The following is a 115,343-nucleotide window of genomic DNA, read 5'->3' on the forward strand; positions in this document are numbered from 1 at the left end:
TTCTCATGCCTTCTACAAGCGATTGATCGTAGAAGAATTTTAATTCAGGCACGATACGCAAACGCATTGCTTTCCCTACTAAACTGCGAATATAGCCAGAAGCATTATTTAATCCTTCTAAACCACGTGCTACCGCTGTTTCATCATTATCAAATAAAAAAGTAACAAATACTTTTGCGTAAGCCAAATCACGACTAATTTCAACATCAGATACTGTAACCATACCAATTCTTGGGTCTTTCACTTCTCGTTGTAAAATAATTGCAATCTCTTTTTGCAATTCTTGTGCGACACGATCGCTACGTTTAAATTCTCTTGACATAATTCGCTCCAAAAAAGAAAAGGCGACAAATCGCCTTGATATTTGGGGATTATACTTGAAATTGGGGGGATTGACTAATGCTGGTTTTAGAAAGATAGACATCATTTGTATCCAACAAGCTGTGAGTTAGATGTTTTTTTACAAATATTTAAGGGCAGACAATCAGCTCTGCCCTTTAGCATTTTTCCGTTTTAGCCGACTTGCTTTTGGTACAAATAAATCCCTTGATAAGGTTGCAATACTAGATTACCCGTTGTTGCCGTTATCTGTTCAGGATAATTATTGAGTAATGTTATTACCCCTTGATGTTGCCACTCGGTCGGCAGTTCAATCTGCTGGCTCTGTTTGGCCAAATTAGCAATAACCAACAGTTTTTCTGTTTCCGTTTGGCGCTGATAAACCCAAATGCTTGGGTGTTCAGGCAGATAATCGTGATAATTACCGTCCGTAAATATTGCTAACTGTTTACGCAATGCAATTAAAGTTTGGTAGGTATAAAATACCGAATTCTTATCTGCAATGGCTTGTTCTACATTGATTTGCAGATAGTTTTTTGCCACATCAATCCAAGGTGTTCCCGTACTAAAACCCGCATTTAGTGAACTGTCCCACTGTACTGGCGTTCTGGAATTATCCCTTGATTTCTGCCCAAGTATTTGCAAAATTTTGCTCGATTCGTACCGCTTGTCTAATAACGCTTGATAAGCATTTAGGCTTTCGACATCTCGATATGCTTCAATGGTGGAGAAATTCGGGTTAGTCATTCCGATTTCTTCGCCTTGATAAATATACGGTGTACCTTGCATTCCGTGTAACAGCATTGCTAACATTTTTGCCGAGATTGTGCGATATTCGCCTTCATCACCAAAACGAGAAACAATTCTAGGTTGGTCGTGATTGCACCAAAATAACGCATTCCACGCTCGATTGTGCATTCCATTTTGCCAGTAATTAAAAATAGATTTTAGCTCGACATAATCAGGTTGAGCATAAGTCCATTTTTCGCCATACGGATAATCCACTTTTAAGTGATGAAAATTAAAAGTCATTGAAAGCTCTGTGCCTGCTAGATTTGCATATTGCTGACAATGGCTTAATTGTGTTGATGACATTTCACCGACAGTCATTAACCCAAAAGGCGTTAAGGCTTTTTGATTAAGTTCTTGTAAATACTGATGAATTTTAGGGCCATCGGTATAAAAACGGCGACCATCACCAATTTCATCATTTTCAAAATGTTCGGGTTTAGAGATTAAATTCACCACATCTAAGCGTAAGCCATCAATGCCTTTTTCCGCCCAAAATTGACAAATTGAGAATAATTCTGCACGTAATTTGGGGTTTTCCCAGTTTAAATCCGCTTGTTCAGGAGCGAATAAATGTAAATAGTATTTCTGTGCTTTATCCGACCATTTCCACGCAGAACCGCCAAATTTTGATTGCCAGTTAGTTGGCTCTTCTCGCCAAATGTAGTAGTCGTGATACTCACTATTTGGATCTTCCCCCTCCACAAACCATTGATGGAAAGTAGAACTGTGGTTGAATACCATATCCATCACAATTTTTATATTGCGTTTGTGAGCTTCAGCAATCAGTTGCTCAAAATCCGCCATTGTACCGTAACTTGGGTCAATTTCACGGTAATTTGCAATATCGTAGCCGTTATCGATCTGTGGCGAGAGATACATTGGCGTAATCCAAATACCATCTACACCTAATGTTTGAATATAATCAAGGCGTTTAATAATACCTTGAATATCGCCTGTACCACTTCCTGTGGTATCTTGGAACGATTTTGGGTAAATTTGATAAATCACCCCGTTTTTCCACCAGTTATTATTGTTCATTTTATTTCCTTCATTTTAAGAGCAGCCCGATTTGCAAATTTCTACTCAAATCTAACCGCTTGCATTCTCCGCATTCGTCAGCGAGCGGATCACTTTGCACTGCTCTATCTGTTGCCTTTGACAGCCTGTTAATGCTTGTAGGCTCTGCTTAATTTCTATTAGTTGTTGAATTTTTTGCTCGACCAACGCCAAATGCTGTTCAACTAAGTCATCTGCATTGTGGCAACTGTTTTCAGGGTTTTGTTGTAACGCTTTAAGCTGTTTGATCTCATCAAGGCTAAAGCCTAAAGAACGGCAAGTTTTGATGAAATTAAGCTCTTGGCGATTTTGCTCGGTAAAGAGCCGATAGCCATTTGCTGATCGTTTTGGTGCCGTGAGTAAGCCAATTTTTTCATAATAGCGTAAGGTTTCAGGGTTTAGCCCTAGCACTTTACAGAGAGCATTTTTGCTGAATGTTTGCATTGTTTTCACCTTTCAGTTCTGCTTTTGCTTGTCGGTTAATTTGTCGTCCCGCTTGAATGGCGAGATATGCCATTATCGATGCAACGAACAAATCAGGGTAGTGATTTTGGCTAAAATAGACTGCAATCGCTGCAATCACTACGGCAATATTGCCTAAAGCATCATTGCGAGAGCATAGCCAAACACTACGCATATTGCTATCGCCTTCTCTAAAGCGATATAAAATCACCGCAGAAAGCACATTTGCCAACAATGCTAACAACCCAATAACGCTCATCTGCGTATAATTCGGCAACTCCCCTTGCCAAAGCTGATAAAGCGTAACCACACAAGTTACCACGCCCAGTAAAATCATTGAGTAACCTTTGAGTAACGATGCTTTCGCTCGATATTGCAGGGCTTTATTCAGCACCACAAGGCTAATCAGATAATTTGCTGCATCGCTGAAAAAATCAACACTATCCGCTAACAACGAAACGGACTCAGCTTCTACGCCATTAAAAACTTCGACAATAAACATTATCAGATTAAGCCAAAGCACCGCCCATAATGCGTTACGATATTTACCCTTTTTGTGAGTGATTGTATGTGAACAACAAGCCATTTTTTTCTCCATCATTTGAAATTGAATATGGTGAAAAGATAAAGGTTGTAGTTACTACAAGGTCAAGCATAAATTTAGGGAAAATTTTATTTTTTTGATTTGCAAAAAATTTTGAAAATCTAACCGCTTGTCTGCCCCTCTCTTAAACGGGGCAGATTTGCTAAAGCGATTTATTCAATTTCGCCTTTTAATACTTTACGTTTATATACTGCCATTGTGAGTAAAACTGGTACAACAATCGCAATCAACATTGCAATGGCAAACACGCCCCAGAATTGATGTTGAATAGAAAGAATACCAGGTAAACCACCCACACCAACGCTACTTGCAAGTACGCCAGCAAAACCACAAACCAATGCAGCCGATGCCGAGCCGATCATTGCACATAGCATTGGGAAACGGTATTTCAAGTTGATACCGTACATTGCAGGCTCTGTTACCCCTAAGTAAGCAGAAAGAGCTGCAGGTAATGCCACTTCACGCACTTTGGCTTTTTTCGCCATAATTAAAATTGCCACTACTGCCGATGCTTGTGCAATGTTTGAGAGTGCAATTAAAGGCCAAACAGGTGTCCCGCCAATGCTGCCAATCATTTGGAAATCAACTGCAAGCGTGGTTTGATGCACGCCAGTTACCACTAGTGGTGCATATAAGAAACCGAATAACGCCGCACCGATAGGGGCAAATTCACCTGTCATTGCTGCTTTTACAACAAAGGCTACACCGTTGCCAATCTCACGTCCAATTGGCCCAATAATTGCGTGAGCTAAGAACACTGCTAAAATAATTGATGTTACTGGAACAATGATTAAATTTAAGAAATCAGGCACAATCTTGGTTAAGATACGTTCAATGTAAGAGAGCACTAGTCCAGCCATAATCGCAGGGATAACCTGTGCTTGATAGCCCACCTTCTCAATAGAGAACATTCCGAAATCCCAAACTTCTGGCGTTTGTGAACCCAATGCGTAGGAATTCATTAGTTGTCCAGATACAAGTGTAACCCCAAGTACAATAGCAAGTATTTGTGATGTTCCCATTTTACGCGCGATAGACCAACAGATCCCAACAGGTAAAAAGAAGAAAATCGCTTCCCCAATTAGCCATAAAAACGAGTGCATACTTGCCCAAAAAGCGCTCACTTCTACTAAAGTTTTCGTGCCATCTTCAAACATTTTGATGTCGCCAATTACATTGCGGAAACCTAAAATCAAACCACCACTGATAAGGGCAGGCAATAATGGAATAAAAATATCCGCCATATGTGAAATGGCACTTTCATACCATTTTTGATTTTTACGAGCCGCTGCTTTTACTTGATCTTTACTTACACCACTCTCTAAGCCCACTTGCTCCAATACTAATTTATAATAATCACCAACTTCTTGCCCAATAACGACTTGGTATTGCCCACTCGTTGAAAAGTTAGCTTTTACCATTGGTAGCTCTTCAATCGCTTTTCCATCCACTTTACTTTCATCATTGAGTACAAAACGTAAACGAGTAATACAGTGTGTTAAGGTTGCGATATTTTCTTTACCACCGAGTAATTCGATCAACTTAGTTACATTGCTCGGATCAATTTTCTTTGCCATAAATAGCCTCTTTAGAATGAAGGAATAAATTTGTGCGTATTATAGATAGGTCTATTATTTAATCAATGGGAACGTTCCCATAAATTAAAAATAAAATGTGATCTGTTTCACAATTTTGATAAAAAACTAGGTATTAAATCATCGAAATCGGTAAAGTACCGAGATCTTCCGCCAGCCACAATTTTTGCGGATACTGATTTAGAATAACGCCATTGCCTAATTTCATCTCTTGTTCGGGCAAATTCTCTTTCAGAATTGAAAATGCTTTCGCCATTTTTTTATCTGGGTTAGCACTGGTCTTAATTTCAATGGGATAAAGCTTGCGATCATATTCGATCAACAAATCAATCTCTTTTTGATTGGTATCTCGATAAAAATATAAAGGTGGTTCAATTCCATTGTTATAAAAAGATTTAATGATTTCACTCACCACAAAAGTTTCAAAGAACTGACCACTTTTCGCCCCTTGAGAAATTGTTTCTGGTGTCAGCCACTTAGTGAACCACGCCATTAAACCGGTGTCTAACATATAAACTTTTGGGGTTTTAATAGCACGTTTTAAGTGGTTATTGCTATAAGGTTTAAGTAAATAAATAATGCCCGATGTTTCCAAAATAGTTGTCCAGCGTTTGACGGTATCAACTGATACACCAATCTCTTGAGCTACATTACTATAATTTAGCAATTCGCCACTTCGAGCAGCATAGCAACCATAAAACGAGTAAAATCACTGATATTACTGATATTTGTTAATGCTCTCACATCTCGCTCAATGTAAGTAGCCACATAAGAAGCATAATAGACTTCCCAACTCATCTCTTGTTCATATAAGCCTGGCATATAACCTTGATGAATAATCTGCCAAATATTTTCCACAGGCTTAGACCACATTTCCCTTTCACGAAGGTAATCTTGCGTTGGGATAAAGGGCTGATGAAAATCGATCTGCTGAATTTCTCGCAAAGAAAATCCCTGCAATTTTAAAACTGCAACTAGCTCAGCTAACGTTTCCGTTACATTTTGCATTAATTGAAACGTCTGAGAACCTGATAGTAAAAATAGTCCTGATATTTTTTGTTTATCTATGGCTAATTTCAAACTAGAGAACAATTCGGGGACATACTGCACTTCATCTAAAATCAACTTGCTACTGTAATTTAGCATAAATAAAGTCGGATCTTGGCGAGCTTGTGCCAATAAAACTGGATCATCAAAGGTTACATATTGATAGTTCTCGCCAATATATTGTAACAAGGTTGATTTGCCAACTTGTCTAGGACCTGTTACTAATACTGCAGGAAATTGTGTAACTAAGGTGTGCAATAGTGGTTGCATTTGGCGAGCATAAAACATTCTATTTTCCAGTTCAATTTAAGATAAGATCGTAAATTAAACTGATTTTATTATGGAATACCGTCCTGCTAATCTAATTATCTGTAGTCGCTACCACCAAAACTCACATTCCACCATAATATGCTTAATTGGCATTCCATCTAATACGGCAAATAGCTGTTCTACTACTATATTTCCAATTTTTGAGAAACCAAGATCGACACTGATCACGCTTGGAAACAGAAAGTGCAACAACGGATTATTACCCACTCCACAGACTTGAATATGTTGATACTGTTTCTCTTGTAAAAATTTCACTACACCGATTGCTTGGGTATCTGTGGCACAAATAATTGCAGAAGTTTGGGCTGAAATGACCGCTTGTGCATTATGATACGCCCAATCATAACCAAGCTCCCCTTGAATAGAATGGGCAACTAATTGATATTTTTGACAAAATTCTAAATAGGCTTGATGCCGAATGTAGCCTGTTGTACGGTCATTATCCTTTACGCCAAGATAGTGAATAGTGCGATGCCCTTGCTGATAGAGATAATCCATTAACAACGTAACTGCTTTATGATCGTGATAATAGATAGAAGAAAGGCTTGGATAGTCCTTCGCAATAACCACCATTTTATGCCGCCACGCCAGCAATGTTTGCTCTTCTAATTCCGTAAAGGCGAACAAAATTATCCCATCAACCCCCCGTTTCTGGAAGAAATCCAAATGTTCCTGGACTAACTGCGGTTTAAACTGGCTTTCGACAATAATCGGTTCACATTGTGCACAATAGAGCAATGGCAAAATGCTAGATAATGCTTGATTTTCTGCACTTGAGGTTAAACGAGTAACAATGATCCCAATGGTACGAGAACCGACACCACGCATTGCTCTTGCTGATTTAGACGGTTGAAAGCCATATTGCTGAATAATTTGTTCAACTCTCTGCCTTGTTTCTTCACGCACTTTAGGGTCATTATTTAACACGCGAGAAACTGTTGATTTCCCGACCCCACTTAAGCGAGCAATATCATTGATTGTTAATTTAGCCATTTTTTCTGTCTATGTTGTTTATAACAAATTAAATCATCGAAATGGAGAATGAAAGTAAAGTCTAACTTTGGATTAGTATAAAAAAGGGCGAAAAGATTTCGCCCTAGCATTACATATAGACTAAATCGTACGTTTAATTTCAACCACTTCAAAGACTTCGATTTGGTCGCCGACTTTAACATCGTTGTAGTTTTTCACGCCGATACCACATTCCATACCGTTACGTACTTCGGATACATCATCTTTGAAACGACGGAGAGATTCGAGTTCGCCTTCAAAAATCACCACGTTGTCACGCAATACACGGATTGGATTATTACGTTTAACGATACCTTCCGTTACCATACAACCTGCGATTGCACCGAATTTCGGATGACGGAATACATCACGCACTTCAGCCAAGCCAATAATTTCTTGTTTAAATTCTGGCTGTAACATACCGCTCATTGCTGCTTTGATCTCGTTTAAAAGTTCGTAGATAATTGAGTAATAGCGTAAGTCAATATTCTCACTTTCAATAACACGACGAGCTGTTGCATCTGCACGCACGTTAAAGCCAAGTACGATAGCATTTGATGCCGCCGCAAGCGTTGCATCAGTTTCGGTAATACCACCTACACCAGAACCCACAACTTTCACTTTTACTTCTGCTGTTGAAAGTTCGTTTAATGCTTGGCAAATCGCTTCTACAGAACCTTGTACGTCTGCTTTTACAATCACGTTTAATTCTGCTACATCGCCTTCTGCCATATTGGTAAACATATTTTCCAATTTCGCTTTTTGCTGACGAGCAAGTTTTACATCACGGAATTTACCTTGACGATATAGTGCAACTTCACGGGCTTTTTTCTCATCACGCACAACAGTTGCTTCATCACCTGCCGATGGTACGCCTGAAAGACCTAATACTTCCACTGGGATTGATGGACCTGCCGATTGAATGTCTTTACCGTTTTCATCACGCATTGCACGCACACGACCGTATTCAAAGCCACAAAGTACAATATCACCACGATTTAATGTACCTGATTGAACAAGGATTGTGGCAACAGGACCACGACCTTTATCTAAGTAAGATTCGATCACCACACCGCTTGCCATACCGTCTTTCACAGCGGTTAATTCCAATACTTCAGATTGTAATAAAATAGCTTCTAATAGGTCGTCAATTCCCATACCTTTCTTCGCAGAAACAGGAACAAATTGAACATCGCCACCAAATTTCTCAGAGATAACTTCGTGTTGTAATAACTCTTGTTCAACACGATCTGGATTCGCTTCTGGTTTATCAATTTTGTTCACTGCAACGACGATTGGTGCACCTGCTGCACGAGCATGCTGGATCGCCTCAATAGTTTGTGGCATTACGCCATCATCAGCTGCAACAACGAGTACAACAATATCTGTTGCTTTCGCACCACGAGCACGCATTGATGTGAAGGCTGCGTGTCCTGGCGTATCTAAGAAAGTTATCATCTTACCGTCATCTGTTTCAACGTGGTAAGCACCAATATGCTGAGTAATACCACCTGCTTCGCCCGCTGCAACTTTGGCTTTACGGATATAGTCAAGTAATGATGTTTTACCGTGGTCAACGTGTCCCATAATGGTAACGACAGGGGCTCGAGTCACTTTTTCTGCGTGAATATCACGATCTTCCAATACCGATTCTTCAAGTTCATTTTCTTTACGAAGAATAACTTTATGCCCCATTTCTTCGGCAACAAGCTGTGCGGTTTCTTGGTCAATCACTTGGTTAATGGTAACCATTTCGCCCATTTTCATCATTGTTTTGATGATTTCTGTTGCTTTTACAGCCATTTTATTAGCAAGCTCTGCAACAGTAATGGTTTCACCAATAACTACATCTGTTTTCACAGTTTGTACAGGCTTAGTAAAGGCTTGTTGTAAAGCACTGCCTTTCTTAGCTTGTTTACCCTTACCTTTTAGATCTTTTTGGTTACGACGATCTGCATTGCGTTCGTTTTTATTACCGTTTTCATCATCACGACCACCTTTTTTCGCTTTCGCAACGCCATTTTTGCCACGCCCACGTCCACCTTCACTACGACGATCAGAATCACGTTCTGCTTCTAACGCATAGCTTGAAGTAAAACGATCATCATCAAAATCATCGTTGCTTTCACCCGCTTCTTCACGTGCAATTTCGGCTAAACGGCGAGCATTTTCTGCTGCACGTTTTGCTTCCATTTCTGCTTTTTGACGAGCAAGTTCTTCTTGTTTACGACGTAGCTCTGCTTCTTCTTTACGTTTCGCTTCTTTCTCTGCATCAACAACTTTTTCAACTTTCTGAGTTGGTTTAGCTTCAGCTTTTGGAACAGCCTTAGGTTGTTTATTTGGCATTACAGGTGGCTGATGAACTGCTTTTTTCGTTTCAGCAACTTTGTTTTCTTCAGCTTTTTTAGCTTCAGCTTGTTTTTTTGCTTCTTCAGCGGCTCTTAATTTTTCTGCTTCTGCTTTCTCTTTAGCTGCTTTTTCTGCAGCTTCTTTCTCAGCCTGAGCTTTTAATTTTGCTGCTTCTGCCGCTGCTGCTTTTTTAGCTGCTTCAGTATCTACTTTGCGTGATTTACGTACTTCAACCTGAACTTCTTTACTTTTTCCACCCGCTGTAGTACCACTTACCGTTGTTTTTGTTCTACGTTGTAAACTTAATTTTTTGGGTGCTTCAATTTTGATTTCATTATCACTCATTATTCTTTCTCCTTAAGATTTAGCTAAACCAACAAATTTGACGAGCTGCCATAATCAATTCGCCAGCTTTTTCTGCGCTTAGTTCTTCAATATCTGCTAAATCATCCACACCTTGTTCAGCAAGATCTTCAAGGGTAGTAATTTGTTTTTCAGCTAAACGGAATGCAATATGGCGATCCATTCCTTCTAGATTTAATAATTTATCTTCAATATGTGCTTGTTTTAACGCTTCTTCTTCTGCTAATGCTTTTGCAGTTAGTGCATTTTTTGCACGAGCTTGAAGTTCTTCTACTAGATCTTCATCTTCTAAGCCATCAATTGCTGTTAATTCATTAACTGGCACATAAGCTAATTCTTCAAGGCTAGTAAATCCTTCATCAATTAAAATATGAGCAAATTCTTCGTCAATTTCCAAGCTATTTACAAATAAATCAATAACTTTGTTATCTTCTGCTTGATGTTTTTTATCTAACTCATCAGTCGTCATCACATTTAACGTCCAACCTGTTAGTTGGTTCGCTAAACGAACGTTTTGACCATTACGACCGATCGCTTGTGCGAGTGCTGATGCATCAACAGCAAGATCCATTGAGTGATTATCTTCATCAACCACAATTGAACTTACGTCCGCTGGTGCCATTGCATTGATAACAAATTGAGCTGGATTATCGTCCCAAAGTACAATATCAACACGCTCACCACCAAGTTCATTACTGATAGCTTGCACACGAGCACCACGCATACCAACACAAGCACCAACTGGGTCAATGCGTTTATCATTACTTTTCACTGCAATTTTGGCACGAGAACCAGGGTCACGAGATGCACCTTTAATTTCAATGAGTTCTTCACCAATTTCAGGTACTTCTAATTTGAATAACTCTTGTAACATCACTGGTTTAGCACGCGTTACAAATAATTGTGGACCTTTTGATTCAGGTTTGATTTGATATAACACACCGCGCAAACGATCGCCAGGACGAAAATTTTCACGTGGTAACATATCTTCACGCACAATAACAGCTTCCGCTTGGTTACCGAGATCTAAGATGATCTGTTCGCGGCTTACTTTCTTCACTGTTGCGGTAATAATTGAGCCTAATTGTGAGCGGAACTGTTCAACAACTTTATTACGCTCTGCTTCACGAATTTTCGTGCTAATCACTTGGCGTGCAGTTTGCATTGTAATACGGTCAAATGCGATTGAATCAATCTCATCTTCAATGTAGTCGCCTAATTGAATCGTTGGATTTTCAAATTGTGCCGCTTCTAACGTAATTTCTTTAGTTTGGTGAGTCACTTTTTCAACCACTAACCAACGGCGGAAAGTTGTAAATTCACCTGTTTTACGATTGATGACCACACGCACATCAATATCAATGCCATTGCCCGATTTACGATCTTCTCTTTCTGCTGCTGCTTTCTTTTTGGTTGAAATCGCTAGTGCTGTTTCAAGTGCTTCAAAAATCGCATCTTTTGGTAATAATTTCTCATTTGATACCGCTTCTGCGGCTAATAAAATCTCTTTACTCATTCTGTCTGACTTCCTTAGAAATTAAATACGGGAATTAAATTTGCTTTTTGAATATTACCAAAAGCAAAACTTTGTAAATTGTTTTCGAGTTTTAAGCTCTCATCAAGTTTTAATGTAATTAAATCACCTTCAACTGAAAGAATTTCGCCTTGCCATTTGCGACGATCAAACATAGGGATACGCAAATGAATAACTACTTCACGCCCTACAAAGCGTTGATAGTGTGCTAAGGTAAACAATGGGCGATCTAAACCTGGTGATGACACTTCAAGGTTATACTTATCTGCAATTGGGTCTTCGACATCAAAAATTGCACTCACTTGACGACTCACATCACTACAATCATCAATAGTTACGCCACCTTCTTTGTCAATATATAAGCGAACTGTCAAAAAACGCCCTGCTCGTTGGCATTCAATACCAACAAGCTCAAAACCCATTGCATCAATAGAATCTTGAACAAGCTCTTGTAATTTCTGCTCTAATGTTGCCAAATTTTCTCTCCTTATTTAATTTCCCTTTCCTTTGATACAACGTGAAATTATAGGTAAAGGGTCAGTGTTATTTTTTTAACAGATATAAAAAAAGAGCTATAAAAGCCCTCTTAACACAACTAAAGCTGACTGTTAGCCACAAAAAAGCCCCAAACAACAGTTGAGGCTTCAAGCGGTTTGTTTTATTTCATTTTTTGCAAATCACAATTTTTAAATAAAACAAAACTCATTGTTATCAACATAACAATGAGCCTTAAAACTGGTTGCGGGGGCTGGATTTGAACCAACGACCTTCGGGTTATGAGCCCGACGAGCTACCAAGCTGCTCCACCCCGCGTCTGATGTGGTGCATTATAGTCAATCACAGAACCTTTGCAAGTGCTTTTTTCATTTTATGAAATAAAAGCGGATTTTATAAACAATTCGCCAATAATATCAACAATAATGCCCCTATTTCGCCTTATACATTTAATAATGTATGTAAATCAGCATCTTTACGATCTAAATAGTGTGAAGATTGAATTTTGCGAATGGTACGAGAACGACCACGAATTAACAACGTTTCTGTTGTAGCTAAATTCCCTTTACGCTGAATACCTTTTAATAAATCACCCGTCGTAATTCCTGTTGCAGAGAACACAATATTATCATCACGCACAAGATCTTCTAATTTTAGAACTTCATTAATTGGTACATTTAAGGCTTCACAACGTGAAATTTCATTCTCTGCATAAGCAAGGTTTTCTAGCGAATTACCTTTGACTTGGTTACGTGGAATTAGCCTTGCCTGCATATCGCCTCCTAAAGCACGCACAGCTGCAGCTGCGACAACTCCCTCTGGTGCACCACCAATACCGTATAGTATGTCTAACTCACTTTCAGGTAAACAGCATTGTACTGCAGCAGCTACATCTCCATCAGGAATTGCCATTACTCGCACGCCTAGCTGTTGCATTTCAGCAATAACTTTAGTGTGGCGAGGTTTATCTAGCACAGCAACGGTTAATTGTGAAAGTAATTTTCCTTTTTTAGATGCCACTCGGCGAAGATTTTCTTCAATCGGTAAGTTAAGATCAATCATTCCTTTAGCATCATTACCTACTACTAGTTTTTCCATGTACATATCAGGTGCTTGTAAGAAAGTATCTTTACCACCAGCTGCTAATACTGATAATGCATTCGCCTGTCCCATCGCTGTCATTCGAGTACCATCAATAGGATCTACCGCAATGGTTACCACCTCATCTTCAGGACGAGACAAACCGATTTTCTCGCCAATGTAGAGCATTGGTGCTTGATCAATTTCGCCTTCGCCAATTACTACTTCACCCTGGATTTCCATCTGATTTAATAACAGACGCATTGCTTTAACCGCAGCCTCATCTGCTGCATTTTTATTCCCTCGACCTAACCAAGCAAATGCTGCTAATGCCGCTGCTTCTGTCACACGAGAAAATTCAATAGAAAGAGATCTGTTCATCTTTAGCTCCTTAAGAGAAACACTTTAAAGAATAGATATCGGCTATTGCCAATGATGCAAGAATAACATAGTTCTGCTCAAAGCTCTTTACAAGCGGTAAGATTTGTAGGAAATTTTGCAGATTAACTAATTATCGACACTCTTGTTATTTAAGTTATTGTCGATAAAGTGTAGAATGTTCCGTTATTTTACCTTAAACGAGAGAAATATGAGCAACGAAGAGATTTTATCTGCAGAACAGAACGATGTTCGTGCCAATTTTATTACCCATATCATTGATGAAGATTTAGCATCAGGAAAGCATAAAAGTGTTCACACTCGCTTTCCACCTGAGCCTAACGGTTATTTGCATATCGGGCATGCTAAATCAATCTGCTTAAACTTTGGTATTGCTGAAGACTACAACGGCTTATGTAACCTACGTTTTGATGACACAAATCCGGTTAAAGAAGATGTGGAATATGTTGAATCTATAAAAGAAGACGTAAAATGGCTTGGATTTAACTGGGAAGGCGAACCGCGCTACGCCTCAGATTATTTTGACCAACTCTATGGCTATGCTATTGAACTAATTGAAAAAGGGTTAGCTTATGTTGATGAGCTTTCACCTGAAGAAATTAGAGAATATCGTGGTACATTAACTGAACCAGGTAAAAATAGCCCTTATCGAGATCGCCCAATCGAAGAAAACTTAGCTCTCTTTGAAAAAATGAAAAACGGTGAGTTTGCTGAAGGTAAAGCTTGCTTACGAGCTAAAATTGATATGGCATCTTCTTTTATCGTAATGCGTGACCCTGTAATTTATCGTATTAAATTTGCTAGCCATCACCAAACAGGCGATAAATGGTGTATTTATCCAATGTACGATTTTACACACTGCATTTCAGATGCGATTGAGCGTATTACTCACTCAATCTGTACGCTAGAATTCCAAGACAATCGTCGTTTATATGATTGGGTGTTAGAAAATATTTCGATTGAACGTCCACTACCGCATCAATACGAGTTCTCTCGTTTAAACTTAGAAGGTACATTAACCTCCAAACGTAAATTACTCAAACTAGTCACCGATGGTATTGTTGATGGTTGGAATGACCCACGAATGCCAACAATTTCAGGCTTACGTCGTCGTGGTTATACGCCAGCATCATTGCGTGAATTTGCTCGCCGTATCGGTGTGACCAAGCAAGATAACGTGGTGGAATACAGTGCATTGGAATCTTGTATTCGTGATGATCTCAATACTAATGCACCACGAGCGATGGCTGTGATCAACCCTGTTAAAGTTGTTATCGAAAACTTTACAGGTGAAGAAATCTTAACCGCTCCAAACCACCCTAATCGTGAAGACCTAGGTGTGCGTGAATTGCCTTTCACTCGCGAACTTTATATTGATGAAGCTGACTTCCGTGAAGAAGCGAATAAACAATATAAACGTTTAGTGCTTGGCAAAGAAGTCCGTTTACGTAATGCCTATGTAATTAAAGCAGAACGTGTTGAAAAAGATGCAAGCGGTAAGATCACCACAATCTTTTGCAGTTACGATCCTGAAACATTAGGAAAAAATCCTGCTGATGGACGTAAAGTAAAAGGCGTTATTCACTGGGTTTCTGCAACACAAAATAAACCTGCAGAATTTCGTTTATATGATCGCCTATTCACTGTTGCTAACCCTGGTGCAGAAGACGATATTAACAGTGTGGTAAACCCTAATTCGCTAGTGGTAAAACAAGGTTTTGTTGAGCCAAGCCTAGCCAATGCTAAAGCGGAACAAGGTTATCAATTTGAACGTGAAGGCTATTTCTGTTTAGATAGCAAAGATGACAATGCAGATAACCTAGTCTTTAACTTAACCGTGAGCTTAAAAGAAAGTGTAGCGTTTTAGTTATTTCTATTTAGGGGAGCTTTTATGCTCCCCTTGTTTCTTATTCGATACTTTTTATAGTTTTCACAAAAGGTTATGGACCTGCAAAATAAACCAAATGGCTATCAGGGTTATCGTTCATCATTTTTCTCATTTTTTGAATAAATCGATCATAAAAGTCGCTTATAATATAATGGTGTTTTTGAATAAAAACATCCTTATCAGCTTCACTCAATAATTCCCAATCTAGTCTTGGATAGAACTTTTGTAAAAATAAATAATCAAAATCATATCTCAGATAATCTTTCAACTTACTTAATCTAGGGTTATTAAAATTTTCTTGCAATAAGAAAATCGCTTGAGTAAGTTCACCTAATAAATGATTTATACTTTCATAACTATAATAATTCACTCCCCAATAATAGAACCCTATTTCTGGTGGTTCTTCATTTCCATTCTCATCAATATAGCTTTCTCGATTTTGTAGCTCATTATCAAATGGAATATCTTTCAAAAAACACCAAATATAAGGAAATGCAAAAGTCTCATCTAAAGTTATTACATTTGTACTGATTTTTATTCCTTTATATTTTCCAGATAATCCTTCAGCTTTGTCAGAAACTGAAATTTGAAAATTTCCACCTGATTTAAATCCCTCAATAATTTCGATTTTATATAAACATTTTTCTAATTCAACCCATTGCCCATAGTACCAAAGTCGAATTATTTTTTTTGGCAATGCTTCCTGCAATTTTTTTGCTATTTCTAATTCTTTCTCAAAATGTTCATCCAACCAATTATCAGAGCTATTGAGTGCATTATGAGTATAATCTTCTTCAAATACTTCAATTTCTTTGCAAAGATCTTCGGGAATAGGTAAATGTTTAGGGTCAAGAGCTGCTCCTTTAATCCATAAGCAAGCCCCATAGTCACAACTTAAATCTAAGAATTCCATCTTACACCTCCAACACAACTTTCAACTGCCCGATCTTATCCCTCACCGCAGCAGCTTTTTCAAATTCAAGATTTTGTGCAAAGGCTTTCATTTGCTGTTCTAATGATTTCAGCTCTTTTTCCAGTTCTTTACGAGATTTTGGTGTGTAAGCGGTATGATCTTCTGCGACTTTTGCAACTTTTTTACCACGTTTTGGCTTATCTGCTTGCCCAATATCGAGCAGTTCGCCGACTTTCTTATTTAAAGCTTTCGGTATAATACCGTTCTGCTGGTTATATTCCATTTGCTTTTCACGGCGACGTTCCGTTTCACTAATCGCTTTCTGCATTGAATTAGTAATGCGATCACCATAGAGGATTGCCTTTCCATTTAAGTTTCGGGCCGCACGTCCGATAGTCTGAATTAGCGAACGTTCTGAACGTAAAAAGCCTTCTTTATCTGCATCAAGAATTGCCACCAGTGAAACTTCTGGCATATCTAAACCTTCTCGCAACAAGTTGATCCCAACCAGTACATCAAACATTCCCATTCGTAAATCGTGGATAATTTCTACCCGCTCTACCGTATCAATATCACTATGCAAATAACGTACTCTGACCCCGTGTTCATCAAGATAATCGGTTAAATCTTCCGCCATTTTTTTGGTTAATGTAGTAACCAATACTCGTTCATCTACGGCAACACGTTTGTGAATTTCTGACAACAAGTCATCAACTTGAGTTGCGACTGGACGAACTTCGATAATCGGGTCTAATAATCCAGTTGGACGAACCACTTGGTCGATCACATCTGGGTTTTTCTCCAATTCATAAGGGCCTGGTGTCGCAGAGACATAAATAGTTTGCGGAGATAAGCGTTCAAATTCTTCAAAACGTAATGGTCGATTATCCAAAGCGGAAGGCAAGCGAAAGCCATATTGCACAAGGGTTTCTTTTCTTGCTCTATCTCCACGATACATTCCGCCAATTTGTGGAACGGTAACGTGGCTTTCATCAATAATCAATAAACCATCACTCGGCATATAATCAAACAGTGTCGGTGGTGGATCGCCTTCTTTTCGACCTGATAAATAGCGAGAGTAGTTTTCGATACCAGAGCAATAACCAAGTTCATTCATCATTTCAATGTCAAACTGAGTACGTTGAGCCAGACGCTGTTCTTCAAGTAATTTATGTTCTTGAATAAAATAAGTTCGGCGTTCAGCCAGTTCCACTTTTATCTGTTCAATCGCATCTAAAATACGCTCTCTCGGTGTCACATAGTGGCTTTTAGGATAAACAGTATAACGTGGCACACGTCCTAGACTATGCCCTGTAAGCGGGTCAAATAAGGTTAAATTCTCAATTTCATCATCAAATAATTCTACTCGTAACGCAATTTCGTCAGACTCGGCAGGGAAAATATCAATGACTTCACCACGCACACGAAAGGTAGAACGTTGAAAGGCTTGGTCGTTACGAGTGTATTGTAATTCCGCTAAACGAGATAAAATCGTACGTTGATCGATAATAGCCCCAACTTGCAAATGCAACATCATCTGCATATAAGCATCAACATCGCCCAAACCGTAAATAGCAGAAACAGAGGCTACCACAATGGTATCTCTACGTTCTAGGAATGATTTTGTTGCAGACAATCGCATCTGTTCGATTTGTTCATTGATAGACGCATCTTTTTCAATAAAAGTGTCGCTACTCGGCACATAAGCTTCAGGCTGATAATAGTCATAATATGAAACGAAATACTCTACGGCATTTTCTGGGAAAAAAGCTTTCATTTCGGCATAAAGCTGAGCGGCAAGAGTTTTATTTGGAGCAAGTAACATTGCAGGGCGATTTAAGTTAGCAATCACGTTAGCAATCGTAAAGGTTTTTCCTGAACCTGTTACCCCCAGTAATGTTTGATGAGCTAAACCATCATTCAACCCTTCAATCAATTTCGCTATTGCGGTTGGTTGATCACCTGACGGTTTAAACGGAGAGTGCAAAATAAAAGGTTTGCCTTGCTTGTTCATTAAAAAATCCTACCCAGAAAAATTGGTAGGATTTTATCATAAGCAAGCGGTGAGATTTGTAAATTTTTTTACCAATCTCACCGCTTGTTAAAAGCTTGAATAACTTAGACGTTACTGTTTTGGTAATTTATACAACTGCTGATTATACAAATAGCTACCTAACAATGCATGAGCTAGCGCTTCTTTTTTCATTGCTTCTGGCTGTTCTTTTACAGAAAGCTGATTGTTCTGCGGATTATATTCATAACCTTTAGCGACCGTATTTGGCTGAAGAATAATCACATCATTCCCTTTCATCATTGCTTGGGTTTGATCATATTGCATAAAGGCACGATTTGGATCAACCTGTTGAGTAAGATCATAACCGATCATTGGGTAATCACCACTTATGCCAGCCAATGAAAGCAATGTAGTCGGCATATCGATTTGGCTGACTAAACGTGGATCACGTTTTGCTTCAATCCCTTCACCTAAAATTAACGCTGGAATATGGAAGTTTTTAACAGGCACTAATTCTGCTCCACCGACTCGAGAATCGTGATCAGCAATCACTAAGAAAATGGTATCTTTCCAATAGTTTGATTGTTTCGCTAATTTGAAGAAATATCCTAGGGCGTAATCTGCATATTTTGCTGCATTATTACGGGTCTGTTTTTCTTTATCAAACAGTTCAATTTTTCCATCTGGAAATTCAAATGGATCGTGGTTACTTGAGGAAAAGACTAAGCTAAAGAATGGTTGATCACCTTTGGCTAATTCCGTAAAAGTTTCATTCGCTTTATCAAACAAGTCTTCATCACTCATTCCCCAAGTGGCGACAAATTTTGGATTTTTGTAATCCTTCTCATCAATAATTTTTTGGACACCATTTCCGTAGAAATAGCTTGCCATATTATCAAAGTGTTTCTCACCGCCATAAATAAACGAAGTGTGATAGCCTTGACGACCTAGTAAATCGGCAATAGTAAAGAAACCATTCTGGCTTTTTGTTAGTTTTACCGTTGCACGAGCGGGAGTGGGTGTAAAACCTGCGGTAACCGCTTCAATTCCACGCACTGAGCGTGTTCCTGTGGCATATAAATTCTCAAATAACCAACCTTCTTGAGCCAATTTATCAAATTCAGGCGTAAGCGGTTTGCCCCCTAAAGTCCCGACAAATTGTGCGCCTAAACTTTCTTCTAATAGAATCACGATATTTTTAGGTTTACCTTGATAAGTTGCTTTATTGCGAGTTAAGGTTGGGTATTCTGCGGAAATATAATCGCTTTCGGCACGTCCACGACTAGCTTTAACAATATTCAACATCTCATCAACAGGCATTTTTCCGTATTGTTCGGATGATTTATCTTCATCTTTTAATTGCTGTGCGGCATATAGCACCGAGTAACCTGAGTTAAGTACGAGTGAATTCACTAACGGATCACCTGAAAATGCTACCATTGCAGGATTGATTCCACGATGATTTAAAGTGGAACGAGCCCCGATAAAAGAAACCGCAATAATCACTAAGGCAATGACTGGTCGCCATTTCCAGCTTGGTAGCTGTAAATTTTTAACCGCCCAACCAGATAACTTCCAATAAATCACACTCGCAAGTACAGTAATAATTAGGCTAGATAATACCGCTACAAGATGTCCATTCGCTAACATTGAGAAAACTTCTTTCGGGTAAAGCAAATATTCAATAAATAAACGGTTTGGACGGAAATCGTAAGTTTCGATAAATGCGGGGGTCGCCACTTCCATAAACAGAATAAAGACACTTCCGACAGTGAGCCAAATGCGTAAAATTTTCTGCCAAATAGTGCCTAGTATATTGTTATTCAAAAAGAGTACGCTAAAAAGTGCAGGCACGCCAAAAAGATAGCAAATGGAAACAATATCAATGCGTAACCCTTGTAAGAATAAACGTACCCATCCATCGACAGCAGAAATTCTTTCCGCTTGCCAAAGAGACAGCCCGATACGAGATAAGGTGAAAATGATTAAATTAAGACCAATAAAGAAGAATATTGGGAATAAAATGGAGCGTTTTTTTTGCATATACAGACCTTAGTCTAATAAAGTAATGGTATCACCAACACGAATAACACCACTATTTTCGGGTAATAGATGAATACCAAATAATGGTTTGCCTTTTTCATTCGTATGGTGCTGTTTAAGTGTTCTAAATGGTTCAGCTTTAGGATCTAACTCTAAAGTATCTAAATTACGAGTAATCAAAATACAACGAGTACAACATTCAGCAAAACGCAATATCACATCGCCGATTTGAATGCGTTTCCACTGTTCTTCTTCAAAAGCTAACTCGCCATCTATGACAATATTGCCACGAAACTGTTCCATTGTAACAGGGACAGGCGACCATTCTTGCACTTGCTTTAAAGATTGTTGTGAAACTAACAAAATAGGATTGTTATCTGCAAAGCTCATTGGATGAGGTTCAAAATTTGCCACTTGGCGTTGACTTTTCTCACCAAGCCAACGAAGTTGCACTTCTCGCCCAAACAAACCGCTCAACCATTCATTCACAGAATAATGAGCAATCCAAGACGAAAAGTGTGTTCCCCAAACTTCGCTATCAGCACTTTTAACAAAATCACGATAATGCACGATACATTGTTCCCCATTATCTGCACGCATTACAATGCCTGTTGAAAATGGAAAAGCGGATAGTTGATAGAGTACTTTTTCTTTACGCGCTGTAATAAATGTACCGTCAGGTTCGGTAATCATAAATTCTCGGTCAAAATTCAAACCTTGCGGATGCACAAAAGCTTGCTCTACAACATAAGCCTTTGACGATTTGATTGGATATATATTTAATTGTGTGACTTTCACATTCTTCTCCTTTTTGAAAGTGGCACAATAGCGGAAATTTGCGAAATTTTCCACTTTTACAAATTTCTAAAGTAAAATAACCGCTTGCTATTCTCTATTATCATTAAAACTAAGGAAACTATCGTGGCAAAGAAACCAACCCAAGATTTTGAGACAACACTTAAAGAGCTGGAAGAAATTGTCGGTCGTTTAGAATCAGGCGATCTTCCTCTTGAAGAAGCCCTAACTGAGTTTGAAACCGCTATTAAACTGGTTCAACAAGGGCAAGAACGCTTACAAAAAGCAGAACAACGTATTCAAATTCTATTAAAAAAAGATCAAGACAGTGAATTGGTGGATTATCAATAATGACATATCAACTTTCTCACGAGCTTACGCAATGCCAGCAACGTGTTAATGATTTTCTTGCAACCCAATTAACGCAATATGATAATTTTAACTCACCGCTTATTGATGCAATGTCTTATGCTGTGTTACTTGGTGGAAAACGAGTTCGACCATTTTTAATTTATACGACGGGAAAAATGTTAGGTGTTCCATTAGAACAACTCGATCATTCGGCAGGAGCAATGGAAGCTATTCACGCTTATTCGCTAGTTCACGATGATTTGCCCGCAATGGATAATGATACTCTTCGTCGTGGTAAACCGACTTGCCACATTGCATTTGATGAAGCAACTGCTATTTTAGCAGGCGATGCTTTGCAAACCTTTGCTTTTGAACTATTAAGTCAAGATACTACCATTTCGGAAAAACAAAAAATCCTACAAATTCAACTGCTTGCAAACTCATCTGGAGCAAAAGGAATGTGTTTGGGGCAAAGTTTGGATCTGTTATCTGAAAATAAAAGTGTTTCACTGAGTGAATTGGAGCTAATCCACCGTAATAAAACAGGAGCTTTAATTTTAGCATCTGTTCTAATGGGATTTAATTTATCAAAATATGTGAATGACCAACAAATTAAACAACACTTAACACACTACGCCCAAGCTATTGGTTTAGCATTTCAAGTACAAGATGATATTTTAGATGTTATCGGACAAAGTGAAAAAATAGGAAAAACCGTAGGTGCAGATCAAGTTTTAAACAAAAGTACCTACCCTAAACTACTTGGTTTAGATGGAGCAAGACAAAAAGCTGAAGATCTTTATCAAGCTGCTCTTTTATCTTTAGCCCAACTCCCATTTGATACCACTGCTCTAGCTGAATTGGCATCTTTTATCGTTAAGCGTGAGAGTTGAAAAGTTGAGATTTGAGATTTGTTAATTGAAGATAAGTAAAAAGAGCTTATCTTCTTATAAACTAGGATATTATTTTAAACTGAAGTAGATTTACAGTTATGTTAGTCTATTAAAATAAGGTAACTCATTATAAATTAAATAAATATACCCAAATAAAACCACATAAATTTTTTCAAACTTTCCCACTCTACCTCGCGCACAATCTCGGCTTTTTGCATTGGCTGAATAACTCGTTGTTTCACATTATCCCCCAATATCCTTCCAACTGTGGATAAAGTCGATCACAGGCTTACGGCTATCGGCTAAATTTTCGTGGAGCTTTAATGAACTACGTTTATATAACACCTTGTAGGTTTCCAAATCTAAATTTTTGATTTGCTCCCACAAAGTTTCCTTGGCAATAGATTTACCGCTTTTAGCTTGTTCCAGTACGGATTGTTTGCGTGAGTAGCGAATGTCGATCTCTGAATTTTCAGTCGGATTATCTTGCAAAATTTGCAATAAGCGTTTATCATCGATTTCAGATAAAAGCGGTGAATTATCAATCCTTGGATTTGTTATCCTCTGGGCAATTGATAATAACTTGCTTTTATTAGGCGAGTTATCTTTCCCAGGTATCAGATTTGTTATCCGATGTACGTAAGAAAGTAACTCGACTTGTTCAATTTCTGATAACTTGTGATAGTAATAACAGTCTCCATTTTCAGCCACACCGACTGCAACACGAACAGTATAATCATATCCACCAATATTTAAAGCCTGCAATATAATAATCGTATTCTTTAATACTCGGATTTTTTGCTAAATCCTCATTTGGAATGATATCAATATAAATGGTCTCTTCAATAATCTGTGGAATTGCAGAGATACTTTGAAGATTATCTGGGTCTTTATAGTAGCACGTCCTTAACCCCTTTTACGCCTAATTCAATCTCCTGCTCTGTATCCTACCACGCAAGGTTTTACCGTATTTTAACGCATTGCGTTTGTAGTATCGTAAATCGGTGCTAGGCTCAATATCTTTACTCAAGATTTTGATACTCTCCGCTTAGCGTAGTTTCTCAAAACTTTCGGATTCAGCACGACGGCTAAAACGAATATCATGGTTATACTGCTCAAAGGTTAATTCCGTTTCACTATTTGCTTTCGCTGTTGGTACGTTGAACGGTTTGCCTTTGAATAAGGAATTTCATTGTCTAAACTTTCATTTTGACTATTGAAATCTCAAATGTCTTGGATTAAACTTTGAACATTAGCTCCTTGAAGCCCGACGAGAGTTCGTTCATCTTGAACGGAAGCCGTCAATTCTGGCAAGGAGCTTTTTTCATCGATTTCGGAAAACGAGTTGTTTTCCGAGAGTCTCTCAGTTGATACGCGGTAGGATAAGGAAAGTAGCTCTTTTTTGTTTATAGGCGTAAGTTTGTGATCGTAATAACGCTCACCATTCCTACTACAAAAAATTCAAGCAGCTTTTATATATTTCTTTATTTTACAATGGGTTATCTTAATTTTCATATACTAACATAACTGCTAATCTACTTCACCCCCAAATTATTTGGTTTTATTAAACTCTCTAGGCGGATCATAAATAATCACTGGCGAAATCGGCTCAATAGGTACCATATATTCGCGTACCTCGCCACGGCAATGATGTGGCTGATTACCCACTTTGTTGATATAACAAGTAGTAACTATGGCATCTGTTTTCATTTGCCCTGTTTTTTATCTACTTCATAACTCATCAAACGATGCGTTGTTTCTGGAACACCGCCGCATTGCTCATTATGTTTCTCATAAACGCTTATGCTGTAATAGGGAAATGTATCCTCTGCTTTATGAGCCATAAAAAACACACATTTTATCGGTATAAGCAATAACTTATTTTTTGAACCGACTTCATTACCATAGATATAGCTTGATCTTCATTTTTTACAGGCTTTGCCATTAATGGTAATGTTAATAAAGACAATAATAATGCAGTAAGTGTTCTTTTCATAAATCCCCCTTTGTAGATAAGCACATTATACGCCTATAAGCGGTAGGATTAATCAGAATTTTAGACATTATCTAAAGTCTAAAATCGAACCCGTTGCCAGTTCAACTACAACGGGTTCGATTTTAGAAAAATTTATTCGCCTTCTGCAAATGGCATTGTTGGATAAGAAATAATTAACCGTTCAACTTCTTTCCATAATTTTTTGCAATCTTTCTCCGTTTTTACTGTTACTCTATTTTTCTCTTTCTGAGAAAGTTTATTCAAATAAGGCGTTAAGTCTTTTTGATTTTCAAAAATAGCGCTAGCATTTTCCATCCCAAAACTATCTATTAATAACGGATAGTGTAGAGATTGATACACCGATAATAAATGCTTCTCCGCATCGTTACTTTGCCAACGTTCTAATATTTGTTGACGTTCTTCCTCAGACTTTGCAAACCAAATATCAGGAAAGTAACACATTGCGATGTTATTACTTTTGATAATGTAATTTCTTACCTTATCCATGCTAATCGAATGTTCTTTAGCTACTGCAGTTGTAAAAAGAGTTCCAAAAAGAAGCACTATTCCAAGTTTTTTCATAACATTTTCTCCTGGGTATCTTAGGGATTTATGAAAGACTTCCGCCATTTTTGGTTAGTTTCATCATATTCTTCAACTAAATCGGTTGCATATTTCCCAATTATTCTACATTCATCCATTGATTTAATACTGACTATTTTGGCGTATCGTTTTTCAGCTTGATCAAACTGTTTTTGCCACTCAGGTGATAATCCATTAAACAGATAATCTTCTGCTAAATTTGCAGGCATTATTTTTTGTGCCAGTCGCATTTTTAATTTCAAATAATGCGAACGTTTTAATCTTCCTTCATTTTCTATATCATTCCACCATTTATCTATGATTTCTGAACCACGATCATTGGATTGATAAATTTCAGGAAATAAACATTTATTGATATTGTTGTCCTGAATAATAAACTGTTTAAAGATTTTTTTGATGTCTAATGCTTTAGGAGAAGATGACTTTATCGTTGATAAATCACTCGCAGTAACCCACTTTCTTCCTTCTTGATCGATGTTTTCTGCAAAAGCCGAACAAGCAAACAAGGATATGAGCAAGGCAGTTAGTTGTTTTTTCACTAATTGTATAACTAACATCGTTATTCTCCTGTTAAATATGCTATACAATTATAGAAATTTAATTAGAGATTATCTAGTATTAAGGTTACATAATCATCAAAATCACCATCGTTATTTGTTAGATTGATGAAACGATGAATAAATAGTTTGGTTACAAATAGCGGATTTTCGATAAGTAGTGCCATTACACACCATTGAATTTGGTTTTGTTCATCTCTAGCTGTGAACACTTTGATTTTTGTGTAAGGAGTCTTCCCTGCCCATATTTGAAAAAAGTGTTGCCATTCTGGACGAAGTTGGGCGGTTTGATCGTAATGCTCGCCCACATAAGTAAAAAGCTCAGCCAACAAAGTTTGCGACTGAGCGAGATTTTCAATGCGTTCTGTTTGGTATTTTATTACTTTCATCTTGATATTGACTTAGGCCAATTTCTGCTGTAGTATGGTTACCAGGAAGGTGGTCGTTATCTGATAACGAAGAACGCAGTGCAGAAAGGTTAAAATCACTTTCTGCCGAGAGCGCGAAGTTATCAAGAAACTTTGACTGCCTTTTTCTTTATAGCAATAAAGTAATCTTCATTGACACTGTCGTCATCTTTTACTACACTTGCCCTATTGAAAAGCAAGTCAATAGTATCTTCTGCCAGCAATTGGAGCTTAGAGTTGATACGACTTGCTTTTTGTTTATCTACAAATAGTACATCTGATTTTTCAACCATATTCTCTAAATAAGCCCTTGTACCATCTTTTCCGTAAGCACTGGGCTAATTTATGAAATATCAGTCCACCAGTTCTTTCTCTGTGTGCAGTGCAGCAATCACACTCTCGTATCCTTATAAATACTAAGCCTCTTAAAAAATAAGAATTAGGTTTACCTTTACCGTAATAGGATTATTAAGCTCTCTAGGCATTTTTTTGATAAACCAACCGTCATTTCAGAATGTTCATTTTTAATTTTGCCAATCTTTTTTATTCATAAACATCGATAAATCATCAAGGCCTACCTGAATTAATGATTCAGGTGTAGTACCTAGAACAGTTCACTCTTCTGACATATAAAGTAAATCATCTCTGAATGCCTTAGATAATTGATTATCTCCAGGTCCATACACACTTCTTGCATCAACTTCCATCAATTCAGTTAAAACAACATATGCATCAGCCTTTGTGCTAGATCTAAACACTGCCACAGGATTATTCGGGTCAAAGGCACCGTTGTTGTCTGTGGTTGATTTCAAACATCCCTTATTATCATAACTTCCATATTGGTATTGACTTTAGGCTGGTTTCAGTTTTATTATTCCTAGCAGAAAGCTCAACTTCTGATGTGAAATCCCACCCTAATTGAAGGCTCTGGGTATTCAGAACTTGTTGGGCTTTTGCTTTATGTAAAAATCTTGATTGACACTCTCATGATCTTTTACTACACTTGCCTTATTGAAAAGCTCGTTTAGAGTTTCAGGAGCCGGCAATTGGAGCGTGTCTTGAAACTTACGGGCTTTTTGCATTATCTACAAAATGCACTTCGGCTTTTTCAATCATATTCTCCAAATAGGCTCTTGTGCCATCTTTCCCATACTCACTCGCTAATTTATGGAAAACTAACCCATTTTGTTCATCTACATGTAATGCGGCAATCACTCCCTCATTTCCTTTAACCACTAATTCTGTTAAAACAACATAAGAATTAGGCTTGTCTTTAGTATTTTTGAATACCACAACTGGATTATTAAGCTCTCCAGGAAAAGTCACTGTTATTGCCTGTAGCTGTAGCTGGATTTGAAGTGCTCTTTATTATCAAAACTTTCATCTTGGTATTGAGTTAAATCAGCTTCAGTTTTAGTATTGGCTTTAGAAAGGTTATCCTTGTTAAGAATGACATTTGGTAACTGAAACCCCGCTCTATTATTAAATAGGATAACCTTTTGTTTTGTTTCAATATAATACTTATTTTAAGTCCTCGTTGATTTGACTAACATTTCTTCCATAAGTACTCTCTAGATTAATAAATTCAAGAATATTACCTTTTCCTTTTACATGGAATGCTGCAATTACAGGCTTGTCAATGCGATCTTCACGTTCTGTTAAATAATCTTGCTTTCTTTCTTCAAAAGGTCTTTTTGACATATTGGCTCCAATAAAAAAGCCAGTTAGAAATCTAACAGGCTATATCATTCAACTAGTTATTTAATAGGATACATTTTCCCACTTCCATCCCAAACATCCCCTGCACGCTCAGACAAAGCCATTGCATCAGAACGCATCTTTCCTGTTTTTTTATCTACTTCATAACTCATCAAACGATGCGTTGTTTCGGGATCTCCGCCACATTGCTCATTATGTTTCTCGTAGACGCTTATACTGTAATAAGGAAAATCATTCTCTGATTTATGTCCCATAAAAAACACACTCTATAGGCACGGATAATAACTTATTTTTCTGCACCGATTTTATTACCATAGATATAGCTTGATCTTCATTTTTTACAGGCTTTGCCATTAATGGTAATGTTAGTAAAGAGAATAATAATGCGGTAAGTGTTCTTTTCATAAATTCCCCTTTATAGATAAGCACATTATACGCCTATAAGCGGTAGGATTAATCAGAATTTTAAACATTCTCTAAAATCAAGGTTACATAATCATCAAAACCCATACCAAGAGAGTAAAGAGTTCATTATTTACGAAAGCCCAGAGGAAATTATAAGGATGATTAACGGAGAAGATGTACCTCTTGCAGTTTTTGATCCTCTTGATGAGAAGAGCATAATTGATTTTTCACAAATTGAAAATGCCTTACAAGCCAACAAATACATCGAATGCCAATCATCAGATGTAAGTAAACACGAAGATGATGTAAATCCAGAAATGGTCAATATGATTTTATACAATTTAATGCGTTACTGCTGAGCTAAAGAGATTGATATTGTCAGCTACATTCGCTTTGCCTACAACCAAATCAAAGACCGCAAAGGCAAAATGATTAATGGCGTTTGGGTTAAGCAAGAGGTTTTGAACAATGACTAAACAAAACAACGGCTGGATTAGCGTAGAATATGAATTGCCTAATACTGTGCCACACGAATATTATGGGGAACTGTCAGATGAAATTCTTCTTTATGGCATAGACGATAGTGGAAGTAAATCTCATATTTTTATTGGTTTTATGATCGATGGCAATACATTTTATTCAATAGAGTATGGTAGATGTAAAGCGGATATTGGAAGCTGCTAAAAAACTCAGTGAGCAATCAAAATTCGTCTTCCCTCATTTAAAAATCTCCACCGAGCCAATGAGTAGCGAGACAGTAAATGCAGCCTTAAAACGAAATGGTTATTATAAAGTGCTTACTTCTCACAGCATCCGTTCAATAATTCGAACATATCTAGCTGAAATAGGCATTGAGAAAAATACTGCTGAAACCGTACTGGCCCACAAAATTGATGACGATTTAGAAGAAACCTATAATTGTCACAATTACCTCAATCAACGTATCCCCGTAATGAACCTTTGGGGCAAATATTTAGAAGATTGCGGGTTGGTTCAATCTAAAATAATCACCAACTAAAGCACATACTATTTTTATTTTGTTATGTCGGTTCTTGTGAACTTTTGTGAGTTTTCAAAATTACATATATACTCTTCATAGCTTAGGCTAGTTAAACCATTTGCTTTGTCCTGTTCATATGTTTGCTGATTTAAATCAGCTGTCGCAACATTAACAATAGGCATATTGTTAATTTTATTTTGCAACACATTAGAAACTACCGATTTGAAATCGCTTTGTGTTGCAAAGTTTCGAACTTTGATCGTATTACTGGTTTCATTATATTCTACAGTAGATGAAGATTTCTCAGTTTCTACGTTTATTTCTGAAAATTCAGGATAGCGATTAAATAAAGGTGAATTATTCAAAATATCTCTAAGTGTATCTCCTCTGTAAATGGAAATATATGAATTACCTAATCTATGATCTTCATTAATGGAAATGTCAGATTTTTTATCTTGTATTTTTTAGCAGTAGAATAGCGAATATCATTGTCTAAACTTTCATCTTGCAAAATTTGCAATAAGCGCTTATCATTGATTTCAGGTGATGAGTTAGAAATCGCCGCAGTTGATACGCGAGAGGTCATTTCTAACAAGTCACCTTTTTCGATCTCCGTTAATTTATGATCATAGTATTTGTCTCCAGTGGTGGAAACACCTACTACCGCTCTGACCGTATAATCATCACCACCGATATTTAAACCAGCAAGATAGTATTCATATTCTTGAATATCAGGGTTCTTCGCTTGCTCTTCATTAGGTCGAGTATCAATATAAATTGCATTTTCAATAATCTGCGGAATAGTTGCAATACTTTGAAGATGATCAGGGGCTTTATAGTCGTGTCGCAAAACTTCTTGCACACCATTACGCCCTAAATTGATGGCTCGTCACGTATCCTTATTCACATAAGTTCCACGCAAGGTTTTCCCGTAGTTTAACGCATTGCGTTTGTACTCTCGTAAATCGGTGCTAGGCTCAATATCTTTACCCGAAATCTTGATACTCTCCGCTTGGCGTAGTTTCTCAAAACTTTCAGATTTAGCACGACGGCTAAAGCGAATGTCATTGTTATTCGGGTTAAACGCACCATTGTTGTCTGTGGCTGACTTGATTTGGTTGGAATCGAATGCAACAACTTCTTCAGCAAAGTTATATGGTGTTTCATTTGTGCTTGTGTTAGCGGTTGGATTTTGGCTGTTTTTGGTTATTGACAGTTTGTTGAGAATTGTTTAAATTAACCCCACTTGAGCCAATCTTTGACTTTTCCATGGGCGATTGGAGCCCGGCGGATGTAAGCACTGATTGGCTTTTGTTTTTCTCCCAACGGAGCAATCCGTCATTTTTCCATCCTTGGAATTTAATTTCAGCATTATCCTTGCCATAAACACTTGCTACTTTATTAACTAGGTTATAGCCTTGTTTTTTATTAATGTGTAACCACTTGCAAGCTAGGGCAAGTAATAAAACCACTAGCAACCAGTGGCGACAAAGCCTTTGAAGAGTACGTTAATATAGTGCTAGAAAGTTTATAGAAATCAGCTAAAATAACCGCCTATTCAGTAGAAAAGAATGTCCTTTCACGAGCAATTACGCCAACGTTACCGCATCTTTAGCGATTCACAGCAAAGCCTAACGGACAAACTGCACCAAGAATTAAAAAACTTGAGCAGTATTTACGAAAAAAGTTGGATATGGATAAATGCTATAAAAAATCCATTACCGACAGTGAGCCTACAGAGCCATATTTAAAATGCAGTAATCCTGTAGTAATGGAGCAGAATGCTGATTACCCAAGTGTGAGATTTGAATTGACCATTGTGCTTGATGAGGGTGAAGATATTTATCCGAAAAAGGAATTTAAACAATTATTTGAGTTAGGATATAGAGGTTTAATCACTTTTGGCATAATATAACTCCTTAAAACACCCCACAAAAATACTCACTAAAAAAACTGGATTTTTTAGGACTATTTCGGACTGCTATTTTACGCTAAAACGTTGGAGTTACTGGATTTTTAAATCATTTTGGATTGATTGGACTAATTAGAATTAAAATATGGAGGCGTGTACCGGAGTCGAACCGATCTACATGGATTTGCAATCCAGTGCATAACCGCTTTGCTAACACGCCAAAATGGAGCGGGAAACGAGGCTCGAACTCGCGACCCCGACCTTGGCAAGGTCGTGCTCTACCAACTGAGCTATTCCCGCATTTGATTTGGTAAGTCGTTAAGACATCTCGTATTCTACGAATTTTTAATGAAGTGTCAAATCATAAATCCACTGTTCATTTCGATTGATGAAAAAAAGTTCGTTATTGTTGTTTTTTGATGAATTTATTTGCGAATTGAATAAAAAGGCGGATAATCACCAATGAATAAGAACATCTCTTGTTTGTATAATTTATCTCAATGTAATTCAAGGAGCCTATTATGCGTTTAAAATCGTTAGCGTTTGCTATCTCTACTCTTTTTTTAACACCCCAAGCTAATGCAACTGATTTATCCAAAGAAACAGAAGCATACAAAAATTTTGTTGTTGCTCAAATTGATAATTTGGTTTCAGACACAGAAAAATTTGTGAATTATTTAAAAGCTGGAGAGTTGCAAAAAGCAAAACAGATCTACCCACTTGCACGTATGTATTTTGAACGCTCAGAACCTATTGCAGAAAGTTTTGGTGATTTAGATCCTCGTATTGATGCTCGTTTGGCTGACTTAGCGGAAGAAGGTAAAACTGAAAAAGATTGGTCTGGATTCCATAAAATAGAGCAAGTTCTTTGGGAGAAAAACACTACTAAGGGAACCGAAGAAACTGCAGAACAGTTATTAAAAGATGTCAAAGAACTACATGCAAAAATTCCAACAGCTGAAGTAACACCAGAATTAATGATTACTGGTGCTGTGGATTTACTGAATGAAGTTTCAACCACAAAAGTAACAGGTGAAGAAGAAATTTACTCCAAAACAGACCTTTACGATTTTAAAGCAAACATTGAAGGGGCTGAAAAAATCTATGAATTATTTAAAGAAAAATTAGATAAAAAAGATGCAAAATTATCTCAAGAAATTGCTACTCGTTTTGCTGAAGTGAATGGATTACTAGATAAACATAACCAAGCAAAAGGCAGCTATGATTACGTTGATTACGACAAATTATCTGATAAAGAAATCAAAGCTCTTGCAGAAGCTGTAAATAAATTAGGTGAACCCCTTGCTCAAATGGGTGTATTACTTGAGAAATAAGGAATTATTATGAGCGATCAACATAGTCAAAATGCTCGTCGTGATTTCTTAAAACAAGCAACTTTAATCAGTGCCAGTCTAATGGCTGGCACTACCTATGCTTTAGAACCGCGAGTTCCGTCACAAATTAAAAATCTCTATCCATTTTTTGGTACACATCAACAAGGTATTGCCAGTCCAGCACAAAAGCAGATCTATTTTATGGTATTGGATTTACATACCCATGATATTAAAGAAATCAAAGATATGTTCAAAACGTGGACAGAATATAGTGCCAATTTAACATCAGGAAAAAATGTAAAAAACTATGGCTCGAATGCTTATGTTCCAACAATCGACACTGGTGAAGCAGACGGTTTAAATCCACATAATCTAACTTTAACCTTTGGCATTAGCCCAACTTTCTTTGAAAAATTAGGCATTACCAAGTTAAAACCGAAAGCATTAAATACTCTTCCCCACTTCCCTCGCGACCAATTAAAAGAACATTACAGCGGCGGCGATATTTGTATCCAAGCCTGTGCAGATGATCCTCAAATCGCTTTTCACGCAGTGCGCAATTTAGTCCGAGTTGCTCGTTCTAAAATTACAATGCGTTGGAGTCAATCAGGTTTTAATTCCTTTGAAAATGGTGATACCCCTCGTAACTTATTTGGCTTTAAAGATGGCACAGGTAATCCACAAGGTGAAGCATTGAACGAAACGGTATGGTGCAGTGAAAATGATTGGCTCAAAAATGGTTCCTATTTGGTTGCTCGCCGCATTCAAATGCACTTAGAAACGTGGGATAGAACGAATTTGAATGGACAAGAAGAAACCTTTGGTCGCCATCGTGATTCAGGTGCCCCATTAGGTGAGAAAAAAGAGTTTGATGCTGTTGATTTAGAGAAAAAAGATGAAAAAGGCAATGTTGTTATTCCTGAAATTTCGCATCTTCATCTTGCGAAGAAAACAGGCTTAAAAATACTTCGCCGTTCTTTCTCTTATGCGAGTGGTGTTGATCCTAAAACAGGGCAATTTGATGCTGGGCTACTTTTTATTTCATTCCAAAAAGATCCTGCTCAATTTATCACGATCCAAAACAGTTTAGGCAATATAGACAAAATGAACGAATATATCACTCACATCGGCAGTGGTTTATTTGCTTGTTTTGCAGGGGTAAAAGATGAAAATGATTACTTGGGCAAAGCATTATTTGACCAAATTTAACCACCTTATTGCACTTTTTACGCTCAGCATTACGCTGAGCGTTTGTGCTTATGCAAAAGTAGAAACCAGCCATCTTTTTGTGCATCTTTCCGATGCAATGGCTGAAGTAAAACAAGGTGAAATTGCAAAATCTCAATCGCATCTTACCGCTTTAAAACAGGAGTTTGAAACGCTCCCAACTCATCAATCAAATGCTGGACAAGCGGTCAGTTCTGCAATTTCTTTTGCAATTACCCAACCGAGTTTAACCACCTTTGAGCAGCTTTCAAAAGCTCTTTATGTCTTTGAAAAAGAACAAAATCCCGTAGATTACAACCAAAAACGACAACAATTCGCTAAACGTGTATTGCCTGTTTATCAACAATTAGCCAAAGCGGTTTCAGAGCAGGATTTAACCGAAGCTAAAATTATCTTTAAGCGGTTCAATAGCACTTGGACTGCAAATGAAAAAGTCGTTCGGGAAACTAGTTTAGGACACTACGGGCAGATAGAAACAGCAATGACATTACTACGCATTGCAATGCTTTCTGAGCCGACAAACTTTGCAGAAATGCAAAAACAGGCGATGGCATTAGGACAATCTTTAAATGACTTTAAACAAGGTAATACCCTTCAACCACAAGTATCAAACTTAGCTAATGCTCCACAAACATTAGCGGAAGGTATTCAGCTGTTAGAAAAGAGCTATCAAGCTTTTGAGAATAACCAATCTGAACAAGCAAAAGCGGATATCACTCTCTTTATTCAACAATGGGCAATTTTCGAAGGAGATGTCCGTACTCGTAACAGTACGCTCTATACTAGAATCGAAAGTGATTTGCCGCTCGTTATGGTAAAAGGCAACACCACAGATAATTTAAAGCATTTTCAACAGCTTATCTCAGAGATGAAACAGCTTGATACCGCTAAACATTATACGGCGATTGATGCAATGCTCATTTTATTACGAGAAGGATTAGAAGCCTTACTCATTATTATGGCATTGCTTACCACCTTAAATGTCGCTAATCAACCAACTGCTAAACGCTGGGTTTATGCTGGTGCAGGTTTAGGACTAATGGCCAGTATTGCAGGAGCAACGGCATTACATCTACTCTTCCCTGCGATTTCTGCTGGTACGAACCGAGAAATTTTAGAAGGTGTAGTTGGTGTATTTGCAGTTCTGATGATGTTATTTGTTGGGGCTTGGCTACATCGCAAATCATCTATTCAAGGTTGGCAACAATTTGTGAATAAGCAGGTTAATCAAGCACTAGCAACTGGCAGTTTAGTTTCTATGCTCACTTTGAGTTTCTTATCCGTATTCAGAGAAGGAGCAGAAACAATTTTATTCTATGCAGGAATGCTACCGCTTATTAGCACGCAAGATCTCATTTTAGGCTTGATACTAGCCGTTGCATTATTGGTATTCATCGCGTTTATAATGGCATTTTCATCTAAAAAACTGTCTATACACCATCTATTTAAAGCAATGACACTACTTATCTACGGGCTAGGATTTAAAATTTTAGGGGTAAGTATACACGCTTTACAACTTACGCAAGTTATCCCAAGAAGTGTTGTTGATAACCTGAGTAGCATACCTGAAATTGGTTTTTATGCCTCTTGGCAAGGGGTTATTGCACAGCTTGTCTATCTTGCTCTTATACCGATTGTTGCGAAATTCTTTAAGAATTAAACCGCTTTCATTCCAAGATCTTAGCTCTCTTTAATCCTCTTTAAAGAGAGCTTATAACATAAAGAACTATAAATTGATAAAATCATTCATTAATGATATAATGATATTCTTTTACTGTATGGAGAAAGGATATTTTGTTATTTTTTAAATTTATTCAAGAGCGAACTACATTTAATCTTTTTGTTATATCAACAACATTACTCTTTGTTACATTACTGATCTTAACTACACTATTTTTCCCCTCTCAAATCAACACGATGCTTGAAAGCATAAAAATATCGGTATTCGATAACTTTAGTTGGTTTTATATTTTGTCATTTTCTGTTTTCTTATGTTTCCTGATTGCCCTATCTGTTAGCCATTTTGGTAATATAAAATTAGGTGCAAACGAAGATGAACCTGAGTTTTCATTCTTTTCTTGGTTAGCAATGCTATTTGCTGCGGGAATGGGCGTAGGGCTTATGTTTTTTGGCGTCGCGGAACCCTTAACACACTATTTTTCATCCATTACTAGCGGTAGCTTAGAACAAAGACAACAACAAGCGCTTATGCATACTGTCTTCCATTGGGGCATACACGCTTGGGCTGTTTATGGCGTAATTGCACTAGCGTTAGCTTATTTTGGATTCCGCTATAAGTTACCACTCTCACTACGTTCTTGCTTTTATCCCTTATTTAAAGAGCGTATCAATGGAAAAGTTGGAGATATCATTGATATTGTTGCCTTAATCTCAACACTCTTTGGTTTAATTACAACGCTTGGATTTGGGGCATCTCAACTTGGTGCGGGTATTACTCAATTAGGCTGGGTTACTGAAAATAATTTCTCAGTACAACTTGTTATTATTGCTGTTGTAATGGGATTAGCTGTTTTCTCTGCAATAACTGGTGTCGGAAAAGGCGTAAAAAGACTAAGTGAACTTAACCTAGGTTTAGCTTTTAGTTTAATGCTCTTTGTATTGATAGCTGGACCTACCCTATATTTACTTTCATCATTTAGTGATAATTTAGGTACTTATCTAAGTAATGTACTGCAGTTAGGTTTTAAAGCCTATACTTATGATACAGAGAACAATAGTTTTTTCACTGGTTGGACAATTTTATATTGGGCTTGGTGGTGTTCTTGGGCTCCTTTTGTTGGTTTATTTATTGCACGAATATCAAAAGGCAGAACCATTCGAGAATTTATTTTTGGCGTATTGATCATACCAACACTATTTAGCATATTGTGGTTTACGGTTTTCGGTAACAGTGCAATTTGGATCGAAAATCACATTGGAAGCGGAAAATTGCAAGCAATCATTTCTTCCCCAGAAAAACTGCTCTTTCAATTTTTAGAATTTTTACCGCTGCCTACGATTACTGGCTTTATTGCGCTAATTATTATTGCACTATTTTTCATCACTTCAGCAGACTCGGGAATTTATGTACTCAATAATATTGCATCACGCGATAAGAGTATGCAAACACCACGTTGGCAAACCATTTTATGGGGAGTAGTTATCTCTTCAATTGCGATTGTTTTAATGTATTCGGGTGGTTTAAGTAGTTTACAAACAATGACTCTGATCGTAGCGCTTCCCTTTGCTATGCTGATTTGTTTGATGTGTGTGAGCTTATTGAAAGGTATCATTGCAGATAAAAAATATTTTGATACTAAAGTTACTCCAACAAGTATCTTTTGGCGTGGTGATAAATGGAGAGAAAGACTTAATCAAATGCTTGTTCAAACACAAGAGAAAGATATTCTTAAATTTCTCAAACAAACTGCGTTACCAGCTATGCGAGAACTCCGCCAAGAATTGACTAACGTACATAATTTAAATGTAGAACTAGTCGAAAATTTACAAGATGATGAACCAAGCATTGAGTTCATCATAAAAAAAGAGTCAATGCGTAATTTTATGTATGGTATTAAATCTGTGAGCTATGAAACGTCTGAACAACTGATTAATGACCAGAAACTACCTCACATTCAATATAGTAAAACGTATCAACCTCTTGCTTATTTCTTTGATGGTAGGGACGGATATGATGTGCAATATATGACTCGTGATGAGCTAATTGCTGATATTCTCAAACAGTATGAACGCTATCTATCTTTATTAGAAGATATTGGTCAAGAGCTAATGGCTCACGAACAGACTGAAATTGCAGAATAATTTATAATCTCTGTCTAAATTATTTAAATCAAAGTGTAAAGAATATAACTGTTATTCTTTACACTTTTATAATGTATCAAACAATATCTTCCTTTTACTAAAATAACCTTTTGATTTCATTCTAAATATTTATCTTCCCAATTTGTGATCTAATTCAAAGTTTACTATTGTTTTGTAAACTTGTTTTTGATACAGTCCAAGCCATAGTTTTATCGACTTTTTCTACATTTTGCCTACAGCTAAGGAGAGCAAATGAAAAAAATGATTAACTTATCTGATAAAGATGCTCTTTTTATTGAGCAAATCTCTTTAGGTCTATGCAAAGATCCTTTCGCTTTTTTAGGTATTCACGCGGTTACTAAAGGTGTCATTATTCGAGCCTATTTACCCGAAGCCTTAACTGTAACCGTTATTGACGAGCAAGCCAATCCTATCGTTCAAATGCAAAAAATAGATGAACGTGATTTTTTTGCTGTGGAATTAAGCGGTAAAAAAACAGACTTATCCTACCGCTTACTCGTTGAATATGCTCATATTACTCTTGATATTGAAGATCCTTACCGTTTCCAATCCCATTTTTCTGATTTTGATAGTTGGTTATTGTCTGAAGGGTCACACACCCGTCCTTATGAAAAACTCGGCGCACATTTAGTCACACAAAATGAAGTGGGGGGTATCCATTTTAGTGTTTGGGCACCAAATGCCAAACGGGTATCGGTAGTAGGCGATTTCAATTTTTGGGATGGTCGTCGCCATCCGATGCGTTATCACAGCAATAGCGGTATTTGGGATATTTTTATCCCGAACGCTAAAAAAGGCACACTGTATAAATTTGAGATTTTAGATCGGGATGGCAAAATTCGTTTGAAATCGGATCCTTACGCTTTCTTTTCGCAATTCCGTCCTGATACTGCATCCGTTGCAACAGGCTTACCCGCTAAAGTTGAGCCCAATGAACAACGCCGTAAAGCAAATGAACCTGACCAACCTATTTCCATTTACGAGGTTCATTTAGGTTCATGGCGACGTAATTTAGAAAATAATTTTTGGCTAAATTACCAAGAAATTGCCGATGAACTTATTCCTTATGTTAAAGAGATGGGATTTACCCATATTGAATTATTACCAATATCAGAATTTCCATTTGATGGCTCTTGGGGATACCAACCTACAGGGCTTTACGCGCCAACAAGCCGATTTGGTTCACCTGAAGGCTTACATCATCTTATCAGTAAAGCTCACGAAGCAGGGATAAATGTTATTTTAGATTGGGTTGTTGGACACTTTCCTACCGATGAACACGGGCTAGCCTATTTTGATGGTACACACCTCTATGAACATTCTGATCCGAAAGAAGGCTATCACCAAGATTGGAATACCTTAATCTTTAATTATGGTCGTCACGAAGTACAAAATTATTTATCAGGAAATGCACTCTATTGGGTTGAACGTTTTGGCATTGATGCACTAAGGGTCGATGCTGTTGCTTCAATGATTTATCGGGATTATTCACGAAAAGACGGCGAATGGATTCCGAATAAATACGGCGGACGTGAAAACCTAGAAGCCATCGATTTTCTGCGTAAAACAAATGCTATGTTACAAGCTGAAAATCTTGGTAGTGCAACCATTGCCGAAGAATCTACATCATTTGCTGGTGTTACTCATTGCGTCAAAGAGAATGGTTTAGGCTTTGATTATAAATGGAATATGGGTTGGATGAACGATACATTACGTTATATGAGTACCGATCCTATCTATCGTAAATACCATCACAATTTGATGACATTCGGAATGATGTACCAATATAGCGAGAAGTTTATGCTCCCGCTTTCACACGATGAAGTGGTTCATGGTAAATATTCAATGTTGGGTAAAATGCCAGGGGATTGTTGGCAGCAATTTGCGAATTTGCGTGCTTATTACGGCTATATGTGGGGCTACCCCGGTAAAAAATTACTGTTTATGGGCAACGAATTTGCACAAGGTCGTGAATGGAATTTCCAAGAAAGCCTAGATTGGTTCTTACTTGGAGAAGAAGGCGGTGGTTGGCACAAAGGTATGCTAAGTTGGGTACGAGACCTCAATCATCTTTACACAAAAACGCCTGCTCTTTATGAATTAGATTATTCCCCTGATGGCTTTGAGTGGTTAGTTGTTGATGATGCTGAACGCTCTGTGTTTGCTTTTGAACGAAAAGCAAAAAATGGCAATAGTGTTATTGTGGTCAGCAATTTTACCCCTGTTGTTCGTGAAAATTATCGCATGGGTGTCAATCAGCTCGCGGAATATAAAGAAATCTTAAACTCTGACTCTGTTTATTATATGGGAAGTAATGTTGGCAACTTTGGTTCGATCGCTTGTGAAGAGTTACCTTCGCATAATAAACCTTATTCGATCAACTTAACCCTACCGCCACTTTCTACACTATTTATTGTTTGTGAGCCTTGTATTAAGTCGAATAAGGCAAAACAAAACACACAAAAAACAGTAGTACGAAAAACAAAGAAAACCAAAGGTAAATAGTGATATGCAGTATCTTACAGGGAGAACCTTTCCATTAGGCAGCCAAATAACCGAATTCCAAGGTAAGCAAGGGGTTAATTTTGCAATTTTTTCACGCAAAGCCACCGCTATTGAACTTTGCTTGTTTAAAGAGCAAGGTGAAATGCGCTTACCAATGGTAAAAAGTGATGATATTTGGCATCTCTTTGTAGTAGATGAAACAGCTGGCTGTGAATATGGCTTTCGAGTCTATGGCGAAACAGATGAAACAGTAGGTAATTTATTTAACCCAAACAAACTATTACTCGATCCTTATGCAAAAAAAATTATTGGTACCCCTGATTTAAGTAGTGAAGAAAAAGGAAAATGGTTTCTATGGAATGATGAACGAGATAACGCACATCTTGCGCCAAAATCCATTGTAGTTGATGCTAATTTTGATTGGCAAAATAGCCGTCCACCAATGACACCTTGGGCTGAAACCATTATTTACGAAACACAGGTAAAAGGTTTCAGTAAACTTAACCCTGATATTCCTACCGAAATATCGGGAACATTTGCTGGAATGGCACACCCAAGCTCCATTTCACACTTAAAACGCTTGGGTATTACAGCTGTGGAATTATTGCCGATAACCTACCACATTGATGAACCCCATTTACAAAAGATCGGTTTATCAAACTATTGGGGATATAACGTTATTGGTCATTTTGCTGTTGATCCTGTGTTAGCTTTTGATAAACAAAACCCATTAAATGAATTTAAAACGCTCGTCAAAACCTTGCACCAAGCGAATATTGAAGTCATTTTAGACGTTGTGTTCAATCACACTGCTGAAGCAGGTAAAGATGGTCCAATGCTATCACTACGCGGTATTGATAATAGTGCCTACTACTGGCTAAATGAAGATGGTGATTACCACAACTGGAGCGGATGTGGTAATGCATTAAATGCCAATAGTGAAATGAGCGTTTTACGTTGGGTGATTGACTGTTTAAGCTATTGGGTAACTGAATGCCAAGTTGATGGCTTTCGTTTCGATTTAGGTGCGATGTTAGGTAGAACGCCAGATTTTTCAGATAGAGCAGCTTTTTTCTCTGCCATAGCGAGTAATTCAACGTTGGCGAATATCAAAATGATTGCAGAACCTTGGGATATTGGCTCCAATGGCTATCAATTAGGTAGATTCCCAAAACCTTTTGCCGAATGGAATGATCGTTATCGCGATGAAATGCGTCAATTTTTCTTAACCACAAGCGGTCAGTTAAGTTCATTTGCTCGCAAATTTGCGGGAAGTGATGATATTTTTGGACATAACCGCTTACCGAATAGCAGTATCAATTTTATTACTGCTCACGATGGCTTTAACTTACAAGATTTAGTCAGCTACAACCAAAAACACAACCACGCAAATGGCGAAAATAACCGAGATGGCCATAATCATAACCTAAGTAATAATTATGGGGTTGAAGGTGAAACAAATGATCTTAACATCTTAGCTAAACGAGATGCTGCCCGTAGAGCTTTATTAACTACACTTCTACTCTCTGCAGGTACTCCGATGATACTGGCTGGTGATGAGTTGGGTCATAGCCAACAAGGTAACAATAATAGTTATTGCCAAGATAACCCAATCACTTGGATTGATTGGCAAAAGGCAGACCAATCCTTAATTGACTATGTCGCAGAAGTCATTCAACTACGTAAACAAATTCCACTACTTTCACACAATCAGTGGTGGACAACTGACACAGTTCAATGGCTGAATAAAAATAGCAACCCTATTTCACCTAATGAATGGCACGATGAAACTATTCGATCTTTAATGATCTTGCTTGAAAATGAATGGCTAATTTTGATTAACGCTACACAAAAAACGCAACAATTTTTACTCCCTGAAGGACAATGGCAAGCCCTTTTAGGTCTAGAAAAGGCAACTCTGATGACTGATACGCAAGCGGTTACTCTCAATGATTTAGGAGTATGCGTACTTCAAAGGATTATTTAAAATTCACTTAATTGGAGATAAAAAAATGCTAAAACAGGAAGCATCAACAGACAGACGTAATTTAGCCTCACAAACCCTTGTATTAATTCTTGCTGGGGGGCGTGGTTCTCGCCTTTACGAACTCACCGATATGCGTGCAAAACCAGCGGTCTATTTTGGGGGAAGCCGCCGAATTATTGACTTTGCACTATCTAACTGTATTAACTCAAATCTGTTAAAAATTGGGGTTATTACCCAATATGCTGCCCATTCACTGCTCCGCCATTTACAACGTGGTTGGTCATTCTTGCCTTATGAGCGTAACCAATACATTGATATGCTCCCAGCACGTCAGCAAATTGATGATAAGACTTGGTATCGTGGTACAGCTGATGCGGTTTATCAAAATATGGAAATGATGAAATCACACTACCGACCAAAATATGTTGTGATCTTAGCAGGCGATCATATCTATAAAATGAACTATAACAAAATGCTAGAAGATCACGTTGATTCTGGTGCGAGATGTACGGTGGGATGTATTGAAGTACCAAGAGAACAAGCGACAGAATTTGGCGTAATGGCGGTGAATGAAAAATTAAAAGTGAAAGCCTTTGTAGAAAAACCAAGTGATCCACCAGCAATGCCAGACAAACCTAATTCATCATTAGCATCAATGGGAATTTATGTTTTTGACGCTGATTACCTGTATGAAATGCTCGAACAGGAAGTAAGCAATCCAGATACGTCTCACGACTTCGGTAAAGACATCATTCCAAAAGCGGTAGAGCAAGGTGTAATCTATGCTCACCCATTTGAACGCTCGTGTGAAGGTCGCAATACCACAGGTACAATTTACTGGCGTGATGTAGGAACTATTGATAGCTACTGGTCGGCACATATGGATTTAGTCAGTGAAAAACCACAACTCGATCTTTATGATGAGTCTTGGCCAATTCACGGTCGCCCACAGCAAACAGCCCCTGCTCGTTTCTTCTACAAAAAAGCGAGAGCACATACTTTAGATAACTCATTGATTGCTGGCGGTTGTGTGATTACCGATGCTGAAATCAGTAACTCAGTCTTATTTGGACGTGTACACGTTAATGAAGATAGTGTTATTGAACAATCGGTTATCTTACCGCAGGTAAAAATCGGTCGAAATTGTGTGATTAAACGTGCTGTTGTCGATCGCCATTGTGAAATTCCTGATGGTTTACAGATTGGTGTAGATCCTGAACAAGATGCAAAATATTTCCGTATCAGTAAAAATGGTATTGTGCTAGTTTGCCAAAAAATGTTGGATAAATTAGCTAAAGAAAAAGCATCTCAAACAGCGTAAATATCATATACTTAGATATAATCTATAAGAACGGACGCCTCGCTTGGCGTCCGAATCAAAACACTTTGTCAATAATCTGAAGCGGTAAGATCCGCTGATTTTTTTGCAGATTTAATTTGGTAATTAGGAAATGAAAATTTTACATATTGGCTCAGAAATGTATCCGCTTATTAAGACAGGTGGTTTAGCTGATGTTCTTGGGGCATTACCTTATGCACAACAAGCAATGGGCAATGATGTGCGTGTTATTTTACCGCTCTATCCCCAAGTTGCAGAAAAAATAGGTGAAACCCAAGAAGTTGCAACAATCGGAACTTTTTCTGGTGTTGTTACACTACGTTTTACCTATTTCAATGGTTTAGGCGTTTATGTTATTGATGCGCCACACTTATTCAATCGTCGCTTACCTTACTATGATGATAACTATCAAGACTACGGCGATAACTACAAACGTTTTGCACTATTAAGTTACTTAGGTGCGCAACTCGCTGAAGGGCTAGATCACTGGTGGGGTCGTGCAGATATTTTACATGCACACGATTGGCAAGCAGGTTTAGCCTGTGCTTATTTAAAAAGCTGGCATAGCCCTGTGAAAAGTATCTTCACTATCCATAATATTGCTTACCCTGGACGTTTCCAAGGCTATCATCTCGCAGAATTAGGTTTACCTTGGGAATTTTTCTCTCCCTACGGCTTAGAATTTTATGGTGAAATGTCTTACTTAAAAGCAGGTTTATTCTATGCAGATAGAGTTACGACAGTTAGCCCAACTTATGCTCAAGAAATTACCGAACACATTGCAGGTGGCGGTATGCACGGACTATTACAAACACGTCAAGCCGAAGGACGTTTATCTGGCATTTTAAATGGTGTGGATGATACGGTTTGGAACCCTGAAACAGACAACCTTATCATTTCAAATTATCGAGCCACTTATATGCAAGGTAAAGCCAAAAACAAAGCTGAATTACAACGCTATTTTGGCTTACCTGAAGAAAAAGAATCTCTGCTCTTTGTGATGGTTACACGCTTAACGGAGCAAAAGGGAGCGGATTTCTTACTTGCGAAAATCGATGAAATAATGCAACACCCTGTACAACTTGTTGTACTTGGTAGCGGTTCACCTGATTTAGAAAATGCGTTACGCTACGCACAATCTCGTTATCCGCAACAAATTGGCTTAAAAATTGGCTATGATGAAGCCCTTTCCCACCAAATTATTGCAGGCGGAGATGTGATTTTAGTCCCAAGTCGATTTGAGCCTTGCGGGCTAACCCAACTCTATGGCTTAAAATATGGTACATTACCACTTGTGCGTAAAACAGGTGGATTGGCTGATACAGTCAATGATAGTCATAAAGAAAGCATTGAAAATCGCACCGCCACAGGTTTTGTCTTTAAACACCCTGATGCAGATGACTTTATGGAAGCTGTATTGCGAGCGATTAACTTATGGAAAAAACAGAAATTGTGGTCTAGCGTACGTCAAAATGCTCTTGCACAAGATTTTGGTTGGGCAAAAGTAGCCGAGCAATATCAAGCACTTTATCGAGAAGTGGCTTAATAGTGTAAAATTGAAAGGCGAATATACTCGCCTTTCTTGCTCTCACATCACGATAATGCATCTTTCACCTATTTTTTGCAAAATTTCTTAAAAAACCTGGCCTTTATATTAAAAATAAAGCTCTAAACCATAAAAGCATTCCGAAAAAATCGTTATGTTGCTAATTCTATATTTTTATATATCAATAACTTACAATTCATTTCGGAACACTTTTTACATCAATTTTAAGGAGTGATAGGGTAATTACTGTATAATTTTAATACTAACTCAATACCCCCCCCAAAAAAAAATCGATCGGTTGGATATGTGAATGGCTTTAATCCTTGACTTCACGTACGCCAATGAGCGAGCGTGCTATTTTTATCCAAGATAATTCTTGTCATATCAAAAGTCCGTAGATGAAAAAACGTCATGACGACTAGTATCACTCATCTCATTATGTGCGGCATAAATGCCGTTATCATCTTGTCTTACAAGTGTGATGTGGACTTTATCTCTTGCTGTGCTGTCGTAATAACCGTATTCATAATCTAACACAGAGTATTCACGTTCGCCATCATGCAAGGAAATAGTGCCACCAGTACAACGATGCAACTCACCAGCTCCATCCAATTCAACAGTTTTTCTAAGGCCATCAAAGTAAACAAACAGCTTGCCTGCTTTGCTGTATGAGATGTTTCCGCCAACGCCATTTTTGATTGTTACTTGTCCGTCATCTCGTGGCAATGTGTTGTACCAAGCTGTAATATCACTGATGACTTTTGCGTTATCTGTGTCGCTGTGATTGCGTGAGCGGTACAGTGTCGCATTATTAGCCTGTGGTGGTGTGGCTAGTTGGGTTTGGTTGACTAAATTGCGTAAGGGCATTTTGAGCTTCTGATGCACTCGCACCTGAAATAGCAACTGCTTTTGAAATCGTTTCAGTAACTCGAGCAACTTGTTGCTGGTTTATACCAAGCTCTTTTGCATTCTGCGAAAAAGAAGAATAAATGGCGGATACCGCTTGTGTTGATTGAGCGGTTTTTAATGAAATATCATACACATCCGCCATTGCTTTGGCGTGTTGCACTTCATTTTCTGTCACTAATTTTAATTTATTTGATAATTCTGTACTTTTATCTGCAACTTCCACAAAACTTGTTGCAAGGCTTTTGATACGTTCAAAATTATCAATTTTAAAATTTAATCTTGATGTCTTATTAATATTGTTAGCCGCATTTTCAATATTATTTAAATATTGTGTTGTTCGCTCAGAGAATTCACGGACTTTCTTTTGTGCCGATGAAAAATTAGCTTCAAATTGCCTTACAAATTTTTTTGTTTCTTGATCAGACTTGCTTAATCCATTTTGAAATTGGCTAGATTCCAAAGTCAGAATGATATTTAATCCACCTAAAGACGACATATTTCCCCAACAAAAAAGCCCGCATATTGCGGGCTTTCGTATAAAGTTTAATAACTATTGATGATGTTGTTTATAAGCAATGTAAAAAAACCAAAAGCTAATAAAAATCATAATTGAAGCAATAGTTAATACTAATGTTTTAGAAGATAAGATATAAACTAGAGCCGATAATCCACCTATGATTATTGCCAAAGCAAGAAACATTTTAATAATACTTCCAATACCCCAAGCAAATAATTTGAATTCTTCTTTCATATCTATACCTCCATACTTAGATATTTTATATAGATAATTAATATAGATTTCAAGTATTTTCTCTATCTTTTAGCCAAATAATCCGCCACGCCGTCATCATCTGTACTTTCTGTTTGTCCGCTGAAGAACGGCATATAGTCAGAAAATTTAGGTACTTCGCTTTTGGGGTCTCGGTTTATCATTGCCAAAATGTGAGAGATTTGAGCTGTGCGGTAATCTTCACGCCATAATCCAAAAGGCTGCTCTTGGTAGAACCGTTGGTATTCTTGATAATGTCTTTCTGGCATTTCTTCGATTTCAGCAAGGGTTTTGCCAAGTGCGAGCGAAAGGGTTAACCGCTATTCGATTTCGCAATCATTTACTTCAAACGATATATTCTCATGGTGCTGAAAGTAGAAGAGTGGTAATGAGAAAAACAATACGTGCTTTTAAAGCCTACATTGAAGGTAAGGAATTAAATAAATTCTTAGGCCAATCTGATTTTGTTTATCAGATCCCCGAATAACGCCCTTAAAACCAAGGGCGTTAAATCTTACTTCTGCTGAGCCTGTTTAAAAAGCTCAACCGCTTGAATAATCACTTGATTTTGTGGGATGCCTAATTGCTGGCTTAATTGCTCTATTTCAGCGATAAAGGAAATCGGAAGTTTAAATCCTTTAACTTTAACGCCACGCTTTTCATCGCTTAATGCTTTTAATTGGTTAGTTGACAATTTCATTTCAATTCTCCATAATCTGAAGAACTGGCGGACTGGTACTCCCCCAGTAAGCTATCGGATTAGTAAACTGTCAGAGACCAGAGCAATAAAACGATAACTAGGATAATGTATTTGAACATTGGATTATCCTCTTCGTTGTAAGGTTCAAGCCTTACGCTCACTTTCAAGCTATTCCTTGAAAGTGAGATTATCACAATTCGGTTAACCGAACAAGTCAACAATTATTTAAGAAAGCCTATAATAAATCTCAGGCTTTTTTTGTTTCCACAAGCCACTCCATAGTGGCTTTTTTATTACCTAATCAAACCTATGTCAAAATCTAAAAAACCACGCAAACAATATACGCAAAGCCCCTATCGTTTCAGCAATCACTAAAAAAGTGGGTGAATAAGCCCACTTCCCTCCCCTTGCGTGACATTAGTTTTTCACATCCTTCCCATAGAGTTTCGGAACATTTTTATAAAAACAAAATCTATTCTATTGAAAATAAAGAGTTTTTACGGTTTAGATTTTTTTTGCAAAATTTCTTAAAAAACTCACCGCTTGTAAATTTACAAATTACGCTAAGATCTGTATAATCCGCCCGCAATTTTTCCAGTTTAATTTTAAAATCTCTTAGTTAAGGAACTATTGCAATGTTACGAATCAAACAAGAAGCACTGACATTTGATGATGTTTTACTTGTCCCTGCACACTCTACGGTATTACCAAACACCGCAAATCTTTCCACTCAGCTCACCAAAGAAATTCGCCTAAATATTCCGATGCTTTCTGCAGCAATGGATACGGTAACTGAAACTAAATTAGCTATCTCTCTGGCTCAAGAAGGTGGTATTGGTTTTATTCATAAGAATATGACGATTGAACGCCAAGCAGATCGCGTACGCAAAGTGAAAAAATTTGAAAGTGGTATTGTTTCTGAACCTGTTACCGTTTCGCCTGATATTACCCTTGCAGAATTAGCTGACATTGTGAAGAAAAATGGCTTTGCAGGCTATCCAGTGGTAGATGCTGATGATAATTTAGTGGGTATTATTACAGGACGTGATACGCGTTTTGTTTCTGACCTAAATAAAACCGTTGCTGATTTTATGACACCGAAAGAGCGTTTGGTCACTGTTAAAGAAAATGCAACTCGTGAAGAAATTTTTCATTTAATGCACGAGCATCGTATCGAGAAAGTGCTTGTTATTGACGATAATTTCAAACTAAAAGGAATGATCACCTTAAAAGATTACCAAAAAGCAGAGAGCAAACCAAATGCGTGTAAAGATGAATTTGGTCGCTTGCGTGTTGGTGCGGCTGTTGGTGCTGGACCAGGTAATGAAGAACGTATTGATGCCCTTGTAAAAGCAGGTGTTGATGTCTTGTTAATCGACTCCTCTCACGGTCATTCAGAAGGTGTGCTACAACGTGTGCGTGAAACCCGTGCGAAATATCCAAACCTACCTATCGTAGCAGGAAATGTTGCAACAGCTGAAGGTGCTATTGCACTGGCTGACGCAGGTGCTAGTGCGGTAAAAGTAGGTATCGGACCAGGTTCAATCTGTACAACTCGTATTGTTACAGGGGTTGGTGTTCCACAAATTACTGCGATTGCAGATGCGGCAGCTGCATTAAAAGATCGTGGTATTCCTGTGATTGCTGATGGTGGTATTCGCTACTCTGGCGATATTGCGAAAGCGATTGCGGCAGGCGCAAGCTGTGTAATGGTAGGTTCAATGTTTGCAGGTACAGAAGAAGCGCCAGGTGAAATTGAACTTTATCAAGGGCGTGCATTTAAATCTTATCGTGGAATGGGTTCACTTGGTGCAATGTCAAAAGGCTCATCAGACCGCTATTTCCAATCTGATAACGCAGCGGATAAATTAGTCCCTGAAGGTATTGAAGGCCGTATTCCATACAAAGGTTTCTTAAAAGAGATCATTCATCAACAAATGGGTGGTTTACGCTCTTGTATGGGTTTAACAGGCTGTCCAACAATTGATGATTTACGCACAAAAGCACAATTTGTCCGTATCAGCGGTGCAGGGATTAAAGAAAGCCACGTTCACGATGTGACCATCACTAAAGAAGCACCAAACTACCGAATGAGCTAATCATTCCAACCAAACTTCCCCTATGTTTTAGGGGAAGTTTTTTATCTCTAAAATACAGCCAATTTATAAAGAGATTCATTCTACAAAAAAACCTATAAATCTTACCGCTTACATTGGACATAAAATGCGACAAATCAAACGAGTTACGGATAAATTCAATAGTTACTTGAGAAATCTCATTAACGCTCGTAACCAAAAACGCTTACTCAATCACGAGTTCAGCGTAATTTCCAGTAATTGCACAGGTGGCTTTATGCTGCACGACTTAAATCTGCGTTTTAATTCGCCTTTTGTGAATTTGTATTTAAAACCAACGGACTTTATTCGCTATCTCAAAAATATTGAGCATTATCAACAGCAATCTTTAACCTTTATTGAAACAGAAAAATCTTATCCTGTTGGTCAATTAGACGATCTGACCATTCATTTTATGCACTATGCCACTGCGGAAGAAGCAAAAAATAAGTGGCAACAACGCACACAACGAATGAATTTGGCACAATTATTCATTATAATGACTGACCGTGACGGCTGTACTTATCAAGACTTGGTCGAATTTGATAAGTTACCTTTTAAACACAAAATTGTTTTTACTCACAAGCCTTACCCAGAGTTACAAAGTGCCTTTTATATCAAAGGCTTTGAACAACAAACACAGGTGGGAGATTTATTTGAATACACAGGTTTAAACGGAAAACGTTATTACGACCAGTTCGATTATGTTGAATGGTTTAATAAGCGGTCGGATTTTTAGAAAATTTTGCAAATGCCATTTTAAGGAAAAACATGAGCATTAAACTGTTTGAGCAAAAAGAAATGCGGTCTGTTTGGGACGAAGATCAGGAAAAGTGGTATTTTTCCATTGCTGATGTAGTTGAAGTTCTAACTGAGGGTATTGATCCTCCAGCGTACTGGCGGAAGTTAAAACAACGCTTAAAAGTAGAAGAAAATGAAACTTTGACAAATTGTCACAGTTTGAAAATGCGTTCTTATGACGAAAAAATGAGATGAGAGTGACCTATGTTGCCGATGTCCAATAATTGTTACGCTTTATCTAGTCAATTCTATCACAGAGAGCAGAAGCATTTAAACAATAGTTGACTCAAGTGGAGCGTGAGTAGATTGACGAATATAAAATATGATTAACTAGAGGATAAATTTATATGTTTAAAAAACTTCTAAAATTTAGCGGAATTGGTCTTGTATATAATTTTTCAGAATCATTTGTTGGTAATGTATTTATAGATAAAGTCAAGCCCAAAAAAGGTTCTGTAGTTTACTGCGATTTGGCTTTTGGGTACGCAGAACATTCTGGAATATATGTTGGAAATAATAAGATAGTACATTTAAATAGCCGAGGTAATATTGAAATAGTCTCTGCAAGTGAATTTATTGAAGGAACTACTGCACTAAGTATATATGTATCTTCATCAAATGGAAAGTCGGATGGAAGTGAGCCTGTTTGCAGAAGAGCATTGAGAATGGTTGGTAAATGTAGAGATTACAACGTAATATTGGATAACTGCCATCAATTTACTAGTGGTTGTTTAACAGGTAATTTCGAAAATTCTGATAACTTTCTTTGGATGCTAAAAGATACTACGGAAAAAATTTTAGGCTCTGACGAATGGCGAGTCTGGGAAAGATAAAATGATGGCTAATTTAAATTTAATTTAACAAAATAGAGAAACAAAATGAAAAATATCCACAATCACAAAATCTTAATTCTGGACTTCGGTTCACAATATACCCAACTTATCGCACGTCGTGTGCGTGAAATTGGCGTGTACTGTGAACTTTGGGCTTGGGACGTGACGGAAGAACAAATTCGTGAATTTAACCCAACAGGGATTATTCTTTCAGGTGGTCCTGAAAGTACGACAGAAGAAAACAGCCCACGAGCACCTGAATATGTGTTCAATGCAAGCGTTCCTGTACTTGGTATCTGCTACGGAATGCAAACAATGGCAATGCAATTAGGTGGATTAACTGAAACCTCTGATCATCGTGAATTTGGTTATGCGTCTGTTGAATTAAAAACAACAGATAGTTTATTTGCAAAACTAAATGACGATCTGACCGCTTCTACACCAAAACTTGACGTATGGATGAGCCACGGTGATAAAGTTACTCGTTTACCTGATAACTTCCAAATCACCGGAGTTACCCCAACCTGCCCGATTGCAGCAATGTCAGACGAAAGTCGCCGTTTCTATGGCGTACAATTCCACCCAGAAGTCACCCATACAAAGAGCGGTCTCGAATTACTGAAAAATTTCGTGGTCGGTATTTGTGGCTGTGAAACAAAATGGACAGCAGAAAACATTATCGAAGACGCTGTCGCTCGTATTAAAGAGCAAGTGGGCGATGATGAAGTCATTTTAGGCTTATCTGGTGGTGTGGATTCTTCTGTTACTGCTCTTCTCCTACATCGTGCTATTGGCAAAAACTTACACTGTGTATTCGTAGATAATGGTTTATTACGTCTGAACGAAGCAGATCAAGTAATGGATATGTTTGGCGATAAATTTGGTCTAAATATCATTCGTGTTGATGCGGAAGATCGTTTCTTAGATGCCTTAAAAGGTATTGATGAGCCTGAAGCAAAACGCAAAACCATCGGTAAAGTATTCGTAGATGTATTCGACGATGAATCGAAAAAACTGACCTCAGTAAAATGGTTAGCGCAAGGTACAATTTATCCAGATGTTATTGAGTCTGCTGCAAGTAAAACCGGTAAAGCTCACGTCATCAAATCGCACCACAATGTTGGCGGATTACCAGATTACATGAAACTTGGTTTAGTTGAACCGCTACGCGAATTATTTAAAGACGAAGTGCGTAAAATTGGTTTAGCGCTTGGTTTGCCAGCAGAAATGCTTAATCGCCATCCATTCCCAGGACCAGGCTTAGGCGTGCGTGTATTAGGTGAAGTGAAAAAAGAATATTGCGATTTATTACGCAAAGCCGATGCCATCTTCATCGAAGAGCTGTACAACAGTGGTTGGTACTATAAAGTTAGCCAAGCATTCACCGTATTCCTGCCAGTGAAATCGGTTGGTGTAATGGGCGATGGTAGAAAATATGACTGGGTTGTTTCACTGCGTGCCGTAGAGACTATCGACTTTATGACTGCACACTGGGCACATTTACCATACGAATTACTTGGTAAAATCTCAAACCGCATCATCAACGAAGTAAATGGTATTTCTCGTGTAGTATATGACGTTTCAGGAAAACCACCTGCAACAATTGAGTGGGAATAAAAATTAGCTATTTCAGCTCATTTCTAATCATTTCATATTTTATTTAAAGCCTTGATTATCAAGGCTTTATTTGTTTCTAAGCTTTTCTTTATTTTTCTAGGTAGTTCATTTTTCTGATGGTATTTTAGACGGTAAACTTGACGTAAAATACTAACAAATACCAAGCTATAGTAATTCATAGTTAATTAAGATCAAAACAAAGCATTAATCCCTGTTCAATACTTTCAAACTTAAACAAATGACTTCTAAACATCTCTTAGTTAGCCAAGTTTTTCAGTGGTTTGATTTGCCAAACTAACTGCAAGATTTTGGTCTGTTACACCAAATTACTATATAACCATCATTGAACTGATAAAGGAAAAATGAGCTGTGAAAGAAAAGAAGCCGAAGCATTACTTGAAAGGAAATGTATTTGCGAAGAACAGAATTGAGACCCAACTTAATCTGACAGATGCCATTCTAAATGAGGGCTGTTGGATTAGTTAATCACTACAAAAGCAGCCCCATCTTATGCCTACTTATTTTAAACTTGCAAAAGCTTGTAATAAATCAGCTTTAATATCTTCAACGTGTTCTAAGCCCACTGAGAAACGTAACAATTTATTACAAACTCCACGAGCAATACGCTCTGCTTCTGGAATATCCATATGCGTTTGAGTAGCTGGATAAGTAATAAAACTTTCTGTTCCACCTAAACTTTCTGCAAAGGTAATCAATTTAATACCTTTTAAGAAAGTATTAACCCAATTTTCATCTTTTAGACGAAAAGATAACATCCCCCCTTTTCCAGAATAAAGCACATCTTGCACTTGTGGCTGTTCAGCAAGGAATTTTGCTAATTCTGTTGCGTTTTGTTGATGGCGTTCAACACGCAATGCAAGGGTTTTTAAGCCACGAATAATTAAATAGCTATCAAATGGAGAAAGCACAGCACCAGCCCCATTTTGCATATAGAATAATCTATCACAAAGCTCTTGACCTTTTGCTACAATTAAACCTGCAAGAACATCATTATGTCCAGAAAGGTATTTAGTTGCACTATGAATAACAATATCCGCACCTAAATCTAACGGTTTGAATAACACTGGCGTTAAAAAAGTATTATCCACAATGAGCATTAAATTATGCTTCTTCGCAATTTTCGCAATAGCGGCAACATCACACTCTTCCATCAATGGATTTGACGGGGTTTCAACAAAAATTGCTTTGGTATTGGGTGTGATTGTAGCTTCAATCGCAGATAAATCAGCGGTATTTACATAAACAGGTTTCACTGTGTTATGATTTTTATAGCTAAAATCCAGTAAGCGGTAAGTTCCGCCATAAACATCGCTAGAAATAATCCATTCATCAGGTGCAGTAAAAAGTGACATTATAAGTTGAATTGCTGCCATTCCTGATGCACACGCAAAACCTGCATCGCCGTTTTCTAAATCAGCAATACCTTGCTCTAACACCGAACGAGTTGGATTTTTGGTGCGGGTATAATCAAAACCTGTTGATTCGCCAATACCAGCGTGACCATAAGCTGTTGAAAGAAAAATCGGTGTTGCAACTGCCCCCGTACGTTCATCGGTACGATTACCTAGCTGCACTAATGTTGTTTCAATATTGTTGTGCTTCATTTGTTATCCTTTTGCAAAAAATTAAATCAATCTGACCGCTTATTAAAGATTATTTAAATCTAAAACGTCTGTCATATCAAATAAACCGTTTTGTTTTTGTTGTAACCACTTCGCTGCACGCACTGCTCCGTTAGCAAAAGTCATTCGGCTAGATGCTTTATGAGCAATCTCCACTCTTTCGCCTTCATCAGCAAACCAAACACTGTGTTCACCCACGACATCACCAGCTCGAATAGTGGCAAAACCAATTTCATCACGTTTGCGTTCGCCTGTAATGCCTTCACGAGCAAAAACGCCCTGTTTTTTTAAATCACGACCTAATGTTTTGGCGATATGCTCTCCCATTGAGAGTGCAGTACCTGACGGGGCATCAACTTTATGACGGTGATGAGCCTCAATGACTTCAATATCACAATAATCGCCCATTACTTTTGCGGCTTTTTCCAATAATTTAAAGACCAGATTTACCCCAACACTGTAATTAGAAGCAAATACGATAGCGATTTTTTCTGATGCGTTTTTAATCGCTTGTTTGCCCGCATCGTCAAAACCTGTCGTGCCGATAATCATCTGTTTTTGATGTGCGACACAAAAAGCAATATGTTCTAGAGTCCCTTCTGGACGTGTAAAGTCAATTAAGAGATCGAATTTACCTGCTTGGCTAGCTAAATCATCACTAACCGCAACACCTAATTGACCAATTCCTGCTAGCTCTCCTGCATCAGTACCGACTAATGAAGAACCTTTACGCTCAAATGCAGCACCTAATTCCACCCCTTGAGTATTATGAACAGCCTGAATAAGCTGTCTGCCCATTCGACCGCTTGCTCCTACAATCCCGATTTTTAACGTCATATTCTTTCCTTAAATTTATTGATCACAAAACGGTAAGATTTTATAAGAAAACAACCACTATTGTAAGTTAAAAACTATTTTTGCCCCATTACCGCAATATGTACTGTAATTTCTTCACGATCGTGGTAAAGATGTTTAGCTTGAATGTTGAACCAAAAACCCTGTTTAGTCAGTTCTTCTTCTAGATAATTCAAACACAGCTTGACTTCTTGGTAACGCTTTTTCATTGGTAATTTTAGATTGAAAATTGTCTCGCGACACCAACCATTAACAAGCCATTTTGCAATGAGTTTGGCAATACGCATTGGTTGTTCCACCATATCACAAACTAACCAATCGATCTGTTTACGCTTTGGTGGTTGGAATTTAAAACCATCTTCCGAACAATGCTCAATACGCCCAGTATCGTGTAAACTTTCTGCCATTTTCCCGTGATCGACTGCATAAACAAATAAGCCACGCTTTACTAATTGATACGTCCAGCCACCAGGACAAGCACCAAGATCGACCCCGATCATCTGTTCGTTTAACCGTTTTTTCTCATCATTTGTAGGAATAAAACTCAAAATAGCTTCTTCTAACTTTAGGGTAGAACGACTTGGTGCATCAGCAGGGAATTTTAAACGGGGTATGCCCATTAAAAATGGCGAGCGATTATGATTATAGGCATAACCAACATAACATTTACCCGAACCTATAAATAAAATATGTAAGCTAACACTATTTTTACTGCTCTCTTTTGCTCCTAGCCACCCTTGTTTTTTGAGTGCAGTACGCAATGGTACAGTAAACTTACGACAAAAGGTCAGTAATTCTTTCGCCTCATTCGTATCAGGCGTTTCCACCACAATATCACTACTTAGAATTGGGTTAATCGCTTGATATACTTCAATAATAGGGCTAATACGATCCTTTTCAGGTAAATTTTGAAGTAATTCGCCCACTACAAACATTTGACGGACAAAAATGAGTTCTGTGAGTTTTAATTCTTGAGCAAGACGATCCGCTTCGTTTGGCTGATAACATTCAAAAATGACAAAACCACTCTGCTCTTTTAAATTTGCAAAGCCAAAAATGCCAAGATCAGCCGCTTTATCCGTTATTTCACCAGCAACTTCTTTCTCAAAACCTGCTCTACAGAGTAACGCTAATTTATTCATTTTATTCTACTACTTATTAAGATTTAGGTTTTCTCGCACTAATATAGGCAAGTGTTGCCCAACCAATCAGAAAAATCGTACCGCCAATTGGCGTTGTCCAAACAAAAATGCGACTAGCACCAAGTGCCAAAAGATACAAGCTACCACTAAAAAGTAGTATGCCTAATACCCAACTTCCACCAATAATATTGAAAGCTTTTGCTCTACAAGAGGGGGAATTTTGCCCTAGATTTGCAAGTTGAAACAAGCCCAACCCAAGCAAAGCTAAAGTATGGAACATTTGATATTTTAGACCTGTATCGATCCACGCTAATGCTTTGGGTTCAAGCGTTTTCTCTAAACCATGAGCAGCAAATGCACCAAATGCAATACAAAAAAATCCGCTTAATGCGGAAAGAAATAACCATCTATTTTTCATCATTACTCCTTAACAAGTATATGAGCGGATCATACCATAGAATATAAATCTAAGCTTGCCACATAATAAAACAATCTCTAAAATGAACACATTTTTTCCGACTCCGAGCTTGTGTCCCTAAGTTTTTGCATTTTTTGAATAATTAAGCGGTAAGATTTCCGCTATTTTTTGCAAAAATAAGGTAGCAAGCCTGTAATCCAAATCATTTAACTAGCGTCTAATAACATTAATGAATTTGGGTTCAATGGATCAGTGAGAAATCGCTTATCCACTCGTGCTTAGAAAGGTGTCAAATGCAAAATATCCCGATAAAAAATGTCGGTGATGGAATAGTTTCAGGGCTTATAGACCGCTTTGATCGGCAATATGTCTATCTGCGATTATCCATTACTGATGTATGCAATTTCCGTTGCAACTACTGCTTGCCCGATGGCTATCAGCCACCTTCACAACGTCAAACGTTTTTACGAGTTGATGAGATTCAGCGTATTGTAAAAACCTTCGCTAGCTTGGGTACTGAAAAGGTGCGTATTACAGGTGGTGAGCCGACATTACGTAAAGATTTTTTAGAAGTCGTCCATTCCATTTCACAAACAGCAGGTATCCGTCAGGTTGCCCTGACGACCAATGGCTATCGAATGGCTAGAGATGTGGGGCTTTGGCAAGAGGCTGGAATTACCCATTTAAATGTGAGCATAGATAGCCTTGACCCTCGCCAGTTCCATCTAATTACGGGTGAAAACAAACTAGCATCCATTTTGACGGGGATTGATCGTGCGTTTGAAATAGGTTATCAGAAAGTCAAAGTCAATGCTGTTTTGATGAAACAATATACGGAAAAAGGGCTAGATGATTTTCTGCGCTGGATTAAAGACCGCCCAATTCAAATGCGATTTATTGAGCTAATGGAAACAGGCGAGATGGATCACTTTTTTAAGCAGCAACATCTTTCAGGGCAACAAATTCTAGCCAGACTACAACAAGAAGGCTGGCAATTAAAGCCTAAAGCGATTACCGATGGCCCAGCTAAAGTGCTTTCTCACCCCGATTATCAAGGGGAAATTGGTTTAATTATGCCTTATGAGAAACATTTTTGTGCCAGTTGTAACCGCTTGCGTGTATCGGCTCTCGGTAAATTACACCTTTGTTTATTTGGCGAAGAGGGTATTGATATTCGAGATTTATTGCAATCGGACGAACAACAATTACAACTAGAAGCTCGTTTAAAATCCGCTTTACAAGGTAAGCGTGAGCATCATTATCTGCATATTGGCGATAGTGGTGTCAGAAATAATTTAGCCAGTATCGGAGGCTAATTCATCTAACTTAATATGGTAGCAAAAGATAATATGAATACATTTACACATATCAATCAAAACGGCGAAGCGAATATGGTCGATGTTTCAATGAAACAAGATAGCGTACGAGAAGCTAGAGCCGAAGCCTTAATTACAATGAACAGCGAAACCTTACAAATGATTATCTCAGGTAATCATCATAAAGGTGATGTTTTTGCTACTGCTCGCATTGCTGGCATTCAGGCGGCAAAACGTACTTGGGAACTGATCCCCCTTTGCCACCCCTTATTACTCTCTAAAGTTGAAGTACAATTAGAAGCCTTACCTGAAACTAATCAAGTCAGAATCGAAACGCTTTGTAAGCTAACGGGGAAAACAGGTGTAGAAATGGAAGCACTGACCGCCGCTAGTGTTGCCGCTTTAACTATTTATGATATGTGCAAAGCCGTACAGAAAGATATAGTGATTGAACAGGTTCGCTTGCTGACTAAAAGCGGTGGGAAATCAGGTAATTTTATTGCGGAGCCACGATGATTACAGTTCTTTTTTTTGCACAAACAAGAGAGCTTGTTGGAGTAGATAGTTTAACACTAGAAGCAAACTTCACAACAGCTGAAGATCTTCGCCAACATTTAGCTCAACAAGGAAATAAGTGGGGATTAGCACTTGAAAGCGGTAAGTTATTGGTGGCAATTAACCAAACAATTTCTAGCTTATCGGCTGAAATCCAAGATGGCGATGAAATTGCATTCTTTCCGCCTGTAACAGGAGGCTAAATGCCACAGCAAACATTGATTAAAGTGCAACAAGATCCGTTCGATCAAAATGCTATTTATCGCTGGCTTAGTGAGCAACATAGCGTTGGAGCAACCACATTATTTGTTGGCAAAGTGCGTGAAATGAATTTAGGCGATAATGTTTCTGGCTTATATTTGGAACATTACCCAGCAATGACAGAAAAAGCCTTACGGGAAATTGTTGATGAAGCTCGTCACCGTTGGGAATTACAACGAGTCGCGGTTATTCACCGCATCGGTCAGTTATATACTGGCGATGAAATTGTCCTTGTTGGTGTAAGTTCCGCTCATCGTGGTGATGCTTATCACGCCAATGAATTTATTATGGACTATCTCAAAACTAAAGCACCTTTTTGGAAACGAGAAACCACCGAACAAGGTGATCGTTGGATAGAAGGCAGAGATTGCGATCAGCAGGCTGCGGATAAGTGGCATAACAAAGACAAATAGAAAATATAAGCGGTCAGATTTTAGGAATTTTTTACAAATGAACCTTTTTATTGATTTACAACTCGCCTGTGAAAATAGTGATAACCTTCCCACAGAAGAAAAATTTACCCACTGGGTCAATCAAGCATTAAGAATGCAAGCTCAAACAGCCGATTACCCAGAAACAGAAATGACGATCCGTATTGTCGATGAAGCGGAAAGCCACGAGTTGAATTTAACTTATCGTGGTAAAGATAAACCAACCAATGTTCTTTCTTTCCCTTTTGAAGTGCCTGATGGTATTGAATTACCGCTACTTGGCGATTTAGTGATTTGTCGCCAAGTTGTTGAAAAAGAAGCGATAGAACAGCAAAAGCCCCTTGATGCACACTGGGCTCATTTAGCTATTCACGGTACATTGCATTTGTTGGGCTATGATCATTTAACGGATGAAGAAGCAGAAGAAATGGAAAGCCTTGAAACGCAGATTATGCAATCGCTCGGTTATGAAGATCCTTATCTTAGTGAGAAACTCCCTGAATAGAATAATAGACAATGCGACAATTAGCAGTATTGCTCTCGGCTGAAGGCATTGATGATTTAATTCAGCCATATTCAAGTGAAACTGTTTTTACACCGGGGCAAATTTTTTTACCTGACCTTGCTCCAATACCTTTCTCTAATGCAAAAACGTTACTTGGGCAAGAATTTCCGTTTGCGATTTATAATATGCAAGCGGAAAATGGGATCTGTTTTAACTTAGAAGCCTTTGCGATTGTTGCTGGCACTATTCAACGTGGCGGAATTTTGTATTTACTCTGCCCCAAATGGCATAGCCTTACTGAACAAATTGATCTTGATACACTTCGTTGGAATAATGCTCAAGCCATTGCTACACCGAATTTTTACCGTTGGTTTCAAGATCTTTTTCGTGCCTTTCATTTTAAAATTATTCCGCACATTTCTGAGCTTCCCCCTAACGCAAAATGCTCAAAAGATACAGATATTGAGCTTGCTACACAAAAAAATACTCACCAACAGCAAATTATTTTTGAAAAGCTACCGCTTGATCCAGCTAAGGTTCATCTCATCACTGCTCCAAGAGGGCGAGGAAAATCAACCCTGTCGGGAAAACTTGCTGAAAAATTGTCTCAACAACAGGCTGTGCTAATTACCGCCCGTAGTCATTCTGCTTTACCTAATTTCTGGAAAGGTATTGAAAATAACAAGGTAACTTTTTTTGCACCTGATCGTTTAATTCAGACGATCGAACAGCAAAGTATCTCGCCAAATCAATGGCTATTTATTGATGAAGCCGCAACTCTCCCTTTGCCAATGCTCAAAAAACTTTGCCACTATTTTGATAAAGTGGTTTTAACCACCACAACGCATAATTATGAAGGAACAGGGCGAGGCTTTTCACTCAAATTTTTGCTACAACTCAACCGAAGTTATCAACAATGGCAACTCACTAAACCTTTACGTTGGGCAGAAGACGATCCACTGGAGCAATTTATTTGTCAGCTACTTTTGTTAGATGATGTACCTATGCCTAGCTTATCACTCTCACCAAGTGTTCAAACAAAAATTGATTTCTATTATTTGCTTGCCAATGCACACTATAAAACCACCCCTACGGATTTACGCCGATTATTTGATGCCGATGATCAGCAGTTCCATTCCTTAATTATCAATCAAAAAATTATTGCAGGCTGTTGGGCAATAAAAGAAGGAGGATTAGATCACGCTCTTACTCAAGCTATTTGGCGTGGAGAACGCCGACCACAAGGGAATTTAGTTGCACAATATCTCTGCTTTCAAGGGAATTTACCCGATGCTTGCAAACTTCGCTCTTTACGCATTTCTCGGATTGCCGTACAACCTGAATTTCAGCAACAAGGCTATGGCAAGCGGTTAGTTTCGCAAATTATTTTACAAATCTCACCGCTTGTTGATTTCCTTTCCGTTAGTTTTGGAATGAGCGATGAATTATTACATTTTTGGCAAGGTTGTGGCTTTCAGTTAGTACAAATTACCCCGACTGCTGAAGCTAGTAGCGGATTGCAAAGTGCGATGATGATCTATCCGCTTTCAGAACAAGGAAAACAATTCTGCCAACAAGCCAAGCAACAATTTGAGCGAGATTATGCTTTAATGACAGGAAATATCAACGAGAGTAATCGTGAATTATTAGATTATGATTGGCAAAATCTCAAGGGTTTTGTTAATGCTAAACGCTCATTTTCCAGCTGTATTGCCAGTTTAAAACGGCTTTATTTACGCTATCCGACAGAATTAGCAGACCTTGCACCTCTCTTTAGTCAAGCAAATATAGAACTACCCGCTTATAAAAAAGTGTGGTTGGACAACTTACGCCAAAAGCTAAAGACTTTTTCGTTCTGTGAGTAAGATCACGTTTTTTTTCTCTTCTTTGGAGTATTATTTCACTAACAGTTACCGAAAATGTAACTAAATTTCAATCTATATTCCAAATAGGAGCCTGATTATGAAAAAAACTGTGTTAAGCACACTTGCATTAGCTGTTGGTTTAGGCGTAATGGCAAGCTCAGCTCAAGCGGCTGATCGTGTTGGTGTAACTATCTATAAATATGATGACAACTTTATGTCTTTAATGCGTAAAGAAATTGAGAAAGAAGCAACTCAATATAAAAACATCGAATTATTGATGAACGACTCTCAAAATGCGCAATCAATCCAAAACGACCAAGTTGATGTATTGATTTCAAAAGGCGTTAAAGTACTTTCTATCAACTTAGTTGATCCATCTGCCGCACCAACTATTGTAGGCAAAGCAAAACCAGATGAAATTCCTGTTATTTTCTTTAATAAAGATCCAGGTGAAAAAGTGATCTCTGGCTATAAAAATGCTTACTATGTTGGTACAAACCCACAAGAATCTGGTGTTATTCAAGGTGATTTAATTGCAAAACACTGGAAAGCAAACCCAGCTTATGACTTAAATAAAGATGGCAAAATTCAATATGTGCTCTTAAAAGGCGAACCAGGTCACCCTGATGCAGAAGCGCGTACTAAATATGTTATTGAACAGTTAAATGCTGTTGGTATTCAAACCCAAGAATTATTCAATGATACAGGTATGTGGGACGCAGCACTTGCAAAAGATAAAACAGATGCTTGGTTATCTAGCTCTAAAGCCAAAGATATCGAAGTGATTATTGCAAACAATGACGGTATGGCAATGGGTGCATTAGAAGCAACTAAAGCTCACGGCAAAAAATTACCAATTTTCGGTGTAGATGCGTTACCTGAAGTATTACAACTTATCCAAAAAGGTGAAATTGCAGGTACAGTATTAAACGATGGTGTAAACCAAGGTAAAGCGATTGTACAAATGTCTGCAAACCTAGCGGCAGGTAAACCTGCAACTGAAGGAACTAAATGGCAATTAAAAGATCGTATCGTGCGTATTCCATACGTTGGTATTGATAAAGACAATCTTGCTGAATTCTTAAAATAAAAAGTAGTAACTGGGGGGAGGTTCGCCTCCCCTTTTTTATGAGGTTGGATATGACAGTACAAATTACACAAGACAGCCAAGTTCTTCTTACAATGGCAAATGTCAGCAAATCCTTTCCTGGTGTAAAAGCCCTCGATCACGCAAATTTAACCGTTAAATCTCACTCTGTTCACGCTTTAATGGGCGAAAACGGTGCAGGCAAATCAACACTGCTCAAATGTTTATTCGGTATCTATGCGAAAGATGAAGGGGAAATTCTTTTTCTCGGCAAACCTGTTAATTTCAAAACTTCAAAAGAAGCATTGGAAAACGGAATTTCGATGGTTCACCAAGAATTAAACTTAGTTCGTCAGCGTAGCGTAATGGATAATTTATGGCTCGGACGTTATCCATTAAAAGGCTTTTTTGTCGATCACGCTAAAATGTATCGTGAAACAAAAGCCATTTTTGATGAATTAGATATTGATATTGATCCGAAAGAGAAAGTAGCCAATCTTTCCGTATCTCAAATGCAGATGATCGAGATTGCCAAAGCTTTCTCTTATAATGCAAAAATTGTGATTATGGATGAACCGACATCATCTCTTTCTGAAAAAGAAGTCGAACATTTATTCACAATCATTCAGAAATTAAAACAACGTGGTTGTGGTATCATCTATATTTCTCACAAAATGGACGAAATTTTTAAAATTTGTGATGAAATTACTATTTTGCGTGATGGCAAATGGATCAACACAGTTCCTGTTAAAGAAACCACAATGGATAATATTGTGGCAATGATGGTTGGACGTGAATTAACTCAACGTTTCCCACCCAAAACCAATACGCCTAAAGAAGTCATTTTGGAAGTTGAAAATCTTACTGCACTCAACCAGCCTTCTATTCAAGATGTCAGTTTTGAATTACGCAAAGGCGAAATTTTAGGTATTGCAGGACTTGTTGGAGCGAAACGTACCGATATTGTTGAAACGATTTTTGGTGTGCGTGAGCGAAAAAGTGGTAGCGTGAAATTACACGGAAAAGAAATGGCAAATCGTACCGCTTTAGAAGCCATTAACAATGGTTTTGCTTTAGTCACCGAGGAACGCCGTTCCACAGGGATTTATGCTAATCTCAGTATTGAATTTAACTCTTTGATTTCTAATATGAAATCTTATATCGGCTCATTCGGCTTACTCAGCAATAAAAAAATGAGAGGTGATACACAATGGGTTATTGATTCAATGAATGTCAAAACCCCTTCACATCGCACCAATATAGGCTCGCTTTCGGGTGGTAACCAACAAAAAGTTGTTATCGGACGCTGGTTATTAACTCAACCTGACATTCTCATGCTTGATGAACCTACCCGTGGTATCGACATTGGGGCGAAATATGAAATTTATCAACTCATTATGCAATTGGCTCAAAAAGATAAAGGGATCATTATGATCTCATCAGAGATGCCTGAATTACTGGGTGTAACCGACCGTATTTTAGTAATGAGTAACGGTAAAGTTGCAGGGATTGTTGAAACGGCGAAAACATCTCAAGAAGAGATTTTGCAACTTGCGGCAAAATATTTATAAGCTAGAAGGAAATGAATTATGTCCACGCTAACACAAAATAAATCTTTAGATTTTCTCAAACAAAATGCGATTTACTTCGTATTATTGATACTTTTAATCATCATTATTGCCCAAGATCCTAGTTTCTTGAGTTTACGTAACTTCAGTAATATTTTGACGCAATCTTCTGTACGTCTAATTATTGCCCTTGGGGTTGCAGGCTTGCTCGTTACTCAAGGTACTGACTTATCAGCTGGTCGCCAAGTAGGGCTTGCTGCTGTCATTTCAGCCACCTTGCTACAAGCAATGGATAATATGAATAAGGTATTTCCTAATTTAAGTGAAATTCCAATTCCTGTAGTTATTCTTGCCGTTTGTGCGATTGGTGCGGTTATTGGTTTGGTAAATGGCTTAGTTATTGCCTATCTCAATGTTACCCCATTTATTGCCACAATGGGTACAATGATCATCGTTTATGGTATTAACTCATTATATTACGATGCAGTAGGCTCATCACCAATTGCAGGTTTTAACGAAAGTTTCTCTAGTTTTGCACAAGGTTTCTTTAGAATCGGCTCATTTAATCTCTCATATATTACGATTTATGCAGCCATTGCTTCACTACTAGTGTGGATTATGTGGAATAAAACTCGCTTTGGTAAAAATATTTTTGCTATCGGTGGTAACCCTGAAGCTGCCAAAGTATCAGGCGTAAACGTGGCTCGTAACCTTGTTGTCATTTATATGATTGCGGGCGTATTCTACGGTTTCGGCGGTATGCTTGAAGCGGGTCGTATCGGTAGTGCAACCAATAACTTAGGCTTTATGTACGAATTAGATGCAATTGCCGCTTGCGTCGTAGGTGGTGTATCTTTCGCTGGTGGTGTAGGTACGGTTATCGGTGTTATTACTGGGGTGTTAATCTTTACAGTTATTAACTACGGCTTAACCTATATCGGCGTAAACCCTTACTGGCAATATATCATTAAAGGTAGCATCATCATCCTAGCGGTTGCGATTGACTCGTTAAAATATGCGAAGAAAAAATAATTAAATTACTTTAAGCTAAGGCGAGATACTCTCTCGCCTTCTTTTTTATTTCAATTAATCCAGTAGCATTTTATTCCTTTATAATGCCCTATATTTCAATTACTTTTCTTAAATTATGCAACCGCTTAATCCATTGCAACCTAATATTAGTCGCCGACTTTTAACCTCTGCATCCGCTGCCTTTTTGATTGTCATTTTTATGACAGGACTTGCAGGGGCATTACGCATTCCTGCATTAACCGTTTATCTACATAAAGAAGTGACTAGTGATCCGATGATGGTGGGGCTGTTTTATTCCGTCAATTCATTGGTTTCGATGGTACTCAGTCAAATTGTAGCACACTACTCCGACCGCTATCCCAACCGTAAACTGATTATTGCACTAAGCTGCGTAATGCAAATGTTTGGGTGCTTACTCTTTGCTTTCAATCGAGATTATTATGTCTTACTAATTTTGGGCACGTTAATTTTAGGGTTAGGCTCATCCGCCTCATCGCAGCTTTTTGCACTTTCTCGTGAATATAGTAAAAGTCAAAAACGAGATAGTACAATGTTTAATACCGTATTAAGAGCACAACTTTCGTTAGCTTGGATTGTAGGCCCTCCTCTTGCCTATCTGCTTTCTGATCAATTCGGTTTTACCTTTATGTACTGTGCCGCAGCAACGATTTTTGCAATGTCGATCATTATTGTGATCTTGATGCTGCCACAAGCGGTCAGTTCTGAGCCACAAATTGCAAATAGCGAAGATGAGCAACTGCGAGAAGAAGGGATTAGTAGTAATCGTAACTCTGTCATTTTGCTCTGCTTTACGTGCCTATTTGTCTGGACTTGTAACAGTATGGTGTTTATCAATATGCCAATCTATTTAAGTGAAAGTTTAGGGCTATCCGACCGCTTGGCTGGGCTTTTGATGGGAACGGCTGCCGCTATTGAGATCCCAGTAATGCTGATTGCTGGCTACTGTACCAAATTTATTAGTAAAAAAAGCCTTATGCTCATGGGTATTGTAGCGGGTATTGGCTATTACCTCTGCTTATCTCTTGCTACAACAGAGTGGCAACTGATTGCTAGCCAATTACTCAACGGTTTATTTGTCGGCATTCTTGCTTCAATCGGAATGATTTACTTCCAAGATTTAATGCCATATAAGATGGGAACGGCAACCACACTTTTTACCAATACAGGCTCTGCCAGTTGGGTAACTGCTGGCCCGATTGCAGGTATAATGGCAAGTCAGTTTGGTTATCATAGTACTTGGTATTTAGCGATTGGCTTATGTGTTATTGCTCTGATTTTGATGTGGTTTGTGAGAAAAATTTAGTAACAATTTTGTTCGCTACACAGATTACTGACTACCTAATTCAGTAATTCTGGACTCCTCCAATGTAGTTGCTTGTGCCCCAATAAGTAAATTGAATAACATTGCGGTACGAGCAAATAACTCTCTTATTCTCACTTTATAATGCTGTTCTGGGTATTTTGCGACAAAACAAATTGCATCAATTTGATGGAATTTAGCAATAAACAATGCCCTTTCACAGTGAAATCGTTGAGAAATAATCGTAAAAGGTGGCAATTTGAATACTTTATCTGCACGAATAACGGAATCAAAGGTGTTATAACCGGCATAATCTTGCAGGATATATTGATTTTGCATACCCATCCTACGCAAATCATTCGTCATCGTTTTGGGTTCATTATAATAAGCGGTCTGATTATCTCCACTCATTACGAAATAACTAGATTTATGAGCCCGATAAAGTTGCATCGCGGCATCAAGCCGATATTTATAATATAAATTAGGTGTACCTGATGAATAATATTTTGCAGTTCCTAATACTACCGTATATTCACGCTGTGGTAGGTTATCAATTTCGGTATAGATTTGATCTTCTACCCAATAGCTTGTGCCAATATCAATCAACAATACCATCAATACAAATGAAAAAAATAAGCCCAAAAGCCATTTATAACAACGTAGAAAAGCACGAGCCACTTTTTGTTTCAAAGTGGCTTGTGGCTTATCTTGTTCTGTTATAGCTGAAATCGGATCATTCATTCTGTTTAGACTGTTTAGTTTCTGCGTGAGTAATATACATTGTTGCAACAATAATAATCCCAGCACCTAACCATAATTTACCTGGTGGAACCCAATTAAATACTAGCCACCCCGCCAATACATTTAATGGCAATTTAATAAAGTCAAATGGCTGAATATAAGAGGCATCCGCTAAATTATAGGCTTTTGCCACCGCTAATTGCGCCAACGCTGTAAAGAAGCCAAGTAAAATCAGAAAACCAAAATCACTAAAGGATGGCAAGCTAAACCCAGTTGGACTTAAATTAGTTAGGGCAATTAAGATATTAAACGGCGTAATTAAAATAAATAGATACGCTACCATTGTGGTTGGCGAATCTTCGCTAGAAAGTTTTTTTACCATTAGAGAATAGCACGCCCAAAAGAATGCGGCTGCAACAGGCAATAGAACAATCCAATCAAAATTTTCTGACCAAGGCTCTAAAATAATCATTGCACCGATAAAACCTAAAAAAGTCGCAATCCAACGTTTACGATCTACTTTCTCTTTGAGTAATAAACCTGAACCGATAGTAACGAATAACGGCGATGTCATCAACAATGCAATTCCTTGCCAAATAGGAATAGGATGCGCCAACGCCATTGTCCAACATTGAATCCCTATGGCTGAGAGAAACACGCGGAAACAATGCTGTCCAAAATGCTTAGTTTTCAGAGATTGAAAAAAGCCCATTGTTGCCATACTTGGCATTAAAAATAAAAACGCCACCAAATACTGCACCAATGCAATCACGCTCGCGTCAATTGGAGAAACTGAGGTGAGCTTTGGAATTAAGGTATTCACACAAGCAAATAATACACCTGCTGTAATAATGGCTATTGCACCTTTAACTGGTTGATGTGTCTGCATAAAATCTAATTGCTTTCGATAAAAATAGTCTCGTAGCATAGCCGAGCTAGTAAAAATTGCAAGGTAATTCTTTGCTTGATTTAGCCATTTAAAAATCTAGACGTTTAGACGTCTAAAATTTCTTGACAAATCGTACTGCTATCGTTAATTTATTCACTCATATTCTGCGAGCCAATTAAGCGGTTAGATTTATATAAAATTTTGCAAATAATTAAGGATAGATAGGGACAATATGGCACAGTCGGTTACACTTTTTGAGGATACTCCACTTGAACTTGTGTTAGGTGGAATGCTCTCACCCATTAATATTGCCTATCAAACCTACGGTACGCTAAATGCTGATAAAAGCAATGCAGTTCTACTCTGCCACGCTTTAACAGGTGATGCCGAGCCTTATTATGCTGCGCCAGCCGATAAAGGCTGGTGGCAAGATTTTATTGGGTCGGGGTTAGCTTTCGACACTGATAAATATTTTTTTATCTGCTCAAATGTATTAGGGGGTTGTAAAGGCACGACTGGTCCAGCATCGATTAATCCAATGACTAACCAACCTTATGGTAGTCAATTCCCTGTAATTACAGTGCAAGATATTGTTCGTGTACAAAAAGCCTTAATTGACTATTTGGAAATTCCTCATTTAAAAGCTGTTGTAGGCGGTTCTTTTGGTGGAATGCAAGCAACACAGTGGGCAATTTATTATCCTGATTTTGTCGATAACATTGTTAATCTCTGTTCATCCCTTACCTTGAGCGCTGAAGCGATTGGTTTTAATCACGTTATGCGACAAGCCATTATCAACGATCCTAATTTTAACGGTGGTGATTACTATCAAGGAATGGCACCTGATAATGGGTTAAAAATCGCTCGAATGCTAGGTATGCTAACCTATCGTACAGATATTCAATTAGCAAAAGCTTTTGGACGTGAAACAAAACAGCACACAGAAGTATGGGGCGATTATTTCCAAGTCGAGTCTTACTTAAGCTATCAAGGTATTAAATTTCTTGATCGCTTTGATGCGAATAGCTATTTACGTCTATTAAGAGCTTTAGATCTCTATGATCCTACACTTGGTTTTGAAAATGAACAGGCTGCCCTTTCTCGCATAAAAGCCAATTACACATTAGTTGGTGTAACAAGCGATCAGCTATTCAAACAAGTCGATTTACACAAGAGTAAACAACAACTTGAAAATTCGGGGGTTCCCGTTGATTTCTATGAGTTTCACTCTAATTTTGGACACGATGCGTTCTTAGTCGATTACGCATTCTTTGAAGAAATGATTAAGAAGGGTTTAGCTAAATAAGAGAAATCCCAATTTAAAAATTGGTGTAATCGGCAAAATAATGACTAGATCGCCCATTACACCATTGCGTATGCTCCATAATATCCCCTAATAGAATAATTAGAGGATTTCATTAGAATTGTCTTATTTTAAACCAGCCGCTTCTCTTAATTCCGCTGCTTTATCTGTTTTTTCCCAAGGGAAATGTTCACGACCAAAGTGTCCGTAAGCCGCAGTTTCACGATAGATTGGACGAATTAAATCAAGCATTTGAATTAAGCCATAAGGGCGTAAATCAAAGAATTGACGAACTAATTTTACCAATACTTCATTGCTGACTTTACCTGTGCCAAAAGTTTCTACCATGATTGATGTTGGTTCTGCAATACCGATCGCATAAGAGAGCTGGATTTCACAACGGTCTGCTAAACCGGCTGCCACAATATTTTTAGCCACATAACGTGCAGCATAAGCAGCTGAGCGGTCTACTTTTGATGGATCTTTGCCTGAGAATGCACCACCACCATGACGAGCCGCACCACCGTAAGTATCAACAATAATTTTACGACCAGTTAAACCACAGTCACCCATTGGCCCACCAATTACAAAACGGCCTGTTGGGTTAATAAAGTATTTTGTACTTTGGCTTAACCACTCACTTGGTAAGATTGGTTTAATAATCTCTTCCATCACGCCCTCAAATACATCCTTTTGTGAAACGTGTTCTGCGTGTTGAGTAGATAGAACAACAGCGTCAATACCTTTAATTTTGTTATCTTCGTAAATAAAGGTTAATTGGCTTTTCGCATCTGGACGTAACCAATCCAATTTACCACTTTTACGCACTTTTGCTTGTTGTTCCATTAAGCGATGTGCATAAGTGATCGGTGCTGGCATTAACACTTCTGTTTCATTAGTTGCATAACCGAACATAATACCTTGGTCGCCTGCACCTTGCTCTAATGGGCTTGCACGATCAACCCCTTGGTTAATATCTGGTGATTGTTTACCAATAGCGTTCAACACTGCACAAGAGTGAGCATCAAATCCCATATCGGAATGCGTATAACCAATATCACAGATCACTTGACGAGTTAAATTTTCAATATCAACCCACGCTGATGTCGTAATTTCCCCACCCACGAGAGCCATACCTGTTTTTACATAAGTTTCACAAGCAACACGCGCTTTTGGATCTTGTTTTAAAATTTCATCTAAAACCGCATCTGAAATTTGATCGGCGATTTTATCTGGATGTCCTTCTGATACAGATTCTGATGTAAATAAATTGATAGCCATTTTTTATCCTATTTAAATTTAACCATTTTTATACACAAGCGGTCAGATTTCAGCATTTTTTTGCAAAACATTAAGATTATCTGACCGCTTGCACCAAATTTTTTAGATGTTTTTCCGTCTAGACGTCTATAATATATTTTTTAGAAATGAATGACAAATAGTTTTTCTGATCAAATTCCGTTTAGCGATTTAGAATATTGGCGTTATAGGGTAAAATCTCACACAAATTATAATTTCACAGGTTTTTTTATGTCTAAAGGTAAAATTGGACTATTTTCTCTCACCGCTCTAGTGTTAAGCTCAATGATCGGCTTTGGTATTTTTAGCTTACCGCAAAATATGGCAGAAGTTGCAGGTGCAGAAGCACTATTAATAGGCTGGCTTATCACGGGGATAGGGATTGTTTTTCTTGGACTCTCTTTTTTCTTCCTCTCTCGCCTTAAACCTGAGTTAGATGGTGGAGTTTATACCTATGCTCGTGAAGGCTTTGGTGATTTAGTCGGTAGCCTTGCAGCTTGGGGCTATTGGCTCTGTACAGCCATTGGTAGCGTTGGCTATTTGGTTGTTGCATTTGAAGGTATTGGTACTTTTGTTGATACGCCAAGTTTATCACTATTCGGCAAAGGAAATACCATAGCCGCTATTTTAGGTGCATCTACTATTGTTTGGCTTGTCCATTTGCTGATTGCTCGGGGTATTAAAGAAGCTGCATCTGTTAATTTAATTGCGACCATTGTAAAAACATTACCACTCTTTTTATTCATTGGTTTAACCATTTGGTACTTCTCTCCAACTCAATTTGCTCACGATTTTGATGGTGCAAGTTTACAACAACCTTTATTAGAACAAGTGAAAGGAACAATGTTAATTACACTTTGGGTTTTTGTTGGCGTAGAAGGCGCATCAATCCTATCAGCACACGCCAAGAAAAAGAGTGATGTTGGGCTAGCAACTTTATTGGGTATCTTAATCACGCTAGTACTCTACGTAGCCATCACAGTATTTTCATTGGGTATTTTGCCAAGAGAAGTCATTGCCCAAATGCCAAATCCATCTATGGCGGGAATATTAGAACATTTGATTGGTGCAAGCGGTAAGATCATCATTACATTTTGCTTAATTGTTTCTGTTTTAGCGTCTTATATGAGCTGGACAATGTTTTCATCTGAAATCCCCTACCAAGCCGCAAAAAGCCATAATTTCCCACAATCATTAAATAAGACCAATAAAAACGGTACTCCAATTGGCGGATTATGGCTTACCAATATCACCATTCAAATTAGTTTGCTATTGGTACTATTCACAGGTAAGGGATATAACGTATTAATTCAAATATCAACAGCGATGATTCTAGTACCTTACTTTTTAGTCAGTGCTTATCTTCTTAAAACTGCAATAAAACAATCTGCTGCTTGGTATATTAAATTAACAGGACTCATGTCTTCACTTTATGCATTATGGATTGTTTATGCCGCAGGTTTAGATTATTTACTACTCTCTGTACTGCTATATATGCCGGGAATAGCTGTATTTATCTACTCCCACTATCAGTATAATCAAGGTAAGGCATTTACGTTTAACCGCTACGAAAAAGTATTGTTATGTGCAATAAGCTTACTCTTTATCGTTTCGGTCTATTACAGTGTTACCAATATGAGTTGGTCATAAAAATTAACAATGGACTAATAATGAAATCTGAAAAAATCAAACAACTTGCTCATCAGCTCGGGGAGCAATATCAAAAAATTGAAGACTATTTTACAAATGGATCTTTTGTGATCAAGTTTTACCCTTTCTTGATGTACCCTTGCGTACGTCAAGCTCAATCGCTATCAATAAAGTTTGTTGCTATTCTATCGATATTTATTGGGATCTATTACCTGTTTACTGAATTGATAGCAATTTTATTTAGCGAAGTATCTTTAGCTGCTTATTTGCATCACACTTCATTTGAACTGAGCTTACCGAATGGCACAATAATTGATAATAATGTTACGGTTAATTCCCCCTTATCATTCGCGATGAGAGCATCATTCTTAGTGCAAGGCTATCTCTTTTTCTTTATTTATCTACTTGGTGTGACCCGCATTACCCAACGCTTTCGTCTTATTAGTGGCTTCAGTGCCCTCTTGTTTAGCTGCGGAATGGTTATTCTTTACTCTACCCAAAGCGGTAAATATATCGAGAATGCAGTACAAAATTTGGGTGGATCACTCACCTTTCTATGCGGAAACCTTGCAATGTTAATGATAGGATTTGGCATAAAATCTCGCCGACAATCTACATTTAAAAATTTCTCTATTCTTGCGGGGCTAATCGGTACAGCAGCGATTTTCATCACACTATTTTTGCCATTACCGTATTTGGCTTTATTTGAAAGACTAGGCATTACAACTATTATGTTATGGGAAGTTGCGCTTGGTTTTGCTATTTTAAGACAGGTGAAAAAATGACGACTCAAATTCCTTTTATTGAACGATACCGCCAACTCATTGCGATTCCAACCATTAGCAGCTTAGAAGAAAAATACGATATTTCTAATAAAGCTCTTATTGAATTACTAGCCACTTGGTTAACTGATTTTGGTTTTAAAACAGAGATTATCGCCGTAGAAGGCAGTCGTGAGAAATATAATTTGCTAGCCACCTATGGCGAAGGTGAAGGCGGATTAGTGCTTGCAGGCCATACCGATACGGTTCCGTTTGATGAAGGACGTTGGACGATTGACCCATTCACACTCACTGAAAAAAATGGCAAATTCTATGGGCTTGGTTCTGCAGATATGAAAGGCTTTTTTGCATTTGTGGTGGAGGCTGTTAGTCAAATTGACCTTACTCAATTAACCAAACCACTACGCATTCTAGCCACTGCCGATGAAGAAACCACAATGCTAGGTGCAAGAACTTTTGCTCAACACGCTCACATTCGCCCTGATTGTGCCATCATAGGCGAACCCACTTCACTAAAACCTATACGAGCCCATAAAGGACATTTAGCGGAAGCTATTCGTGTTATTGGTAAATCAGGACATTCAAGCGATCCTGCAAACGGAATCAATGCGATTGAAATTATGCACGAAGTGACAGGAAATTTAATTGGGCTACGCAACCAACTGCAACAACAATATCGCAATGAACTATTCAAAGTGCCTCATCCTACAATGAATTTCGGCAATATTCAGGGTGGCGATGCTCTCAATCGTATTTGTGCTTGCTGTGAATTACAGGTAGAAATACGTCCATTACCCGCCTTAGCCATCAAAGATTTGCAAGAATTATTAGCTGAAAACCTTGCACCGCTCATCGAAAAATGGGGAGATCGCATTGAAATCCGCCATTTACACGCAGGTATTGCAGGCTATGAATGCGAACATTCCGCTCAAATTGTACAGGTGGTGGAAAAATTATTAGGGGAAAAGTGTGATGCAGTTAATTACTGTACAGAAGCCCCTTTTATTCAGCAGCTCTGTCCAACGTTAGTGCTAGGACCTGGAGCAATTGAACAAGCTCATCAGCCAGATGAATTTTTATCTGCTGAATTTATCGACCCGACGCAAAAATTATTGACTAAGTTGATCTATCATTTTTGCGCATAATGCAGATAAGCGGTGAGTTTAGGGAAAATATTTGCAAAATATACCGTTAAACCCACCGCTTACTAGGAGAAACTATGTTCTTACAATCTCTGCAATTTAGTTTAAGCGTGACCTTGCCGACTATTTTAATGCTATTACTAGGTATTGTTTTACGGCGACGTAGAATGTTAGACGACCACTTCTGTCACGTTGCGTCCAAACTTGTGTTTAATATTGCTCTGCCTGCGCTATTATTTATCAACATTGTAAAACAACCTGCCGATTACAGTAGCCAAATTTGGCTTGTGGGAGCAGGGTTTCTCAGCACTTTTATCATCTACTTTAGTAGTGAATGGCTTGCGATACGGTATATTCGAGATAAATCTTATCGGGGCATTTTCGTGCAAGGGATTTTTCGAGGGAACTCAGGTATTCTAGGCTTGGCTCTTTGTATCAATGCTTATGGTGCAATGGCAACGGTTCCTGCATCGGTTTATACTGCTTGTATCACACTACTGTTTAATGTCCTTGCGGTGATTACCCTAACCAATTCCCTCAGTACTGGAAAACTTAGTTTGCCGAGAATGGTAAAATCATTAATGACCAATCCACTCATTATTGGCATTGTACTTGGGCTAATTGTGAGTAAATTTGATATTCCGTTACCGAGATCTATTTTACGCACAGGGGATTATCTTGCTAATATCGCTCTCCCTATCGCTCTAATTTGTGCAGGTGCAAGTCTAGATTTTAAACAACTAAAGCGGTTCAAAAACAACCAAGAAAATCAAACTCAAGCCAATAGTATTGTGTGGTGGGCGAGCTTTGGACGTTTAATCGTATCTCCTCTGCTTACTATTTTTATTGGAAAATTTATCTTAAATTTAGATCCAATGCCTTTAGGCATTCTATTCTTAATGTCTTCAACCCCAGTTGCTTCAGCTAGCTATGCAATGGTCAGAAATTTTGGCGGCGATGCCACTGCTAGTGCCAATATTATTGCGGTAACAATGCTTGGCTATATGTTTACATCTAGCTTTGGCATTTTTATCTTAAAGCAACTGCAATGGATATAGAACGCTAAAAAACAGGCAAAAAAAAGCCCTCAACAATGAGGGCGAATCTTTTGATCTTATTCTGGAGGTTTGAATTTCTGTTTTATAAAAGGAGACAAATAAAACAGGACCAAAAGTAAAAAACTAAAGGAGGAAATTAGTTGGCTCCTCTTGCTGGACTTGAACCAGCGACATACGGATTAACAGTCCGCCGTTCTACCGACTGAACTAAAGAGGAACTAATCGCTGTGAATAATAGGAAAAATGACAAAGCTCGTCAAACGGTATGACCAATCTTTGCAATTCTTTAATTTTATTAAAAAAATTAATGATCCTTACAACAAACTGAACAATTTACTTGTTTGGGTAGTTTCATTTCTCTCATCGCAAAATTTAAGCCATCTATTATCAATAATTTACCAGATAAGGTTGAACCGATATCCAATAACACTTTAATGGTTTCAAGTGCTTGTAAACTTCCGACTACGCCTACAATCGGGGCAATGACCCCTGCTTCAACACAACTCAATACATTTTGCCCGAATAATTGGCTCAAACATTGGTAGCAAGGTTCCCCTTTTTGATAGCGAAACACAGAAATCTGCCCTTCAAAACGAATCGCAGAACCAGAAACAAGCGGTCGTTTTTGCTGAAAACATTGCAAATTAAGCTGATTGCGGACTTCCACATTATCCGTACAATCGACAACAACATCATAGTGAGCAATCAATGCTTGCCATTGTTCATCATTTAGTTTTTCTGTAACAGTTTCGATCTCGATATTCGGGTTAATTTGTGTTAATCGTTGTTTAGCCGATACAACTTTAAGCTCACCAATCGTGGCATCAGTATGTAAAATTTGACGTTGTAAATTGGATAAAGAAACCCGATCAAAATCGACTAACGTTAAATGTCCGATACCTGCACTGGCTAAATATTGCGATGCAGCACAGCCCAATCCGCCAAGCCCAACAATCAATACTCGACTTGCTTTTAAACGCTCTTGCCCGTCAAAATCGACACTTTTTAAACTAATTTGACGGTTATAACGTAATATCTCATGATCTGTCAGTTCCATTAAGTTAAAAATCCCTCTAACAATTCATTTAAAAATAACTTACCTTGTTGCGTAATTTGCCAAGTTTCTGCGGTTTCGACTAAATAGTTTTTATCTAACGCCCATTGCATTGTTGTTGCGACTTCAGCCATATTCAAACCTGTATAAGTCTCAAATTCGGCTTTGGGAGTTGGTTCTAATAAACGAAAACGGTTCATAAAAAACTCAAAAGGGCGATCTGCCAATGCAATTTGCTCTTGTTGATACAAGTACTCACCACGCATATAGCCTTTTGGGTGTTTTGTTTTACTAAAGCGATAAATCTCGCCTGTTGTATAACTGATTTTACCGTGGGCCCCACAGCCAATAGCTAAATAATCGCCAAATCGCCAATAGTTTAAATTATGCTGGCATTGAAAGCCCTGTTTTGCATAAGCAGACGTTTCATATTGAACATAGCCAGCCTGACTCAACAACTGATGCCCTTGCTCAAAAATATCCCATAATTCATCATCATCGGGCAAAGTTGGCTGGCGATAATAAAACATCGTATTCGGCTCAATCGTTAATTGATACCACGAGAGATGTGGAGGAGCAAGAGCGATAGCTTGACGAAGATCATTCAATGCTTGATCTACCGACTGATTAGGTAATCCGTGCATTAAATCGACGTTAAAACTACGCAATCCGAAACTTGCAGAATTTTGTGCAAATCTAACCGCTTGTTTAGCCTCTTGGCTATCGTGAATACGTCCTAGCTTTAACAGTTTTTCAGGCTCAAAACTTTGAATACCCATTGAGATACGATTAACACCACCTTGAGCATAACCAATAAAACGCTCCGCTTCGGCTGTACCGGGGTTTGCCTCTAACGTGATTTCAATATTCGGTTCAAAATCAATACGTTTACGAATTTCTGCTAACAAATGGCTAATCCCTTGTGCAGAAAATAGACTCGGTGTACCGCCCCCAATAAAAATTGAGTGAATTTTACGATCACCGATCGCTTGTCGATAACGCACCAAATCTTGTTCTAAATCTAATAATAAATGTTGGATATATTCTGTTTCAGGAATAATGCCTTTTTGGGCGTGAGAATTGAAATCGCAATAAGGGCATTTCTGCACACACCAAGGAATATGGATATAAAGGCTTAATGGAGGTAAAGTTAATTTCACGTTATTAAATAAATAGGGTTAGATACGCATAAAAATGGCGACATTATCCCTTGTCGCCTTTTGATTGTCTATTTGCTTTTGATTTATGCCTACTAGTCGCAAGGTACAATTTTGATGGCAAGCCCACCTGTTGATGTTTCACGATATTTGGCATTCATATCTTTCCCCGTTTCATACATTGTTTCGATAACTTTATCTAGCGTAACACGAGGTTGGGAAGTAAGCCTTAATGCCATTCGGCAAGCATTGATTGCTTTGACTGATGCAATGGCATTACGTTCAATACAAGGCACTTGTACTTGCCCGCCAACAGGGTCACAAGTTAAACCTAAATTATGTTCCATTCCAATTTCTGCCGCACTACATACTTGATCGGGTGTACCTCCCATTATCTCAGCAAGCCCTGCTGCTGCCATTGAACAAGCAACGCCAACTTCACCTTGACAACCAACTTCTGCTCCTGAAATAGATGCATTCATTTTATACAGTGAGCCAATCACGCTTGCGGTCAGAAAATAGCGTTCTAACGTTTCTTGGTTCAGTTCACCCACAAATTTACGGTAATATGCCAATACGGCTGGTACAATGCCACAAGCTCCATTTGTTGGTGCGGTAACCACTCGTCCACCTGCAGCATTTTCTTCATTAACGGCTAAGGCAAATAAATTTACCCAGTCAATAATTTGCATCGGATCATTGTTTAATTTACCTGTGGCTTCAAGGGTTCTGCGTAATGCAGCGGCTCGACGAACAACTTTAAGTGGCCCAGGAAGCAACCCTTCCGTATGTAAACCTCGCTCAATGCAAGCGTCCATTGTCCGCCAAACTTTCAACAAATAGTCGCTAATTTCCTGCTTAGAACGTAAAGCCAACTCATTTTTCCAAACTAAAGATGATAAAGGCAAACCTTGCTGTTTGCAGTGTTTAAGCAGATCCGTTGCATTTTGATAAGGAAAAGGAACAGTAACACCATTTTGTTTAGCACTATCAAAATTCTCATCAGACACAATAAAACCACCGCCAATGGAATAATAGGTTTTCTCTAATAATAGCTCACCTTGAGAAAAAGCCTTAAAGTTCATTCCATTTTCGTGGCGTGGTAAGAAATCATAATGGAATGGCATATCCGCAAAAAAATCAAACGAAATCGCTTTTTGATGCTCCGCTTGAGCCTCTGCTACTCGTAATATTTTCTGTTCTTTAAGCTGATTAATGACGCTCTCAATACGATCAATCTCAACATTATCAGGAAGATATCCCATCAACCCCATAATGATTGCTGTATCAGTGCTATGTCCACGACCAGTTAATGCCAATGAGCCATAAACATCTGCTTGTAAGCGGTCTGTTTTCGCTAAAAATTTGCAATCAATTAAACAATCAACAAACTCTTTTGCCGCCTTCATTGGCCCTACCGTATGGGAGCTAGAAGGCCCAACTCCCACTTTAAACATATCAAATACACTTATCATTTTACCCACACTTAATGCTAATAAAATTGGTCATTCTATAAAATTTAGAAGAAACCATAAAGAATAGCAGAAATAGCAATGAACCCCATTACAGTCACAAAAGCATTACTTAATTTACCTTTGAATTGTTGCAATGCTGGAATTTTATGAATGGCGTACATTGGCATAATAAATAAGATCATTGCAATAATTGGCCCCCCTAAACTCTCAATAAAACCTAAAATACTTGGGTTTATCGTGGCAACAATCCATAACACAATCAAGAATAATAATGCTGTAATTTTTTTGAATTTTTCAGGTTCAATTGGTTCACTACGCATTTGATTAACTAATCCTTCCAAACCTTCTCTGGCACCCAAGTAATGCCCAAAGAAAGAGCTACCAATTGCTAAAAATGCAACAAAAGGTCCAAAATAAGAGATGATTGGATTATCAAATTTATTCGCTAAGTAAGATAGAATTGAAATATTCTGTGCTTTTGCTTCTAACAATTCTTGTGGCGTTAAAGTTAAGACACAACTAAACACAAAAAACATCACGAACAAGACTAAAATGCCTGAAGTACAACGTAATACAGTGTTGCTAGCTTTGTCTGTTTGTTGCGGATCTTGATAGAATTTTTGTTGTGATAGTGCAAAAGATGAAATCGCAGGCGAATGATTAAATGAAAAGACTAACACGGGAATAGTTAGCCATAATGCAGTGAGAAAATCACTCGTTTGTGGCATTTGCGAAAGTGCTGCTCCATTCCATTGTGGAATCAGATAAAGTGATAACCCTAATAAAATCGCCACCAAAGGATAGACTAAATAGGTTGTGATTTTAAGCATCGCAGTTTCACTCAGTAACATTACCCCAATCATTGCTGCAATCAACATAAAGGATAAGACGGCCCTTGGTGGAGCGGTAAGATGAAGCTGATTTTCTACAAAAGAGCTAACGGTATTAGTTATTCCTACACCATAGATCAACAAGATCGGAAATATAGCAAAGAAATAAAGTAACGTAATCAATTTCCCTGCTGTTACTCCAAAATGCTCCTGTACTACACTGGTAATATCGCTCCCTGGTTTACTTGACGATAAAACAAATCGAGCTAGCCCCCGATGTGCTAAATAAGTCATTGGTCCAACTAATACTGTCATTACCACTAAAGGTAAAAATCCGCCCATACCCGCATTGATTGGTAAAAAGAGAACCCCCGCACCAACAGCAGTACCAAATAAGTTTAATACCCACGTTAATGAAAAACGTGTCGCATTATCCTGTTTCATAGTTCCTCCAGATATTTTGTAAATTATGTAAATATAAAACGTGGCGAATAATAGCCCTTTACATAAAAACCACAATCTAAAAGAGAGAAAAATATGATCTAAGTAAAAAAATCTGCTTTTCTAGTAAATTAAGCGATAATAAATTAGACTTATAGGGTTTAATTCCTAATATTAAACAAATAGTAGAAATTCATACTATTGTATATCTTCTAATAAATCACCTACTCAATTTTATAACCCAGTCACAATATCTAGTGCATCACTCAGTTTTTTGACGGTAAAAACCTCCATTCCTTTAATTGCTTTTTTAGGTGCATTACCAGCTGGAATAATGGCTCGTTTAAATCCATGTTTAGCCGCTTCGCTAATACGTTCTTGACCGCTTGGAACAGGGCGAATTTCTCCCGCTAATCCAACTTCACCAAAAACTACAAGATCTTGGGGTAATGGGCGATTACGGAAACTGGAAATTAAGGCAAGTAATAAGGCTAAATCAGCACTGGTTTCTGTCACTTTAACACCACCAACAACATTCACAAATACATCTTGATCTGACATTTGTAAACCACCGTGCCGATGTAGTACAGCAAGTAATAATGACAGGCGGTTCTGCTCTAGCCCTACGGCAACACGTCTTGGATTGGCTAACATTGAGTGATCAACCAATGCTTGAATTTCGACTAGCAATGGGCGTGTACCTTCCCATAGCACCATTACGGAGCTACCTGAAGTCTGTTCTTCACTACGACTGAGAAAAATTGCTGAAGGGTTTTTCACTTCTCGTAATCCTTGCTCTGTCATTGCAAACACACCTAACTCATTCACTGCACCAAAACGGTTTTTATGACTACGCAAAGTGCGATAACGAGAATCTGCTTCCCCTTCCAGTAAAATAGAGCAATCAATACAGTGTTCTAACACTTTTGGCCCAGCTAAAGTGCCATCTTTGGTAACGTGCCCCACCATAATAATGGCAACTTGGCGAGTTTTAGCATAACGAGTTAGAAAAGATGCACATTCACGCACTTGTGCAACACTCCCAGGGGAAGATTGTATATCTGCTAGGTGCATTACTTGGATAGAGTCAATCACAATTAACTTTGGTTTTTCCTGATCGGCAATGTTACAGATATGCTCAACAGAAGTTTCCGAAAGCATTTTAAGATTATCTGCTGGTAACCCTAAACGATGTGCTCGCATTGCGACTTGCTGTAATGACTCTTCCCCTGTGACATAAAGTGTCGGAATTTGGCTTGATAAACCACACATTACTTGTAATAGCAAGGTACTTTTCCCTGCCCCAGGGTGTCCACCAATTAAAATAGCACTGCCTGGTACAATTCCCCCACCAAGTACACGATCAAGTTCATAAAAACCACTGCTAAAACGGGGAACTTCTTGCAAATCAATTTCAGCAAGTTTTTGTACTTTTCCTGAAGTTTCGCCTGCATAGCCACTAAATCTATCGCCCTTGCTCTCTTTTTTCCCTGAAATTAAACGGACTTCACTAATCGTATTCCAGGCCATACACGCTCGGCATTGCCCCATCCAACGAGCATACTCTGCTCCACAATCACTACATACATAAGCTGTTTTTGGTGCCTTTGCCATTTTTACCTCTATTACGACTAAATTCTGTGCTGTTCAGTGAGTTATCACTAAATTGTGGCGATACTAGCAAAAAACACTGTTTAAATAAACAGGAAAATTCTAATTTTTCGATCTCGATCGACAAACAGAATTTGCTTACTCGCCTTTTTCAAGAAAAGAGTGAAACTAAACAAGGTGTTGAAACACCACTCATTGTTTTACATTTACTTACTATTCATTTAAGGAAACCTATGTACAAATTAATTTCGCCTATCCAAAAGGCTTTTACACTGATTGAATTAATGATTGTCATTGCAATCATTGCTATTCTAGCGACTATCGCTATTCCATCTTATACCAGTTATACCCAGAAAGCGGCACTTTCCGAGCTACTTCGAGCATCTGCATCTTATAAATCAGACGTTGAAATCTGTATTTACAACACTGGGGCTGTTACAAACTGTGCTGCAGGTTCAAATGGTATTCAGGCGGCTAAAACCGAAAGTAATGATGCCAAATACTTAAAATCAGTTGCAGTATCTGCTGGGGTTATTACTGTTGATGGAAAAGGCAATTTAGATGGTTATGGCTACACCCTTACACCAACAGTAACCAATGGAAATATTAGTTGGGCAACAAAATGTAAAGGCAGTGATACAAGTCTGTTCCCTGCTGGATTCTGTGGCTAGAGTTGATATTTATAGGCTCTTTCTTTAATTCAAACCAAGAAAGAGCCTGATCTTAAGGGGGAAAAATGCTGTCTGAATATGCGGTTTATGAGAAAAATAGCGATAGGTTATTTCAAATTGAACAAGATTTGTGGCAACGTAATTGTCAAGAAAAACACCTTTTGCAACGCTATTTGGCTCTACCAATTCAAGAAAATCATCACACTTTATGGTTAGCCATTGATGATGAAAATAATCTCAGTGCTTGTGAAATGTTCGCCTTCTTGCATAATAAGCAGATAGAACCTGTGATTATCGCCAGCGAAGAGCTGAAATACTTACTCAATGCACTTTCTCCAGAACAACAAGTGCAGCTCTACGAGAATACGGAACATTATGACTACACTGAGCATAGTGGTGAACATTTAGACTTGAATGATCCGATTATTCAAATTTTAGATAACCTCTTTAAAACTTGTGTTGCTCAACAAGTTTCAGATATACATATTGAACCAAGACAAGATCGTTTAGTTATTCGCTTACGCATTGATGGAGTTTTGCATCTTTATAAAACGCTTTCACACCACTTTAGTCAGCGAATTCTCTCACGGATTAAATTGCTTGCCAAACTGGATATTAGCGAATCTCGCCTCCCGCAAGACGGACAATTTAGTTTTACTACCGCACTTTCTGATACTTTAGATTTTAGGGTATCAACCTTACCAACAAACTATGGTGAAAAAGTTGTTCTGCGTTTACAAAAAAATAAACCTACTCATTTTGATTTTTCAGATCTCGGTTTTAACGCTAACCAAAAACAGCTTTTGCTTAATGCACTTCAACAACCACAAGGCTTGATACTGGTTACAGGACCAACAGGAAGTGGCAAAAGTATTACCCTATATAGTGCGTTAAGCCATTTAAACCAAACCGAAAAACATATTCTTACCGCAGAAGATCCGATTGAAATTGAAATTGATGGCTTAATCCAAACACAAGTAAATCCTAATATTCAACTGGATTTCAGCCGACTATTACGCACTTTTTTACGCCAAGATCCCGACATCATTATGCTTGGAGAAATTCGTGATAGAGAGAGTGCCAAAATGGCATTAAGTGCTGCACAAACAGGGCATTTAGTGCTTTCTACATTACACACCAATGATGCACTTTCTGCCGTAGAGCGTCTTACTCAGTTAGGCATCCAAGAATATGAAATTAAAAACGCCCTACTCTTAGTGATCGCTCAACGACTTGTCAGAAAAATATGCCTGAAATGCGTAGGCAAAGGCTGTTCTCATTGCTATCAAGGCTATAAAGGGCGAATAGGCGTCTATCAATTTTTAAGTCGCTCTGCAAAAGAATTTGAGAAACAGACCGCTTATTTAGATTTTCCAACACTGTTTGAGAGTGCAAAAGAAAAAATTGCCAATCAGCAGACCGATCTATCTGAAGTCGAAAGGGTGCTAGGAAATGAATAAAAATTTAGTAACAGAACGTATTTATGAATATCGTTGGAAAGGGCTAAATCGTTTTCAGCAAAAACAGGGTGGAAAACTACTTGTAACACATAAAGATGAAGCCGAAAAACGACTTTTAGCTCAAGGTATCAGTCATATTCGTATACAACGAAATTTTGTGCTTCCAACTCCACCTAAACAAGATGATGTTACCCAAATTATTCATCAACTTGCATTATTAGTTCAGGCTCATATTCCGTTAAAGCAAGCGTTAGTAATGATAAAAGAAAATTGCCAACAGATTCGCTTATTTCAATGGTTACAACATCTTATTTTACAGATTGAATCTGGTTACTCTTTTTCTCAAGCGTTAGAAAAACTGCCGTTTTATTTATCTCATCAAGAAATCCAACTGATTAAAATGGGAGAAACAAGCGGTAACTTAACCACGATTTTATGCAATATGGCAGAATCTCGCAGTAAATCGGATAAATTAAATAAAAAAATCAAAAAAATTCTATTTTACCCTGCTATGATTTTATTCATTTCAATAAGTCTATCCTTATTATTGCTTATTTTTATTGTGCCACAATTTGCAGAACTCTATGATAATAAATCGAAAGAATTACCTTTTATTACACAATTACTCTTTTCATTTTCACAATTTCTAACTAATACAATTTATGGATTATTTATTTTTACGCTTATATTATGCTTTTTACTGTATTTTATAAATAAGAAAACCAAGCTATTAAAACGAGCTAAATTCTTATTATTGGGCCGATTACCAATATTTAGCCAAATTATTAAGCAAGCTAGAATTGTCTTTTTTTGTCAAAATTGTAGCTTGATGATAGATGCTCATATCCGTTTAAATCAGATCTTACAGGCTTTTCAGGATACACAAAGTGATGATCCTATTTTACAAGAAGAAGTCAAATTTATGCTCCAGTTACTACAACAAGGCTACCGTTTTTATGAAGGGCTTAATCCGACTGTGTTTGACACTGAAATGATACAAATGATCGCTATTGGTGAGCAAAGCGGTAATCTTAGTCAAATGCTTCATCATATTAGTGAAATATATCAACAAAAACTGGATTATCAAATTGACATACTTTCACACTTACTTGAACCAATGCTAATGCTGATTATGGGGGTAATTGTCGGCACAATTATGCTTGGGCTCTATTTGCCAATTTTTGATATGGGGGCGTTAGTAGAATGATCGCTTTAAAATTACTGATTGCTTGCTCAATGCTGTTTTGGTTTAAACGTGCATTCAGCCAATTTCCGAATAAAATCAACCACGCTATTTTTCAAGATGTTACAACCCTGATTGATTTTGAAATGACGCAAGATGATTTTGTTAGATGTTCCAAATTGCAACCTAAGCCATTTACATATTTCTATTTAATGAGCTTATTCTTTCTATTATTTTCAATATTTAGTTCATACTCAATATTTATTTTATTGGTTATCTTTATTCTAATTTATCTCTCTTTTATTGATATTTATTATTACTTAACTGATATACATTACATTGCTATTATTTTTCTACTTGCAATCACAGAGTTACTCTTTAATCAATCCTATTTTCTCTACGAGCGGATTTTCACTTTATTTATTGTTATTCTCTTTTTTAGTTTACTCTCTTTATTGATTAAATATCTTTTCAACAAAGAAGCACTGGGTTCAGGAGATATAATTTTACTCATTGCTCTATCACCTTTATTCTCATTAGAACAATTTTGTTGGTTGCTATTTATTGGCAGTGTCGCAGGCATAGGTTATTCACTGATTTTTTATCTTGCAACCAAAAAACGATTAACAAAACTCCCTTTTATTCCTTTTATTAGCTTTTCTATGGTGGTTTTAGGTTAAGAATGGGTAATAAAAAAACAGCTCAAAATCGCATAATGCTATTTTGAGCTGATATAACATTATAAATACATTAACTTTCGTTATGAATTTCCAAATTAGTTGCTTGTTGAGCCAGATTTGCTTTAGCTTTATCATTTCTCGCTTGAGCAATGCAATTTAGATATTCTTTATCAACATCACCAGTAATGTATTCCCCTGTAAAGACTGATGCATCAAAATTATGAATTGTAGGGTTTTCAAGCTGAACAGATTTGAACAGGTCACTTAAATCTTGGAAAACAAGGCGATCAACACCGATCATTTCGGCAACTTGTTCGACACTTCTGTCATAAGCCACTAATTCTTCGCAAGTCGGCATATCAATACCATATACGTTTGGATAACGAATTTCCGGTGCTGCTGATGCAAAATACACTTTCTTAGCCCCCGCTTGACGAGCCATTTCCACGATCTGCTCTGAGGTTGTACCGCGAACAATAGAATCGTCCACCAACAAGATCGTTTTATCTTTAAATTCAGCTGCGATTGGGTTTAGTTTACGACGAACCGATGACTTACGTTGTGCTTGTCCTGGCATAATGAAAGTACGAGCCACATAGCGGTTTTTCACAAAACCTTGACGATAAGGTTTATTGAGTACGTTCGCGATTTGCAGTGCAATGTCTGTTGATGTTTCAGGAATTGGGATAACCACATCAATTTCAGGTAAAATATCTTGCCATTGTGTTGCGATTTTCTCGCCAAGTAAACGTCCCATATGAACACGAGCTGCATATACCGATACACCATCAATAACCGAATCTGGGCGTGCAAAATAGACATATTCAAAAATACAAGGATTTAGTTTTGGATTATCTGCACAAATTGCGGAATGGAATTGACCGTCAAAGGTAATATAAATCGCTTCACCAGGTTGAACATCACGTACATATTCAAAGCCAACAATATCTAAAGCGATACTTTCAGAGGCGAACATATATTCGGTTTTGCCATTTTCTTCACGTTTACCCAATACTAACGGGCGAATACCGTAAGGATCACGAAATGCAACCATTCCATAGCCAATAATCATTGCTAAACATGCATAAGCTCCGCGAATGACTTCATTCGTTTTACGCACTGTTTCAAAAATATTGTCTGGAGTGAGTGGTTCTGCCGGATATTGATCAAGATAATGAGCAAAAATATTTAATAAGGCTTCAGAATCCGAATTGGTATTAACGTGACGTTTTGCAAGTGTAAATAATCGCTGTTTTAACTCGGCATTGTTGGTTAAATTTCCATTATGCACAAGCGTTAAACCATAAGGTGAATTTACATAGAAGGGCTGTGCTTCTGATACACTTGATGAACCTGCTGTTGGGTAGCGAACATGTCCGATACCGACATTACCTTGTAAACGCAACATATGCTCTTGACGAAACACTTCGCTGACTAAGCCGTTTGCTTTACGCAAGCGGAAACGATTTTCTTCATCAATGGTAACAATGCCTGCAGCATCTTGCCCACGATGTTGTAATAATGTTAAGCCATCATAAATAGCTTGATTTACGGGAGAATGACCAATAATCCCAACAATTCCGCACATAATAACCTCTAGTTAGCCGATTTTAAAAAACTTGAATTTACTTTTAACTGTTCAAAATGCTCAAAAAACCATTTCACAATAAAATCAAAATGGGGAATCAATTTAGATTCTTTCCATAATTCAGTTTGAGCAAAAGTTGTGAAGGTGTCTAAAAAGAACAATATCGCTGCAACAATAAAAATTCCACGCAAAATACCAAAACCAGCACCAAGCACTCTATCTGTGCCTGATAAACCTGTCTTGCTGACTAATTGCCCGATTAACGCATTGATAATACCGCTGACGATTAATACTGCGATAAATAAAATTGCTGCGGCAATCCCATTGCGTAGATATTCTGAATTTTGTAAATAAACTGAATCAATTTGAAGAAGTAAGTTCGCCATTGCAGGATAAAACTTGCTAGCGATAAAAAAGGCGATAATCCACCCAGCCAAAGACATTACTTCTTCAATAAAGCCTCGCCATAAACTGACAAGGATTGAAAAAACCACAATTCCGATAATAATAAAATCAACCATAAAACCTCAAAAAATGCCCATTTGGCAAAACAGGCGTTATTTTACAAAAAAAGAAAACGTTTGCGTAGCCCGAATTAAGCGAAACTTTCATTTTCTTTTAACCTAAAGTGAGAACCTAAACTGGTTTCTCGTTGTAGCATTGCATTTACTACGGCTTGTGCGGTTTTTAACGCATAGTAAATTTCAATGCCTTGATGTTGATGAAAAGCTAACGGCTGATAGCGTTGCTCCAGCATTTTCAAACTATCTAGCAATGCTGTTAAGTTTTCCGTTGTACGATAAACATTAGCAAAACGAGCCATTAGTTCCCGAATAGTCGAAAGCAGTTGGCTTGCACTTAAACTTTCATCACCTTGCGGATTAACCAATGTGGCAAGATAATTTTCCCAATCTTGAGCTGAAAATGTCGTGGTAAGCGGTGAGTTTTGGGCTAAATTTTGCAAAATGCGTTTAATCGCACGTTTAGCAAAAACTAAGCTTCCGCCAACGGAGTTACCGCCTAAACGGTTTGCCCCTTCAATACAAGATGAAACTTCCCCGACCGCAAATAAACCTTTTACATCGCTTTCTGCATAATCATCAATCACGATCCCACCATTACAGCTATGTGCAAAAGGAGCAATAGCAACTTTATCACGCAATAAATGAATACCAACTTCATTGTTTAACCAATTTAGATAAACTGTATAAAATTCTTCTTGGTCTTGATACAAATCCGCCGAATAGTGCAGATAAACACCTTTTTCCTGTGGGTTTTCAAGCAAGTGTTTCATCATCACCAAATCAAATTCAACGCAGTTAAAATCAACGCTAAACGGGGCATAATCACTCCGATCTCGCATCATCTGCTTAAAATCTTCGGGTAAAAGGTGTGCAAAGAGATCGTTACCTTGGCTATCCGTTACTTTAGTCACATATTTTAAAGTATGCTCGCCAAACAATACTTTGTATTTAGGTTCAACAAAAGAGGGGATGAATTGAATAAATTCCAAATTAGTCAGCTTTGCCCCTGCTTGTTGAGCAATATAATGGCTAGAACCAATCACATCGGCAGGGTAAAGGTTATCTTTATATAAGCCCGCAATACCCCCTGTGGCAAGAATAATTTGCGATGTTTTGCAAAAAATATATTGCATCTCACCGCTTGTTTTATGGCAGAAAATTGCCCCTTGCACTACATTCTGTTGAGATTCATTCGGTTTTACCACAATGTGCAACAACGTGGCATTTTCGTAATATTCGGTTTGCTGTTGCTCAATGATCTGTTTGGCACGTTCGGCAGCTTCTTTCCACTGATTGATCAAATAGATAGGGCGAGCATATTTGGCAAAGCACGCAGGACGATTATCATTGCGTTTCCAAGGGCGAAAACCTATTCGCTCTAATAGCTCGACTGCTTGTGCGGAATCTTCAATATAGGCTTGCACAATTTTAGGGTTGTTCATTCCTTGTGCGACTCGGTCGATATCTTCTTTGAATTTAGCCTGATCGTCTTTATCACCTGTAACTTGAATACCTAAAGTCGCTTTAAGGGGAAAATAACTCGCTCCACTGCCAATGGGTGCTTTACTAATTAACACAGTACGGATTTGCTTGGCATTGGCTTCTACACAACTTGCCAAACCTGCAATGCCAGTGCCAACAATCAGAAGATCGGTTTCAATATGATGAGAAATAGAAATTGGGTACATAAAAAGCGGTAAGATTTTGTAAAAAAGTTGCACGATCTTACCGCTTGTTAGGGATTGTGTCTATTGAGAAGTGATTTACTGTTAGTGTCTATATTTTCCTAGACATCAAAACAAAAAACCTCTCTTTTTCAAGAGAGGCTTCAGTTTCTTATCTCAGTTATTTTTTCTTCGCTTTTGGATTTGGAAGGTCGGTAATTGAGCCTTCAAATACCTCAGCAGCTAAACCAACTGATTCGTGTAGTGTTGGGTGAGCGTGAATGGTTAATGCGATATCTTCTGCATCACAGCCCATTTCAATAGCTAAACCAATTTCACCTAATAATTCACCACCATTTGAACCGACGATAGCACCACCAAGTAAACGATGTGTGTCTTTATCGAAGATAAGTTTGGTCATACCTTCTGAACATTCAGATGCAATTGCACGTCCTGAAGCAGCCCAAGGGAATTTAGCGACTTCGTAGTTTAAGCCTTCTTGCTTACACTCTTTCTCTGTTTTACCTACCCAAGCAACTTCTGGCTCAGTATAAGCAATCGATGGGATCACTTTCGGGTCGAAATAGTGTTTTTGTCCTGCAATCACTTCAGCCGCAACGTGTCCTTCGTGAACACCTTTGTGTGCTAACATTGGTTGTCCAACAATATCACCGATAGCAAAAATATGTGGCACGTTAGTACGCATTTGTTTATCAACGTGAATGAAACCGCGTTCATCAACTTCAACGCCTGCTTTACCCGCATCTAGTAATTTACCATTTGGTACACGACCGATAGCAACTAATACCGCATCATAACGTTTAGTATCGTTACACGCTTTACCTTCCATTGAAACATAGATACCATCATCTTTTGCTTCTACTGCAGTTACTTTGGTTTCTAACATTAGTTTGAATTTTTTCTCGATTTGTTTGGTGTAAATCGCCACAACGTCTTTATCCGCTGCAGGAATTACTTGGTCAAACATTTCAACAACTTCAACTTCTGAACCTAACGCATTGTAAACCGTACCCATTTCTAACCCGATGATACCACCGCCCATAATGAGTAATCTTTTTGGTACTTCTTTTAATTTAAGTGCATCTGTTGAATCCCATACACGTGGGTCATCGTGTGGAATAAATGGTAATTGGATTGGGCGAGAACCTGCAGCAATAATTGCATTATCAAATTTGATTGTTGTTGGATTACCATCACGATCACGCGCAACTAAGGTATTTGAATCTGCAAATGTCGCTTGACCTTCTACCACTGTTACTTTACGCGCTTTCGCCATACCAGCTAAGCCACCTGTCAATTTAGATACAACAGCTTCTTTACCTGCACGAACTTTATCTAAATCAATAGTCGGTTCACCAAAAGCAATACCGTTATGCTCTGCGTGTTTAGCTTCTTCAATCACTTTTGCAACGTGAAGTAATGCTTTAGAAGGAATACAACCTACGTTTAAACATACTCCACCTAATGTTGAATAACGTTCAACTAATACTGTTTCTAAACCTAAGTCTGCACAACGGAATGCTGCTGAATAACCAGCAGGACCAGCACCGAGTACGACTACTTGAGTTTTAATTTCTTTGCTCATTTTTACCTCTGAAGTAAATTGTTTCTCTTAACTATATCGTTATTCTAATGGTTTTAACAATTTTTTAACGAGAACAAGATCACAGAATAGAAAATAAGCGGTCAGTTTTAAAAATTCTTTGCAAATTTTTCTTAATCTAACCGCTTCCCTCTATTACATTACTAAACGGCGAATATCCGCTAATACACCATTGATATAACTTAAGAATCTCGCACCATCTGCACCATCAATCACTCGGTGATCGAATGAAAGTGATAATGGGAGCATTAAGCGTGGCGTAAATTCTTTACCGTTCCAAACTGGTGCCATTTCAGATTTAGACACACCTAAAATTGCAACTTCTGGTGCATTCACAATCGGTGTGAAGTGAGTTGTACCGATACCACCTAAACTTGAAATAGTGAAACAACCACCTTGCATATCAGAACCTGACAATTTACCGTCACGTGCTTTTTTCGATACTTCCATTAACTCACGAGAAAGCTCGATGATGCCTTTTTTGTTCACATTTTTGAATACTGGAACAACTAAGCCGTTTGGTGTATCTACTGCCACACCAATATTGATATATTTCTTAATCGTTAGTTTTTGACCATCTTCAGAAATTGAGCTGTTGAAACGTGGATACGCTTCTAATGCTTTCGCCACTGCTTTCATAATGAACACTACAGGAGTAATCTTCACATCAAGTTTTTGTTTTTCTGCAAGTTTGTTTTGCTCTTTGCGGAAGTTCTCAAGCTCTGTGATATCCGTACGATCAAAGTGTGTAACATGTGGAATCATTACCCAGTTACGGTGTAAGTTTGCACCAGAGATCTTATTGATACGGCTTAATTCAACTTCTTCGACTTCGCCAAATTTGCTGAAATCAACTTTCGGCCAAGGTAATAAACCTAACCCTGCACCATTTGCCACACCTGTGCCTGCTGGTGCTTTTCCTGATTTCACTTCTTCAAATACTTTCACCGCAGTTTTCACGTAGGCTTCAATATCTTCTTTAACAATACGACCTTTACGACCTGTACCTTTCACGTTATCTAAATTCACACCAAATTCGCGTGCTAGACGGCGAATAACTGGTGTTGCGTGAGCATAACCTGCACTTGCTACCACTTGTTCTTGGCTTAAACCTGATACATTACCTGATTGTGCTGGTGCTGCTTGTGGTGCAGCTTGTTGTGGTTGAGCTGACGCTGCTGGTGCTTGTTGTACTGGTGCAGGTGCTACTCCTGCCACTTCAAATTTCATAATTAAAGTACCAGTCGATACTTTATCGCCCACTTTAATTAAGATTTCTTTAACCGTTCCTGCAATTGGTGCTGGAACTTCCATTGATGCTTTATCACCTTCAACATTGATGATTGATTGATCAACAGCTACAACATCACCTACTTTTACCATAATTTCAGTTACGTTTACTTCATCACCACCGATATCTGGTACATTTACATCTTGTACTGCTGATGTTACCGCTTGTGGAGCTGGAGCTGTCGCTGCTGCTTCTACTTGTGCAGATACAGCAGGTGCTGCACCTGCAACTTCAAAACGCATGACTAGTGAACCTGTTGATACTTTATCGCCAACGTTAATTAAAATCTCTTTTACTGTGCCTGCGATTGGTGCTGGTACTTCCATTGATGCTTTGTCGCCTTCAACGTTGATAATGGATTGATCAACGGTAACAACATCACCTACTTTTACCATAATTTCAGTGACATTTACTTCATCACCACCGATATCTGGAACATTTACATCAACAACTGCACTTGTAACAGGTTCTGATGCTACTGGTGCTGCAGGCTCTGCTGCTTTTGTTTCTGTTGCTGCTGAAGTTGCCGCTTCTAATACAAGCATAGGCGAACCCGTTGAAACTTTGTCGCCTACTTTCACTAATACTTCTTTTACCACGCCAGCTTCTGGTGCTGGCACTTCCATTGAGGCTTTATCGCCTTCAACGTTGATAATACTTTGATCAACAGCGATGGTATCTCCTACTTTTACCATTACTTCTGTAACGGTAACTTCATCGCCACCAATATCTGGGACTTGAATTTGTTTTGACATTTTATATTTTCTCCAAGGATCAAATTATAGGGCGTATTGCTACGCCCCTAGTGGATTAGGCATATAATGGATTAATACGATCTACGTTTAAACCGAACTTAGCAATTGCATCAGCAACCACTTTCGTTTCTACCGTACCTTCTTTCGCTAATTGTGACAATGCTGCAACAACAACATAACGTGCATCTACTTCAAAATGTTCACGTAAGTTTTCACGACTATCTGAACGACCGAAACCGTCAGTACCTAACACATGGTAATGTTTGCTTGGAACGTATGCACGAATTTGTTCTGCATATAGTTTCATATAGTCTGTTGATGCAACCGTTGGTAAGTCCGCTAATACTTGTGAAACATATGGTACTCGTGGAGTTTCTGTTGGATGTAATAAGTTCCAGCGAGCTGCATCTGCACCATCACGACCTAATTCGTTAAATGATGGCGCACTAAATACATCTGCAGTTACACCATAGTCATTTGCTAATATTTGTGCAGCTTCACGAACGTGGCGTAAGATTGCACCAGAACCTAACAACTGAACGTGTCCTTTGCCTTTACCTTCAACAGTTTCAAATTTATATAGACCTTTACGGATACCCTCTTCTGCACCTACTGGCATTGCTGGTTGGTCATAAATTTCATTTAATGTTGTGATGTAGTAAAACACATCTTCTTGTTTTTCACCATACATACGTTTAATACCGTCTTGTACGATAACCGCAACTTCAAATGCAAATGCTGGATCGTATGTTACACAGTTAGGAATCACACCAGCTTGAATATGGCTATGACCATCTTCGTGTTGTAAACCTTCACCATTTAAGGTTGTACGACCTGATGTACCACCGATCATAAAGCCGCGTGCTAATTGGTCACCTGCTAACCACATCATATCGCCTACACGTTGGAAACCAAACATTGAGTAGTAGATGAAGAATGGGATCATTGGTAAGTTATTTACTGAGTAAGATGTTGCAGCAGCAACCCAAGATGCCGTTGCACCTAACTCATTGATACCTTCTTGTAATACTTGACCGTCTTTTGCTTCACGATAGTAAGCAACTAGATCGCGGTCTGATGGTACATAGTTTTGACCAAATGGGTTGTAAATACCGATTTGACGGAATAAACCTTCCATACCAAAAGTACGAGCTTCGTCAGCAATAATTGGTACAATTTGCTGGCCGATGTTTTTATCTTTTAATAAGGTATTCAATACACGAGAGAATGCCATTGTGGTTGAAATACCACGTGGTTGAGCATCAAGTAATGCTTGGAATTCTTCTAGTGCTGGCACTTTGAAATCTACGCTAAATTTCGGGCTACGTTTAGGCGTGTAGCCATTTAACGCTTGACGTCTTTCGTGTAAATATTTGTACTCTGGTGAACCTTCTGCAAATTTGATGTACTCTAACTTTTCAACTTGCTCATCAGTTAATGGTAGGTGGAAGTAGTCACGGAAACCTTTAAGGCTTTCGTATGACATTTTTTTCGATTGGTGTGCAGTATTTTTACTTTCAGCTTCAGGAATTTTATAACCTTTAACCATATGCGATAAAATAACTACAGGTTTATCTGATTTCTGTGCTTTAGCAAACGCCGCAAACATTTTTTCTGAATCGTGACCACCACGACGTAAGTGCCAAATTTCATCATCAGTCATATCTGCAACTAATGCAGCAGTTTCTGGGTAACGACCAAAGAAGTGTTCACGAACGTAAGCACCATTTTTTGATTTGAACGTTAAGTAATCACCATCAACCACTTCCATCATCAATTGAGCAAGTTTACCTGATGTGTCTTTAGCAAAGAGTTTATCCCAACCACTTCCCCATAATACTTTAATAACTTCCCAACCTGCACCGCTGAATAAGCCTTCTAATTCTTGAACGATTTTACCGTTACCGTTTACAGGGCCATCTAAGCGTTGTAAGTTACAGCTAATCACGAAAATTAAGTTATTTAACTTCTCACGACCAGCAACCGTTAATGCACCTTTAGATTCGATTTCATCCATCTCACCATCGCCAAGGAACGCATATACTTTTTGATCTGCAGTATCTTTTAAGCCGCGATTTTCCAAATATTTTAAGAAACGAGCTTGATAAATTGCATTAACAGGACCTAAACCCATAGATACTGTTGAGAATTGCCAAAATTCTGGCATTAATTTCGGGTGTGGGTAAGAAGATAAGCCATCTACGAAAGCTTCTTGACGGAAATTATCTAATTGCTCTTCCGTTAAACGACCTTCAATAAATGCGCGAGCATAAATACCTGGTGCTGCGTGACCTTGAGAGAAAATTAAATCGCCACCGTTTTTATCTGTTGCAGCTTTAAAGAAATGGTTGTACCCCACTTCATACATTGTTGCTGCTGATTGGAAAGTTGAGATATGTCCGCCTAAATCCAAATCTTTCTTCTGGCTACGTAATACCATCGCAATCGCATTCCAACGTACGGCTGAACGAATACGGCGTTCAATTTCTTTATCACCAGGGTAAGCAGGTTGTTCGTCCACAGAAATGGTATTTACATAATCAGTGGTCGTTCCCGTTGGTAATGAAACGCCTTTTAAACGTGCTTTATCAATAAGTTGCTCAACGATATATTGTGCACGTTCAATTCCTTCTTCACGAACTAATGAATCAAGTGCTTGTAACCAATCTTGTGTTTCGATTGGATCTACGTCATTACGTAAAATTTCTGACATAGTCTTTTCCTTTTATGTGAGTTAAATAATAAAACATAAGCCAATAATGACTTATTCGTTTGCTAAAATATTAAACAAAAACCAACAATGATATTTGCTTTAGATCAAAAAACTATAAGAATCCTCTGTTTCATCTTAAGCAAACACCATCACTAGTTATTGTTATCTACTTGATTTTTAAAAACTTTTTAAAGTTATTAAAAAAGTGTAGATAAATTTTCGCTCAAGATAGCAAAATCTACCTATTTTGTCTATTTTTACCTAGAAACATTAGTGATAAAGGGTTCAGGTATAAGCACTTTTTTTAAAGCAACCGTTTGCCTTTTATGGTATGCTTACAGGCATTATTTTGACTTAAAGGTTTAGAAAAATGAAAAAAGCTGAAATTGCAATTGTAATGGGTTCAAAAAGTGATTGGGCAACAATGTCAGAAGCGGTGCAAATCTTAGAAAATTTTGCAATTCCCTACCATGTTGAAGTGGTTTCTGCACACAGAACACCAGATAAACTTTTCTCATTTGCAGAAGGTGCCGAACAGAATGGTTACAAGGTCATTATTGCAGGGGCTGGCGGTGCAGCACATTTACCAGGAATGATTGCAGCTAAAACAATTGTGCCAGTATTAGGTGTGCCAGTAAAAAGCTCAATGTTAAGTGGTGTAGATAGCCTCTATTCTATCGTACAAATGCCAAAAGGTATTCCAGTTGGTACATTAGCTATTGGTCCAGCAGGAGCTGCTAATGCAGGATTATTGGCTGCTCAAATTCTTGCTGCCTTTGACCCTGAACTTGCACAAAAACTTCATCAATTCCGCCAACAACAAACACAAAGCGTGTTGGATAATCCAGATCCTAGAGTTGAATAGGTTATCATAAATGGCAAAGAAATTACTGATTCTGCATACAGGCGGTACAATTTCAATGAGTGAAGGGGAAGATGGGAAAGTTTCCCCTTCAGATAAAAATCCATTAGTTGCCGCATTGGATAAACTTAACCACCCAGCAAAACTCTACCAAGAATCTTTGCTGAATGTCCCTTCTCCTCATATCACATTAGATCACTGGCAGATATTAAAAGAGCGTATTGAACACGCAGTCCAAGCAGAACAATTTGATGGTATTGTGATCACACACGGTACAGATACACTTGAAGAAACCGCTTACTTTCTTGATTTAGCCTTAAATACCAAAGTGCCTGTTGCGATCACTGGAGCTATGCGTTCAAGTAATGAACTAGGTGCAGACGGCTTAATCAACTTACAAAGTGCTATTTTAGTTGCCCTTTCTGACGAAAGCCAAAATAAAGGCGTTCTCGTGGTAATGAATGATGAAATTCACCACGCTAAATTTGTAACTAAAACACACACAACGAATGTGGCTACATTCCAAACACCGACATTTGGACCTTGTGGCTTAGTCACCAAAAACCAAGTGATTTACTTTCAACATCTTTCACAATATGAACATTTCCCAATCGAACGTTTAACGAAACGTAATGTTCAGCTTGTCAAAGCCTATGTTGAAATGGATAGTTTTTTACTCGAACAACTGGCACAGCATCAATGTGATGGGGTTGTAATTGAAGCACTTGGTGCGGGAAATTTGCCGCCATCTTGCTTATCAGGAGTGAAAAAGCTCTTAGATGCAAACATTCCTGTCGTACTCGTTTCTCGAGCGTTTAACGGAATTACCCAAGATGTCTATGATTATCTTGGCGGTGGTAAACAACTCAAACAACAAGGTATTATTTTTACCAAAGGGTTAAGCGGACAAAAAGCCAGAATTAAGCTATTGGTGCTGCTCAATCAATCATTAGCTCAACCTTTGGCTAACTATTTTTAACTTGAAACATATTGAAGATCTACAAGCGGTTAGATTTATTCAAATTTTTGCAAAAAAATGGAACAAACCCACCGCTTAAAACAATGAGAAATAACAATGCAAAAAAGTATTACTTACCCAACTGTATATGTATTAGGAAATGGACAACTCGGCAGAATGCTTCGCTACGCTGGAGCACCTTTAGATATTGACGTACGTCCATTAGCCTTTGATGCCCCTGTTTTCGATATTGAACCTAATAGTTTAATTACCGCAGAAATTGAACGTTGGGCAGACACGCCACTCACGCAATTACTCGGCAACCATCAAAACTTTGTGAATTTATCGGTCTTTGGACGTTTAGCTGACCGCTTAACGCAAAAGTCTTTGCTCGATCAATTACAACTTTCTACTTCGCCTTGGCAATTACTAGAATCACCAGAGCAATGGAAACAGGTTTTCACCAATATAGGCGAAAAAGTTGTCGTCAAACGCCGTACTGGTGGTTATGACGGGCGTGGGCAATGGATTGTGACCGCTGACAATATTGATCAGATCACCCCTGATCTTTTCGGTGACGTCATTGCAGAAAAATTTATCCCATTTGATGGCGAAGTTTCTCTTGTAGGTGCTCGTTTCCGTAACGGTGAAACACGTTTTTATCCTGTCACACACAACCTACAACAAAATGGTATTTTACGTTACAGCGTAATGAACCTAGCGTTACCAAACCAACAAATTTTCCAACAACAAGCTGAGAAAATGTTGTCTGCAATTATGAATGAGCTTGATTATGTTGGCGTAATGGCAATGGAATGTTTTGTGGTTGGCGATAAACTGCTTATCAATGAACTTGCCCCTCGCGTACATAATAGCGGACACTGGACACAGTTAGGCTGTTCTATTAGCCAATTTGAATTACATCTTCGTGCATTATTAGATCTACCAACACCCGTTTTAACGCCTATCGCACCAAGTGCGATGATAAACCTAATCGGCATTGAACATAACAATGAGTGGTTAAGCGTGCCATTTAGCCAACTTCATTGGTATGGAAAAGAAGTCAGAGCAGGCAGAAAAGTGGGACATATCAACTTATGCCATACAGATAAAACCCAACTTGCTCATTATCTGAAAGAATTTAAACCACTTCTAACTGATGATTTCCAATCGGGGTTAGAATGGGCGTTAGGTAAAATAGAGTAATAGACTTATTTAGTATTAAAGGAAAAAAGTAAAGGTGTAATGGATAACGTTGTCCATTACACCTAAATTAAAATTACTTCTGACGCATTGCTGGGAATAAAATCACATCACGAATAGATGGTGCGTTTGCAAAAATCATTGCTAAACGGTCAATACCTAGACCTTCACCTGCTGTTGGTGGTAAGCCGTGTTCTAATGCAACCACAAAGTCATCATCGTAGAACATTGCCTCATCATCCCCTGCTTCTTTTGCTTCTACTTGAGCTTGGAAACGTTCAGCTTGGTCTTCAGCATCATTTAATTCTGAGAAACCATTACCAATTTCACGTCCGCCAATAAAAAGCTCAAAGCGATCAGTAACATCAGGGTTCTCATCATTACGGCGTGCCAATGGAGAAATTTCTGCAGGGTGAGCCATTAAGAAGGTCGGTTGAATCAGTTGATGTTCTGCCACTTCTTCGAAAATAGCATTAACAACTGAACCTAGTCCCCACGATTTTTGGATTTCGATATGTAATCCTTTTGCAATCGCAACGGCTTTATCAAAATCGTGTAAATCTTCCAAGCTAATACCATTACCATATTTCACGATAGCATCATGCATTGTGATACGCTCAAACGGTTTACCGAAGTCAAAGACATATTCACCGTAAGGCACATCTGTTGTCCCTAAAATATCTAATGCTAAACGGCGTAATAATTCTTCTGTGTTATCCATTAAGTCGTGATAGTCTGCATAGGCTTGATAGTATTCGATCATTGTAAATTCAGGGTTATGACGAACAGAAACACCTTCATTACGGAAGTTACGATTTAATTCAAATACACGCTCAAACCCACCCACAACTAAACGTTTTAAATACAGTTCTGGTGCGATACGTAGATACATATCTACATCAAGCGCATTATGATGTGTAATAAACGGTTTAGCCGCTGCACCGCCTGGGATAACTTGTAACATTGGCGTTTCAACTTCAATAAACCCTTTTTCAAGGAAGAATTGACGAATACCCGATACCACTTTTGAACGGATAACAAAAGTACGGCGAGATTCTTCATTCGCAATAAGATCTAAATAACGCTGACGATAACGTGTTTCTTGATCTGTTAAGCCTTTATGTTTATCTGGTAATGGACGAAGTGCCTTAGTTAATAGTTCAAATTCAGTTGCACGAACTGTTAATTCACCTGTTTTGGTTTTAAATAATGTCCCTTTAACACCCACGATATCGCCTAAATCAAGCATTGAGATAGTATTTTCATATTCTCCTTCCGCTAAATTATCACGAGCTACGTATAGTTGAATTTTATCGCTTACATCCTGAATGGTAATAAATGTTGCTTTCCCCATTGCACGACGTAGCATAATACGCCCTGCAACTACCGCTTGAATTTCTTTGGCTTTTAACTCTTCACCCTCTACATCATCATATTTTTGATGAAGATCCTGAGCTAAATCTTCACGACGGAAAGTATTAGGGAATGGATTTCCTCTTTGACGTAATTGAGTTAATTTCTCACGGCGAGCTAACATTTCGCCATTCAAATCAAGTTCTTGGTTTTCTTGTTCAGACATTTTATTACCTTAATTTAAAAAGAATTCAGTTCATTTAAAGCTAGAGATTATAAGGGATTTTATTACTTTTTGGTAGAAAGTAAGCGGTAAGATAGTAAAGATTTTTTACAAAAAAGCCCCAAATATCTGGGGCTTGATAGAGAATTAAAAACTAAATATCCAAATTCGCATAAAGTGCGTTACTTTCGATGAAATCACGACGTGGTTCAACTTCATCGCCCATTAGGGTCGTAAATAATTTATCGGCAGCAATCGCATCGGTAATCGTAACTTGTAACATTTTACGCACAACAGGATCCATTGTTGTTTCCCATAACTGTTCTGGGTTCATCTCGCCTAATCCTTTATAACGTTGAATCGTTAAACCTTTACGAGATTCTTTTACCAACCAATCAATCGCTTCAGCGAAACTGCTGATCGCTTGTTTACGCTCACCACGCATTACATACGCCGTTGGCTCTAACAAACCGATAAGCTGTTCACCCAGTTTGGTAATACGTCCATATTCATTGCTTGTAATGAAGTTAAAATCAAAACGATATGTTGTATCAATACCGTGTGTCGTTACAATAATTTGCGGTTCATAAATATGACGTTCTTGGTTAAAGAAGACTTCTGCTTGATAGCTACTTCCACCAGTTTCTTTAGACACTAATTTTTCAACTAAACGATTATTCCAAGTGGTGACTTCTGCCTCATTTTTTACCAACTCTTTTGATAACGCAGGTTGATAAATGAGTTCATTTAAAATAGCAATTGGATAACGGCGAACCAAGCGTTCAAAAAGTTTCTGCACACCATTATATTCTGAAATTAGATTTTCTAATGCTAAGCCACTCAATGCTGGTGCTGTATCGCTTACATATAATGATGCACCATCTAATGAAATCGCAAGCTCGTATTGCATCATCTCATCGTTATCTTGAATATATTTTTCTTGCTTACCTTTTTTCACTTTATACAGCGGCGGTTGAGCAATATAAATATAACCACGTTCAATCAATTCTGGCATTTGACGGTAGAAGAACGTTAATAATAATGTACGAATATGTGCACCATCGACATCCGCATCGGTCATAATAATGATTTTGTGATAACGTAGCTTTTCAATATTATATTCATCACGTCCAATTCCTGCCCCAAGTGCTGTAATTAAGGTCGCAACTTCTTGAGAAGAGAGCATTTTGTCAAAACGTGCTTTTTCTACGTTTAAGATTTTCCCTTTCAACGGTAGAATCGCTTGATTTTTTCGATCACGCCCTTGTTTTGCTGAACCGCCAGCAGAATCACCCTCTACTAAGTAAAGTTCTGACAATGCAGGATCTTTCTCTTGGCAATCCGCTAATTTACCTGGTAAACCACCTAAATCTAATGCACCTTTACGACGAGTCATTTCTCGTGCTTTACGGGCAGCTTCTCTCGCTCTTGCGGCATCAATGATTTTAGTCACAATATTTTGTGCATCATTCGGATTCTCTAAGAGATATTCCTGTAACGCTTCATTCATTGAACTTTCAACGGCAGGGCGAACTTCTGATGAAACCAGTTTATCTTTTGTTTGTGATGAGAATTTAGGATCAGGCACTTTAACCGAAATGACCGCAACCAGCCCTTCACGAGCATCATCACCTGAAGCATCAATATTGGCATCCGCTTTTTTCAATTTACCGCTAGAATCCATATAGTTTTTCAATGCTCGAGTTAATGCGCCACGAAACCCTGCTAAATGCGTACCGCCATCCCGTTGTGGAATGTTATTTGTAAAGCAATAGACATTTTCGTTAAAGCTGTCATTCCATTGCATTGAAATTTCAACCCCAATACCATCTTTTTCCGTAGAAAGATAAAATGGCGTTGGGTGAATAGACGTTTTCCCTTCATTTAAATATTCAACGTAGGCTTTAATACCGCCATCGTAATGAAAATGCTCAAATTTATCATCTCGTTCATCAATCAACTTAATTGATACGCCTGAGTTTAAAAATGAGAGCTCGCGTAAACGCTTAGATAAGATAGCGTATTCAAAATCTGTTTTATTTTTGAAAATATCATAGCTTGGCCAAAAACGAACCGTTGTACCTGTTTTTTCGGTTTCACCAATAATAGATAGTGGCGCATCAGGCTCGCCTAGGCTATAAAATTGCTCGTGAACGTGTCCTTCACGGCGAATCGTTAATTGTAATTTTGAAGAAAGGGCATTTACAACGGAGACCCCAACACCGTGTAAACCGCCCGATACTTTATAAGAGTTATCATCAAATTTACCACCTGCGTGTAATACGGTCATAATTACTTCTGCTGCAGATACACCCTCTTCTGGGTGGATACCGACTGGGATACCACGCCCATCATCTTGAACAGAAACAGAATTATCTGAATGAATCGTAACGATGATATCTTGGCAATGTCCTGCTAATGCTTCATCAATCGCATTATCCACGACCTCAAACACCATATGGTGTAAACCTGTACCATCATCAGTATCCCCAATATACATCCCTGGACGTTTACGCACCGCATCAAGCCCACGCAACACTTTAATACTGGAAGAATCATAGCTATTTGATTGATTTTTTTCAGACATTTTCATTCCCATTCATCTAAAAACTGGCTCGGTAAAATACCGAAAATTAGGCGAGATTATAGCAGAAAAATAGGGAGTTGGGGAAAATGATTAGTAAGGAATAATTTTAAAGATTAAATTGCAAAATAAGGTGAGTTACGCCCAATTTGTAAAAAATTACCGTAAACTCACCGCTTATTTAGGGAATGTTATTCCACTTGGAATAGAAATGGATTGATACCACTTTTCGCTAACCCTTTTTGTTCCATTTCGGCATCCAAAAAGAGTGTCGCTAGGTCATCTGCAACAGGCTCTGTATGCGGATCCTTCTCTTGATACATAGCTTTGAGATAGCTTTCGCAATCGCCACAACTTTCCGCTTTTACTGCTGCTTCCTCGCTATCTAAACTCCAGTACTCTAATTTTCCTGTTTGCTCACAGTTACTGCATTTAACTCTCACCATATTCCACTCACTCTCGCATAAAGAGCAGTGTAAATAACGTAACCCTTGAGTATCCCCAAAATGAATCACGCTCGCTACAGGGGCAGAATCACATACTGGGCAAGTGTGTCGTGCTTCACCGTATTCTGTTTGTACATTGCGTGGTAGCTGTTGTGCTAATTGAACCCAATAGAGCGACAATGCAGCCCACAAAAACACGGCTTTATCAGCCCCAACTTCTTCATAACGTTCATTAAGAAGATGATCGGCCAAGTTATCCAATTCCGAGATAGATGCTTTTTCTAACCATTCTAACGTTGCTTGAATAGCACCTTCCGTTTGTGGTTTTAAAATCTCAATTAAAGCAAGGAGAATATGCTGCCATTCCGCTGAACGTTTAAAAAACTTAGCGTTTAAAGCTTTCTGAGATTGATTTTGAGCTAAAGAAGCGGTCAATTCTTGCGAAATATTAGCAATCGGCAAATGCTCAAGTAAGGATAATTGAGCATCAACAATGTTTGCCACAAATAATAAATAATCACCAAAAGGGTTATCTTCCGCTAGCTGACGTAATCTTTTTGCTCTGCGTTGATATAAATTTTTAGGATTTGCAAAAAGTAACGCTGGGCTATGAAAAGAACTAGCGGCTTGCTTAATTTCTGTGTCAGGAAGAATTCGGATACTCATAACGACTCTCTTTAAATAAAATAGCTTGTTATTCTACCCAAAAGCCGAGAAGCAATAAAGCGGTTAGATTGGTAAATCTTTTTACATATCTTGCCGCTTACTGATTATTTTTCATAAATGTGAAATATCTCACAGTTTATTGTCAATAAGTTAGGTATAGTGAAAGTAATTTTTTCAATCAACAGGATTATCAGATGAAATTGAAAACCCTAACACTGACTTTATCTGCACTTTTATTCGGTGCAACCCTATCTTCAACTGTCAATGCTGAAGGTCGCCTCGTTGTTTATTGTAGTGCAACAAACTTAATGTGCGAACAAGAAACCCAAGCCTTTGCAAAGAAACACGATGTTAAAGTCTCTTTTATTCGTAACGGTTCTGGTAGCACCTTAGCAAAAGTCGAAGCAGAAAAAAATAATCCACAAGCAGATGTATGGTATGGTGGAACATTCGATCCGCAATCTCAAGCAGGCGAAATGGGGCTACTTCAAGCTTATCAATCGCCTAACTTAGAACAAATCATTGAAAAATTTAGAGACCCTGCCAAAGTAAAAGGTAATTATACTTCGGCAATTTATATGGGTATTCTTGGGTTTGGAGTAAATACTGATCGTATTAAAAAACTTGGTTTAGAAAAAGCACCAAGTTCTTGGGAAGATCTACTTGATCCCCGTTTAGCCGGAGAAATCCAAATTGCTGACCCACAAAGTTCTGGCACAGCCTATACGGCGATTGCCACTTTTGTACAACTTTGGGGTGAAGAAAAAGCCTTCGATTATTTCAAAAAATTACATAAAAACATTTCTCAATATACCAAATCGGGTATTACCCCTTCTCGCAACGCGGCAAGAGGTGAAACCGCTATCGGTATTGGGTTCTTACACGACTATTCGGTAGAGAAGAAAAATGGTGCACCATTAGAGCTTATCGTGCCAAGCGAAGGTACTGGCTATGAATTAGGTGGTGTGAGTATCTTAAAAGGTGCAAGAAACGTGGATAACGCCAAATTCTTTGTTGATTGGGCATTGTCAAAAGAAGCGCAAGAGCTTTCTTGGCAAAAAGGGGACTCATTCCAAGTGCTAACCAACACAACTGCAGAAGCTTCACCTTATTCACTTAACCCGAAAGAATTAAAATTGATTGACTATGATTTCGAAAAATACGGTTCTTCCGATGAGCGTAAACGCTTAATTGAAAAATGGGTTAATCAAGTAAAATTAGCCAAATAATTTCTTTTCTCTTTTCTTTTTTAGCCTTCCCTTGCATAAGGGAAGGTATCTTCTAAATAGAAAGCCTGTTGTACAAAAATGATTTTTGTGAGGTGTTATGCAACATTTTTTTACTCGACCGATCTTTTGGGTCATTCTTTCGCTGATAGGCTTTATTTGCCTACCCTCTAAAGCACTAGATTACGGTCTATTCGATTCCACTCAAGATGAAATTCTGGCTGCAATGGGCTGGACAAATCTCAATCTCACTTGGGCGTGGTTTTTACCTTTATTGGCATTTTTAGTACCATTTAAACAAAGTGTTCAACGCAGTAAAATTGAATTACTTCTTTTGGGATCACTTTTTATTTTTGTCTTTGTATCTGCGATTATCGCTAAAATTAGCTTAGGCTATTCCACCTTATTTTTGATTGTTGCGATCTTGGCACTGAGTACAAACGCACTTGCCAACTTAAAAATAATGCAAGGTGATCGTTTTATTATTGCTGCCTTACTTAGCATTATTTTGTTGATTTTTTTCTTTATCGTTTATCCAACCATTGCGATTTTTATTTCAATGTTCTATGACGGTGATGAATTTATTCCAAGCCAAGTACTGACGATTTTACAACAACCTTATGTGCTACGAGTCGTGACCAACTCTCTCAGTGTGGCGGCAACTGTCGGGATTCTTTCTACACTTTTTGGTTTAGCTTTTGCACTTTATACTACTCGCATTGCCCAACGCACCGCTTTTATCGGTAAAATCTTTTCGATCTTACCGATTGTAACACCCCCATTTGTTGTTGGATTAGGCGTTACATTGATGCTTGGGCGTTCAGGTTATGTCACTGAATTTCTGGTAGATTATTTAGGCTTTAGCAACAACTGGCTGTACGGTTTTACAGGGATTGTGATTGCTCATACGCTCGCGTTAACGCCAATGTCATTTATGATTTTAGAAGGCGCATTAAAGTCTATTCATCCGTCAGTAGAAGAAGCGGCTTATACATTACGCTCGAATCGTTACCAAGCCTTTGCACATATTATTTTCCCCCTTTTAAAACCCGCATTAGCCAACTCTTTTTTAGTGGTTGTGATTCAATCTCTTGCAGATTTCAGTACGCCATTAGTCCTTGGCGGTAGTTTTGATGTTATTGCGACACAAATTTATTTCTATATTGCAGGTTCGCAACTTGACTACGCTTCCGCCAGTACCTTAGGGACTATCTTATTGGTATTTTCATTAGCAATTTTTGTTATTCAATACTTGTGGATTGGCAACCGTTCTTACGTTACCGTATCGGGTAAATCCTATCGAGGCGATGTTCAAGAACTCCCAAGCGGTATGAAAGCGGTGATTATTTGCAGTTTAGCATTTTGGGTACTCTTTAATGTTGTGCTATACGGTAGTATTTTTTACGGTAGCTTTACAGTGAATTGGGGAGTAGATTACACACTTACGCTTAACAACTACATCAATCTGTTTGGACAAGGATTTAGTGATGGAGCTTGGCCATCTCTCATTCAAACAGTGATATTTGCTGCAAGTGCCGCCCCAATTACTGCATTATTCGGTTTATTGATTGCTTATATTACCGTTCGCCGAGAATTTAAGGGTAAGAAAACCCTTGAGTTTTTAACGCTACTCTGTTTTGCCGTACCTGGTACTGTGGCTGGGGTCTCTTATATTCTTGCCTTTAATGATGCTCCAATTTACTTAACTGGTACTGGAATGATCATCGTACTTTCAATGGTAATGCGTAATATGCCAGTGGGAATGAGGGCTGCGATTGCAGGATTAGGACAGCTAGATAAATCCCTAGATGAAGCTTCACTCTCTCTCAAAGCAGGCTCATTTAAAACTATCTTCTTTATTGTGTTACCGCTCCTCAAACCAGCATTGCTTTCTGCATTAGTCACCAGCTTTGTGAGAGCAATGACAACAGTGAGTGCGATCGTTTTCCTTGTTACTGCGGATACTCGTGTCGCAACCTCTTATATTTTAAATCGTGTAGAAGATGGTGAATATGGCGTGGCGATTGCTTATGGCTCGATCTTAATTGTGGTAATGATGGCAATTATTTTCTTATTTGACTGGATTGTTGGCGATACTCGCATTGCTCGTTCAAAAGCGAAAAAAATGAATTAAGGATAGAAAAATGGAACAACAAAACGATTTTTTAGTACTCAAAAATGTCACCAAATCTTTTGGTAAAGCAACGGTAATCAATAACCTTAACCTCACGATTAAAAAAGGCACGATGGTTACATTGCTCGGGCCTTCTGGCTGTGGCAAAACCACCGTTCTACGTTTGGTTGCAGGTTTAGAAAACCCAACATCAGGGCAAATTTTTATTGATGGCGAAGATGTTACCCACAACTCAATTCAACAACGCGATATCTGTATTGTATTCCAATCTTATGCTCTCTTTCCGCATATGTCGATTGGCGATAATGTCGGCTATGGTTTAAAAATGCAAGGTGTACCAAAAGAAGAACGCCAACAGCGAGTTAAAGAAGCCTTAGAATTAGTCGATTTAGCAGGTTTTGAAGATCGCTATGTCGATCAAATCTCTGGTGGGCAACAGCAACGTGTTGCTCTGGCTCGTGCGTTAATTCTCAAGCCTAAAGTGTTACTTTTTGATGAGCCATTAAGTAATCTTGATGCTAATTTACGCCGTTCTATGCGTGAAAAAATTCGAGAATTACAACAACGCCTAAACATTACATCACTTTATGTTACTCACGATCAGACAGAAGCCTTTGCTGTTTCTGATGAAGTCATCGTAATGGATAAAGGAGTCATTAAACAGAAAGATTCGGCAAAAATGCTTTACTTACAACCCAATTCACTCTTTTTGGCGAATTTTATGGGAGAATCGACTATTCTAGAAGGTAAACGACAAGACGATGCCATTCATATTGGCAATTTTAGTTTTACTTTACAAAATGCCGAACGCTTTAATGTCGCAAATGGGGATTGTTTAGTTGGAATTCGTCCTGAAGCTATTCAGCTACTTTCCTATGGTGATGAGAACCAACGCTGTGAAATCAAACACTCTATTTATATGGGATCTTATTGGGAAATCATTGCACAATGGCAAGGGAAAGAGATTTTAATCAATCTCAATCCTGAACACTATCAAGAGCAACAGAGCGAGCATTATATTCACCTAAATAATAAGGGAATTTTCCTATTGAATAGGGAATAAAATAATAAGCGGTGAGTTATCCCTAAAAATTTGCAATATTTTATAGATAACTCACCGCTTATTTACTCTCTAACTAGCTACCCTAAAAGGCTTTCGCCCTTTAATGATTTATAGGTCGTCAATCACTAAATAAATATTACACGAGCAAAACTAATAAATTCATCACAAAGCTCTGTTTCGGTACGAGCAGTTAAACTTGTCATAGGGTGATTATTTACCAACTCTTGTATTGGTACTGGAATTGTTTGACGGGCTCTTCCCATTCGCTGAAACATTCGTCTTCCACAGAAGGTAATGCCGCGTAAGAAGGAAGTGCATTATTACGTTTTACATTAAGTAAATAAGTAACACTATTGGAAAAATACTAAGAGAAAGATCCATACATAGGGTCACCCTCAAGTAGAATGAAATCGAGTAATACTATTAAGCTGATAAGTAGGCATGTATGTTATTAATAAAATTGACTTTTATTTACGAGACAGAACCATAAAATGACAACGATAAACATTCTGTTCATCTATTTCAGACCAACTATCTTCTGCTAATTGCCATTCTTGCTCATCAAATTCAAAAAAAGTATCCCCTTCAATATTAGCTTGGATTTCAGTTAAATAGAGTTTGTTAGCCAATGGCATCGCTTGTTTAAACAGCTCTCCACCACCGATGATCATTATTTCTTGTTCAGGTGCAAAACTTTTTGCTAATTCAACCGCTTGCTCAAGGCTTGTAGCAGAATAAGCTCCATCTACACTAAAATTTGAACGAGAGAGAATAATATTCGGTCTTTTAGGCAATAGACGTCCAATTGACTCATAAGTCTTTCGTCCCATAATAACAGATTTACCAACCGTATTTTTCCTAAACCACGCTAAATCGACAGGAAGATGCCACGGCATTGCATTATCTTTACCTATCACTTTATTTAAGGTACGAGCAACAATTAAACTAATGTCCATAATGATAATAAACCTTAATTATCCATTTATTTTAATATCAAAATATTTAGGGTGGGGATAACCCCACCCCACAATAAATGAATTTATTGATATGCTGATATTATTTAAAAATAATATCTTCTTTTGGTTCAAATTTTGATGCGTCTAATGGGCTATTTTCTTCAAAATATTTTTTCAACATTTCAGCATCAATAAAGCCTGTATTCACATAACTTGGATGTTTTTTCATTACTGGGTAACCATCACCACCACTTGCACAGTAATCAGGTAAAGACACTTTATATTTCTTATTAAGATCCAGTGGTTTGCCTGCAACTTTAACATCTGATACCTGTTTTGCAGTGCGATCAACAACCATTGAAATACCTGCAAATTGTGGATAAGCGCCTGTATCAATCTCTTTAAGAGCAACAACATTCAAGTAATCAAGTAATTCTTGTCCTGTTAAATCTACAGTGGCAATCATATTACCAAACGGCTGAACAGTAAGGAGATCTTTATACGTTACATCACCTTGATTAATGGAAGTACGAATACCGCCAGAGTTCATAATGCCGATATCAGCTTTCACACGTTCCATTTGAGATTGTGCAATTAAACGACCTAAGTTAGTTTGGTGGAAACGAATAATTTTACGATCACCTTCAAATTTACCTTTTACTTCGCCAACTTTTACACCAAGTAATCTATCGCCTTCATCTTGATATTTTTTAAGGTGTTCAAATACAGTTTGGTCTTCAGCAATTTCTGCCTGATAAAGTTTATATTCTGATTTTCCATCTTCTAATTTGATTTTTTGTTTCAAATTCACAGGAATCAGTTCATATTTAACTAATTTAGTTTCGCCATTTTTAAATTCAAAATCGGCACGCCCAACAAATTTACCCCATTCTCCAGCTTGAACAATCCAAGTACCATTTTGGAAATCAGGTTTACACGCTTCGCCTGGCGTATATTTTAATTTGAACTCGCCTTTTTCATCGATACATACCGTATCGTGAGTATGTCCACCAATAATTAAATCAAAAGCGCCTTTATCCAAACGGCGAGCCAAACTTACATCACCAGGCGCATTGGAACCATGCTGTTCGTTAAAATAATAACCCATATGTGTTAAGGCAATACGCACATCTGGTTTTTCTGTTTTGTTGATCTCTGCTAGTGTTGTCTTTGCAGTTTCAATTGGATCATTAAAAATCACGTTTTCTGTGACATCAGGGTTACCTAATTTACCTGTATCTTCCGTTGTTAAGCCAACTACTGCTACTTTTAGACCATTTTTATCAAGCGTAACATAAGGTTTGACTAGTGGTTTATTGGTTTTTTTATTGATTACGTTTGCAGAAATAAGCGGGAATTTTGCCCATTTTTCTTGCATATCTAAAATTTGAAGTGGGAAGTCGAACTCGTGGTTACCTAGTACTGCAACGTCATAACCAATCATATTCATTCCTTCAATATCTGGTTTTGCATTTTGCATATCAGATTCAGGAACGCCCGTATTAAAGTCTCCAGCGTGTAGTAATAAAACTGACTCGCCTTTTGCTTCAACTTCTTTACGTATATTATCAATCAGTGTTTTTTGGGCTGCGAAGCCATATTCGCCTTTGTCATTTTTCCAGAAGTGACCATGAGTATCGTTGAGATGTATGACAGTAAAGCGATAAGTCTTATCCGCTTCGTATGCCATTGCAGTTGTTGCACTTAGTAGTGCAACAGAAAGTAGCGTTTTAGTAAACTTCATAAATTCCTCTGATTTTGTGTGGAGTATGTAAAAAATGATAAAAATCTAACCGCTTATCCGTATTAAAAAAATAGAATCAAAATCCAAGTTACGCCAAACATAACCATAGTCATAAAAACAGCCGCAGAGCCAATATCTTTCGCTCTGCCCGATAATTCGTGGTATTCAGAACCGATACGATCAACAACAGCTTCAACAGCACTATTCAATAATTCCATTGCTAGAACCAATAATACTGAACAAACCAGTAGAATTTTTTCGATAACTCCATCGCCTAAAATAAATCCTAATGGAATGAGCAATAAAGAAAGCCACACTTCTTGACGAAATGCAGCTTCATTGATATAGGCACTTTTTAAGCCTTTCATTGAGTAGCCTGTTGCTCTAATAATGCGTTGAAAGTCCGCTTTGTTTTCAGGTTTCATAAATTCTCTAGTAAATGAATAATCAAAATCTTTTACTATTCTACCTGAAAACCGTAACTTACGGAAATAACCTGATTTATTTTTTGATTAAGTGAGTAAAACAAATCAACAAGTTAGCAACTTTCTTGTTTAAATGGCATTAGGTTTATTTAAACATTTATTACTGATGGTTCCAGCAATCATTGAGCCATTAACATTTAAAGCGGTTCTTCCCATATCTATGAGAGGTTCAACTGAAATTAACAACCCTACTAACGCCAATGGTAAATCTAAACTTGATAATACTACAATAGCAGCAAATGTTGCTCCACCACCTACACCAGCAATACCAAAAGATGAAATTGTTACTACAAGAATTAAGGTCAAAATATATTGTAGACTAAATGGATCAATGCCAACTGTTGGTGCAACCATTGCTGCTAACATAGCAGGATAAATCCCTGCACAACCATTTTGCCCGATCGTAGCACCAAAAGTCGCTGAAAAATTTGCAATGGTATGGTTATTATTCAGTTTGTTAGTTTGTGTTTCGATATTTAATGGCAAAGTTGCTGCACTTGAACGTGAACTAAACGCAAAGCTTAAAGTTGGCATTACTTTTTTATAATACTCAAGCGGATTGATTTTCACAAAAAATAACAAAATCGCGTGTACGATAAACATTAAGATAATCGCAATATACGAAGCAACAATAAAGTTACCTAATTTTACGATATCAGCCCATTGTGAAGTTGCCCCCATTTTAATCATTAATGCAAACACGCCATAAGGTGTTAAACGGATCACAAAACGCACTAAACGCATCACTAATTTATTTAGAGTTTCAATCCCTTGTGCAATACGTTCACCTAAGTTTTGATCTTCTTTGGCTAAACTGAGTGCGGCAACACCTAAAAAAGCGGAAAAAATAACTGTACTAATAATGGATGTTGGATTTGCACCAGTGAGCTCCGCAAATGGATTACGAGGAATAAATGAGACAAGCATCGCTGGCACACTTAAATTACTTACTTGACCAACTCTCCCATCTACTCTAGCTTGTGCCGCTAATTCTCTCTCTCCTGCGACTAATCCTTCCGCAGATAAATCAAAAAGATAAACTAATGCAATTCCAATTGTTGCTGAAATTGCAGTGGTCACTAATAAGACACTCAAGACGCTAAAACTAATTTTTCCTAATGATTTAGCCTGATTTAAACGTGTAATTGCCGATAAAATAGAGATGAAGACTAATGGCATTACGATCATTTGTAATAAACGTACATACCCACCTCCAACTAAATTTACCCAATCTAAAGTAGTATCTATAGTTGGCTTTTCGTAAAAAATTTGCAATAACGCACCGCTTGCAAGCCCTAGTAATAGGGCAATAAATACGGTTAATCCCAATTTTTGAGTTTTACTATAAATACTAAAAAGTACCAATAATAAAACAGCAAATAACGCCAGATTTAAAATACTCATAATCTCTCCTGTAAAAAATAAAGGTAAGCATAAAACTTACCTTATATGAGATCCAGAATATCTTAATTATGAATTATAACCAAAAGATATATATCTATTGCAACTCCCAACTCAAATTCGACACCAATCGGCAGTTATCGCATTTAAAGTAAAAGATACTGTGTAAAGGTTGAGAAAGTTTCCAAGATTGTTGGCAACTCGGACAAAGGCGGTTATGTTCTAATTCTTCATCTTGCCCTAAACGGTAAAGATAATAATAAGTTGGTGTTTGGGTATGCTTCTCTAATTCGCTGCATAATGCTCTACCCTGCTGGCTTAGTTCACTTTCTAAAGAGGAAATCTGCTCTAAACTGATTTGTTCTAACGCAGAGCCATTCATTTGTAACTGATCACAGGCTTGCCAATCTTCTTGCCACTTTATCACTTTTTCGCTTAAATCAGTGTCCCCGAACTGATAAAGCGGAATTGGACAGAAATCGTCGCCATTGTAAATGGGTGAACAGGTATCTAAATGTGTAGTGTACAGGATCTGAAAAGAAGGTTTCTGTGTACTGGTTTCTTCTGCATTATAGTCTCGTCCTACTATTTCAAAAAATTCAAAGAAAACACCCGCTTCCTCCGCTTGTAATAACGCCTCTTTTACCCATTGATTATTCCATTTAGGCATTAAACTCTCTTGTTCTGGTGTAGCAAGTCGCACTTGAAATTCAGAATGAGTATCGAGTTGATGATGTGTTACCCCCATTTCTCTTCCAATCACTTGACCATTAAAACGCCATTGATTTAATACTTGGCTAATTAACGTAACAGGATCTTGCTCAAAATTTTGGTAACTAAAATGGGCGATAACTTGGTACATATTTCACCTTATTCTGCGGTCATTTGGCGTTCTTTTTGCACAATCGTCGTTGGTTCTTGATGAATAATCACTTCTGACATTGGGAAAGCATTCAGTAATTTTTGCTCTAAGCCATCAGTGATTTCGTGAGCAATCAACAGCGGTAAATTATCATCAAGCTCCAAGTGTAATTGAATAAAACGAACAGCACCCGCTCGGCGAGTTTTCACATCGTGAATACTAATAATGCGTGGATGTTCCAAAGCGATAGTCCAAACACGATCAACTTCTTCCTGTGGCAGAGCTTGATCAAGTAGTGATTGCATAGCTTCCCATAACATCACACCTGCGTTATACAAAATATATAATGCAATCCCTATTGCAAAAATCGCATCTGCATAGATAAAACCGTTTATATTCAATAACATAGAAAAGAAAATTGCCGCATTCATATAAAGATCGGTTTGATAATGCAATGAATCTGCCTGAATAGCAGGACTACCTGTCTCTTTCACGACTTTACGTTGATACAGCACAAGCATTGCCGTTAATGCGATTGAAATTAAACTGATCACTACGCCTAATTCGCTACTTTGTACAAACTGTGGCTCGGTTAAACGTTGAATTCCTTGTAGCAGCAGAAATGCAGCAGAGCCGGTAATAAATGCACTTTGAACAAGAGCGGCAAGAGATTCCGCTTTACCATGTCCAAAGGTATGATTATCATCTGCAGGTTGTAACGCAAAGCGTAATACTAAAATATTCGTAATTGAGGCAAATAAATCGACAAGAGAATCGGTCATCGCTGCCAAGATCGCCATCGATCCTGTTTTCCACCACGCAAATGCTTTGATTAAGATTAAAATTGAGGCAACGACTATCGCTAGCATCGCCGCTCGTTTTACCTGTTGTGCGTACTGTTGTTCCATTGTCTATTTACATTCCACTAACCAAGGTAATTTTGAAAATGCTATGGCTAATTCTGCCAGGTCTGCTTGCAAATTTTTAGCCGAAACAGCCCGCTTGTCTGAAAATTGCATTTGGCTAAAACCACATTGAGAATCTCGCCCACGAGAAACTTCAAGTTGCTGATTTTGGAAACGTTCCGTTGGAGGATAAATCACTTCTGTGCGTAGCT

At 38.0% G+C, this 115,343-nt stretch carries 110 protein-coding genes, 4 tRNA genes, 1 pseudogene and 1 riboswitch (2 of these 116 only partly in view); of the genes and pseudogenes, 46 read left to right on the plus strand and 69 right to left on the minus strand.

Annotation, left to right across the window (positions count from 1 at the left end; translation table 11 throughout):
- From rbfA to glpX, 12 genes and pseudogenes are all read right to left on the minus strand, one after another.
- Nucleotides 1-322 carry the 5' portion of a 30S ribosome-binding factor RbfA gene (gene rbfA, locus A1D26_RS06695; RefSeq protein WP_157403279.1) on the minus strand. It extends 62 nt beyond the left edge of the window, so the window shows 322 of its 384 coding nt (coding positions 1-322); the start codon lies at nt 320-322; its stop codon lies beyond the left edge, outside the window.
- 191 nt (nt 323-513) lie between these two features.
- Entirely contained in the window at nt 514-2,169 is a 1,656-nt protein-coding gene (gene treC / locus A1D26_RS06700; RefSeq protein WP_157403280.1) for an alpha,alpha-phosphotrehalase, read from the minus strand.
- Between the two features lie 51 nt (nt 2,170-2,220).
- The gene (locus tag A1D26_RS06705) at nt 2,221-2,631 is read right to left on the minus strand and encodes a MerR family DNA-binding protein (RefSeq protein ID WP_157403281.1); all 411 of its coding nucleotides are present in this window, start codon (nt 2,629-2,631) and stop codon (nt 2,221-2,223) included.
- A complete protein-coding gene (locus A1D26_RS06710; RefSeq protein WP_157403282.1) occupies nt 2,600-3,235 on the minus strand; it encodes a cation transporter in 636 nt (211 codons plus the stop codon). Before A1D26_RS06710 ends, A1D26_RS06705 begins: the two co-directional genes overlap by 32 nt.
- Before the next feature lie 170 nt (nt 3,236-3,405).
- Nucleotides 3,406-4,830 carry a PTS trehalose transporter subunit IIBC gene (gene treB / locus A1D26_RS06715; RefSeq protein ID WP_157403283.1) on the minus strand — a complete coding sequence of 475 codons (1,425 nt, stop codon included), beginning with the start codon at nt 4,828-4,830 and terminating at the stop codon, nt 3,406-3,408.
- Nucleotides 4,831-4,963: 133 nt separating this feature from the next.
- A pseudogene (locus A1D26_RS06720) lies at nt 4,964-6,183 on the minus strand (ATP-binding protein).
- A gap of 90 nt (nt 6,184-6,273) precedes the next feature.
- Nucleotides 6,274-7,218, minus strand: coding sequence for a trehalose operon repressor TreR (treR, locus tag A1D26_RS06725; protein WP_157403284.1), 945 nt, complete (start codon nt 7,216-7,218; stop codon nt 6,274-6,276).
- Nucleotides 7,219-7,338: 120 nt separating this feature from the next.
- Nucleotides 7,339-9,930 (minus strand): translation initiation factor IF-2, encoded by a 2,592-nt coding sequence (gene infB, locus A1D26_RS06730; RefSeq protein WP_157403285.1) that lies wholly within the window; start codon nt 9,928-9,930, stop codon nt 7,339-7,341.
- Between the two features lie 19 nt (nt 9,931-9,949).
- Nucleotides 9,950-11,464: a transcription termination factor NusA gene (nusA, locus tag A1D26_RS06735; protein WP_157403286.1), complete on the minus strand. Its 1,515-nt coding sequence runs from the start codon at nt 11,462-11,464 to the stop codon at nt 9,950-9,952.
- A gap of 14 nt (nt 11,465-11,478) precedes the next feature.
- Nucleotides 11,479-11,958 carry a ribosome maturation factor RimP gene (gene rimP, locus A1D26_RS06740; protein WP_157403287.1) on the minus strand — a complete coding sequence of 160 codons (480 nt, stop codon included), beginning with the start codon at nt 11,956-11,958 and terminating at the stop codon, nt 11,479-11,481.
- Between the two features lie 260 nt (nt 11,959-12,218).
- Nucleotides 12,219-12,295 (minus strand) — tRNA-Met (locus A1D26_RS06745).
- Between the two features lie 123 nt (nt 12,296-12,418).
- Nucleotides 12,419-13,438 (minus strand): class II fructose-bisphosphatase, encoded by a 1,020-nt coding sequence (glpX, locus tag A1D26_RS06750; protein ID WP_157403288.1) that lies wholly within the window; start codon nt 13,436-13,438, stop codon nt 12,419-12,421.
- Between the two features lie 208 nt (nt 13,439-13,646).
- Between glpX and glnS the strand changes: the two genes are divergently transcribed.
- Complete coding sequence (gene glnS / locus A1D26_RS06755; RefSeq protein ID WP_157403289.1) at nt 13,647-15,323, plus strand: glutamine--tRNA ligase; 1,677 nt, start codon at nt 13,647-13,649, stop codon at nt 15,321-15,323.
- A 73-nt stretch (nt 15,324-15,396) separates the two neighbouring features.
- Here glnS and A1D26_RS06760 read toward each other — a convergent pair whose 3' ends face one another.
- From A1D26_RS06760 to A1D26_RS06775, 4 genes are all read right to left on the minus strand, one after another.
- Nucleotides 15,397-16,257 carry a hypothetical protein gene (locus tag A1D26_RS06760; RefSeq protein ID WP_157403290.1) on the minus strand — a complete coding sequence of 287 codons (861 nt, stop codon included), beginning with the start codon at nt 16,255-16,257 and terminating at the stop codon, nt 15,397-15,399.
- Between the two features lies 1 nt (nt 16,258).
- Nucleotides 16,259-18,271: an excinuclease ABC subunit UvrB gene (gene uvrB, locus A1D26_RS06765; RefSeq protein WP_157403291.1), complete on the minus strand. Its 2,013-nt coding sequence runs from the start codon at nt 18,269-18,271 to the stop codon at nt 16,259-16,261.
- Nucleotides 18,272-18,382: 111 nt separating this feature from the next.
- A complete protein-coding gene (locus tag A1D26_RS06770) occupies nt 18,383-20,314 on the minus strand; it encodes an LTA synthase family protein (RefSeq protein WP_157403292.1) in 1,932 nt (643 codons plus the stop codon).
- A gap of 9 nt (nt 20,315-20,323) precedes the next feature.
- Nucleotides 20,324-21,112 carry an MOSC domain-containing protein gene (locus A1D26_RS06775; protein ID WP_157403293.1) on the minus strand — a complete coding sequence of 263 codons (789 nt, stop codon included), beginning with the start codon at nt 21,110-21,112 and terminating at the stop codon, nt 20,324-20,326.
- Between the two features lie 123 nt (nt 21,113-21,235).
- Between A1D26_RS06775 and xseB the strand changes: the two genes are divergently transcribed.
- Both xseB and ispA read left to right on the plus strand, forming a co-directional pair.
- Entirely contained in the window at nt 21,236-21,460 is a 225-nt protein-coding gene (gene xseB, locus A1D26_RS06780; protein WP_157403294.1) for an exodeoxyribonuclease VII small subunit, read from the plus strand.
- A complete protein-coding gene (gene ispA, locus A1D26_RS06785; protein WP_157403295.1) occupies nt 21,460-22,353 on the plus strand; it encodes a (2E,6E)-farnesyl diphosphate synthase in 894 nt (297 codons plus the stop codon). Before xseB ends, ispA begins: the two co-directional genes overlap by 1 nt.
- 243 nt (nt 22,354-22,596) lie before the next feature.
- Here ispA and A1D26_RS06790 read toward each other — a convergent pair whose 3' ends face one another.
- From A1D26_RS06790 to A1D26_RS09575, 13 genes are all read right to left on the minus strand, one after another.
- The gene (locus A1D26_RS06790; protein ID WP_157403296.1) at nt 22,597-23,118 is read right to left on the minus strand and encodes a hypothetical protein; all 522 of its coding nucleotides are present in this window, start codon (nt 23,116-23,118) and stop codon (nt 22,597-22,599) included.
- A 786-nt stretch (nt 23,119-23,904) separates the two neighbouring features.
- The gene (locus A1D26_RS06795) at nt 23,905-24,063 is read right to left on the minus strand and encodes a hypothetical protein (RefSeq protein WP_157403297.1); all 159 of its coding nucleotides are present in this window, start codon (nt 24,061-24,063) and stop codon (nt 23,905-23,907) included.
- Nucleotides 24,060-24,197, minus strand: a complete 138-nt coding sequence (locus A1D26_RS06800; protein WP_157403298.1) for a hypothetical protein — start codon at nt 24,195-24,197, stop codon at nt 24,060-24,062. Before A1D26_RS06800 ends, A1D26_RS06795 begins: the two co-directional genes overlap by 4 nt.
- Before the next feature lie 14 nt (nt 24,198-24,211).
- The gene (locus A1D26_RS06805) at nt 24,212-24,349 is read right to left on the minus strand and encodes a hypothetical protein (RefSeq protein ID WP_157403299.1); all 138 of its coding nucleotides are present in this window, start codon (nt 24,347-24,349) and stop codon (nt 24,212-24,214) included.
- 132 nt (nt 24,350-24,481) lie between these two features.
- Nucleotides 24,482-24,931 (minus strand): hypothetical protein, encoded by a 450-nt coding sequence (locus A1D26_RS06810; RefSeq protein WP_157403300.1) that lies wholly within the window; start codon nt 24,929-24,931, stop codon nt 24,482-24,484.
- A gap of 20 nt (nt 24,932-24,951) precedes the next feature.
- A complete protein-coding gene (locus A1D26_RS06815; RefSeq protein ID WP_157403301.1) occupies nt 24,952-25,509 on the minus strand; it encodes a hypothetical protein in 558 nt (185 codons plus the stop codon).
- Between the two features lie 44 nt (nt 25,510-25,553).
- A complete protein-coding gene (locus A1D26_RS06820; protein ID WP_157403302.1) occupies nt 25,554-25,898 on the minus strand; it encodes a hypothetical protein in 345 nt (114 codons plus the stop codon).
- A gap of 122 nt (nt 25,899-26,020) precedes the next feature.
- Nucleotides 26,021-26,209 carry a hypothetical protein gene (locus tag A1D26_RS06825; RefSeq protein WP_157403303.1) on the minus strand — a complete coding sequence of 63 codons (189 nt, stop codon included), beginning with the start codon at nt 26,207-26,209 and terminating at the stop codon, nt 26,021-26,023.
- Nucleotides 26,210-26,530: 321 nt separating this feature from the next.
- Nucleotides 26,531-26,728, minus strand: coding sequence for a hypothetical protein (locus tag A1D26_RS06830; protein WP_157403304.1), 198 nt, complete (start codon nt 26,726-26,728; stop codon nt 26,531-26,533).
- Nucleotides 26,729-26,981: 253 nt separating this feature from the next.
- Nucleotides 26,982-27,242 carry a MuF-C-terminal domain-containing protein gene (locus tag A1D26_RS06835; protein WP_157403305.1) on the minus strand — a complete coding sequence of 87 codons (261 nt, stop codon included), beginning with the start codon at nt 27,240-27,242 and terminating at the stop codon, nt 26,982-26,984.
- A gap of 195 nt (nt 27,243-27,437) precedes the next feature.
- Nucleotides 27,438-27,617, minus strand: coding sequence for a hypothetical protein (locus A1D26_RS06840; RefSeq protein ID WP_157403306.1), 180 nt, complete (start codon nt 27,615-27,617; stop codon nt 27,438-27,440).
- A gap of 56 nt (nt 27,618-27,673) precedes the next feature.
- On the minus strand, nt 27,674-27,889 hold the full coding sequence (locus tag A1D26_RS09570; RefSeq protein WP_198303115.1) for a hypothetical protein: 216 nt from the start codon (nt 27,887-27,889) through the stop codon (nt 27,674-27,676).
- Nucleotides 27,879-28,040 carry a hypothetical protein gene (locus tag A1D26_RS09575; protein ID WP_198303117.1) on the minus strand — a complete coding sequence of 54 codons (162 nt, stop codon included), beginning with the start codon at nt 28,038-28,040 and terminating at the stop codon, nt 27,879-27,881. Before A1D26_RS09575 ends, A1D26_RS09570 begins: the two co-directional genes overlap by 11 nt.
- 158 nt (nt 28,041-28,198) lie before the next feature.
- On the opposite strand from A1D26_RS09575, the gene A1D26_RS09580 reads away from it, so the two are divergent.
- From A1D26_RS09580 to A1D26_RS06855, 3 genes are all read left to right on the plus strand, one after another.
- Entirely contained in the window at nt 28,199-28,399 is a 201-nt protein-coding gene (locus tag A1D26_RS09580; protein WP_198303143.1) for a hypothetical protein, read from the plus strand.
- A 109-nt stretch (nt 28,400-28,508) separates the two neighbouring features.
- Nucleotides 28,509-28,724, plus strand: coding sequence for a hypothetical protein (locus A1D26_RS06850; RefSeq protein WP_157403307.1), 216 nt, complete (start codon nt 28,509-28,511; stop codon nt 28,722-28,724).
- Complete coding sequence (locus tag A1D26_RS06855; protein ID WP_198303125.1) at nt 28,690-29,058, plus strand: tyrosine-type recombinase/integrase; 369 nt, start codon at nt 28,690-28,692, stop codon at nt 29,056-29,058. Before A1D26_RS06850 ends, A1D26_RS06855 begins: the two co-directional genes overlap by 35 nt.
- Nucleotides 29,059-29,072: 14 nt before the next feature.
- Here the strand turns inward: A1D26_RS06855 and A1D26_RS06860 are convergent, their stop codons facing one another.
- Nucleotides 29,073-29,405 (minus strand): hypothetical protein, encoded by a 333-nt coding sequence (locus A1D26_RS06860; RefSeq protein ID WP_157403309.1) that lies wholly within the window; start codon nt 29,403-29,405, stop codon nt 29,073-29,075.
- A gap of 47 nt (nt 29,406-29,452) precedes the next feature.
- Nucleotides 29,453-29,923 (minus strand): LPD3 domain-containing protein, encoded by a 471-nt coding sequence (locus A1D26_RS09585; RefSeq protein ID WP_269777910.1) that lies wholly within the window; start codon nt 29,921-29,923, stop codon nt 29,453-29,455.
- Nucleotides 29,924-30,101: 178 nt separating this feature from the next.
- On the opposite strand from A1D26_RS09585, the gene A1D26_RS06870 reads away from it, so the two are divergent.
- Nucleotides 30,102-30,275: a hypothetical protein gene (locus A1D26_RS06870; RefSeq protein ID WP_157403310.1), complete on the plus strand. Its 174-nt coding sequence runs from the start codon at nt 30,102-30,104 to the stop codon at nt 30,273-30,275.
- Here A1D26_RS06870 and A1D26_RS09775 read toward each other — a convergent pair.
- Nucleotides 30,219-30,512 carry a MuF-C-terminal domain-containing protein gene (locus A1D26_RS09775; protein WP_198303129.1) on the minus strand — a complete coding sequence of 98 codons (294 nt, stop codon included), beginning with the start codon at nt 30,510-30,512 and terminating at the stop codon, nt 30,219-30,221. The two genes, A1D26_RS06870 and A1D26_RS09775, sit on opposite strands and share 57 nt — an antisense overlap.
- A gap of 221 nt (nt 30,513-30,733) precedes the next feature.
- Between A1D26_RS09775 and A1D26_RS06875 the strand changes: the two genes are divergently transcribed.
- A complete protein-coding gene (locus A1D26_RS06875) occupies nt 30,734-30,955 on the plus strand; it encodes a hypothetical protein (RefSeq protein WP_157403311.1) in 222 nt (73 codons plus the stop codon).
- Nucleotides 30,956-31,098: 143 nt separating this feature from the next.
- On the opposite strand, the gene A1D26_RS06880 is transcribed toward A1D26_RS06875, so the two are convergent.
- Together A1D26_RS06880 and A1D26_RS06885 are read right to left on the minus strand one after the other, a co-directional pair.
- A tRNA-Cys gene (locus A1D26_RS06880) sits at nt 31,099-31,172 on the minus strand.
- Nucleotides 31,173-31,176: 4 nt separating this feature from the next.
- Nucleotides 31,177-31,252, minus strand: a tRNA-Gly gene (locus A1D26_RS06885).
- A 221-nt stretch (nt 31,253-31,473) separates the two neighbouring features.
- Between A1D26_RS06885 and efeO the strand changes: the two genes are divergently transcribed.
- From efeO to glgA, 8 genes are all read left to right on the plus strand, one after another.
- A complete protein-coding gene (gene efeO / locus A1D26_RS06890; protein ID WP_157403312.1) occupies nt 31,474-32,286 on the plus strand; it encodes an iron uptake system protein EfeO in 813 nt (270 codons plus the stop codon).
- Nucleotides 32,287-32,295: 9 nt separating this feature from the next.
- Nucleotides 32,296-33,495: an iron uptake transporter deferrochelatase/peroxidase subunit gene (gene efeB / locus A1D26_RS06895; protein ID WP_157403313.1), complete on the plus strand. Its 1,200-nt coding sequence runs from the start codon at nt 32,296-32,298 to the stop codon at nt 33,493-33,495.
- Nucleotides 33,452-35,173, plus strand: coding sequence for an FTR1 family iron permease (locus A1D26_RS06900; RefSeq protein ID WP_157403314.1), 1,722 nt, complete (start codon nt 33,452-33,454; stop codon nt 35,171-35,173). The genes efeB and A1D26_RS06900 overlap by 44 nt, the downstream gene beginning before the upstream one ends.
- A gap of 134 nt (nt 35,174-35,307) precedes the next feature.
- On the plus strand, nt 35,308-37,335 hold the full coding sequence (locus A1D26_RS06905; RefSeq protein WP_157403315.1) for a BCCT family transporter: 2,028 nt from the start codon (nt 35,308-35,310) through the stop codon (nt 37,333-37,335).
- Between the two features lie 252 nt (nt 37,336-37,587).
- Nucleotides 37,588-39,861 carry a 1,4-alpha-glucan branching protein GlgB gene (gene glgB / locus A1D26_RS06910; protein ID WP_394370201.1) on the plus strand — a complete coding sequence of 758 codons (2,274 nt, stop codon included), beginning with the start codon at nt 37,588-37,590 and terminating at the stop codon, nt 39,859-39,861.
- Between the two features lie 4 nt (nt 39,862-39,865).
- Nucleotides 39,866-41,848: a glycogen debranching protein GlgX gene (gene glgX / locus A1D26_RS06915; RefSeq protein WP_157403316.1), complete on the plus strand. Its 1,983-nt coding sequence runs from the start codon at nt 39,866-39,868 to the stop codon at nt 41,846-41,848.
- Between the two features lie 25 nt (nt 41,849-41,873).
- The gene (gene glgC, locus A1D26_RS06920) at nt 41,874-43,169 is read left to right on the plus strand and encodes a glucose-1-phosphate adenylyltransferase (protein WP_157403317.1); all 1,296 of its coding nucleotides are present in this window, start codon (nt 41,874-41,876) and stop codon (nt 43,167-43,169) included.
- Nucleotides 43,170-43,299: 130 nt separating this feature from the next.
- Nucleotides 43,300-44,733, plus strand: coding sequence for a glycogen synthase GlgA (glgA, locus tag A1D26_RS06925; RefSeq protein ID WP_157403318.1), 1,434 nt, complete (start codon nt 43,300-43,302; stop codon nt 44,731-44,733).
- A gap of 384 nt (nt 44,734-45,117) precedes the next feature.
- Here glgA and A1D26_RS06930 read toward each other — a convergent pair whose 3' ends face one another.
- The 5 genes from A1D26_RS06930 to A1D26_RS06950 all read right to left on the minus strand — a co-directional run bounded on the left by A1D26_RS06930 (nt 45,118) and on the right by A1D26_RS06950 (nt 47,111).
- Nucleotides 45,118-45,600, minus strand: coding sequence for a hypothetical protein (locus tag A1D26_RS06930; protein WP_157403319.1), 483 nt, complete (start codon nt 45,598-45,600; stop codon nt 45,118-45,120).
- The gene (locus tag A1D26_RS06935; protein WP_223146536.1) at nt 45,545-46,138 is read right to left on the minus strand and encodes a tape measure protein; all 594 of its coding nucleotides are present in this window, start codon (nt 46,136-46,138) and stop codon (nt 45,545-45,547) included. Before A1D26_RS06935 ends, A1D26_RS06930 begins: the two co-directional genes overlap by 56 nt.
- A 54-nt stretch (nt 46,139-46,192) precedes the next feature.
- Entirely contained in the window at nt 46,193-46,393 is a 201-nt protein-coding gene (locus tag A1D26_RS06940) for a hypothetical protein (RefSeq protein ID WP_157403320.1), read from the minus strand.
- Nucleotides 46,394-46,455: 62 nt separating this feature from the next.
- A complete protein-coding gene (locus tag A1D26_RS06945) occupies nt 46,456-46,680 on the minus strand; it encodes a phage tail assembly protein T (protein WP_157403321.1) in 225 nt (74 codons plus the stop codon).
- 245 nt (nt 46,681-46,925) lie between these two features.
- Nucleotides 46,926-47,111 carry a ribbon-helix-helix protein, CopG family gene (locus tag A1D26_RS06950; protein WP_157403322.1) on the minus strand — a complete coding sequence of 62 codons (186 nt, stop codon included), beginning with the start codon at nt 47,109-47,111 and terminating at the stop codon, nt 46,926-46,928.
- A 635-nt stretch (nt 47,112-47,746) separates the two neighbouring features.
- Here A1D26_RS06950 and guaB point away from each other — a divergent pair.
- The 5 genes from guaB (at nt 47,747) to guaA (ending at nt 52,476) form a co-directional block, all read left to right on the plus strand.
- Nucleotides 47,747-49,210, plus strand: a complete 1,464-nt coding sequence (guaB, locus tag A1D26_RS06955; protein ID WP_157403323.1) for an IMP dehydrogenase — start codon at nt 47,747-47,749, stop codon at nt 49,208-49,210.
- Between the two features lie 124 nt (nt 49,211-49,334).
- A complete protein-coding gene (locus tag A1D26_RS06960) occupies nt 49,335-49,964 on the plus strand; it encodes a DUF1919 domain-containing protein (protein ID WP_157403324.1) in 630 nt (209 codons plus the stop codon).
- A gap of 32 nt (nt 49,965-49,996) precedes the next feature.
- Nucleotides 49,997-50,221 carry a BRO-N domain-containing protein gene (locus tag A1D26_RS06965; RefSeq protein WP_198303131.1) on the plus strand — a complete coding sequence of 75 codons (225 nt, stop codon included), beginning with the start codon at nt 49,997-49,999 and terminating at the stop codon, nt 50,219-50,221.
- 152 nt (nt 50,222-50,373) lie between these two features.
- Entirely contained in the window at nt 50,374-50,859 is a 486-nt protein-coding gene (locus A1D26_RS06970; RefSeq protein WP_157403325.1) for a lecithin retinol acyltransferase family protein, read from the plus strand.
- 45 nt (nt 50,860-50,904) lie between these two features.
- The gene (gene guaA / locus A1D26_RS06975) at nt 50,905-52,476 is read left to right on the plus strand and encodes a glutamine-hydrolyzing GMP synthase (RefSeq protein ID WP_157403326.1); all 1,572 of its coding nucleotides are present in this window, start codon (nt 50,905-50,907) and stop codon (nt 52,474-52,476) included.
- A 518-nt stretch (nt 52,477-52,994) separates the two neighbouring features.
- Here the strand turns inward: guaA and A1D26_RS06980 are convergent.
- The 4 genes from A1D26_RS06980 to A1D26_RS06995 all read right to left on the minus strand — a co-directional run bounded on the left by A1D26_RS06980 (nt 52,995) and on the right by A1D26_RS06995 (nt 56,534).
- Nucleotides 52,995-54,101, minus strand: a complete 1,107-nt coding sequence (locus tag A1D26_RS06980; RefSeq protein WP_157403327.1) for a methionine biosynthesis PLP-dependent protein — start codon at nt 54,099-54,101, stop codon at nt 52,995-52,997.
- A 42-nt stretch (nt 54,102-54,143) separates the two neighbouring features.
- Nucleotides 54,144-54,956 carry a 4-hydroxy-tetrahydrodipicolinate reductase gene (dapB, locus tag A1D26_RS06985; RefSeq protein WP_157403328.1) on the minus strand — a complete coding sequence of 271 codons (813 nt, stop codon included), beginning with the start codon at nt 54,954-54,956 and terminating at the stop codon, nt 54,144-54,146.
- 74 nt (nt 54,957-55,030) lie between these two features.
- Nucleotides 55,031-56,116: a 23S rRNA (cytidine(2498)-2'-O)-methyltransferase RlmM gene (gene rlmM, locus A1D26_RS06990; RefSeq protein ID WP_157403329.1), complete on the minus strand. Its 1,086-nt coding sequence runs from the start codon at nt 56,114-56,116 to the stop codon at nt 55,031-55,033.
- A gap of 16 nt (nt 56,117-56,132) precedes the next feature.
- The gene (locus A1D26_RS06995; protein ID WP_157403388.1) at nt 56,133-56,534 is read right to left on the minus strand and encodes a DUF423 domain-containing protein; all 402 of its coding nucleotides are present in this window, start codon (nt 56,532-56,534) and stop codon (nt 56,133-56,135) included.
- A gap of 89 nt (nt 56,535-56,623) precedes the next feature.
- Nucleotides 56,624-56,839: riboswitch (molybdenum cofactor riboswitch) on the plus strand.
- On the opposite strand from A1D26_RS06995, the gene moaA reads away from it, so the two are divergent.
- The 10 genes from moaA (at nt 56,828) to A1D26_RS07045 (ending at nt 66,478) form a co-directional block, all read left to right on the plus strand.
- The gene (gene moaA, locus A1D26_RS07000; protein WP_157403330.1) at nt 56,828-57,850 is read left to right on the plus strand and encodes a GTP 3',8-cyclase MoaA; all 1,023 of its coding nucleotides are present in this window, start codon (nt 56,828-56,830) and stop codon (nt 57,848-57,850) included. Its footprint overlaps the riboswitch before it by 12 nt.
- Nucleotides 57,851-57,883: 33 nt before the next feature.
- Nucleotides 57,884-58,366, plus strand: coding sequence for a cyclic pyranopterin monophosphate synthase MoaC (moaC, locus tag A1D26_RS07005; RefSeq protein WP_157403331.1), 483 nt, complete (start codon nt 57,884-57,886; stop codon nt 58,364-58,366).
- Nucleotides 58,363-58,608, plus strand: coding sequence for a molybdopterin synthase sulfur carrier subunit (gene moaD / locus A1D26_RS07010; protein ID WP_157403332.1), 246 nt, complete (start codon nt 58,363-58,365; stop codon nt 58,606-58,608). Before moaC ends, moaD begins: the two co-directional genes overlap by 4 nt.
- Nucleotides 58,609-59,079 (plus strand): molybdopterin synthase catalytic subunit MoaE, encoded by a 471-nt coding sequence (moaE, locus tag A1D26_RS07015; RefSeq protein ID WP_157403333.1) that lies wholly within the window; start codon nt 58,609-58,611, stop codon nt 59,077-59,079.
- Between the two features lie 37 nt (nt 59,080-59,116).
- Nucleotides 59,117-59,602, plus strand: coding sequence for an rRNA maturation RNase YbeY (gene ybeY / locus A1D26_RS07020; protein ID WP_157403334.1), 486 nt, complete (start codon nt 59,117-59,119; stop codon nt 59,600-59,602).
- An 11-nt stretch (nt 59,603-59,613) separates the two neighbouring features.
- Nucleotides 59,614-61,467 carry a GNAT family N-acetyltransferase gene (locus A1D26_RS07025; RefSeq protein WP_157403335.1) on the plus strand — a complete coding sequence of 618 codons (1,854 nt, stop codon included), beginning with the start codon at nt 59,614-59,616 and terminating at the stop codon, nt 61,465-61,467.
- 97 nt (nt 61,468-61,564) lie between these two features.
- A complete protein-coding gene (mglB, locus tag A1D26_RS07030) occupies nt 61,565-62,557 on the plus strand; it encodes a galactose/glucose ABC transporter substrate-binding protein MglB (RefSeq protein ID WP_157403336.1) in 993 nt (330 codons plus the stop codon).
- Between the two features lie 50 nt (nt 62,558-62,607).
- Complete coding sequence (mglA, locus tag A1D26_RS07035) at nt 62,608-64,125, plus strand: galactose/methyl galactoside ABC transporter ATP-binding protein MglA (RefSeq protein WP_157403337.1); 1,518 nt, start codon at nt 62,608-62,610, stop codon at nt 64,123-64,125.
- 18 nt (nt 64,126-64,143) lie between these two features.
- Complete coding sequence (gene mglC / locus A1D26_RS07040; protein WP_157403338.1) at nt 64,144-65,154, plus strand: galactose/methyl galactoside ABC transporter permease MglC; 1,011 nt, start codon at nt 64,144-64,146, stop codon at nt 65,152-65,154.
- 115 nt (nt 65,155-65,269) lie between these two features.
- Nucleotides 65,270-66,478: a sugar efflux transporter gene (locus A1D26_RS07045; protein ID WP_157403339.1), complete on the plus strand. Its 1,209-nt coding sequence runs from the start codon at nt 65,270-65,272 to the stop codon at nt 66,476-66,478.
- Nucleotides 66,479-66,502: 24 nt separating this feature from the next.
- Here A1D26_RS07045 and A1D26_RS07050 read toward each other — a convergent pair whose 3' ends face one another.
- Entirely contained in the window at nt 66,503-67,216 is a 714-nt protein-coding gene (locus A1D26_RS07050; protein WP_157403340.1) for a SanA/YdcF family protein, read from the minus strand.
- A complete protein-coding gene (locus tag A1D26_RS07055) occupies nt 67,209-68,105 on the minus strand; it encodes a DMT family transporter (RefSeq protein ID WP_157403341.1) in 897 nt (298 codons plus the stop codon). Before A1D26_RS07055 ends, A1D26_RS07050 begins: the two co-directional genes overlap by 8 nt.
- Nucleotides 68,106-68,337: 232 nt before the next feature.
- Between A1D26_RS07055 and metX the strand changes: the two genes are divergently transcribed.
- Nucleotides 68,338-69,411: a homoserine O-acetyltransferase MetX gene (gene metX / locus A1D26_RS07060; RefSeq protein WP_157403342.1), complete on the plus strand. Its 1,074-nt coding sequence runs from the start codon at nt 68,338-68,340 to the stop codon at nt 69,409-69,411.
- A gap of 123 nt (nt 69,412-69,534) precedes the next feature.
- Here metX and metK read toward each other — a convergent pair whose 3' ends face one another.
- A complete protein-coding gene (gene metK, locus A1D26_RS07065; protein WP_157403343.1) occupies nt 69,535-70,689 on the minus strand; it encodes a methionine adenosyltransferase in 1,155 nt (384 codons plus the stop codon).
- Nucleotides 70,690-70,938: 249 nt separating this feature from the next.
- Between metK and A1D26_RS07070 the strand changes: the two genes are divergently transcribed.
- From A1D26_RS07070 to A1D26_RS07085, 4 genes are all read left to right on the plus strand, one after another.
- Nucleotides 70,939-72,357 (plus strand): basic amino acid/polyamine antiporter, encoded by a 1,419-nt coding sequence (locus A1D26_RS07070; protein WP_157403344.1) that lies wholly within the window; start codon nt 70,939-70,941, stop codon nt 72,355-72,357.
- 20 nt (nt 72,358-72,377) lie between these two features.
- On the plus strand, nt 72,378-73,142 hold the full coding sequence (locus A1D26_RS07075; protein ID WP_157403345.1) for a DUF998 domain-containing protein: 765 nt from the start codon (nt 72,378-72,380) through the stop codon (nt 73,140-73,142).
- On the plus strand, nt 73,139-74,284 hold the full coding sequence (gene argE, locus A1D26_RS07080; RefSeq protein WP_157403346.1) for an acetylornithine deacetylase: 1,146 nt from the start codon (nt 73,139-73,141) through the stop codon (nt 74,282-74,284). Before A1D26_RS07075 ends, argE begins: the two co-directional genes overlap by 4 nt.
- A 74-nt stretch (nt 74,285-74,358) precedes the next feature.
- A complete protein-coding gene (locus tag A1D26_RS07085) occupies nt 74,359-75,339 on the plus strand; it encodes an AEC family transporter (RefSeq protein WP_157403347.1) in 981 nt (326 codons plus the stop codon).
- A 141-nt stretch (nt 75,340-75,480) separates the two neighbouring features.
- Here the strand turns inward: A1D26_RS07085 and A1D26_RS07090 are convergent.
- The 6 genes from A1D26_RS07090 to radA all read right to left on the minus strand — a co-directional run bounded on the left by A1D26_RS07090 (nt 75,481) and on the right by radA (nt 81,910).
- Nucleotides 75,481-75,556: transfer RNA gene (locus A1D26_RS07090), tRNA-Asn, on the minus strand.
- Nucleotides 75,557-75,643: 87 nt separating this feature from the next.
- Nucleotides 75,644-76,396, minus strand: coding sequence for a molybdopterin-synthase adenylyltransferase MoeB (gene moeB, locus A1D26_RS07095; protein WP_157403348.1), 753 nt, complete (start codon nt 76,394-76,396; stop codon nt 75,644-75,646).
- Entirely contained in the window at nt 76,396-77,553 is a 1,158-nt protein-coding gene (hemW, locus tag A1D26_RS07100) for a radical SAM family heme chaperone HemW (protein WP_157403349.1), read from the minus strand. Before hemW ends, moeB begins: the two co-directional genes overlap by 1 nt.
- A gap of 92 nt (nt 77,554-77,645) precedes the next feature.
- On the minus strand, nt 77,646-79,025 hold the full coding sequence (locus tag A1D26_RS07105) for an L-serine ammonia-lyase (protein WP_157403350.1): 1,380 nt from the start codon (nt 79,023-79,025) through the stop codon (nt 77,646-77,648).
- 44 nt (nt 79,026-79,069) lie between these two features.
- Nucleotides 79,070-80,299: a serine/threonine transporter gene (locus A1D26_RS07110; RefSeq protein WP_157403351.1), complete on the minus strand. Its 1,230-nt coding sequence runs from the start codon at nt 80,297-80,299 to the stop codon at nt 79,070-79,072.
- Nucleotides 80,300-80,530: 231 nt separating this feature from the next.
- The gene (gene radA, locus A1D26_RS07115; protein ID WP_157403352.1) at nt 80,531-81,910 is read right to left on the minus strand and encodes a DNA repair protein RadA; all 1,380 of its coding nucleotides are present in this window, start codon (nt 81,908-81,910) and stop codon (nt 80,531-80,533) included.
- 230 nt (nt 81,911-82,140) lie between these two features.
- On the opposite strand from radA, the gene A1D26_RS07120 reads away from it, so the two are divergent.
- From A1D26_RS07120 to A1D26_RS07135, 4 genes are all read left to right on the plus strand, one after another.
- The gene (locus A1D26_RS07120; protein ID WP_157403353.1) at nt 82,141-82,578 is read left to right on the plus strand and encodes a prepilin-type N-terminal cleavage/methylation domain-containing protein; all 438 of its coding nucleotides are present in this window, start codon (nt 82,141-82,143) and stop codon (nt 82,576-82,578) included.
- A gap of 65 nt (nt 82,579-82,643) precedes the next feature.
- On the plus strand, nt 82,644-84,038 hold the full coding sequence (locus A1D26_RS07125; RefSeq protein ID WP_157403354.1) for a GspE/PulE family protein: 1,395 nt from the start codon (nt 82,644-82,646) through the stop codon (nt 84,036-84,038).
- Nucleotides 84,031-85,245, plus strand: coding sequence for a type II secretion system F family protein (locus A1D26_RS07130; protein ID WP_157403355.1), 1,215 nt, complete (start codon nt 84,031-84,033; stop codon nt 85,243-85,245). The genes A1D26_RS07125 and A1D26_RS07130 overlap by 8 nt, the downstream gene beginning before the upstream one ends.
- Entirely contained in the window at nt 85,242-85,901 is a 660-nt protein-coding gene (locus tag A1D26_RS07135; RefSeq protein ID WP_157403356.1) for a prepilin peptidase, read from the plus strand. The genes A1D26_RS07130 and A1D26_RS07135 overlap by 4 nt, the downstream gene beginning before the upstream one ends.
- Nucleotides 85,902-85,971: 70 nt before the next feature.
- Here the strand turns inward: A1D26_RS07135 and purF are convergent, their stop codons facing one another.
- From purF to aceE, 6 genes are all read right to left on the minus strand, one after another.
- Nucleotides 85,972-87,489 carry an amidophosphoribosyltransferase gene (gene purF, locus A1D26_RS07140; RefSeq protein WP_157403357.1) on the minus strand — a complete coding sequence of 506 codons (1,518 nt, stop codon included), beginning with the start codon at nt 87,487-87,489 and terminating at the stop codon, nt 85,972-85,974.
- Between the two features lie 8 nt (nt 87,490-87,497).
- Nucleotides 87,498-88,010 carry a CvpA family protein gene (locus A1D26_RS07145; protein WP_157403358.1) on the minus strand — a complete coding sequence of 171 codons (513 nt, stop codon included), beginning with the start codon at nt 88,008-88,010 and terminating at the stop codon, nt 87,498-87,500.
- A 74-nt stretch (nt 88,011-88,084) separates the two neighbouring features.
- The gene (locus A1D26_RS07150; RefSeq protein ID WP_157403389.1) at nt 88,085-89,701 is read right to left on the minus strand and encodes an FAD-binding protein; all 1,617 of its coding nucleotides are present in this window, start codon (nt 89,699-89,701) and stop codon (nt 88,085-88,087) included.
- Between the two features lie 157 nt (nt 89,702-89,858).
- On the minus strand, nt 89,859-91,283 hold the full coding sequence (lpdA, locus tag A1D26_RS07155) for a dihydrolipoyl dehydrogenase (RefSeq protein ID WP_157403359.1): 1,425 nt from the start codon (nt 91,281-91,283) through the stop codon (nt 89,859-89,861).
- Between the two features lie 153 nt (nt 91,284-91,436).
- Nucleotides 91,437-93,347: a pyruvate dehydrogenase complex dihydrolipoyllysine-residue acetyltransferase gene (gene aceF / locus A1D26_RS07160; RefSeq protein ID WP_157403360.1), complete on the minus strand. Its 1,911-nt coding sequence runs from the start codon at nt 93,345-93,347 to the stop codon at nt 91,437-91,439.
- Nucleotides 93,348-93,402: 55 nt separating this feature from the next.
- Nucleotides 93,403-96,060, minus strand: a complete 2,658-nt coding sequence (gene aceE / locus A1D26_RS07165; protein WP_157403361.1) for a pyruvate dehydrogenase (acetyl-transferring), homodimeric type — start codon at nt 96,058-96,060, stop codon at nt 93,403-93,405.
- Nucleotides 96,061-96,430: 370 nt separating this feature from the next.
- On the opposite strand from aceE, the gene purE reads away from it, so the two are divergent.
- The 3 genes from purE (at nt 96,431) to purK (ending at nt 99,086) form a co-directional block, all read left to right on the plus strand.
- The gene (gene purE, locus A1D26_RS07170) at nt 96,431-96,925 is read left to right on the plus strand and encodes a 5-(carboxyamino)imidazole ribonucleotide mutase (RefSeq protein WP_157403362.1); all 495 of its coding nucleotides are present in this window, start codon (nt 96,431-96,433) and stop codon (nt 96,923-96,925) included.
- Nucleotides 96,926-96,935: 10 nt separating this feature from the next.
- Entirely contained in the window at nt 96,936-97,901 is a 966-nt protein-coding gene (locus A1D26_RS07175; RefSeq protein ID WP_157403363.1) for an asparaginase, read from the plus strand.
- A gap of 96 nt (nt 97,902-97,997) precedes the next feature.
- A complete protein-coding gene (gene purK, locus A1D26_RS07180) occupies nt 97,998-99,086 on the plus strand; it encodes a 5-(carboxyamino)imidazole ribonucleotide synthase (RefSeq protein ID WP_157403364.1) in 1,089 nt (362 codons plus the stop codon).
- A 73-nt stretch (nt 99,087-99,159) separates the two neighbouring features.
- On the opposite strand, the gene lysS is transcribed toward purK, so the two are convergent.
- From lysS to fdhE, 3 genes are all read right to left on the minus strand, one after another.
- The gene (gene lysS, locus A1D26_RS07185; RefSeq protein WP_157403365.1) at nt 99,160-100,662 is read right to left on the minus strand and encodes a lysine--tRNA ligase; all 1,503 of its coding nucleotides are present in this window, start codon (nt 100,660-100,662) and stop codon (nt 99,160-99,162) included.
- Between the two features lie 151 nt (nt 100,663-100,813).
- Nucleotides 100,814-103,246 carry a DNA topoisomerase (ATP-hydrolyzing) subunit B gene (gyrB, locus tag A1D26_RS07190; protein WP_157403366.1) on the minus strand — a complete coding sequence of 811 codons (2,433 nt, stop codon included), beginning with the start codon at nt 103,244-103,246 and terminating at the stop codon, nt 100,814-100,816.
- Nucleotides 103,247-103,434: 188 nt separating this feature from the next.
- The gene (gene fdhE, locus A1D26_RS07195) at nt 103,435-104,355 is read right to left on the minus strand and encodes a formate dehydrogenase accessory protein FdhE (protein WP_157403367.1); all 921 of its coding nucleotides are present in this window, start codon (nt 104,353-104,355) and stop codon (nt 103,435-103,437) included.
- A gap of 194 nt (nt 104,356-104,549) precedes the next feature.
- Here fdhE and A1D26_RS07200 point away from each other — a divergent pair, with 194 nt between their 5' ends.
- The 3 genes from A1D26_RS07200 to fbpC all read left to right on the plus strand — a co-directional run bounded on the left by A1D26_RS07200 (nt 104,550) and on the right by fbpC (nt 108,778).
- Nucleotides 104,550-105,584, plus strand: a complete 1,035-nt coding sequence (locus A1D26_RS07200; protein WP_157403368.1) for an ABC transporter substrate-binding protein — start codon at nt 104,550-104,552, stop codon at nt 105,582-105,584.
- A gap of 97 nt (nt 105,585-105,681) precedes the next feature.
- Entirely contained in the window at nt 105,682-107,715 is a 2,034-nt protein-coding gene (locus tag A1D26_RS07205; RefSeq protein ID WP_157403369.1) for an ABC transporter permease, read from the plus strand.
- Between the two features lie 10 nt (nt 107,716-107,725).
- On the plus strand, nt 107,726-108,778 hold the full coding sequence (fbpC, locus tag A1D26_RS07210; RefSeq protein ID WP_157403370.1) for a ferric ABC transporter ATP-binding protein: 1,053 nt from the start codon (nt 107,726-107,728) through the stop codon (nt 108,776-108,778).
- A gap of 125 nt (nt 108,779-108,903) precedes the next feature.
- On the opposite strand, the gene A1D26_RS07215 is transcribed toward fbpC, so the two are convergent.
- From A1D26_RS07215 to A1D26_RS07250, 8 genes are all read right to left on the minus strand, one after another.
- Complete coding sequence (locus A1D26_RS07215; RefSeq protein ID WP_157403371.1) at nt 108,904-109,053, minus strand: hypothetical protein; 150 nt, start codon at nt 109,051-109,053, stop codon at nt 108,904-108,906.
- A 192-nt stretch (nt 109,054-109,245) separates the two neighbouring features.
- Nucleotides 109,246-109,734 (minus strand): dihydrofolate reductase, encoded by a 489-nt coding sequence (locus tag A1D26_RS07220; RefSeq protein ID WP_157403372.1) that lies wholly within the window; start codon nt 109,732-109,734, stop codon nt 109,246-109,248.
- Between the two features lie 100 nt (nt 109,735-109,834).
- Nucleotides 109,835-111,478, minus strand: coding sequence for a bifunctional UDP-sugar hydrolase/5'-nucleotidase UshA (gene ushA / locus A1D26_RS07225; RefSeq protein WP_157403373.1), 1,644 nt, complete (start codon nt 111,476-111,478; stop codon nt 109,835-109,837).
- Between the two features lie 62 nt (nt 111,479-111,540).
- Nucleotides 111,541-111,903 (minus strand): diacylglycerol kinase, encoded by a 363-nt coding sequence (locus A1D26_RS07230; RefSeq protein ID WP_157403374.1) that lies wholly within the window; start codon nt 111,901-111,903, stop codon nt 111,541-111,543.
- Nucleotides 111,904-112,032: 129 nt separating this feature from the next.
- Entirely contained in the window at nt 112,033-113,367 is a 1,335-nt protein-coding gene (locus A1D26_RS07235; RefSeq protein WP_157403375.1) for an L-cystine transporter, read from the minus strand.
- A gap of 94 nt (nt 113,368-113,461) precedes the next feature.
- Nucleotides 113,462-114,226 (minus strand): Zn-ribbon-containing protein, encoded by a 765-nt coding sequence (locus A1D26_RS07240; RefSeq protein WP_157403376.1) that lies wholly within the window; start codon nt 114,224-114,226, stop codon nt 113,462-113,464.
- An 8-nt stretch (nt 114,227-114,234) separates the two neighbouring features.
- Nucleotides 114,235-115,134 (minus strand): cation diffusion facilitator family transporter, encoded by a 900-nt coding sequence (locus tag A1D26_RS07245; RefSeq protein ID WP_157403377.1) that lies wholly within the window; start codon nt 115,132-115,134, stop codon nt 114,235-114,237.
- A 3-nt stretch (nt 115,135-115,137) separates the two neighbouring features.
- On the minus strand, nt 115,138-115,343 hold the end of the coding sequence (locus A1D26_RS07250) for an ABC transporter ATPase (RefSeq protein WP_157403378.1). 325 nt of this gene lie beyond the right edge of the window; only the last 206 of its 531 coding nucleotides appear in the window; its start codon lies beyond the right edge, outside the window; the stop codon is at nt 115,138-115,140.

Origin of the sequence: Ursidibacter maritimus (assembly GCF_009761395.1) — a bacterium.
In the GTDB taxonomy this organism is placed as follows: domain Bacteria; phylum Pseudomonadota; class Gammaproteobacteria; order Enterobacterales; family Pasteurellaceae; genus Ursidibacter; species Ursidibacter maritimus.

Coding starts and splice junctions, on each gene's coding strand:
- treC (WP_157403280.1), bottom strand. CDS start 2,169: ATGAACAATAATAACTGGTGGAAAAACGGGGTGATTTATCAAATTTAC.
- A1D26_RS06705 (WP_157403281.1), bottom strand. CDS start 2,631: ATGCAAACATTCAGCAAAAATGCTCTCTGTAAAGTGCTAGGGCTAAAC.
- A1D26_RS06710 (WP_157403282.1), bottom strand. CDS start 3,235: ATGGCTTGTTGTTCACATACAATCACTCACAAAAAGGGTAAATATCGT.
- treB (WP_157403283.1), bottom strand. CDS start 4,830: ATGGCAAAGAAAATTGATCCGAGCAATGTAACTAAGTTGATCGAATTA.
- treR (WP_157403284.1), bottom strand. CDS start 7,218: ATGGCTAAATTAACAATCAATGATATTGCTCGCTTAAGTGGGGTCGGG.
- infB (WP_157403285.1), bottom strand. CDS start 9,930: ATGAGTGATAATGAAATCAAAATTGAAGCACCCAAAAAATTAAGTTTA.
- nusA (WP_157403286.1), bottom strand. CDS start 11,464: ATGAGTAAAGAGATTTTATTAGCCGCAGAAGCGGTATCAAATGAGAAA.
- glpX (WP_157403288.1), bottom strand. CDS start 13,438: ATGAACAGATCTCTTTCTATTGAATTTTCTCGTGTGACAGAAGCAGCG.
- glnS (WP_157403289.1), top strand. CDS start 13,647: ATGAGCAACGAAGAGATTTTATCTGCAGAACAGAACGATGTTCGTGCC.
- A1D26_RS06760 (WP_157403290.1), bottom strand. CDS start 16,257: ATGGAATTCTTAGATTTAAGTTGTGACTATGGGGCTTGCTTATGGATT.
- uvrB (WP_157403291.1), bottom strand. CDS start 18,271: ATGAACAAGCAAGGCAAACCTTTTATTTTGCACTCTCCGTTTAAACCG.
- A1D26_RS06770 (WP_157403292.1), bottom strand. CDS start 20,314: ATGCAAAAAAAACGCTCCATTTTATTCCCAATATTCTTCTTTATTGGT.
- ispA (WP_157403295.1), top strand. CDS start 21,460: ATGACATATCAACTTTCTCACGAGCTTACGCAATGCCAGCAACGTGTT.
- A1D26_RS06795 (WP_157403297.1), bottom strand. CDS start 24,063: ATGAAAACAGATGCCATAGTTACTACTTGTTATATCAACAAAGTGGGT.
- A1D26_RS06800 (WP_157403298.1), bottom strand. CDS start 24,197: ATGGCTCATAAAGCAGAGGATACATTTCCCTATTACAGCATAAGCGTT.
- A1D26_RS06805 (WP_157403299.1), bottom strand. CDS start 24,349: ATGAAAAGAACACTTACTGCATTATTATTGTCTTTATTAACATTACCA.
- A1D26_RS06810 (WP_157403300.1), bottom strand. CDS start 24,931: ATGAAAAAACTTGGAATAGTGCTTCTTTTTGGAACTCTTTTTACAACT.
- A1D26_RS06815 (WP_157403301.1), bottom strand. CDS start 25,509: ATGTTAGTTATACAATTAGTGAAAAAACAACTAACTGCCTTGCTCATA.
- A1D26_RS06820 (WP_157403302.1), bottom strand. CDS start 25,898: ATGAAAGTAATAAAATACCAAACAGAACGCATTGAAAATCTCGCTCAG.
- A1D26_RS06825 (WP_157403303.1), bottom strand. CDS start 26,209: ATGGTTGAAAAATCAGATGTACTATTTGTAGATAAACAAAAAGCAAGT.
- A1D26_RS06840 (WP_157403306.1), bottom strand. CDS start 27,617: ATGTCAAAAAGACCTTTTGAAGAAAGAAAGCAAGATTATTTAACAGAA.
- A1D26_RS09570 (WP_198303115.1), bottom strand. CDS start 27,889: ATGGGACATAAATCAGAGAATGATTTTCCTTATTACAGTATAAGCGTC.
- A1D26_RS09575 (WP_198303117.1), bottom strand. CDS start 28,040: ATGAAAAGAACACTTACCGCATTATTATTCTCTTTACTAACATTACCA.
- A1D26_RS09580 (WP_198303143.1), top strand. CDS start 28,199: ATGATTAACGGAGAAGATGTACCTCTTGCAGTTTTTGATCCTCTTGAT.
- A1D26_RS06850 (WP_157403307.1), top strand. CDS start 28,509: ATGACTAAACAAAACAACGGCTGGATTAGCGTAGAATATGAATTGCCT.
- A1D26_RS06855 (WP_198303125.1), top strand. CDS start 28,690: ATGGTAGATGTAAAGCGGATATTGGAAGCTGCTAAAAAACTCAGTGAG.
- A1D26_RS06870 (WP_157403310.1), top strand. CDS start 30,102: ATGTCATTGTTATTCGGGTTAAACGCACCATTGTTGTCTGTGGCTGAC.
- A1D26_RS06875 (WP_157403311.1), top strand. CDS start 30,734: ATGGATAAATGCTATAAAAAATCCATTACCGACAGTGAGCCTACAGAG.
- efeO (WP_157403312.1), top strand. CDS start 31,474: ATGCGTTTAAAATCGTTAGCGTTTGCTATCTCTACTCTTTTTTTAACA.
- efeB (WP_157403313.1), top strand. CDS start 32,296: ATGAGCGATCAACATAGTCAAAATGCTCGTCGTGATTTCTTAAAACAA.
- A1D26_RS06900 (WP_157403314.1), top strand. CDS start 33,452: ATGAAAATGATTACTTGGGCAAAGCATTATTTGACCAAATTTAACCAC.
- glgB (WP_394370201.1), top strand. CDS start 37,588: ATGAAAAAAATGATTAACTTATCTGATAAAGATGCTCTTTTTATTGAG.
- glgX (WP_157403316.1), top strand. CDS start 39,866: ATGCAGTATCTTACAGGGAGAACCTTTCCATTAGGCAGCCAAATAACC.
- glgC (WP_157403317.1), top strand. CDS start 41,874: ATGCTAAAACAGGAAGCATCAACAGACAGACGTAATTTAGCCTCACAA.
- glgA (WP_157403318.1), top strand. CDS start 43,300: ATGAAAATTTTACATATTGGCTCAGAAATGTATCCGCTTATTAAGACA.
- A1D26_RS06930 (WP_157403319.1), bottom strand. CDS start 45,600: ATGCCCTTACGCAATTTAGTCAACCAAACCCAACTAGCCACACCACCA.
- A1D26_RS06935 (WP_223146536.1), bottom strand. CDS start 46,138: ATGTCGTCTTTAGGTGGATTAAATATCATTCTGACTTTGGAATCTAGC.
- A1D26_RS06940 (WP_157403320.1), bottom strand. CDS start 46,393: ATGAAAGAAGAATTCAAATTATTTGCTTGGGGTATTGGAAGTATTATT.
- A1D26_RS06945 (WP_157403321.1), bottom strand. CDS start 46,680: ATGCCAGAAAGACATTATCAAGAATACCAACGGTTCTACCAAGAGCAG.
- A1D26_RS06950 (WP_157403322.1), bottom strand. CDS start 47,111: ATGAAATTGTCAACTAACCAATTAAAAGCATTAAGCGATGAAAAGCGT.
- guaB (WP_157403323.1), top strand. CDS start 47,747: ATGTTACGAATCAAACAAGAAGCACTGACATTTGATGATGTTTTACTT.
- A1D26_RS06960 (WP_157403324.1), top strand. CDS start 49,335: ATGCGACAAATCAAACGAGTTACGGATAAATTCAATAGTTACTTGAGA.
- A1D26_RS06965 (WP_198303131.1), top strand. CDS start 49,997: ATGAGCATTAAACTGTTTGAGCAAAAAGAAATGCGGTCTGTTTGGGAC.
- A1D26_RS06970 (WP_157403325.1), top strand. CDS start 50,374: ATGTTTAAAAAACTTCTAAAATTTAGCGGAATTGGTCTTGTATATAAT.
- guaA (WP_157403326.1), top strand. CDS start 50,905: ATGAAAAATATCCACAATCACAAAATCTTAATTCTGGACTTCGGTTCA.
- A1D26_RS06980 (WP_157403327.1), bottom strand. CDS start 54,101: ATGAAGCACAACAATATTGAAACAACATTAGTGCAGCTAGGTAATCGT.
- dapB (WP_157403328.1), bottom strand. CDS start 54,956: ATGACGTTAAAAATCGGGATTGTAGGAGCAAGCGGTCGAATGGGCAGA.
- rlmM (WP_157403329.1), bottom strand. CDS start 56,116: ATGAATAAATTAGCGTTACTCTGTAGAGCAGGTTTTGAGAAAGAAGTT.
- A1D26_RS06995 (WP_157403388.1), bottom strand. CDS start 56,534: ATGAAAAATAGATGGTTATTTCTTTCCGCATTAAGCGGATTTTTTTGT.
- moaA (WP_157403330.1), top strand. CDS start 56,828: ATGCAAAATATCCCGATAAAAAATGTCGGTGATGGAATAGTTTCAGGG.
- moaC (WP_157403331.1), top strand. CDS start 57,884: ATGAATACATTTACACATATCAATCAAAACGGCGAAGCGAATATGGTC.
- moaD (WP_157403332.1), top strand. CDS start 58,363: ATGATTACAGTTCTTTTTTTTGCACAAACAAGAGAGCTTGTTGGAGTA.
- moaE (WP_157403333.1), top strand. CDS start 58,609: ATGCCACAGCAAACATTGATTAAAGTGCAACAAGATCCGTTCGATCAA.
- ybeY (WP_157403334.1), top strand. CDS start 59,117: ATGAACCTTTTTATTGATTTACAACTCGCCTGTGAAAATAGTGATAAC.
- A1D26_RS07025 (WP_157403335.1), top strand. CDS start 59,614: ATGCGACAATTAGCAGTATTGCTCTCGGCTGAAGGCATTGATGATTTA.
- mglB (WP_157403336.1), top strand. CDS start 61,565: ATGAAAAAAACTGTGTTAAGCACACTTGCATTAGCTGTTGGTTTAGGC.
- mglA (WP_157403337.1), top strand. CDS start 62,608: ATGACAGTACAAATTACACAAGACAGCCAAGTTCTTCTTACAATGGCA.
- mglC (WP_157403338.1), top strand. CDS start 64,144: ATGTCCACGCTAACACAAAATAAATCTTTAGATTTTCTCAAACAAAAT.
- A1D26_RS07045 (WP_157403339.1), top strand. CDS start 65,270: ATGCAACCGCTTAATCCATTGCAACCTAATATTAGTCGCCGACTTTTA.
- A1D26_RS07050 (WP_157403340.1), bottom strand. CDS start 67,216: ATGAATGATCCGATTTCAGCTATAACAGAACAAGATAAGCCACAAGCC.
- A1D26_RS07055 (WP_157403341.1), bottom strand. CDS start 68,105: ATGCAGACACATCAACCAGTTAAAGGTGCAATAGCCATTATTACAGCA.
- metX (WP_157403342.1), top strand. CDS start 68,338: ATGGCACAGTCGGTTACACTTTTTGAGGATACTCCACTTGAACTTGTG.
- metK (WP_157403343.1), bottom strand. CDS start 70,689: ATGGCTATCAATTTATTTACATCAGAATCTGTATCAGAAGGACATCCA.
- A1D26_RS07070 (WP_157403344.1), top strand. CDS start 70,939: ATGTCTAAAGGTAAAATTGGACTATTTTCTCTCACCGCTCTAGTGTTA.
- A1D26_RS07075 (WP_157403345.1), top strand. CDS start 72,378: ATGAAATCTGAAAAAATCAAACAACTTGCTCATCAGCTCGGGGAGCAA.
- argE (WP_157403346.1), top strand. CDS start 73,139: ATGACGACTCAAATTCCTTTTATTGAACGATACCGCCAACTCATTGCG.
- A1D26_RS07085 (WP_157403347.1), top strand. CDS start 74,359: ATGTTCTTACAATCTCTGCAATTTAGTTTAAGCGTGACCTTGCCGACT.
- moeB (WP_157403348.1), bottom strand. CDS start 76,396: ATGGAACTGACAGATCATGAGATATTACGTTATAACCGTCAAATTAGT.
- A1D26_RS07105 (WP_157403350.1), bottom strand. CDS start 79,025: ATGATAAGTGTATTTGATATGTTTAAAGTGGGAGTTGGGCCTTCTAGC.
- A1D26_RS07110 (WP_157403351.1), bottom strand. CDS start 80,299: ATGAAACAGGATAATGCGACACGTTTTTCATTAACGTGGGTATTAAAC.
- radA (WP_157403352.1), bottom strand. CDS start 81,910: ATGGCAAAGGCACCAAAAACAGCTTATGTATGTAGTGATTGTGGAGCA.
- A1D26_RS07120 (WP_157403353.1), top strand. CDS start 82,141: ATGTACAAATTAATTTCGCCTATCCAAAAGGCTTTTACACTGATTGAA.
- A1D26_RS07125 (WP_157403354.1), top strand. CDS start 82,644: ATGCTGTCTGAATATGCGGTTTATGAGAAAAATAGCGATAGGTTATTT.
- A1D26_RS07130 (WP_157403355.1), top strand. CDS start 84,031: ATGAATAAAAATTTAGTAACAGAACGTATTTATGAATATCGTTGGAAA.
- A1D26_RS07135 (WP_157403356.1), top strand. CDS start 85,242: ATGATCGCTTTAAAATTACTGATTGCTTGCTCAATGCTGTTTTGGTTT.
- purF (WP_157403357.1), bottom strand. CDS start 87,489: ATGTGCGGAATTGTTGGGATTATTGGTCATTCTCCCGTAAATCAAGCT.
- A1D26_RS07145 (WP_157403358.1), bottom strand. CDS start 88,010: ATGGTTGATTTTATTATTATCGGAATTGTGGTTTTTTCAATCCTTGTC.
- A1D26_RS07150 (WP_157403389.1), bottom strand. CDS start 89,701: ATGTACCCAATTTCTATTTCTCATCATATTGAAACCGATCTTCTGATT.
- lpdA (WP_157403359.1), bottom strand. CDS start 91,283: ATGAGCAAAGAAATTAAAACTCAAGTAGTCGTACTCGGTGCTGGTCCT.
- aceF (WP_157403360.1), bottom strand. CDS start 93,347: ATGTCAAAACAAATTCAAGTCCCAGATATTGGTGGCGATGAAGTTACC.
- aceE (WP_157403361.1), bottom strand. CDS start 96,060: ATGTCAGAAATTTTACGTAATGACGTAGATCCAATCGAAACACAAGAT.
- purE (WP_157403362.1), top strand. CDS start 96,431: ATGAAAAAAGCTGAAATTGCAATTGTAATGGGTTCAAAAAGTGATTGG.
- A1D26_RS07175 (WP_157403363.1), top strand. CDS start 96,936: ATGGCAAAGAAATTACTGATTCTGCATACAGGCGGTACAATTTCAATG.
- purK (WP_157403364.1), top strand. CDS start 97,998: ATGCAAAAAAGTATTACTTACCCAACTGTATATGTATTAGGAAATGGA.
- lysS (WP_157403365.1), bottom strand. CDS start 100,662: ATGTCTGAACAAGAAAACCAAGAACTTGATTTGAATGGCGAAATGTTA.
- gyrB (WP_157403366.1), bottom strand. CDS start 103,246: ATGTCTGAAAAAAATCAATCAAATAGCTATGATTCTTCCAGTATTAAA.
- fdhE (WP_157403367.1), bottom strand. CDS start 104,355: ATGAGTATCCGAATTCTTCCTGACACAGAAATTAAGCAAGCCGCTAGT.
- A1D26_RS07200 (WP_157403368.1), top strand. CDS start 104,550: ATGAAATTGAAAACCCTAACACTGACTTTATCTGCACTTTTATTCGGT.
- A1D26_RS07205 (WP_157403369.1), top strand. CDS start 105,682: ATGCAACATTTTTTTACTCGACCGATCTTTTGGGTCATTCTTTCGCTG.
- fbpC (WP_157403370.1), top strand. CDS start 107,726: ATGGAACAACAAAACGATTTTTTAGTACTCAAAAATGTCACCAAATCT.
- A1D26_RS07215 (WP_157403371.1), bottom strand. CDS start 109,053: ATGTTTCAGCGAATGGGAAGAGCCCGTCAAACAATTCCAGTACCAATA.
- A1D26_RS07220 (WP_157403372.1), bottom strand. CDS start 109,734: ATGGACATTAGTTTAATTGTTGCTCGTACCTTAAATAAAGTGATAGGT.
- ushA (WP_157403373.1), bottom strand. CDS start 111,478: ATGAAGTTTACTAAAACGCTACTTTCTGTTGCACTACTAAGTGCAACA.
- A1D26_RS07230 (WP_157403374.1), bottom strand. CDS start 111,903: ATGAAACCTGAAAACAAAGCGGACTTTCAACGCATTATTAGAGCAACA.
- A1D26_RS07235 (WP_157403375.1), bottom strand. CDS start 113,367: ATGAGTATTTTAAATCTGGCGTTATTTGCTGTTTTATTATTGGTACTT.
- A1D26_RS07240 (WP_157403376.1), bottom strand. CDS start 114,226: ATGTACCAAGTTATCGCCCATTTTAGTTACCAAAATTTTGAGCAAGAT.
- A1D26_RS07245 (WP_157403377.1), bottom strand. CDS start 115,134: ATGGAACAACAGTACGCACAACAGGTAAAACGAGCGGCGATGCTAGCG.